Raw genomic sequence first — 115,343 nt, 5'->3', positions numbered from 1 at the left:
GCGACCAGGAGCAGTCCGGTGCCGATGACGACCGGGACGGTCCTGGGGCCGACGGGGCCGCGCTGGGTGAGGGTGACGCTCATGGTGAGGGCGTCGGTGAGGACGAGGACGCCCAGGACGAGGAGCAGGACGCAGACGCCGAGTTCGGAGTGGTCGCGCAGCCAGGAGCCGCGCCCGGGGGCGGGAGCGGTGGCGATGGCGGTGGCAGGGGCGGTGTCAGGGGATGGCGTGTCGTCGGTCGTCACAGTCCCAGCTCCTTGAGGACCGTGGCGACGCGCCGGTCCTGGGCGTCCAGGAAGTCACCGAAGGCGTCGCCCGTGAGGAAGGCGTCGTCCCAGCCGTTCTTCTTCATCGAGTCCTTCCACTGCTTCGAGTCGTGCAGTTTCCGGACCAGGCCGACGAGCTTGTCGCGTTCGGCGTCGGAGAGACCGGGCGGGGCGACGATGCCGCGCCAGTTGGTGAAGTCGGTGTCCAGTCCGGCCTCGCGGAGCGTGGGGGCGTCGAGTCCGGGGACCCGCTTGGGACCGGTGACGGCGAGCAGCCGCAGCTCGCCCGCCTTGATCTGGTCGAGGTATTCACCGACCCCGGAGACGCCGAAGGCGACCTTGTCGCCGAGGATCGAGGCGAGCAGTTCGCCGCCGCCGTCGAACGGGATGTAGTTGACCTGTTTCGGGGCGATGCCCGCGGCCTTCGCCATCAGCATCGGGGCGAGGTGGTCGGGGCCGCCGGGCGAGGACCCGCCGCCGACCGGGAGTTCGGCCGGGTCGGCCTTCCACGCGGTGAGCAGTTGGCCGATGCTCTTGTACGGGGAGTCCTTGGCGACGACGACGATGTCCTGCTCCTCCGTGAGCCGGGCGATCGGGGTCGTGTCGCCGAGGGTCTTGGGGGACTTGTTGGTGTGGACCGCGCCGACCACGCCGAGGCCCATGGACATCGCGAGCCTGCCGTTGCCGTGCTCGCCGACGAGCCGGGTCAGGCCGACGGTGCCGCCCGCGCCGGGGAGGTTGAACACCTCGACGTTGTGGGTGAGTCCGGCGTCCTCGGCGTTCTTGGCGGCGGTGCGTGCCGTGATGTCGTAACCGCCGCCGGGGGTGTTGGGGACCATGAGGCGCAGTCCGGGGATCTGCGTGCCGCTGTCCGAACCGCTGCCCGTGGAGAGCAGCGGCGGCCCCACGAGCACCAGCACCGCCGCCCCGAGCAGGGCGAGTGGAGTGCGCAATCGCACGGGTTCCGCCTTTCGCTGTGAAGTGGCCCACATGTTGCCCGCGCGTTAACAACCTGTCTCCGTTCCGGAATCAACGGACGTTGTGGTCGTTGTGGTCGCGCTCTACGGTGGCCGCGTGACAAAGGTGCTGGTGGTGGACGACGACTTCATGGTCGCGAAGCTGCACAGCCGCTATGTGTCCGCGATGGACGGATTTACGGTCGTCGGGGTGGCCCACAGCGGCGCCGAAGCGCTGCGCGCGGCCCGGCGGTTGCGACCCGATCTGGTCCTGCTCGACATCTATCTGCCCGACATCGACGGCATCAGCGTGCTGCGGGAGCTGCGGGCCGCGGAGGAGCGGGACGCGGACGGGCACAGTATCGACGCGCTCTTCATCACCGCCGCCCGTGACGCGGGCGTGGTCAGGGCAGCGTTGCGGGCCGGTGCGCTGCACTACCTGATCAAGCCGTTCCACCGTTCGGCGCTGGTGGAGCAATTGCACCATGTGGCCTCGCTGCGCAACCGGCTCGACGCCCTGGACGAGGCGCGGCAGGAGGCCCGCCAGGAGGATGTGGACCACATATTCGGCACCCGCCCACCGGGCTCCCGCGAGCTGCCCAAGGGCCTCGCGGCGCACACGGCCGATCTGGTGGAGCGCATCCTGCGGGAGCACCCCCAGGGGCTGTCCGCGTCCGAGTGCGCGCAGGCGGGGGCGCTGTCCCGGGTCAGCACCCGCCGCTACCTCGAATACTTCGCGGAGACGGGGCGGGCAGAGGTGACGCTGCGGTACGGGGGCACGGGGCGGCCCGAACGCCGCTACCGGGCACTGAGCTGACCCGGCACGCCTCCGCGCCCTCCCGCCCGGCCCGGAGGCCGCCGGGCCGATGCCCCCTCCGGCCCTCCGGCCCTCGCGGAACGGCTCTGTCCGATCCCCCGCTTAGAGGCTCCTTAAGGGCGTCATAACGATCGCCGCCCATCCCTTTTTCCCACCGGATCCGCCCTCGGCGGCGGCTAGTTTGCTGATCTCCGGGACACGGTCCGTCCCGGCTCCCCCACACCGGCGTCCGCATCCGGGCACTTGCCCGCGGACGCCCGCCCGCGGACGCCCCCGCACGGACGTGCCCCGTCGAAGGAGAACGCCCCATGGCCGTCATCACGACCGCCCGCCGCAAGCTCGCCGCAGCCGCCGCCCTCGGTGCCGTACCGCTCGCGCTGACCGGTCTGTCCGCCGCCCCGGCCGCCGCCCACGGTTCGCTGACGGACCCGGTCAGCCGGGTGTCCGCCTGTTTCGCGGAAGGGCCGGAGAGCCCCAAGTCGGCGGCGTGCCGGGCGGCGGTCGCGGCGGGCGGGGTCCAGGCGCTGTACGACTGGAACGGGGTGAACATCGCCGACGCGGCGGGCAGGCACCGGGAGTTGATCCCGGACGGCAAGCTGTGCAGCGCGGGCAATGACAGGTTCAAGGGGCTCGATCTGCCGCGCGCCGACTGGCCGGCGACCGGGATGTCGGCGGGCAGCCACACCTTCCGCTTCCGGGCCACGGCACCGCACAAGGGTTCCTTCGCGCTCTACCTCACCAGGGCGGGCTACGACCCGGCGAAGCCCCTGGCCTGGGCGGATCTGGAGGAGAAGCCGTTCGCCGAGGCCACCGGTCCGAGGCTGGAGAGCGGTTCGTACGTCTTCGACGGCACCGTGCCCGAGCGTTCGGGGCGGCAGTTGATCTACACCGTCTGGCAGCGCTCCGACTCCCCCGAAGCCTTCTACGCCTGCTCCGACGTCACGTTCGGCGCGAGCGCCGGGAGCGGGGGTGCGGCGGGCGGCAGCGGTTCGGTGGCCGCGGTCCCCGCTCCGTCCGCCGCCGTTCCGTCCGAGGGGGAGATCACCCGGGGCGCGGAGAAGTCGTCCGTCGAGCACCACGGGCACGGTGACGGCGATGCCGGTACGGGAGCGAAGGTCACGGCCGCCGGGTCGGCCGACGGAGCGGGTGGCAACGCGCCCGAGGCCAACGGGTCGGCCACCGGCAAGGCCGAGGCCGCCGGGTCGGCCGCCGACGAGGTGCTCGCCGAGACGGGGAGCACGGGCGGCGGCGGCAACGCGTACCTGGCGATGGGCGGGGCCACCGCGCTCGCCGCCGGCGCGGCCGTGCTGTTCGCCTCGGTGCGCCGCCGGGCCGTGTCCGCCGCCCGGCACGGCCGCTGACGGACGGGCCCCTTCCGCCCCTTTCGCCCCTTTCCGTCCTCCCCTCCCCTCCGCTGCCGAGGGACCGCTGCCCGCCCCACCGGGCAGCGGTCCCTCGGTGTGATGACCGGTGCGGCCTCCGGCTCAGCCGATCACCGAGGCGCAGGTCGTCGGGGTGGCGCGCGCCGGGTCGAGGGCGTTCGCGACCTCATGGAAGGCGATCCGGTCGATGGTCCCGATCGCCACATGCTCGGACAGGTCGACCGGGCACAGGTCCTGGAGCAGGACATTGCGTACGTTCGGGCCGGTGAGGTACTGCGTGCGGTACGGGGTGACGACCTCGTCGTACCTGGTCGCGATGACGGTGTAGCGGACGCCCGGCACGGTGTCGCCGCCCGCGTTGAGCTTGGTGATGAACGGCGAGCCCGCGATCTGGTCGGCGAGGCCGGGGGTCTTCGCGGTGAGCAGGTCCTCGGCGCCGGGGAAGTACGGCAGCAGCTTGGTCAGCCCCAGGAGCGTGGTGCCGTGGTTGTCGGGGGCGATCCCGACCAGGGCGTTCACCTTGGCGGCGCCGCCGAGGAACTTAAGGTAGTAGTTCGGCATCATGCCGCCCTGCGAGTGGCCGACCAGGTCGGCCTTGGGCGCTCCGGTGGCGGCGAGCACCTTGTCGACGAACGTGCCGAGCTGTCCGGCGGACTTGTCGATGGGGCCGAGTCCGTTGAAGAACGGCACGCCGGGGAGCTGGCCGTAGTCGAGCGAGTAGACGCAGTAGCCCCGGTTGACGAGGTAGGGGGCGAGGACGAGCCAGTTGTCGATCGCGTTCCCGAAGGTTCCGTGGACCAGGACGACCGGACGGGGGTGGGCGGCGGAGGGCTTGCAGGAGTAGTCGTTCCAGCCACGGGAGGTGGCGGCCTCCGCGGCGACCGTCGAGGCGGGGGCGGCGGTCGAGGCGGTCGAGATGGCGGTGGGGGTGGCCGCGGTGGCGGTCGCCGTGGGGGTGGCGAGGGCCGCGACGGCGAGGAGCAGTGCGGCGAGCGTCCTGCGCGCACGAGGGGTGCGCGACGCACGTGTCCGGGGCAGCATCGTGTGGTCTCCTTGCGGCTCAAGGGAGTGGGGATATCGGTGCGCCCTGCGGCCCGGACCACAAGTCTTCTGGTGCTCTTCCTTCGGCCTTCGGTCTTCGCTCTTCGGTTCCTCTTTTTTCGTGCTCATGCCAAATTACGCACGAGTAAGGTCGGGAGGGAAGTTACGCGTCGGTAAAAACTGCCGCCGCACCACCGCGTGCCGCACCGGAGGGACATCACGGCACGTCAGGCGGCGAGCCGCCCCGGCTTCACCGCCTGCGGCCCGAACCTCGCCCGCAGCCGGTCCGACACCTCCTCGATCCGGCGCGCCCGCTCGTCCGCCGGATCGAGGCTGAGCTGATGGGGCGCCCGTTCCGCGTCGCCGAGCCCCTCGGCCCGCAGCGCGATCCCCCGGACCCGGGCCCGTTGCAGGCCGAGCGAGTCCTGGATCCGGTACGCGAGCGCGGTGAGCGCCGCCGAGTGGGCGGTGGGCTCCCGAAGCGTACGGCTGCGGGTCAGCGTCGCGTAGCCGGTCCGGTCGGCGTACCGCACCGAGACCGCGAGCGCACGGCACACCTGCCCCTCGCCGCGCAGCCGGGCGCCGAGCTCCTCGGTGAGCGAGAGGAGCGCGCGGCGGTGCCGTTCCCGGTCCAGTTCGTCGCGCGGGAAGGAGCGTTCGGCGGCGATGGACCGGGCGGCGGCGTTCGGCAGGACCCGGGTGCGGTCGATGCCGTTCGCCCGCTCCCACAGCTCGCGACCGGTCCGCACCCCGGTGATCCGTTGCAGGGTGGCGAGCGGCGCCGCGGCGATCCGGCCGACGGAGTCGAGCCCGTATCCGCACAGGGCGCGTGCCGTCGCCGCCCCGACACCGTCCAGCGCGGCGGCCGGCAGGGGCGCGAGGAACGCGGCCTCCTGGCCGCCGGGCACCACGAAGGTCGCCCCGGGCGCCGCCCGCCGCGCCGCCATCCGGGCCGACACGGGAGTGCGAGCCGCCCCGATCGCACAGTCCACGCCGTGCAGGGCGAGCGCCCGGACCCGGATCACCGCGGCCAGGCCCGCCGCGTCCTGCCCGAAGTAGCGCAGCGCGCCGCTCACATCGGCGAGCGCCCCGTCGGGCGGCGCGGCCTCGACGACCGGGGTGAACGCGCCGAGGAGGGCGAGCATCCCCTCGTAACCGGCACTGTCCACCGGCCCGCCGCCGATCCGGCAAAAGCGCAGACACAGGATCGTCGCCCGGTCACTCATCCCGCGCTCCCGGGGCTCTGGTGCCACAACTTCCTTCCGGTCGGGGTCCCTTCGCCGGGCGGCTGGAGGTCGGACCAGGGATTCAGCTCGTAGCCGGTGGACAGCTGGATACGCCGGCCGTCGGCGCCCCCGGGTGCCTCCTCCGAAGCGGTGTCCTCGTCCGGCACCTCCGCCAGCCGGGCCGCGACCGCGTCGAGCCCACCGGTGCGGCGCAGCTCCGCCAGTTCCGCCAGATTCCAGGCCGCGGCGCCGACCACGCTCAGGCTCCGCGGGCCGCGCCGTTGCACCACGCCGCGCACCAGCAGCAGCCAGGAGTGGAAGACCGTGTGCGCGCAGGCCGCGTGGCTGTCGTCGAAGAAGGCCAGGTCCACCAGGCCGGTGCCGTCGTCCAGGGTGGTGAAGATGACCCGGCGCCCGGAACGGACCGGCGGGGTCTGGGTGGCCGCCTTGGCGCCCGCGACCAGCACCGTCTCCCCGTGCCGCGCCTCCCGCAGCCGCTTGGCGGAGACCGCGCCCAACTCCTCCAGGAAGGCATGGTGGTCCTCCATCAGATGGCGCGAGACATCCATGCTCAGCACGCCGAGCTCGGCGCTGAGCCGTTCCGCGTCATTGAGGTCGGGCAGGCCGATGGAGCCGGACTTCCGGCCTTCCCCCAGCGGGAGCTGGGCCCCGCGGGTGCCCGGTCCGGCACTCCGCCGGGCGCGGTGGAGCTCGGAGAGGTGCAGCAGCAGATCGCGGCGGTTGGCACCGAAGGCGTCCAACGCGCCCACCTGGGCCAGCCGTTCGGCGGCCGGCCGGCCCGGCCGGGCACGCTGCCAGAAGTCCAGCAGCGAGGTGTACGGCTGCCCGGCCTCGATCCGGGCGACCTCGGCCTCACTGATGCCGTGGACGTCCGAGAGTGCCAGCCGCAGCCCCCACTTCCCGGCACCATCCTCCCCATCGGACATCAGTTCGATTCGATGAGCGGCCGCGGACCGGTTGACGTCCAGCGGCAGCACCGGCACGCCGCGCCGCCGCGCATCCGCGAGCAGCAGCCGCTTCGGGTACATCCCCGGGTCGTGCGTGAGCAGCCCGGCGTAGAAAGCCGCCGGATGGTGCGCCTTGAGCCAGGCCGACTGGTACGTCGGCACGGCGAAGGCGACCGCGTGCGCCTTGCAGAAGCCGTAACTGCCGAACGCCTCGATGATCTCCCAGGTACGGGCGATCACCTCGATGCCGTACCCCTTCGCCGCCGCACGGTGCGCGAACCAGACCTTGATCCGGCCCTGCGACTCGGGGTCGGAGAGCCCGCGCCGCACCCGGTCGGCCTCGTCCCGGCCGCAGCCGGTCATGATGTCGACCATCTCGATGATCTGCTCATGGAAGACGACCACCCCGTAGGTGTCGCGCAGCGGCCCTTCCAGATCGGGATGCGGGTAGCGGACGGGCGCCCGGCCGTGCCGGGCCTCGATGAACGGCCGCACCATGTCGGCGGCGACCGGCCCTGGCCGGAACAGCGAGATGTCGACGACCAGGTCGTGGAAGGTGGCGGGCTGGAGCCTGCCGACCAGATCGCGCTGGCCCGGCGACTCGATCTGGAAGCAGCCCAGCGTCTCGGCGGTCCTGATCAGCCGGTACGCCTCCGGGTCGCCGGGCGGTACGGCATCGAGGTCCACCTCCTCCCCCGAGGCCCGCTTCACCTCCGTGACCGCGTGTGCCATCGCCGACTGCATCCGTACGCCCAGCACATCGAGCTTGAGCAGCCCGAGGTGCTCCACGTCCTCCTTGTCGAACTGCGCCATCGGGAAACCCTCGCCGCTGGTGGGCATGACCGGGGTACGGCTCAGCAGCGTGGCGTCCGAGAGCAGCACCCCGCACGGGTGCATGGCGATGCCGCGGGGCAGCGCGTCCAGCGCCTCCACGAGTTCCCAGAGCCGGCCGTACCTCTCCTTGTGCCGGGCCACCTCCTTCAGTTCGGGCAGTTCCTCCATGGCGGCGCGGGCGTCGCGGGCCCGGATGTGCGGGAAGGCCTTGGCGAGCCGGTCGGTCTCGGCCGGATCCATGGAGAGCGCGGCCCCGACGTCCCGGATGGCGTGGCGCACCCGGTAGGTCTCGGGCATGGCGACGGTGGCGACCCGCTCGGCGCCGAAGCGCCCGATGATCCTGCGGTAGACGTCCAGGCGGCGGGCCGACTCGACGTCGATGTCGATGTCGGGCAGCACGAAGCGCCGCTTGGACAGGAAGCGCTCCATCAGCAGCCCGTGTTCGACCGGGTCGGCGTGCGCGATCCCGAGGAGATGGTTGACCAGGGAGCCCGCCCCGGAGCCACGGGCGGCGACCCGGACCCCCATGTCCCGTACGTCGTCGACGACTTGGGCGACCGTGAGGAAGTACGAGGCGAAGCCGTGGTGGGCGATGATGTCCAGTTCGTGATGCATCCGCTCCCAGTAGTCGCGCCTGCGGTCGTACCCGCGCAGCACCATGCCCGCGGCGGCCCGGGAGGCCAGCACCCGCTGGGCGGTACGCTGCCCGGCTCCGACGAGACGCGGTTCGGGGAAGTGGACGGTGCCGAGACCGAGGTCGTCCTCGGGGGCGACGAGACAGGCGTCGGCGGTGCGGCGGGTCTCCGCCAGCAGCCGCGCCCCGGCGTCGGGGCCGAGACCGGCGGCGGCGGTGATCCGCTCGGCGGTCTCCCGCATAGCGCGGGCGTCCTTGAGCCAGCGCTCACCGCTGTCGAGGGGCGAGCGGCGCGGGTCGACGGGAACGAGCCTGCGGGCCGAGTCGAGCACATCGGCGACCGGGCCCTGCCCCGGGTCGGCGTACCGGACGGCGTTGGTCAGCACGGCCCGCACCCCTTGTTCGGCGGCGAAGCCGACGGTACGGGCGGCGAGCCGCAGCGATCCGGGTCCGGTGCCCCCGCGTCCGTGGTGGACGGCTTCGAGGCGCAGGTCGTCGCCGTACATCTCCCGCCAGGGCGCGAGCAGCGCGGCGGCCCGGTCGGGGCGGCCCGCGGCCAGCGCCCCGCCGACCTCGGAGGCGGGCCCGAGCAGCACGGTGAGCCCTTCGGCGGGCAGCGCGGGCCAGTCCACCAGGGGTGGCCCGCCCGCGACGGACGGACCTGCGGGTACGGCATGGGCGGCGGTGACGAGCCGGCACAACTCCGCCCAGCCGCGGGCGCCGTCACGGGCGAGAAAGGTGACCCGGGGTGCGGATTCGTCGACAAAGGCACCACCGCGGACGGGCGCCCGCAGCCGATGCGTGCGGCCCGCTTCCCTCGCACTCCGCGCCACCGCGAGTTCCACCCCGAAGAGCGGCCGGATCCCGGCCTCCCCGCAGGCCCTGGCGAAACGGACCGCGCCCGCGAGGGTGTCGCGGTCGGTCAGCGCGAGGGCATCCATCCCCCGCTCCGCGGCACGCTCGGCCAGCCGCTCCGGGTGCGAGGCCCCGTACCGCAGGGAGAACCCGGAAACGGTGCGCAGATGCGTGAACCCGGGCATCCGCACCTCCTGGACCGATCCGCTCTGTACTCACCACCCCCTGGCTCTCCACCATAGACCAAGTTCGAACATTCGTGCGATATCCGAGGGGCGGGGCACCCATCCGACCGTTCCATCAGCCATTCGGCCCTGCCCCACCTGCGTAAACAACGGGCCGCCCGGACCGTGGGGGCATGACTTTCGTCGACGAGGTGAAGAACGCCGTCACTCCACGGGCCGCCCTGCTCGTCATCGGGGTGCTCGGGCTGCAGCTGCTGTTCATCGCGTCCTACGTCGGGGCGCTGCACAAGCCGAAGCCGACCGATGTCGCGTTCGGGGTCGTGGCCCCCCAGCAGATGTCCCAGCAACTCGTCACCCGGCTGGACGAACTGCCCGGCGGCCCCCTGGACCCCCGCGCGGTCGGCGACGCCGCCGAGGCCCGCCAGCAGATCCTGAACCGCGACATCGACGGTGCCCTGATCGTCGACCCGGCGGGAAGGACCGACACCGTGCTGGTCGCCTCCGGCGGCGGCACCGTCCTGGCCTCCTCCCTGGAGAAGATCCTCACAGGGGTCGAGGCCACCCAGCGCCGGACCGTGCGCACCGTGGACGTGGCCCCCGCCTCCCGCGAGGACTTCGACGGGCTCTCGTCCTTCTACCTCGTCGTGGGCTGGTGCGTGGGCGGCTACCTCTGCGCCTCGATCCTGGCGATCAGCGCCGGCTCCAAGCCCGCCAACCGGCAGCGCGCGGTGATCCGGACCGGCGTCATGGCGCTGTACTCGATCGCGGGCGGGATCGGCGGCGCGGTCATCATCGGGCCGATCCTCGGCGCCCTGCCCGGCAGCGTGTGGGGCCTGGCCGGCCTGGGCGCGCTGGTCGTCTTCGCGGTCGGCATGATCACGCTCGCCCTGGAGGCGCTGACCGGCATCGTCGGCATCGGCCTGGCCGTCCTGATCATCGTGATCGCGGGCAATCCGAGCGCGGGCGGCGCCTTCCCGCTGCCGATGCTGCCGGACTTCTGGCGGGCGATCGGCCCCGCCCTGCCACCGGGCGCGGGCACCTGGGTGGCCCGCTCGATCGCGTACTTCAAGGGCAACGCGATCACCGGACCGCTGCTGGTGCTCTCCGCCTGGGCGGTCGTCGGTACGGCCTTCACCCTGCTGCTGTCGATGCGGCACAGGCCGGAGACGGCCCCGCCCGGCCCGGCGCCCACGGCGACGGCACCGGGCGGGTCGACCCTCACCTGAGCTTGTTCACGGCCACCCGGGTGGTCTCCTTGAAGGCGGCGACGGGCGGGTCGCCCCAGTTGCTCTCCCAGCTGACGATCGTCACGGTGTCGCCGTCGCGCCCCACCGAGACCAGCTGGTTCTGATACCCCCAGCCGCCCTGGAAGCCGATGCCGTAGACATGGGCGCCCTCCTCGGCGGCGACCGTGCCGTGGTCCCAGAACGTCACGGGACGGCTCGGCTGCTCCTGCTCCATACGCGCCTCGCAGCCCGCGATCGACGCCTCGGCCTGTGCGCCGAACACGGCGGCCGCGGCCTCGGTGGGGAAGGCCACGGACACCTGGGAGCCCCCGGCCGTCTCCGGGGTGCCGTAGGTGGCGTTCCAGACATCCCCCTCGGGCAGAACGAGCGCCTCCGCACAGATCGCCTGATACGGCCCCTCGGAGGGACCGGACGACCAGTACCACGCCGAGAAGGGATCCGGCGGCATGTCCGACGGCTCCAGGAACCCCGGCATCGCCGCCTCTGCCGCACCGGCGGCCGAGGCCGGCACCGCTCCCGTCACCAACACCGCGGCGACGGCAGCCACCACCACGATCCCTCCGGCCGGACGACGTCCACGTCTCATCGCACTTCCCCCTGCAGGTGACGCGGCGCCCGCCCCTCGGGTGCCGACGCGATGAGCATGTGCCGACGCGACCGGAGCGCACACCTGATGTACATAAAAAGGCCGGATATACACATGGGTTGTGCCGAATACCACCACTCTTCACGAGTTTCGCCCCGAACAGCGGGACGCCCGGCTGGCCGAAATCCGAACACCCGGATGCCCGGAGCCTGTTCGGCACCGGGCATCCGGGCGGGGTACGCGGGTCGCCGGTCAACTGCCGTAATACGCCCGGCGCATCAGCCGGATCATGTCGTCGATCATCGGCATCCGCGGGTTGGCGGGGGCGCACTGGTCGGCGTACGCGTTCATCGCCTGCTGGGGCAGCGCCTCGATGAACGCCGTCTCATCGACGCCCTCCTCGGCGAAGGAGGCCGGGATTCCGCACTTGGCGCGCAGTTCCTCGACGGCCCGCGCGTAGGACTCCACGCCCTCGGCCGGGGTCGACGCGGGCAGACCCAGCATCCCGGCGATCTCCTGGAACCGCTCGGGGGCCCGGTAGACCTCGGCCTTCGGCCACGGGGTGGCCTTGCCGGTGACCTGGCCGTTGTGCCGGATGACATGCGGCAGGAGCAGCGCGTTGGTGCGACCGTGCGGGACGTGGAAGGTGTTGCCCAGGGTGTGGGCCATGGCGTGCACCAGGCCGAGGAAGGCGTTGGCGAAGGCCATCCCGGCGACGGTCGACGCGTTGTGCATCTTCTCCCGCGCCTCGGGGTCGTGCGCCCCGTCCACCACGCATCGCTCCAGGTTCCCGAAGATCAGCTTGATGGCCTGGAGGCAGAGCCCGTCGGTGTAGTCGTTGGCGTAGACGGAGACGTACGCCTCGGTGGCGTGGGTCAGCGCGTCGAACCCGGAGTCCGCGGTGACGTTCGGCGGCAGGCCCATCGGCAGCACCGGGTCGACGATGGCGACGTTCGGGGTGAGGGCGTAGTCGGCGAGCGGGTACTTCTGCGCCGCCGCCGGGTCGGAGATCACCGCGAACGGGGTGACCTCACTGCCGGTGCCCGAGGTGGTCGGGACCGCGACGAGCTGCGCCTTCTCGCCCAGCGAGGGGAAGGTGTAGGCGCGCTTGCGGATGTCGAAGAACTTCTCCTTGGTGTCCGCGAACTCGACCTCGGGGTGCTCGTACATCAGCCACATGATCTTCGCCGCGTCCATCGCGGAGCCGCCGCCGAGCGCGATGATCGTGTCCGGTTCGAAGTCGCGCATCAGCGCCGCCCCGGCCCGTACGGTCTCCAGCTCCGGGTTGGGCTCGACCTGGTCGATCACCTGGAGGGTCACCCCGGCACCCGGACGGGAGTGCAGGATGTCGATGACCTTCTGTACGTAGCCCAGCCTGCCCATGGTCTTGTCGGTGACGACGGTGACCCGGCTCAGACCGTCCATCTCGGCGAGGTAGCGCAGCGCGTTGCGCTCGAAGTAGATCTTCGGCGGCACCTTGAACCACTGCATGTTGTTGTTGCGCCGTCCGATCCGCTTGATGTTGACGAGGTTGACCGCGGAGACGTTGTCGGAGACCGAGTTGTGCCCGTAGCTGCCGCAGCCGAGGGTGAGGGAGGGCAGGAAGGCGTTGTAGACGTCGCCGATGCCGCCGAAGGTCGAGGGGGCGTTGACGATGATCCGGACCGCCTTGACGCGCCTGCCGAATTCCTCGGCCAGCTCCTCGTCCTCGGTGTGGATGGCCGCGCTGTGTCCCAGCCCGTGGAACTCGACCATCCGGGCGGCGAGTCCGAGTCCGTGCTCGGTGGAGTCGGCCTTCAGGGCGGCCAGCACCGGGGAGAGCTTCTCCCGGGTGAGCGGTTCGCCTTCACCCACCTCCGCGCATTCGGCGATGAGGAGCGAGGTGTCCTCGGGGACCTGGAATCCGGCCTGTTCGGCGATCCACCGCGGCGACCTCCCGACGACGTCCGCGTTCAGCTTCGCGCCGGAGCAGTTGGCGGCGAAGGCCGTGGTGCCGAAGACGAATTCCTCCAGCTTGGTCTTCTCGGCGGCGGTGACGACGTACGCGCCCAGGCGTTCGAACTCCGCGAGGCCCTGGTCGTACACCTCGTGGTCGAGGATGACGGCCTGCTCGGAGGCGCAGATCATGCCGTGGTCGAAGGACTTCGAGAGCACGATGTCATGCACCGCGCGCCGGAGCCCGCCGCTTGCGGTGACATAGGCGGGCACGTTTCCCGCGCCGACACCGATGGCGGGCTTGCCGCACGAATAGGCGGCCTTGACCATGGCGTTCCCGCCGGTCGCCAGGATGGTGGAGACGCCGTCGTGATGCATCAGGAGGCCCGTCGCCTCCATCGAGGGCTCCTCGACCCACTGCACGCAGTCCTCGGGCGCGCCGGCCGCGACCGCCGCGTCGCGGACCGTCCTGGCGGCCTCGGCCGAGCACCGCTGCGCGGAGGGGTGGAAGGCGAAGATGATCGGGTTGCGGGTCTTCAGCGCGATCAGCGCCTTGAAGACGGTGGTGGAGGTCGGGTTGGTCACCGGGGTCATCGCGCAGACGACACCGACCGGTTCGGCGATCTCGGTGATGCCGTTCAGCTCGTCGCGGCTGATGACCCCGACGGTCTTCAGCCCTTCCATCGAATGCGTGACGTGCTCGCAGGCGAACAGGTTCTTGACGGCTTTGTCCTCGAAGATCCCGCGCCCGGTCTCCTCGACCGCCATCCGCGCGAGCTCGCCGTGCCGGGCGAGTGCCGCGAGCGATGCCCTCTTGACGATGTGGTCGACCTGTTCCTGCGTGAACGCCCCATAGGCGTCCAGCGCGTTCAGGGCCCTTTGGACCAGTCCGTCCACCATCTCATCGGCCTTCATGGCAGGAACTCCTTCATCGAGTCTGTGTTCCTCCGCCCTTCCATTCGACACCGATGATCACGCGGAGACTGTCGCCAAAGGCCCCGAACGCAGGGCCCAAAGTCCTTCACGGGTCGCCCGGTTCTTCCGCTGTACCCGCTCCCACCTGCGAAAACATCAAGGGACCAAAGCCCCGAGCGGCCTTGTGAAAGTTTTCACAAATAATGTCCCGCAGCCTCCCCGACCCGGAGTCCGAGACGCACCGGAAAACCGGAAAGGCCCCCGGCTCCTTGAATCGCCCTCAGCCGGGGGCCTCGTCGTTCCGCGCGTTGCTCCGCGTCGTTTCGCGGCGTCCAGCGCTATTGCGCGTTGTTCCGCCGGGACCCGTCAGCCGATCTCGGCCCCGTAGGCGGCCAGCGCCTCCGGTACCGGCTGGAAGAAGGTCTCCCCGCCCGAGGAGCAGTCGCCGCTGCCGCCCGAGGTCAGACCGATCGCGGTGTCGCCCGAGAAGAGCGAGCCGCCGCTGTCGCCCGGTTCGGCGCAGACCGTCGTCTGGATGAGGCCGTTGACGATGTCGCCGTTGCCGTAGTTGACCGTGGCGTCCAGGGCGGTGACCTCGCCGTCGTGCACCTGGGTGGTGGAACCGCTGCGGGTCACCGACATGCCGACCGTCGCCTCACCCGCCCGGGTGATCGGCTGGGTCGTACCGTCGTAGAGGTCGACCTCGCTGGGGTGCTCCACCTCCGAGGTGTACTTCACCAGGCCGTAGTCGTTGTCCGGGAAGCTGGAGCCCTCGTTCGCCCCGATCTCCGCACCGCCCTGCGAGTCCGACCAGCTGGTGACGGCCTCGGTGCAGTGCCCGGCGGTCAGGAAGTACGGCGCGCCGTCCTTGACCACGTTGAAGCCGAGCGAACAACGGGAGCCGGAGCCCCAGATCGCGTCGCCGCCCGCGATGAGCGGCCTGAACTCCCCTGCGGTCCTCTTCAGTTCGGCCTTTCCGCCGAGCCCGTCGACCACCGCGGAGACCTTGTCCCAGGCCGCACCGTCGACCGTGCGGTCGGCGGTGACGACCACCTTGTTGCTCACCGGGTCGACGGCCCAGGAGGTACCCGGCACCGCGGCCCTGTCGGTGAGGGTCGCGCGGGCGGACTTCAGCTCGGCGAGGGAGTTCTGTACGACTCTGGCCTCGGCACCCGCCTGGCGCACCCGCTCGGCGGCGGCCTCGTCGACCACGTTCACGACGAGGCTCTTCGCCCCGGCGTCGTAGTACGCGCCGGCCGTGTCACCGCCCAGGTCCTTGTCCAGGGCGGTGGCGAGCTTTCCGGCCGCGTCCGCGGTGAGCGTGCGCGCGGAGAACCGCGGCACATCGTCACTGGCGTTCGCAGTCTGAAACGTCATTCCCGTCGCGACCAGGGCGACGACGGCCGACCCGGTCATCATCGCGCGCTTCCTGGATGTGCGTCGCTGCTTCAACTTCGGCCTCCTGTGGGGGCCGCGCACGGACAAAGTGGGGTTGCCCGTACGCGGAGGATGGGGCCGCCCACTATGGCGATGCCGCCGGACGGCACACAAGACCGACGCCCGGACGCACACACGACACCGACACTTCACCCCTGTGGCGTTCACGTACGGAAAGGCGATGCAACGGTCGTTCCATGTGCGAACACCCGTACAACCAGCGAACGTCCACGGATACCGGCCGGGGCCCCCTCGGAATGCCCTGCTCAATTCCTTCACGGTTCCTTCCGGCGAGGAGTCCCCGTCACGCCCCTGATGGGTCATCATCGAACAGGGGCACACGCGGGCACACCGTGCCCGGACCGGCCGGGGAACCGAGCGGAGGAGGCACGGGTGCGAAGTCGGGTGCGCGCGGCGGACGGGCGGCATCTGATGGTGGAACGCCTGGGTGATCCCCGCGGCAGACCGGTCTTCCTGCTCCACGGAATGCCGGGCAGCAGGCTGGGCCCCGCTCCACGCGGCATGGTGCTCTACCAGCGCCACACACAGCTGATCGCCTACGACCGCCCGGGATACGGCGGCTCCGACCGGCACGCGGGCCGCCGGGTGATCGACGGCGTCGAGGACGTTCGGGCGATCGCCGACTCGCTGGGCCTGGAGCGGTTCGCCGTCGTGGGCCGCTCCGGTGGCGCCCCGCACGCCCTGGCCTGCGCGGCGCTGATGCCGGACCGGGTCACCCGCACCGCCGCCCTGGTTGGCCTCGCCCCCTGGGACGCGGAAGGTCTCGACTGGTTCGAGGGGATGGCGGCGTCCAATGTGCTCGCCTACTCCACCGCCGCCGCCGACCCGGACGGGCTCGCGGAATCCTTCATCATCCGCTCCGCGGAGATCCGGCGGAACCCGGTCCGGCTCCTGGACGATCTGCGCCGGGAGCTGACCGACTCCGACCGGGTGGTGGTCAACGACGCCGGTATCCGTTCGATGCTGCTGCGCAACTACCGTGAGGGGCTGCGCACTTCGGCGTACGGATGGATCGACGACGCCATCGCCCTCTGCCGCCCCTGGGGCTTCGATCCGGCGTCGATCACCGGACCGGTGATGCTCTGGCACGGGGAGAAGGACGTGTTCACCCCGGTCGGCCACACCCGCTGGCTGGCCGGACAGATCCCGGGAGTCACCGCCGTACTGGAACCGGCGGCGGCGCACTTCGACGCGCTGTCCGCGCTCCCCGGAATCCTCAACTGGCTGCTGGACGACCGGGAGCGCACGGACGCGTGAACCCGGCCGGGCGCCCGGACGCGTGAACCCGGCCGGGCGCCCGGACGCGTGAGCGCGGCCGGGCCCGCCGTCGCGGGCCCGGCCCCGCTCACACCGCGAGCGGTTCCAGTTCGCGCCGGAACCGGCGCTCGTCACGGGCTATCCGGCTCAGCGGATGGTCGTCCCCGAGTTGCCGGGACAGCTCGGCGACCACCTCCGCACGCAGTTGCACCGCCTCGTCCTGGCGGCCCAGCGCGTCGAGGGTGACCGCCCTGTTCGAGATCATGGCCAGGGTCTCGGGGTGATGTGCCCCCAGGGCCTCCCGCAGCTGCGCGGTCAACCGCTCCTCGGTCTCCAGCACCAGTGCGAGATCCCCCCGGTCCGCGGTCGTGCTGGCCAGATTCATCACGCAGAAAAGGGTGTTGGGGTGCTCGCGGCCGAACCTCTCCCGCATCGAGGCGACCACCATGGTCAGCACCTTCTCCGACTGCTCCACCTCCCCGGTGCCCGACAGATAGATACCGAGATTGTTCTGGGCCGCCAGGGTGTACGGGTGCTTCTCCCCCGGCACCTTCATGTACTGGTCGACGACCTCCTGGGCGGTGTCCCTGGCCTCGGCCGCCTCGCCCGCAGCGAACAGGTCCGCCGCCAGGTTGAGGTCGCAGGCCAGCGAATCGGGGTTGGCGATCGTGTACTTCGCCCGGTACCTGGCACGGGTGGCCACCGTCAGCCGGTGGGCGTCCTCCAGCCGGCCCGCCCTGCGCAGCGACACCGCCAGGCTCTTCGCGGCGCTGAGCGTGGCGGGGAAACTCCGGCCGAGCGTGTGCTTGAAGCTGTCGTACGTGCGGCTGAGCAGACCCACGGAGTCCTCGTACCGCCCGACCTCGCGCAGATCACGGGCCAGGTTCATCGCGGAGGAGAGACTGTACGGGTGCTCCGGGCCGAGCACATCGGAGCGCAGGTCGTAGACGTCCTGATCGATCTCGCGTGCCTTGGCGTACTGCCCGACACTCCGCAGGTTCAGGGCCAGGTTGTTGGCCGCCGCCAGCGTCCTGGGGTGCGAGTCGTGGAAGATCTGGCTGAATCCGTCGCGGGCGTCGGTCGCCAGCTCGATCGCCTGCGCGTAGTCGCCGAGCAGACCGAGGTCGATGGCCAGACTGCTGGTGGTCATGTACGTGTGCGGGTGCTCCGGGCCCAGTACCTCCCGCTGCCGCTGGAGGGTGAACTCGTCGAGCTCCTTCGCCTCCACGTACCGTCCGCGCGTACGCAGGATGTTGGAGAGGTGGAAGCAGAGGTACAGGTACTGGAGGTCCCGCTCCCCCAGCGTCTCCAGCCAGGTCTCGCGCAGTTCGTCCCCGAGGGTGGCCGCGGTCCGGACGTCTCCGCGCTTCCACAGGTAGCGCACCCGGTCGATCAGGAGCCTGCGGGCCTCCGGCTCCTTGCAGTTGCGCGCGTCGGACGGGCCGAGGTGGGGCCAGATGGTGGCGAAGGTCTGCCAGGTCTCCGGGTTGTCGATCGGCTCGTCGTCGTCGGGCCGCGCGCCCGCCAGGATGCGGTGCACCACATGCCGGGCCTCGCGCTGCTCCTCCTCGCTGAGCTGGGCCCTGATCACCGCCTGCACCAGGCGGTGCACCTGGATCGAGTTGGACACCTGGTCGACCTTGGCGAGGGCGAACCGGCCGATCTCCCGGATGACCCGGCCCAGCACCAGCTTCTCCTGGAGCGAGGAGTCGTACGGCTTCAGCGCCTCGATCATCTCCTTGCTGTAGAGGAGATTCGCGGAGATCGGCTCGGGAGCGAAGAAGGCACAGAGCTGGAGCAGCCGCACCGCCGCGGGCGAGCGCTCCTTCAGGCGGGCGATGGAGATGTTCCAGGTCGCGGCCACCGGCTCCGGGTATCCGGCGGGCTGGTTGAGGGCGAGCACCTGGGGGGCCTGCTGGGCGAGCTGTTCCAGATAGGCGCCGATGGGGGTGGCGGTCTCCGCGATCCAGGCCGCCGCCTGCTCGACGGCGAGCGGCAGGTCGCCGACGGCGGTGGCCACCTGGGCGGCGTCGTCGTCGCTGAGTCCCGGGGCGCGGCGCTGGAGGTGTTCGATGGACTCCTCCCGCAGGAAGACGTCGACGGGCAGCGCGTCACCGTGCTGGGACCAGGTCTGGTTCCTGGAGGTCACCAGGATGTGGCCGGAGCCGCCCTGCGGAAAGTAGCGGCGGAGCTGTTCCGGGTCGTCGGCGTTGTCGAAGACCAGCAGCCAGCGGTCCGAGGGCACTCCGCGCCGCAGCAGGTCGACGGCCTCCTGCGAGGCGGCGGCCATGTCCTCGCCGCCCTGGGCACCGAGCCGGACGGCGAGTTCGGCCAGTGAGGCGACCACGTCGTCGGTCTGCTCGGACGATATCCACCACACCAGGTCGTAGTCGGCCATGAACCGGTGCACGTATTCCAGCGCCACCTGGGTCTTGCCGACGCCGCCGAGTCCGTACAGCGTCTGCGGCTGCGGCAGGACGACGGACATCCCGCCGCCGAGCTGGTCGCGCATCCGCTCCAGGACGAGGGAGCGGCCGGTGAATCCGGGGTTGCGCGGGGGTGCGTTCCAGATCCTCGGCACGGTGCCGGGGAAGCGGGGTCCCGGCGACGTCCCGTCGACCAGTTGCACCGGCCGGTCCAGGGCCCGCATCAGGGCCGAGGTGGCGTGCACCTCGTCGAGGCGGAAGAGGTCGACGGGGTTGCGGTCGATGTAGGGCGCGCTGAGGCGTACGTCCCCGACCCTGAGGGGCAGCAGCTGACGCCTGCCGCCGCCGGGGTCCTCGGCGACCGCCCTGTCCCACACACCCACCGCGCGCTGCGACTTGAGGTAGGCGCTGGAGAGCAGGACGACGGTCCTGGCCGCGTTCTCGGCGGTGACGGTGACCGGTTCCTGCGGGCCCCGTTCGGCGGAGACGTCTCGCGGGACGACCCGGAAGCCGGCCCGGGTGAGGACGGATTCGATCCAGTCGGCCCACATCCGGTTCTCCGCCACATAGCTGAGGAAGAGGTCGGCGGGCAGCGCGGGCCTGCGGCGGGTGAAGGCGTCGCGGATCCGCAGGCGCACCTCTTCGCCCACCGGGGGCATGGAGGTGATCTGCCGGTCGGTGAGGACCGCGGTGAGCCGTTCGAAGGCGGAGAGCAGCGAGTTGGTGAGTCCGGCCTCGTCCCCGAAGGTGGCGAGCGTCTCCTCGTACGCGTAGTAGGGGCGGTACGGAATCTCCACCGCGCCCCAGTAGGCGGTGAGTTCGTCGCCGGACAGGTCGCGCGGCAGCCGGTCGAACTTGAGCCGGGCGAGTGCGCGTCCGGCGTCGGCCTTCTCCTTCTCGCCCTCGTCGATGCGCATCGGGACGGGGAAGATCGAGATGGCGCGGCCGGTGTAGCGCTCGGAGATCTGCCGGGCGACGGAGGCCGCGCCGTCGATGGACTGGTCGCTGAGGGTGAAACAGTCGACGAGCACGTCCGGGAGGTGGACGGTGCAGATGTCGGCGATGTCGCTGAGTCCGGTACGGCTGTCGATGAGGACGTAGTCGTAGTTGGCCTTCATGTCGTCGCGCAGGGCGTCGAAGAAGTGGCCGCCGCCGAGCCGGTCGTAGAAGTTGTCCCAGTCGAAGGTGGAGACGGTCGCGGAGTACTCGCGGTTCTGCCGTCCGGCGGAGACGAAGTCGAGGGTGCCGCCCTGCGGGAACTCCCAGCCCAGCGCCTCGGGGGTGAGGGAGACCGCGTGCGGCTGGATGCGGGCGTAGTCGCGGTGCCAGTCGTCCGATCGCTGGGCGGGGCTGGTCGCGGCCCAGGCGTACTCGGTGATCAGGTCGATCACACCGGTGGTGGCGCCGAGGGTGGAGGGGTCGAGGAAGGGGTGGAAGAACCGGTGGAGACCGGGTGCCTCCAGGTCCCAGTCGACGGCCAGTACCCGTTTGCCGTTGGCGGCGAGGATCCAGGCGGTGTTGGCCAGGGCCATCGTGCGGCCCGTTCCGCCCTTGTACGAGTAGAAAGTGACGATGCGCCCGTCACGACCGGCTGTCATACGTCCTCCGCTTGCGTCGCAGGGTCGTTCGGGTGGGGTAGGAAGCTGGCGTTGCCCATCGGCCCCATCAGTCGCGTCCGTTCGCTGTGTCCTCCACCGGTGGCCGGCGGATAGGCCGTCGCGTGCCGCAGATACTGCTGGGCGGCCACCTCGACCACCTGGGGCAGGACCTGCCCGAAGGCGTCCATGCTCGGCACTCCTTTGGCCGCGGCGCGGCAGAAGGCCCGTCCCTGCCGCATTTTGGCCGGCATCGTCTGTTCGAGTTTCTCGGTCAGTTCGGCCTCGGCCGCCCGGCTCTGGTGGTCGTCGCGGTTCCACGGCACGACCATGGTCACCCAGGGCCGGTTCTCGGCGTCGAAGGCGGCGAGCCGGCGCCGCCGGTCCTCGTCCTGCAGGGCCCAGCGGTCGACGAGGAGGATCTCCGGGGTGCTGGGCAGCTGTTTGCCCTCCTGGTGCCCGGACTCCTCGTCGAACGAGGAGATGGCGGCCTGGTAGTTGAGCGAGCGCACCAGCTCCTCGGCGACATAGGCGAGCGGTCTCGCGGCGGCCGGGTGGTAGGGGTTCCACTCCTGCGGGTTGTCTCCGTAGTAGTCGGAGTTCCGCCCCTCGGGCAGATCGTGGCGCGTGGGGGCGCAGATGGTGATCCGCATCGGGCGGGGGGCGCCCACACCGCTGCTGGGCGAGCCGAAGGCGCTGGGGGCGATGCGGTAGTCGACCGGTCTTCCGGTGTCGATCCGCACGGTGTCGGCGACGCTGACGATGCGCTTGGCCAGTTCGTAGACGGCCCGTTCGTAGTCCTGTTGGAACAGCCTGAGTTTGATCAGCCCGTAGAGTCCGTCGCTGACGTAGCGGTCTCCGAAGTCACGGTGATTGAACTGCAACCGCTCGGCAGATCCCGGCAGTTGGCTGGGAGGCACCGGGACCCAGAGCGCCGGGACGATCGCTTCGGCCGGCTGGTTCGAGCGGGCCCGGTGGTGGATGGCGCGCTGTTCGAACGCGTACCACTCCTTGCCGCACATCTCGCTGGCGAAGTAGCGCGGTGAGAACAGCGGGACGAACACCCGGCAGGTGGCGAGCACTCCGCCGAGCCGTTCCGACCAGCCCTCACCGGAGCGTATCTCCCGGTCCATGAACCCCGCGGGCGCGCCCGCGGGCAGATCGGTCATGGCCATCACATGGCCGCACAGATCCTGAAAAAGCCTTTCGACCCACATATCGGGGTCCGTTCCACCGCCGTACCCCGGTGTGTGTGCGTAACTCAGAAAGAAGTACGGCCGATGGTCCGCCGCTCGCTGCTGCGTCGATGCGTGCACACGACCCCCGTCCTGTGTGAGCACTCGCATCCGAGGAGTAGGGAAAGAATGCGAGCGAATTCATCATTCCGGAACAGATCATGCTCCACCCCCCTGGCGTTCGGTCATTGAACGCCGCTTTTCAGTCAACCGTCTCCCAGTTCGGCACATGTTGTTCCTGGCCAAGAACAGGCTTGCGACCGTTCCCCCCAGATGTCCCGTGTGTACCGCTGATCTCTTTACGGACTCCGGCCAGCAGCCGCTTTCCGTCGACGGTCGGTTCGGCCGCTTTTTCGATCATGTCGAGTGCTTGTGGTACGCCCTGGAGGAACTGTGGTGCGAAGAGACCGAGCCCCACCCGTTCGAAGGTCTCCGCCAGCAATCGGGAGAAAGGAACGGACTCTTCCCTCCAGGGCAACCAATGATCCCAGGAACCGTCCGACGCGTACAGATCCGTGACTTCGGCCAGCGCCCGCAGTTTCGCCCGCCGGAATCCGCCCAGCAGTGCGAGCGCCAGTTCCCGGGCGTCGTTCGCCGCACCGATTCCGAGCGCCCCGTAGCCGTGCCGCCCCACGGCGGCACCGTCCGCGGCCAGCGGGGTCAGCGTGGTCAGCGTCGCCGCCGCCTCGGCCGCCTGTTCCGGTACGGCCTCCTCCAGCAGCGCCCAGGCGGCGGCGAGGCGCGCGCCCCAGGCGTCGGCCTCGGCCCGCCCGAGCCGCGGCGCGACGGGGGCGCCGAAGCAGTCGCGGTACGGATCGAGATCGTCGAGTACGAAAGCGGGCACCCCGGCCGCCTCCACCCGGCGCACCGGCTGCCAGTGCGGGTTGTCCGCGGCGTCGCGGACGACCCGCAGCTCCGGGTGTTCGCCGGGCCCTTCGCGGCGGACCGCGAACCCGTCGCCGGTGGCGCGTACCAGAGCCGTGCCCCGGTCCCCCGGCCCTCCGATGCGCACGGCGCCCAGGGTGGGCAGGAAGAGCCGGCCGTCCCGGTAGTCCACCGGGACGGGCAGGTCTAGTCCGGCGAGCACGGCGGCCGCGGCCACCGACGAGGCCAGCCGTTCCGCGGCCCGGCCGACGTCGGGGCGCCCGTCGCGCACCCCCTCCAGCGCGTCCAGCAGCCAGCCGCGGCTGAACGGATGGGCCAGCACGCCGTCCAGTCCGGCGGCGCCCGCCGCCGTCCCCTCGGCCCGCGCCGCCAGTTCCCACGCCCGGTCCCAGCTCTCCCCGCCCCGCCCGCCGAGGTCCTCGTTGAGCACCGCGAGCAGGGTGCGCGTCAGGTCCTGCTGCGCCGCGAGGAGTTCCCGCGGCCCGGAGACCGCGGGCGACCCGGTGGCCGCAGCCGTGCGCTCCTCGATGCCCTCCACGAGCGCCTTCAGATCGGCGCAGTAGACCGAGGGGTTGTCGAAGGCGGTGCCGGAGCGGTAGCGGTGGGTGTAGAGCCCGCCGCCGCACGACCGTACGACGGGACAGCTTCGGCAGGTGTCACTGACCCCGGCCAGACCGAGCTGTCGCGCCCGGACGCCGGGGTGGGCGGCCACCTCGTCGAAGGAGTTGGTGAACACGTCGAATCCGGTGGCCGCGGCCCCCTCGTAGGCGCTCTTGAGGGAGTCGACCTGTTCCAGTTGCCCGTCGGTCTCCACGACGACCAGATCGGTGGGGGCCAGTCCGAGGGATTCGGTGAGGCTGGGACCGCCGCTCAGGCTGGACAGGACCGAGGAGAAGATCCGCACCGGCACCGGCCTGCCCTGCTCCGTCCAGCGGTCGAAGATCGCGAGGAGCCAGTCGGCGTAGGCGGTGGGTGAGCCGTCCGGGCGCGGCGGGGGGGCGTCCCAGGTGGCGTGCGGGAGAAGGAAGTCGACGAGCGGCGGTTCGAGCTCGGCGAGGGCCTCGTACACCGCGATCGGGTCGTTGTGGATGTCGACGGTGCACAGGAGGCCGAGGTTGAGATGGCGGTACCGCTCCCGCTGGAGCAGTTCGACGGCCTTGAGTACCTGCGGGTGGCTGGTGCGTCCGTTCGCGAACCGGCGGTGCCGGTCGTTCGCCGTACGGTCTCCGTCCAGCGAGATCCCGACCTTGACGCCGAACTCGTCGAAGAGGTCGAGGTATCGGGGGCTGAGCTGGACGCCATTGGTGTGAATCCTCAGGTCCAGCTCAGCGATGCCGTGCATAGCTGAGCCGAGCTCCTCGCAGACGCGACGCAGCCGCGCCGGTCCTGCCAGAAGCGGTTCTCCACCGTGCAGGATCACTGAAAGGGAAGAGAGCGCATGAGTCGCCGCATGCTCGGCCAAGCGTCGGGCGGTCCAGGAAATAGCGTCGTCAGAGATTGTCTTGGGGCGGGTACGCCAGCTCTGATCTGCATGTTCGTAGACATAGCAATGGTCACAGGCGAGATCGCACCGGCTGTGCACCTTGAGCACGATTTCGCGAAAGGGGACCAGGGGTCCTGTCATTCCCCCAGTCTAGCCACCTGGCAGTCCGGCTCAGAGCGCCGAACTGAAGGTCGAGGTGCGCGTGTTGCGGCCCGCGGACGCGCCGAAAACGCGGCTGACCTTCCTGGTGGTGTCGACGTCCCGGACGTCGATCTGGGCGAGCGGTGCACGACTCTTCGCATTGGCGAAGGCGGGGGAGGATTCGTAGATCTTCACGGCCGTCCTTGATGGATTGTTTCCGGACACTTGAATGCCACCGGTATCTGCATAATTGCAGCCTCCGGCGGCATGACTTTACTCCCATCCGGCCCCTCACACACGCTGACCGGCTGGCCATTGACGCCCCGAATCCTCAAGGGAGACATCGCGCGCGCTCGACCGGCCGGGTGAGGCGGGAACCCGCAGGCGGCAGGGGTGGGAGCGGTACGGGTCCGGGTGACGGGGGACACTGCCCGGTGGGGCCGTGCGCGGACCCGGACGAGGTCCACGCACAAGCGGACGCGGCACGCAACTCCCGGATTGCCGGGCGTCCCGGAATCACGCGTCCCGGCATACCGCCCGGCAACGTCCGTCCGTGACGGCCCCGTTGGCCCCACGAACGCTCCCTCGCACCGGTTCCGTCCGCGAACGGACCCCGGCGACCGTCAGCCGATCGGAGCATGGTGGCCCGCCCGCGCGCCGCGCATGCGGTCCGGGGTCCCCCTTCAGCAGGCCCTTCGCCCGGGCCCCCGCCGGCCGAGGTACGGGCGTACCGTGCGGGCGCACTGGGCCCTGGCCGGGACGGCGCCGGCGGCGACGGCCGGCAGGGGGCTGCGGCGCACCCCGGCCGGGTGTCGGACAGCGGTACGCCGCCGCCCCCGTCCCTCCGGTCCGTCTGGATCGCCCCGTCCCCCCGCCAAGAGGCGAGTCACCGGCTCTACCCCCGGCAACTCACCTACCAGCAAACACAGTTGTGTCACTTTCCCACACCTCGCCCGTCCGCACGAGAGTGGCCGGATCACGTCCGAAAAGCCCTCCGCACCGAGGGGCACCATTGCCGTCCCCGGTACGCCCCCCTACTCTCGTGGCCCCGGCCGGGCGTGGACCTGTGAGGCGTGCCCTGACCGGCGGAGCGATCTAGCACGCTCATAACTGCAGACGGGGGTGAACATGACGGCGCTTCCCGGACCCCTTCGGTCCATGGTCTTCAGGAACGAGGACCTTCCCGCGCTCTTCCACCGCACGGACGCCATCGCCATCGCACGCCAACGCGAAGCGGTCAATACCACCCGAGGCCAGCTGGCCCTGCTCGTCGTGGGCACCGTGCCCGCCGCCCTCCCCTGGCAGATCCGGATCGGCGGCTCCTTCCAACTGCTCGACGCCATAGGCGTGCTGGCCTATCTCGGCGTCCTGGTCACAACCTTCGCCGCCTCGCGCCGCAAGGCGAAGTCGCACTGGCAGCTCAACCGGTCCGCGGCGGAGTTCATCAAGTCGATCTGCTGGCGGTACGCGGTGCACGGCTCCCCCTTCGACACCACCGCACCGCACCCGGAGGCGGTGTTCGCCAACCGGCTCGAAGAGGGTCTCCAGGAGCTGCGGAAGGTGGGGTGGGCCGACCCCCGCGACGATCCGGACGACTCCGGCGGCGGTCTCATCACGGAGTCCATGCGCGAGTTACGGGACAAGGCCTTCACCGTGCGCAAGGAGACGTACATACGGGACCGGCTGATCGAGCAACGGCGGTGGTACCGCAGGCGCCAGCAGGTGTCGCGGCGCGGGGCGCTCCTCTGGTCGAGCACCATAGCCGCGCTGACCACTCCCGCCCTGGTGCTCGGCGTGTTCCAGACGTTCGGGGCGGCGCGGTCCTTCGCTCTGACCGGGACGCTGTCCGCGGCCGCGGCGGCCTGTCTCGCCTGGAACGAGATGCGCCGCCACCACCCGCTGATCTCCGCGCACTCGCTGGTCGAGAAGGACCTGGAGTCCATGCAGGCCGCGATGGAGACCACCCTGACCGAACGGCAGTGGCCGGTCGCGGTCTTCGAGACCGAGCGGATCGTCTCGCCGGAACACACCGACTGGCTTGCCAGGCACCGAATGTGACGCTCTATCAGCCCGGCTGTCTCTGCCTGCTTCAGGCGCGCTCCACGCCCTCGCGCCAGATGACGGTGACCGGCCGGCCGAGGGTACGGGCGTACGTCACGATGTCGCCCGTGCCGCCCAGTCCCCTCGCCGGGCGGCCGTCCCAGACGGCGAGCAGCCGGTCGCAGTGGTCGGCGATGTAGGCACCCGCCGCGTAGTACGCCTCGTCGGTGGAGTGCGCGAAGTCCAGCCGGACCTCCTGGGCCGCGCGGGACTTGAGCATCCGGTAGCGGGCGAGGTCGGCTTCGTCGTCGAAGCACGCCTCGTAGTCGCCGCTGGGGATCACCGCCGTCAGCTTCGCTCCGAAGGCGAGCGCGAGGTCGGCGAAGAGCTGGTCCGCGCCGACCGCCAGACTGGAGAGTGCTTCCACGGAACCGTGCGGGCCGCACAGTGCCGCCCGCATTCCTGCCAGCACATGCGCCTGGGCCTCCGCGGGGATGGAACGGTGACCGGTCACTCCGATGCGATTCACGGACCTGGTACCCCCTGCGTGTCTGCGCCCGACCGTCCTGACATCCTCTCAAAAGCCGCGGGTCGAGTGGGAGCCCCCGCCCGGAAATTCCGGACAGGGGCTCGCCATGCGGTACATCGGGTACGGGCCGGGGTCAGTAGACGCTGACGCCGTACGCGCTGAGTGCCTCGGTGACCGGCTGGAAGAACGTCGTACCGCCGGAGCTGCAGTTGCCGCTGCCGCCGGAGGTGAGACCGATCGCCCTGGTGCCGGAGTAGAGCGGGCCGCCGGAGTCGCCGGGCTCGGCGCACACGTTGGTGCGGATCATGCCGTAGACGATGTCCCCGCCGCCGTAGTTGACGGTGGCGTTGAGACCGGTGACCGATCCGCCGTGGATGCCGGTGGTGGAGCCGCGGCGGGTGACGGACATCCCGACCGTGGCGTCGGCCGCGCTGGTGATGTCCTGGCTGCCGACCGTGCCGTCCTTGGCGATGGAGGTGTTGGAGTACTGCACGATGCCGTAGTCGTTGGTCGGGAAGCTGGATCCCGTGGTGGTGCCGAGCACGGTGGCGTGCGAGGAATCCGCCCACCAGGTGCCCGCGCCGTCGGTGCAGTGACCGGCGGTCAGGAAGTAGTAGGTGCTGCCGCTGCGGACGTTGAAGCCGAGGGAGCAGCGCCAGCTGTCGGCGTAGATCGCGTCGCCGCCGGAGATCAGCTTGCTGAACTTCCCGGGCGTGCGCTCGATCCGCAGGGCGCCCGCGTCGGCTCCCGCGGACTCCTTGATCTTCTTGATCTCCGCCTGGGAGACCGTGCTGTCGACGGTGACCAGGAGTCGGTTGGTCTTCGGGTCGATGTTCCAGGCGGTGCCCGCGACATCGGCGCCGAGCACGGCGTCGGCGGCCGCGGTCAGCCGCGTGGCGCTGTAGGTGCCGGTGGAGTCTGCACCACCGGTGGAGTCGGCGGTGGCGGTGGGGACGGCGAGGGCGGCGACAGCGACGAGGCCCGCGAAGACGGCGGTGGCCCTGCTGCGTCTCGCGGTGCCCTTGGGGGTGGTGCGCTTGATCCTCACTTCTCGTTCCTCCCGAGGGGAATCGGGGGCCCTGCCTGTGGGGTGGCCGGACCCGTGAGGCGCAGTCGAGGAACACGTCCGGCATTCCGGGTGCCGTGCTCCTGACAAGCGCTGCTCGGGAGTATCAGGGGGCGTCAAACAGCCGCGCAAGGGCGCATTTTCGGCCGCGCGCGCCTCGCACACGGGTCGGCCCCGGCAGCTCCGTGGCTGCCGGGGCGGGAAGGGGACGCCTGTGTCCCGGTAGGACGGATCAGGCGTCGATACGGTTCCGCTCCCCCGCCGCGACGGCGGTCGTGAGGGTGTTGCCGGGCGGCGGGAACGGGCAGATGAAGTGGTCGGCGAAGGCGCAGGGCGGCAGCAGCGCGCGATTGAAGTCGACGTTCACACTGCCGTCCTCGGCCGGTGCGGCGGGCCGCAGGAAACGGAAGCGGTAGCTCCCGTTTCCGCTGGTGGCGTCGGCGAAGACGGCCCACAGCGAGCCGTCGGGCTCGACCGCGACCTGGAGCGTGTGCGCGGTGCCGTCCACCTCGAAGGCGATCTCACCGGCCAGTCCGAGGCCCCGCTCGACCCCGTCGGCGTTCTCCACCCGGACGGTGCGGTCGGCGGCGTACGGGCGGAAGGTGCCGGGCAGCGTCCAGCGCGCGTCGTACGTCGCCTCGATGGTCCGGAAGGCGTGCCGGGCCGGGGACTCCGGGTCGAAGTCACGGACCGCCCAGAGTCCTTCGCGGCGCAGCACGACGAGCCGCCGTCCGCCGAGTGCCAGCCGGGAGGTGTCGATCGGTCCGCGGTCCGGTCCGAGCCTGATGTCGCCGGTCAGCGGCTTGCCGTCGACAGTGAGACCGTCCGTGGGCGCGGCGGTGAGCACCAGCTCGTCGCCGTCCTCGCGCCAGTGCCCCGGGACGGCCGGAATTCGCCCTTCCGGGTAGTCGGAGAGCCAGTGGGTACCGGCCAGGGAGAGTGGGCCGTACGGTGCCGCCACCGCGACGACGCGCTCCTCGTGCCAGCTCTGCCAGTCCTGCCGGGCGTCCCGGTCCTCCTGGCCGTCCTGCGGGTTGTGCTGTGCGTCCGTGCTCATGCGTTCAACCTTTCCATACCGGTTCCGCCAGGCCGAGGTGCGACCGCAGGGTGGACCCGGTGTATTCGGAGCGGAAGACTCCGCGTTCCTGGAGCAGCGGGACGACCCGGTCGACGAAGTCGTCGAGGCCGCCCGGGGTCAGATGTGGTACGAGGATGAAGCCGTCGGCCGCGCCACCGGCGACGAACGCGGCCAGCTCCGCCGCGACGCTCCGCGGGGAGCCGATGAACGACTGCCGCGCGGTCGTCTCGATGACCGTCTGCCGGATGGACAGCCCCTTGGCCTCGGACACCGCGCGCCAGCGGGCGGCCACCGCGAACGGGTCGCCGTGCCGGACCCGGCCCTGGACCAGGGCGGAGTCCGGGTCCGGGTCGATCTCGGGGAGCGGCCCGTCGGGGTCGTACGCGGAGAGGTCACGGCCCCAGACCTGTTCCAGGGCGAGGAGGGCGTTCTGCGGGGAGACCTGCTGCCGGCGGATCTCCGCGGCGTTCTCCTGGGCCTCGGCGTCCGTGTCCCCCAGGACGAAGGTGACCCCGGGCATGATCTTGAGGTCCGCGGGCCGTCTGCCGTACTTCTCCAGCCGCGCCTTGACGTCGGCGTAGAAGACGCGGCCCGCCTCCAGGGTGCCGTGCCGGGTGAAGATGATGTCGGCGGCGGAGGCGGCGAACTCCCGGCCCTCGTCGGAGTCCCCGGCCTGGATGACGACCGGGTGGTGCTGCGGGGAGCGGGGGACGGTGAACTCCCCGGAGACGGTGAAGTGCCGGCCGCTGTGCGCGAACGGCCGGGAGTGCCCGTCCGGCGCCCAGGAGTCCCAGAGCTGCCGGGCCGTGGCGACGAACTCCGCGGCCCGGGTGTAGCGGTCGGCGCGGTCGAGGTAGCCGCCGCGGCGGAAGTTCTCCCCGGTGAAGGCGTCGGAGGAGGTCACCACGTTCCAGGCGGCACGGCCCCCGCTGAGGTGGTCGAGCGTGGCGAGGCGGCGGGCCAGCTCGTACGGTTCGTTGAACGTGGCGTTGACGGTGGCGGCGAGCCCGAGGCGGTCGGTGACGGCGGCCAGCGCGTTCAGCACGGTCAGGGATTCGGGCCTCCCGACCACGTCCAGGTCGTGGATGAGGCCGTTGTGCTCACGCAGCCGCAGTCCCTCCGCGAGGAAGAAGAAGTCGAACTTGCCGCGCTCCGCCGTTCTGGCCAGGTGCTCGAAGGAGGAGAAGTCGATCTGGCTCTCCGAGCGCGGATCGGCCCACACGGTGGTGTTGTTGACGCCCGGGAAGTGGGCGGCGAGATGCATCCGGGCCGGGGCGGTCACGCTCCCTCCCCGGCGGTCCGGGCGAGGGCGTACCGGGCGGCGGGGCGGGCGAGCCCCAGGTGTTCGCGCAGGGTGCCACCGGGATGGAAGGTGCGGAAGAGACTGCGGTGCTGGAGGAGTGCCACGGTGCCGTTGACGATCCTTTCGAGGTCGCGTCCCGGGGTGATGGGGGTGAGGTGGAAGCCGTCCACGGCCCCGGCCCGGTGCCACTGGGTGATGAGTTCGGCGAGGTCGACCGGGCCGCCCCGGAAGTAGGAGCCCCGCCCGGCGAGGAGCGGGCCGCTCTCCAGACCGGGTTCCGGTGCCGTTTCGGCGTCCCCCAGATCGACGGTGAGCGCGACGAGGACCCGCAGCGTGTCGGGGTCGCGGCCGTGCGCGGCGGCCCGGCGTCGTACGTCGTCACGGATCGCGGCGGCCTGTTCGGGCGTGGTGGCCCGCGCGTGGACGACATCGGCGTGGCGGGCGGCCGGTTCGCGGGCCGCGGCGGCGGTGCCGTCGATGACGACGACCGGGCGGCCCTGCGGCGGGCGCGGCACGATGGCGGGCCCGCGGACCGAGAAGGTGCTGCCCTCGAAGTCGACGTAGTGCAGCTTGTCACGGTCGATGAACCGCCCGGTGGCGACGTCCCTGATCTCGGCGTCGTCCTCCCAGCTGTCCCAGAGCCGGGCCGCCACGTCGGCCGTCTCCCCCGCCTCCTGCCACAGCGCGTCGGCGGGTGCGGCGGCGCGCCTGCCGAACAGCCGGGCCTCGGCCTCCGTCGTGGACACCTCCACGTTCCAGCCGGCCCGGCCGCGGCTCACCCAGTCCAGGGTGGCGACGGCGGACGAGACGTGGAAGGGCTCGGTGTGGGTGGTGGTGACGGTCGGTACGAGACCGACGCGGTCGGTGGCGGGGGCGACGCGGGAGAGCACGGAGAGCGCGTCGAGTCCCGGGCGGGCGAAGGAGTCGCCGAGGGTGATGTAGTCGAGGGCGCCGCGTTCGGCGAGCCGGGCGAGGGCGAGGTAGTGCCCGGCGTCGTAGTGGGGCGGGCCACCGATCTCGGCGGCCAGGTGAAGGGGCCTGTTGGCGGACATGCGGGACCTCTCGGGTCAGTTCTCGGTCTTGGGGAGGCCGGGCGGGTTGATCTCCGCCTTCTCGATGGCCTCGTTGGTCAGCCCCCAGCGCTTCAGCACCTCGGCGTACGAACCGTTGCCGATGATGTGGTCGATCGCGGCGGCGTACGCCTCGACCAGTCCGCTGTCCTTCTTGGTGGTGGCGGCGATCTTCCCCTGGAGCCCGTCGCCGCCGCCCGACAGGGTGCCGACGATCTCGGACTGTCCGGCCGAGGCGACGTGGTAGTTGGCGGAGGGGCTCGGGCCGAGATAGCCGTCGATCCGGCCGGACTGGAGCGCGAGGTAGTAGTCGGTGTCCTTCTGGAAGTACTTGATCTCCACCGGCTCGCGCCCGGCCTTGACGTTCTGCTCGCTCCAGTCGACGAGGATCTTCTCCTGGTTGGTGCCGGAGGAGACCGCGATCGTCTTCCCCGCGACATCGGCGGGCGCCTTCACCTTCCAGCCGGATCCCTTCTTGGCCTCGAAGGCGATGTTGTCGAGCCGGTAGGTCGCGAAGTCGTACTTCTCCTTGCGCTCCTCGGTGACGGTGACGTTCGACAGGACGGCGTCGAACTTGGAGCTGTCGAGGCCGACGAAGAGGTTCTCCCAGGACACCTCTTCGAACCGCGGCTTCAGGCCGAGCGTGTCGGCGATCAGGGTCGCGAGGTCGGTCTCGGAACCGATGCGGGTCTTGTCGTCGGTCGCGTAGAAGCCGAGGGGTGGTGAGGCGTCGGCGCTCGCCCCGATCCGGAGCGTGCCTCTCCGGCGGACCGCCTCCGGTACCCGGTCGGCGATGGCGGCCACCTCCTTGCCCCTGATCCGGTTCTGGTCCGGGCCGATGTTGACCCCGGTGTCCTGCTGCCCCTGGGGCCTGATCACGTCGGTGGCGGCGTCGCTGGTGCCGCAGGCGGTGAGCAGCCCGGCGGCCGTGAGGGTGGCGAGCGCGACGGCGAGGGTGCGGTGGACGGACACGTGACTACTCCTTGGCGGGAACACGGGCGGGGGATCACAGAACCTTGGAGAGGAACGCGCGGGTGCGTTCCTGGACGGGGCGGTCGAGTACGTCGGCGGGCGGGCCCTGCTCGACGATGCGGCCCTCGTCCATGAAGACGACGGTGTCGGCGACCTCGCGGGCGAAGCCGATCTCGTGCGTGACGACGATCATCGTGGTGCCCTGGTGGGCCAGGTCCTTGATGACGTCGAGGACTTCGCCGACCAGTTCGGGGTCGAGCGCGGAGGTCGGCTCGTCGAAGAGCAGCAGTTTCGGTTCGAGCGCGAGCGCTCGGGCGATGGCGACGCGCTGCTGCTGACCGCCGGAGAGCTGCTTGGGGTACGCCCCCGCCTTGTCGGCGAGCCCGACCCGGGCGAGCAGCTTCCCGGCCGCCGCGACGGCGTCCTTCCGGGGTCGGCGCAGGGCGGAGACCGGTGCCTCGATGATGTTCTCCAGGACGGTGAGGTGCCCGAAGAGGTTGAAGTTCTGGAAGACGAAGCCGATCCGGGTGCGCTGGCGCAGAACCTCGCGCTCGCGCAGTTCGTACAGTTTGTCGCCCTCCCTGCGGTAGCCGACCAGGGTGCCGTCGACGCTGATCCAGCCCTGGTCGACCTTCTCCAGGTGGTTGATGGTGCGCAGCAGGGTGGACTTGCCGGAGCCGGAGGGTCCGAGGACGACGGTGACCTCTCCGGTACGGACGGACAGATCGATGCCGCGCAGCACTTCGAGCGAGCCGAAGCTCTTGTGTACGGAGCGGATCTCGACCATGGCATCGCTGGGTGCGCTCATCGCACGGCCCCCTTGGCGTAGTGACGTTCGACGTAGTACTGGAGGACGGAGAGCACGGTGGTCAGGAGGATGTACCAGACGGTGGCGACCATCAGCAGCGGTACGACCCTGCCGTTGCGGCCGTAGACGACCTGGACCTGGTAGAAGAGTTCGCCGATCGCCATGACGGAGACGATCGAGGTGCCCTTGAAGAGGGAGATGATCTCGTTGGCGGCGTTCGGCAGGATGGAGCGCATCGCCTGCGGCAGCACGATCCGCCGCAGCTGTCGCAGCCGCGGGATGCCGAGGGCCGCCGCGGCTTCCAACTGCCCGGAGTCCACGGCCAGTACGCCGCCGCGCACGATCTCCGCCGCGTACGCCGCCTGGTGCAGCGCGAGCCCGAGCACGGCCGCGCTCATCGCCCCGACCAGGTTCATCGTGTCGAAGGTGAAGAAGCCGGGACCGAACGGGATGCCGAACTGCAACTCCTGGTAGAGGTAGGCGAGGTTGAACCAGAACAGCAGCTGGACGATCAGCGGGATCGAGCGGAACGCCCAGATGTAGGCGTGGGCGACCGCCCTGAGGAAGGGGCTGGCCGACAGGCGCATGAAGGCGAGGACGATGCCGAGCGCGAAGCCGAGAACGGTTCCGTAGAAGGTCAGCTGGAGGGTGACCCAGACGGCCTTGAGGATGGTCGCGGCGGTGAAGAACCGGGCGAAGACATCCCATTCCCAGCCGGGGTTGGTGACCAGTCCGTGCAGGAACTGGGCGAGCAGGACGGCGGTCGCTGCGACGGCCACCCAGCGCCAGGGGTGGCGGACCGGGACGACGGTCAGGCCGCTGTAGTCGGTGACAGGGTCCTGGACGGTCTCTTTGTCGATGGGTGGATCGCTGGTGAGCGACATGAGAGTTCCTTAAGCGACATATGTACGGGAGGTGGGCCGCGGTCAGGCGCTGAGGCGGCCGCGACAGGAGAGGTCGCGCAGGAACGTCAGCGCGGTGCGCGCGGTGGCGTCGTTCTGGCCGAAGGCCGGGCCGCCGGTGCGGGGCCGGGTGAAGGCTCCGCTGCTGCGCGCGGTGGTGTAGGGGCCGAGCGCGAAGCGGCGCGGGTGCGGGCGGCCGTCGCGGTCCAGGATCCGGCCGTCGCCCGGGTCGACGGAGAGCAGTCCCGTGTCGGTGGTGGCGGCACCGTCCTCGTACAGGCCGCGCAGCAGCGGGCTGCCGGTGTGCCGGAGCGAGGGGTCCGGGAGGCGGGCCTCGACCAGCGCCCGCGCCTCGACGCGTTCGGTGGGGACGGTGGCGCTGCCGGCCCGGAAGAGTCCCGCCTCCTCGTCGGCCTCGACGGTGACCGAGGCGCCGAGGAAGCGGACGACCCCGGCCCGGGAGAGGGCGAGGAGCTGTTCCAGCCGGGGACCGGGCGGGCCGGAGGCGAGGTAGCTGAAGAAGCCGTGCCACCAGTCGCCGATGTCGCCGAACTTGATCAGCTGCCCGTAGGCGGAGAGCAGCCCGAGGAAGACCGCCAGGTCCGGGCTGCGGGACGGATCATGACGGCGTATCAGATCGGCGGTGATGTAGTCGCGCAGACCGTCCTGGAGCGCGTCGTACGTGGGGTGGCGCACCCCGTCCAGCGGGTGGTCGAGCGCCGCCAGGTCGAGCCGGTCGGCGGGGTCGGGCACGGCCGCGGCGACGAGGGCGGCCAGTTCGGCGCTGCCCGGATCGGCGGCGGCGTACTTGTCCTCGAAGACGTCACGGCCGACGGTGGTGCGCTCGGGGTGGGCGGTGAACAGCCGGTGGTAGTGGGCGTGGCCGAGCTCCTTCTCGACGTGCGGCCACACATCGCGCCGGAAGTCGAGCGGTCCGGGCCTGCTCAGCAGTTCCCCGGCCAGGTCGGGGCCGAGGAAGCGCGGCAGCGGCGGCCGCTCGCCCGTCCAGCCGTAGCCGATCTTGGAGTGGTACGGGACACCGCGCCGCGATCCGACGTGCAGCACGGGCTCGCGGCCCGAGGGCAGGTAGACACCGTTCTCGTACCGGCCGCCGCGCCCCTCGGTGAGCAGCACCATCAGGTCGATGAAGGCGAGCCCGAAGCCGCGGACGATGACGGGTTCGCCCGCGGGCAGGGCGCTCAGGTCGCTGTCGGCGGTGAAGTCGGGCTGCAGGTGGATGAGCCCGTGCCGGCCGGCGAACGCGCTCAACTCCCGCTGCTCGGCGTCGGGTTCGGCGTCGAGGTGGCCGACGGTGAGGACGACGAGGTCGGCGGTCAGGGGGGCGGCGCGGCCCTGGAGCCGGACGCGCTGGCGTCCGCCGCGCGGGCCGGTGACTCCCAGGGCGCGGGTCCGGTGCTCCCGCACGGTGATGCCGGGCGGGAGTGCGGCCAGGGCCTGTTCGTACACCCAGCGCAGGTAGGCGCTCTGGAGCCGGCGGCTGGGGAAGTCCTGGCCGTACAGCTGTCGTATCTCCTCCAGCACGGCGGGTTCGGCGTCGACGGTGATCCGCCCGGCGCGGACGTCCTTCGCCCAGTCGTCCAGGGCGGGTCCGGGCCGTACGGGGCCGTCCTGGCGCACCGTGTCGTCGGTGAACATGGTGACGTCCTCGGCCATGGAGTTCATCCAGAGCAGCGGCGACTGGTCCTGCCGCCATATCCGGCCGCCGCCCGGCGGGTGCGGGTCGACCAGATGGATGTCGAGGCGCCCGCCGGGGTACAGGTCGGCGGCGTTGGCGGCGATGCGTTCGATGACACCGGTGCCGCGCGGCCCGGCCCCGATGATGACGAGGCTGGGCGCGGCCGCGGGTGCGGTGCTCATCGGGTGTCCGCCGTGCCGCGTGCGTAGTGCCGTTCGACGTAGTGCTGTCCGATGCCGAGGGCCGAGGTGACGGCGACGTACCAGAGGGTGGCGACGAGCAGCAGCGGGATGACCTGATAGGTGCGGTGGTAGACGAGCTGAACGGAGTAGAGCAGGTCCTGCACGGCGATGATGCTGACGATCGAGGTGCCCTTGAGGGTGCCGATCAGCATGTTCCCGGCGGGCGGCACGATGGAGCGCATGGCTTGCGGGAGCACGATCCGGCGGAGCCTGCGCCAGGGGCCCAGGCCCAGTGACTGGGCCGCCTCCAGCTGTCCGCGCTCGACGGAGAGGATGCCGCCGCGGACCACTTCGGCGGCGTACGCGGCCTCGTGCAGGGTGAGTCCGACGACGGCGACGGTGACGGGTCCGAGGAGGTTGACCGTGCTGACGCCGAGGAGCTGCGGGTACAGGGCGCCGATGTTGAACCAGAACAGCAGCTGGACCAGGATCGGGGTGGATCTGAACAGCCAGACGTACCCCCAGCTGACCGCCTGGAGCACGCGGTTGCCGGAGAGCCTGAGGATGGCCAGGAGGGTGCCGAGCGCGAAGCCGAGCACCATGACGAGCGCCGTGAGCCAGAGGGTGAGCCCGAGTCCGCGCAGGACGGAGGCGGTGGTGAGGTAGTCGCCGACGACGTCCCACTGGAAGGCATCGTTGCGGATGACGGATACCAACGCCAGGGCGAGGAGCACGAGGACGGCAACGGCCGCCGCCCACTGGCCTGTTCGGCGGACCGGGACGATACGTGGCACCGCGTCGTCGTCGGCCCTGGCGGGCGGTGCGGGAAGCGGGGGAGGCAGGACATCTGTCTGCGCGGACATGCGAAGGCTCCGTGGATGCAGAGATCGAACACGGGGCGTGCCTTCACACCAAACACAACGTGGACCGGGCCCCTCAGCGCCGGTCCGCCTCCGAGATAAGCGCTGTCTACGGCCCGTTGTCAAGCCTGTCCACACTGTGAGCCCGACGTCTCAGGCCGGTTGACGCGCACCCGGATGCCTGTTCCACTTGGGCCATGCATTCGCAGCAGTGGCTGGTCACCCGCTCCCACATCGACTTCGGTCGCGTGTGGTCCTCTTCCTGTTGAGCTGACTCCCTGCTTCCGGCTTCACCCGCTCACGCCCCTGTCCGCGTTCGAGCACCCCTTTCCCGCGTGCCCTCACGTACACAACACCGCTTCACCCTCCCCTCGCGCCGCTGATTCCCCGCCCCGCGCTCCGTGCCGTCCTCGCACCGGAGTCCGGTCGGCGTACCCGCACGCGCCCTGACGTCATCGACGAACCCTGATGAACGATGAACACCGACGAACCCGGAGAAGCCCCGCCATGCCCCGAACCCGGCACACCGCCGCCTTCGCCCTGATCACCGTCGCCGCGCTCGCGCTCACCGCGTGCGGATCGGGGGACCCGGCGGCGGCACCGGGCGGCGGATCGGGCGCGGCGGGTGCCGGCAGGGGGAAGATCCCGACGGCGGACGTGGTGTCGGCGGTGAAGAAGGACGAGGCCGCGGCGAAACTGCTGCCCGCGGGCGTCCGGTCCTCGGGCACGCTCAGGATCGCCTCCAGCGTCGGCACCCCGCCCGGGGCGTTCTACCTGGAGGACGGCAGGACACCGGCGGGCGCGGACATCGACTTCGCGGACGCCGTGGCCAGGGCGCTCGGGCTGAAGCTGAAGCGCGAGATCGCGTCCTTCGAGGCGATCCTCCCGGCGCTGGGCAGCGGGAAGTACGACCTGGGTACGGGGAACTTCGGGGTCACCGACGAGCGCCGCGAGACGATCGACTTCGTCACGTACATCAATGACGGCCAGGGGTTCGCGGTCCGCGACGACAGCAAGCTGAAGAAGGTGACCGACCTCACCCAGCTCTGCGGCCTGACCGTGGGCACCGGGGCTGGCACCACGTTCGAGGTGACACTCCAGGAGAACAGGCACCTGTGCACGGACGCGGGCAAGAAGGCGTACGACGTGAAGACGTACAGCGACCAGGCCGCCATCTGGATCTCCCTCCAGCAGGGCCGCAGCGATGTGGTGATGTCCACCATCAACGGGCTGCGCTACGCGGTGACACAGCAGGAGGGGCTGCGCTTCCTCAATGAGTTCAAGCGGCTCGACGTCGGCTTCGCCTTCAAAAAGGGGACCCCGTTGGCGCCGGCCTTCCAGGCCGCGGTCAACGGTCTGCGGGCCGACGGTACGTACGACCGCATCCTGAAGAAGTGGGGCACCGCCGAGTCGGCGATCACCTCCTCGCGGATCTCGCCGCCCGAGCTGAAGTGACCGTCCGTCAGGCAGCCGCTCCGGGGCCCCGGCAGGGAGCCGGCGCCCGCCCCTCAGCAGTCGCAGCAGGCGAGCCCGGCCCGCACCAGGCACCCGGTGATCAGCCCGCGCCGGTCGCGCGGCGGCTCGGGCGGGGGCTGGGGCGGGGGCTGGGGCGGGAGGGCCGGACCGCCGGGGCTCGGCGCGTACGGATTGCCGGGCGGCGGCCCGAACGCGCCCCGGTGCGAGCAGGAGGAGGAGCCGAACGCCCGGTCCACGGAACGCCGCAGTTCATGCACGAGCAGCACATGGGCGAGCCCGCTGTCGGTGAACTCCGCGTCGCGCAGCGCGAGCCGTACGCCGTGCGGCGCGTCGTCGCACAGCCGCCGGGTCCCGGCGAGCGGGGTACCGGTCGCGGAAGGGGGTCCCCCCTGCTCCTTTGGAGCTTGGGGCAGGTTCCAGGCGCCTGACGCCGCGTCGGCTTCCCGGTCCTCCACGGCGTCCAGCAGATGCGCGAGCCGCCCGAAGAGCCGTCCCGCCTCGGCGAGCGGCGCGGCGCGGCGCGGCGTGGTACGCCCGCGAGTACGGCGGTGTGCGCGAAGGCCGCGGCGGTGGCCGTCCCGGTGGGTTCGGTGACCGTCAGCAGCGGGGTGCCGGGGCCGGCGAGCGCCTCGATCCCCGGCTGCCGGTCGACCGCGCCGACCAGCGACGAGGTGTCGAAGCCGAGCTCGGCGCCGGTGCGGGCACCGGCTCTGTCCCGGCCCGCCGCGACCCTGCGGGCGGCGGGGGTGCGTTCGGCCTGAGCATCCGTCAGGACCGAGACGATCAGGCCGTCCTAGTTCGTGACGATCCGAGCGAATTGCCCATGGGCGGCGCACAGGGCGAGACAGAGGCCGCACGGATGCGCCGTCCACTCCGTCCTGAGCCTCTCGGTGAGCCGATGTGCGCAGGGCCTGACGATTCCGAACACGACGATCCCCCGAGAGCCGTTCGACAGGTGCGCGCCACTCGTGCACCTGCGCGGCGTGCGTCGTATCGAGCGGACCGTTCACCCGTACGTCCCCCATGTCACCCGTACGGACCGGAGCATCATATTTTCCTTCCGCGACCGCCCTTATGCAGGAGGAACCCTGACGAACCGCCATATCTTCTGCACCAGTACCGTCACGAATCCCCTGCGCGCCGACTATCCACTTGGCGCGGTATCCGCATCATGGACGACCATAGGGATACGAAAGAGATGCGGAACGCCAAGGAACCGCGGTGAGAGGAGGCGTCCATGGGATCGGTGCGCAAGGCAAGTGCCTGGCTGGGCCTCGTAGAGGACAACCACGACGAGCGGTACTACGACGACGAGTACTCCGGGGGTGCGGAGACCGGGACGGGTGGCCAGGCGTGGGTGACCGACCCTCGGGTGCAGGTGGCCGCCGAGACGGCCGAGGAGCAGGACCGCCGGATCGCCACCGTGACCCCGGACAGCTTCCGGGACGCGCGGGCCATCGGTGAGCTGTTCCGGGACGGCGTCCCGGTGATCGTGAACCTCACCGCCATGGACTCCGCCGACGCCAAGCGTGTCGTCGACTTCGCCGCTGGGCTGATCTTCGGGCTGCGCGGCTCGATCGACCGGGTGGCCACCCGGGTCTTCCTGCTGACCCCGGCCGACACCCAGGTCCTCACCGGCGAAGCCGCCGGCCGGAAGGCCGACGGCTTCTTCAACCAGAGCTGAGCAGGGCGCTCGCCGGGCAGGTGGTCCGGCGGCGTCCCGTTTACCGGAACGCGTCCAGACCGGTGAGCGCCTTGCCCAGCACCAGCTGGTGCATCTCCACGGTGCCCTCGTACGTGAGCACCGACTCCAGATTCGTCGCGTGCCGCATCACCGGGTACTCCAGCGAGATCCCGTTGGCGCCGAGAATCGTGCGCGAGGTACGGCAGATCTCGATCGCCTCCCGCACATTGTTGAGCTTTCCGAAACTGACCTGTTCCGGGCGGAGCCTGCCCGCGTCCAGCCGGCGGCCCAGATGGTGGGCGAGCAGGATGCCCTTGTGCAGCTCGACGGCCATGTCCGCGAGCTTGGCCTGGGTGAGCTGGAAACCGCCGATCGGCCTGCCGAACTGTTCCCGCGTCCTCGCGTAGTCGAGGGCCGCCTCGAAGCTGGCGCGCGCCGCGCCCATGGCTCCCCAGACGATGCCGTACCGGGCATGACTGAGGCAGCTGAGCGGGCCGCGCAGACCGAGGGCGCCGGGGAGCACGGCATCGGCGGGCAGCCGTACGCCGTCCATGACCAGCTCGCTGGTGACCGAGGCGCGCAGGGACCACTTGTGCCGGATCTCGGGCGCGGTGAAGCCGGGGCTGTCGGTCGGTACGACGAAGCCGCGGATTCCGCTGCCGCCGTCGGCCTCGTCGGTCTGCGCCCATACGACGGCGACCCCGGCGACCGAACCGTTGGTGATCCACATCTTGCGGCCGGTGAGCACCCAGTCGCCGCCGTCACGCTGGGCGTACGTCCGCATCCCGGCGGGGTCGGAGCCGTGGTCCGGCTCGGTCAGGCCGAAACAGCCGATGGTCTCGCCCGCCGCCATGCCGGGCAGCCACTGCCGCTTCTGCTCCTCGGAGCCGAAGCGGTGGATCGCGTACATGGCGAGGGAACCCTGTACGGAGACCAGGGAGCGGATTCCCGAGTCCGCCGCCTCCAGTTCCAGACAGGCCAGCCCGTACTGGACGGCCGTGGCACCCGCGCAGCCGTAGCCCTTCAGGGACATTCCGAGCGCGCCCAGCGAGCCGAGTTCGCGGGCCAGCTCGCGGATGCCGGGCAGCTCACCGTTCTCGTACCACTCGGCGATGTGCGGCAGGACGCGATCGGCGGCCCAGGCGCGGACGGTGTCGCGGATCGCGAGATCCTCGGGGTCGAGCAGGTCGTCGATGCCGAGAGGGTCGGTGGCGTCGAAGGGCGGAAGCTTCGGCGGCTTCGGTGTCGTCGACGGCTTCGCGGACTCGGTGGTGGACATGAGGGTGCCTCCGGCGGCTCGCACGGTGTTTCGGAGGGCCCTCGGCACGCCCGCGGACCCTCTAAAACTAGCAGTGATAGTCAGGGCGTCGTGCTGACGTTACGGCTCAGTGTGCCGCTCGTCCAGAGCCGGTGGCCTCGGCCGGCTCGCGCCGCGCGGGCAGTGGGACCTGCCGCTCGGAGCGGTCCGGGAGACGTGGCGAAGGGGTCTTGGCGGCCCGCGCCTCGTACGGCGGGCAGGTCTCCTTGGGCGGACACTCCATGGCCTTCGGCAGCCGCACCGCGGCCAGTGCCCCGAGCAGCAGCAGGCCCGCGCTGACGAACAGCGTGAGGTGCAGCCCGTCGATGAAGGCGTGCCGGGCGGTGGACCGCAGCAGATCGCCCATCGGGCCGCCCAGCTGCGCCGACACCTGATACGCCTCGCCCAGCGAGTGCGCGGCGGCCGAGCCCGCCTCCTTGGGCACGCCCTTCTCGTGCAGCGTGGCCAGACCGGGGGCGTAGGCGGCGTTCATGACGCTGCCGAGCAGGGCGATCCCCATGCCCGCGCCCAGCTGGTAGGAGGTCTCACCGATCGCCGCCGCACCGCCCGCCCGGTCCGCGGGCACCTCGCTCAGCATCGATTCGTACGCCCCGAAGAGCGTGGACTGGAGCCCGAAGCCGAGCAGCACGAAGCCGACGGTCAGCAGGACGGGCCGGTCGTGCTGTCCCATCAGGGTCAGCAGCAGCACCGCGGCGGCGGTCAGGACGAAGCCCCAGCCCACCATCCGGCGGGGGCCGACGCGCCGCAGGGTGTACGAGCCGGTGACCCCCGCGGCCATCGCCGCGAAGGTCAGCGGCAACAGCCGCAGCCCGGTCTCCATGGGGCTGAGATCCAGCACCAGCTGGAGGTACTGGACCGCTATCAGCTCCAGGCCGACCAGGGCCAGCATGGCGAGCACGATGCAGCCGACGGCCGTGCTGAAGGCGGGCCTGGAGAACATCCCGATGTCTATGAGCGGATGCGTACGCCGCTTCTGGCGGCGCACGAAGACGGCCAGCAGCGCGGCGCCGGCCACGAGCGGAACGAGGGTGGCGGGGCCGAGGAGTCCCTCGCCGCCGCCGACACGCTTCACACCGAGGACGACACCGAGCACACCCGCCGCGGCCATCAGCGCGCCCAGCACGTCCCACGGGCCGTCGCTGCTGCCTCGGGACTCGGGCAGCAGCCAGCGGCCGATCGGCAGGATCAGTGCCATCAGCGGGATGTTGATCAGGAAGACCGAGCCCCACCAGAAGTGCTCGACGAGAAAGCCGCCGATGACCGGTCCGGTGGCGGCCCCGACGGCGGCGACCGCGCTCCAGACCCCGATGGCCAGGGCACGCTCCCGGCGGTCGGGGAAGACCTGGCGGAGGATCGACAGCGTCGCGGGCATGATCATCGCGCCGCCGACGCCGAGCAGGGCGCGGGCCGCGATCAGCACGGCCGGGGTGTCGGCGAACGCGGCCATCGCGGAGGCGACGCCGAACAGCGCGTAGCCGAACAGCAGGACCCGTCGTCTGCCGATCCGGTCACCGAGGGTGCCGAAGAGAATCAGCAGTGACGCGCAGACCAGCGGATAGGCGTCCACGATCCACAGCAGACCGACGGCACTGGGCCGCAGGTCCTCGGTGACCGCGGGCACCGCGACATGGAGCACGGTCGCGTCCAGCGCGACCAGCAGCAGACTGAGACAGAGAACGACGAGAACGAGCCAGCGGTTGGCGCTGTCGGCAGCTGCACGCAGCCGGGCTCCGGCCGTGGTCGTCCCGGACATCTACGTACCTCCCAGAGAGTCCCTCGCGCTCGGCAGGCCAACGGGGAACCGGCTTTCGGTGTCCCCCAGGCCCGGCATCGACGGGCGAGTGAGCCGTCAGCGTACGCGAGTTCGGCGTGGTCAGACGTGGTCCACCTCATACGCCTGTACGCCGCGGAGTGTGGCGTACGCCACTCCGGCTCCCTTCCCGGACCTCTCGCCACCCCCTCCCCCGGAACACCGGAGGACCGTGAGGGACGGCACCGGGGTACCCCCCACGGGTGACACGGCGGCGGCGCGCGCCTCCCCCGAATGGCCGGAACAATTCCCGCGGAAACCCTCACGCGGAATTTTCCGACCACTCAAACATTCTTACGAAGCGGGCCCGTGGAGAATTGGCCACAAGATCACGGAGATTCTTCGCCGCACCGCGAATAGACGCCGATCTGAGACATAGTCCACATCACATCGTCATCACAAAGCGGCCGGATCGGCCTGGTCACACACTCACTCGCTGTAACGTCGATTGGGTGCGTACCGACATCTTTGCCCGGCTGGACCGGGAGCCGGAACCGCCGAAGATAGAGGCACCGCGGATGAGTCGTCACCGCATCGCTCTCTTCGGCGGGACGCTGGCGTTCTATCTCGCCATCGTCGTCGCGGTGCTGGTCTCGTCCTGGCTGGTGGCCCTGGACTGGAAGGTCATGCTCTTCCGGCCCTACCAGCAGTGGCCCGAACTCCACGCCTTCCTCGACTACTACGTCGTGCTCGGCCAGCGCGGCCCCACGGCCGTGATGATCGCCAGCTGGCTGGGCTGGCGCTCCTGGCGGCAGCACACGCTCCGGCCGCTGCTCACCCTCGGCTGCTCGCTGCTGCTGCTCAATATGACGGTCGGCGCGGTCAAGCTGGGCCTCGGGCGGCTCGGCCCGCACTACGCGACCCAGATCGGCTCCGCCGAGATGTTCGCGGGCGGCGATATATTTCCTTCGGGACACACCGCCAACGCCGTCGTGACCTGGGGAATCCTTGCCTACCTGGCCACCACGCCACGGGCCAGGCGCTATCTGTCCGCCCTGTCCGCGACGGTCTCGCTGGGCGTCGGACTCACCACCGTCTACATCGGTACGCACTGGCTCAGCGATGTGCTGCTGGGCTGGGCGGCGGGTCTGCTGATCCTGTTGGCCCTGCCCTGGTTCGAGCCCCTGATCACCCGTGCCGAAGCGTGGGTCTTCTCGGTGCGCGAGCAGTGGCGGCAGCGGCGTCGGGCCGGGACACCGGTCCCGGTCGCGGCCGACGGCCCGCCCGCGGTGCTGCTCCCGCAGGCGATCGGCTCCGAGAGCGTCGCGGCCGAGGACGGCGGCACCGCGCCCGGAGCGGCCACCGGGACCGGCCAGCCGGCCGGTCACCCCGGCCAGGGGACCCGGTCGCGGGCGCACGCGTCGCACCCGGCGCGTTCGGAGCGCACCCCGGTCACCCCGGCCGGTTCCCGTCGCCCTCCGCACGCCGAGCGCACACCGCGCGGCAACACGAGCCCGGCCCGGCCGATGACGGGCGGCTGAGCCGCCCCCGGACCGCGGGGACGGTACGCACAGCCTCAACCCGCACAGCTTCACCCCGCACAGCGTGATGGCCCCGACCGGCGCAGGTCGGGGCCTTCGCTCGCTCCAGGGGCTCACACAGCCGTTCAGCCCACCCAGCAACGCGTCACGGTGGAGTCCTCGACCTGGAAGTTGATGCGGCCGCCGCGGAACTCCATGGTGAGGAACGTGCCCGGTGGTACGGCTCTGACAGTGGCCCAGCCACGGGACCTGGCCCGCCGCTCGGCGGCCTCGGCACCGAGGCCGACGTACGACTCGGGGACGTCGTCCGGCTGTACGGGAGGGGTCGGTATAGATGCCATACCTCTCACCGTAGGCGGCCTCGGACCGTGACGGAAGGCGGGGCTCCGGAGCTCCGTGGCGCATCCCCGCATGCCGTACCGGTCACGCTTGTGTCACAGGATCCCCACACTCGTTTACTTCGCATTATTCACTCGAACGGACCCTCTTCAACAGGTGCTCGGGCCTTTTCGGCCGACGGGGAAATGATCTCGGATCGGCGAACGCGGAATGCGTGCCGGGATCATGTGGTGATCTGCCTTTTCCCTCGGTACATGGCCGGTTTCACCTGGATGACCGCAACTCCGTGAATTCATGCGCCCTTATGCAGGTCTTATATATCCACACGTTTCCCGCACTCCCCCCGCCACCCACTCGCACTATCGGAATCTCGCGGTCCGAGAAGCGGCGGTTGCGGACGGCAGGGTCCGCAACCGCTGCCTCGGCTCAGGCCGCCTTCCCCTTGCGGATCAGGTCGGCGGCCTTGTAGCGCAGGGCGTACGCCCCGTCCAGCACCGTGCCCCTGGAACGGTGCAGCGCGGTGCGCAGGGCGCCCTGCCCGCGGCCCCGCGCGCCACGCGCGGCCAGCTCGGTGAACAGGCTCTCGTGGCGTTCCGCGATCCGCGCCGGGTCGAATCTGCGTGACGCGGCCAGCGCCTCGCGCCCCATCCGGTGCCGCAGCCCGTCGTCCTCGATCAGTGCGAGCAGCGCGGCGGCGACCCCCGCTTCGTCACCGACCGGCACCAGCCGCCCGTCGGTGCCGTCGTCGATGATCTCGGCCGGTCCGTGCGGGCAGTCGGTGGCCACGACCGGCAGCCCGCAGCGCATCGCCTCGACGATCGTCATGCCGAACGACTCCCGGTCCGAGGTGACGGCGGCGATGGAGCCCTTGGGCCACTCGGCCTCCATCGGGTGGACCGATCCCATCAGGAGCACCTGGTCGCGCAGTCCGAGTTCGCCGATGAGGGTGCGCAGCGCCGACTGCTCATTGCCGGTGGAGTCGCCGCCGCCGTAGATCCGCAGCCGCCAGTCGGGCCGCGCCGCGCTCACCTCGGCGAAGGCCCGTACGAGCAGGTCGTAGCGCTTGACCTTGTGCAGCCGACCCGCCGCGACGACCCACTTCAGATCGCCCTGCGCGGGCGGCCCCACCGGGGCGGGCACGCTGTTCGGGATCGCCTCGATCCGTACGCCGCCCAGCCGCAGCCGGGTCCGGTAGTCCTCGGCGTCGGCCCGGGTGACGGTGGTGATCGCGTCGAGCGACTCGTAGCGGTGGCTGATCTCGCGGCGCAGCCGGTAGCTGTGGCTGTCCAGCGTGAGGTGTTCCTGACCGATGCGCACCGGGCCCCGGCGGGCCTGTCTGCTGATGTGCACGTTGAGGCCGGGCCGGGTCCCGACGACGACGTCCGCCTCCAGGGAGCGCAGATGGGCCGCGATCCTGGCGTCGGTGAGCCGGCTGTACTGCTGGTGTCTGCTGTCGCCGCGCGGGAACACCGCGGCGGGCCTGGCGTATTCGGCCGCATCGCCGTCGTAGGTCGCGCTCTTCGCTCGCAGGTCGACGAGATGGCGCATCGTCACGCCCGGCGGCGCGCCCAGTGCGGGTGCGTCGCGGTGCCGGAAGACCGAGACGATCTCGATGTCGTGCCGCTCGGCGAGTGCGCGAGCGAGATTGAACGTCGTACGGATCGTTCCCCCGATGCCGTACGCGTTGTGAAGCAGGAAAGAGATGTGCATGGCGTCGCCGTAACCCCCTGGTCGGCTTGGTCTGCTGGGGACTGTACTGGCCATCGGTCACACACGCGGAATCCGCACAGGTGTCCCGTGTCGCGGGCGTGCGGCCGACCGGAACCGGTGCGTGACCTGCACGTTTCCGGAATCAGCAGGTCCGGTTCGATGACGGGAGCGTCCCCGGCCGCCCGGTCCGGTCATCGACCTGCCGATGTGTCGACCTGTCTCCTCTGTCTCCGCCCGCCCCGCGAGCCCTCCCCGGCCCTCCCGGCCTTCCCGGCCTTCCCGGCCTTCCCGGCCTTCCCGGCCTTCCCGGCCCTCCCGACTCCCCCGGCTCCCTCGAAGAGCTTTCCGTTCGGATCACGCCGGGCTCGCCGGCCCCGATCCGGCGGGATCCGGCCTGCTCCGGCACGATCCGGCCCGACTCAAACGAAAGACCCCAGGTGCGTGACTCCGGCCTCGGATCCCGCGTTGTCTCTTCATGAGCCGGGAACCGCCCGGCCCACGCACCGAGTTCGAGGAGCCACCCGTGCCGCGCATGCTCGACGTCAGCGAGGACGTACGCGCCGAGATCGGCGATGCCGAAGCCGACCGGCTGCTCGTCGGCGACACCGCCCCAGGCAGTTACGACTGCACCTCCTGCCGCACCCCCGGCGACTCCGAGCAGGAACGCACCAGCACGGTGCTGTTCATCGGCGACGAGACCGCCGTGCTCGCGTTCGCCCATGCGACGTGCATCCCTTCGCAGGTCGTCCAGGTCGCGGAGGACCAGCTCCAGGGCGCAGTGCGAAGCATCACCGGCAGCGAGCCACAGAACCCGGAGGGTCTCATGCCCGAACAGGCCGTCCTCGGCATCACCAGCGGTCTCGTCCTGATCGAGGACGATCTCCGCCCCGCCCTGGTCGTCGAACCGACCGGCCCGGTCGCCCGGCCCGGAACCGACGGCAGCGGGGGCGACGCGTTCCTCCAGCTGCTGCTGGAGCAGGGCTTCCGCCCTGCCCCCGACATGAACCGGCTGCCGGAGGTGCTGCCCGGCTGGTCCGTCCTGCTCGCCATGGGCCAGCTGCACGCCGTGCTGCAGCCGGGCTCCGGCGGCGGCACCCCGGTCGCCTGGTGGCAGGCCCATCAGCCGCTCCAGGTCACCGAGGGCTGGCGGGCCGCGGTCAACAAGTCGAAGACGGTCCTCGTCTTCGCCGCCCCGGCCGGTTCGATCGGCCAGCAACCGCGCGAGGACCTGCTCCGCGACGCCCTGGAGAAGGCCGCGGTCAACGGTCTCCTGGTGGCCGCCGCGATGCCGCTCGCCGGGACCTGACCGTGTCCGCACGCCCCGGACACCCACGCCGAACAGCGATTTCTCCGCCAGGACCGCATCCGACGGGCGGTGAGGTCGTTGGCACCTATGTGCACTCATACGACTCCTCCCGCCAGCACCAGAGTCAGATCCCTGCCATGCGCCCCTCACGGGATCCATCGGAGGGCAAGTCCCCCACCCCGATCTACGACGCGCTGTACTCCGAGTACCGGCGGTCGTTCCGGGCGCTGCCGGGCGATCGGAGCGGTGAGGAGAATCTCGGCTTCTCGTCCTTCGGCACCGGGCTCTTCGGCATCCGCCCCCCGCTGGGCCACTCGGCCGCCGGCGGACACCACGGCGGCTACGGCAGCCAGGGCGGGCAGGGCGGCACGCCGCGCACCGGGAGCCTCGGTTCCTGGCAGCGGGTCGGCCGGCACGCCGGACGGGCACAGCCGGCGCTGCCCCCGGGGCCGGCATCCCGGGAGTACTGACGCCGGACGAGCTGACTCCGGAGCGGCATACGCACGGACGTGCTGACGTACGGGCTCGTGACACATGGGCTCGTGACCGACGGCACCTGGCGTACAGCTCGCGACGTACAGATCGTGACGTACGGAAGAAGCCCCGGACCGTTCGCGGGAGCGAGCGGTCCGGGGCTTCTCCGTGCCCTGCCCCGTGCTACTTGTTGCGGCCGCGCTTCTCGCGGACCCGGACCGAGATGTGGATCGGGGTGCCCTCGAAGCCGAACTCCTCACGCAGCCGACGCTCGACGAAGCGGCGGTAGCCGTGCTCCAGGAAGCCCGAGGCGAAGAGGACGAAGCGCGGCGGCTTGGTGCCCGCCTGCGTGCCGAAGAGGATGCGGGGCTGCTTGCCGCCGCGCACCGGGTGCGGGTGGGAGGCGACGATCTCACCGAGGAAGGCGTTCAGCCGGCCGGTGGGGATACGGGTCTCCCAGCCCTTGATCGCCGTCTCGATCGCCGGGACGAGCTTCTCCATGTGACGGCCGGTGATGGCCGAAACATTGACCCGCGGGGCCCAGGCGACCTGCGCGAGCTCCGTCTCGATCTCGCGCTCCAGGTAGTAGCGGCGCTCCTCGTCGAGGGTGTCCCACTTGTTGAACGCGATGACCAGGGCACGCCCGGCCTCCACCGCCATGGTGATGATGCGCTGGTCCTGGACGCTGATGGACTCGCTGGAGTCGATCAGGACGACCGCGACCTCGGCCTTCTCGACGGCGGCCGCGGTGCGCAGCGAGGCGTAGTAGTCCGCGCCTTCCTGGAGGTGGACACGGCGGCGGATACCGGCCGTGTCGATGAACTTCCAGGTGATGCCGCCGAGCTTGATCAGCTCGTCGACCGGGTCCCGCGTGGTGCCTGCCTGCTCGTTGACGACGACCCGGTCCTCGCCCGCGACCTTGTTCAGGAGGGAGGACTTGCCGACGTTCGGACGGCCGATCAGGGCGATCCGGCGCGGGCCGCCGAGGGTCCCGTCGCCGAAGCGCTGGGCCGGGGCCTCGGGCAGGGCTTCGAGGACGGCGTCCAGCATGTCGCCGGTGCCGCGGCCGTGCAGGGAGGAGACCGGGTACGGCTCGCCGAGGCCCAGCGACCACAGGGCGGTGGCGTCCGCCTCGCCGCTCTGGCCGTCGACCTTGTTGGCGCACAGCACGACGGGCTTGCCGGCCCGGCGCAGCAGCTTGACCACGGCCTCGTCGGTGTCGGTCGCACCGACGGTCGAGTCGACGACGAAGACGACCGCGTCGGCCGTCTCGATGGCGTACTCGGCCTGGGCGGCGACGGAGGCGTCGAGGCCCAGCACGTCCTGCTCCCAGCCGCCGGTGTCGACGACCTTGAAGCGGCGTCCGGCCCATTCGGCCTCGTAGCTGACGCGGTCGCGGGTCACACCGGGCTTGTCCTGGACGACGGCCTCACGGCGGCCGATGATCCGGTTCACCAGGGTCGACTTGCCGACATTGGGGCGGCCGACGATGGCGAGCGCGGGAAGCGGGCCGTGACCCGCCTCGCCGAGGGCACCCTCGACCTCCTCGAGGTCGAAGCCTTCCTGCGCGGCGAGCTCCATGAACTCCGCGAACTCGGCATCGCCAAGTGCTCCGTGCTCGTGGTCCGAGCCGTCGGAGTGAATCTGGTCGTTCATGAAGTCCGTTCCTCTTTGCATCATCATCGATGGACCGCGGTCGGCGCGGTCCACTACTCAAGTCTCGCCTAACGCCCGGTGAGGCGCCTGGCACTTTCCAGGTGCGCGGTCAGCTTCCCCTGGATCCGCAGGGTCGCCTCGTCCAGCGCCTTGCGCGTCCGCCGCCCGCTTCCATCACCCGCGTCGAAGGCATCGCCGAAGACGACATCGACCCGGCTGCGCAGCGGAGGCAGCCCCCGTATCAACCGTCCGCGGCGCTCCGTGCTTCCCAGGACGGCCACCGGGACGATCGGCGCCCCGCCGCGTACCGCGAAGTACGCGAGTCCGGCACGCAGCGAGGCGAAGTCTCCGTCGCCCCGGGTACCTTCCGGGAAGATCCCGAGGGCCCCGCCGTTCTCCAGCACGCCGAGGGCGTGGGTGATGGCCGTGCGGTCGACGGTCGTGCGGTCCACCTTCAGCTGACCGATTCCGCGCAGGAACGGGTCGAGGGGGCCGACGAACGCCTCCTTCTTGATCAGGAAGTGCACCGGCCGGGGCGCGGTGCCCATCAGCATCGGTCCGTCGATGTTGTGGGAGTGGTTCACCGCGAGTATGACGGGTCCGGAGGCGGGCACCCGCCACGCTCCCAGGACCCGGGGCCTGAAGAGCCCGTACATCAGCCCGATCCCGATGCCCCGCCCGACGGCCGCCCCGCGCGGCGTGGGCGCCCCCGTGGCCTCGGTCACCTCTCGGCCCGCTTCTCCCCGACGAGGGTGACGACGCACTCGATGACCTGCTGAAGGGTCAGCTCGGTGGTGTCCACCTCGACGGCGTCGTCCGCCTTGGCCAGCGGCGAGGTCTTGCGGCCGGAGTCGGCGGCGTCGCGCTGGACCAGCGCCTCCTTCGTGGCGGCGAGGTCGGAGCCCTTGACCTCGCCGCTGCGGCGGGCGGCGCGCGCCTCCGGGGACGCGGTGAGGAAGATCTTGAGGTCGGCGTCCGGGAGCACGGTGGTGCCGATGTCGCGGCCCTCGACCACGATGCCGCCCTCGGCGCCCGCCGCGATGGCCCGCTGGAGCTCGGTGATCCGGGTGCGCACCTCGGGGACGGCGCTGACGGCGCTGACCTTGGAGGTGACCTCCTGGGTGCGGATCGGGCCCGCGGCGTCCTCGCCGTCGACGGTGATCGTCGGGGCGGCCGGGTCCGTTCCGGAGACGATGACCGGCTTGGCGGCGGCGGTCGCCACCTCCGCGGCGTTCTGTACGTCGATGCCGTTGTTCAGCATCCACCAGGTGATCGCCCGGTACTGAGCGCCGGTGTCCAGGTAGCTCAGGCCGAGCTGGGCGGCGACGGCCTTGGACGTGCTCGACTTGCCGGTGCCGGAGGGCCCGTCGATAGCGACGATCACTGAGGCGCTTACGGTTCCCACGGTGGTGGACACCTTCCTGGTACACGGGGTGAGGGCGAACGGGCCACAAGACGGCCACGCACCAGGTTACCGAGTGCCGGGCGGAGCCTTGTACCCCGTGGTGGCGGGCCCGCTCACGGGCGCAGGGACCAGCCCCGCTCCTGGAGCGCCGCGGCGAGCGAGGCCGCCGCGCTCGGCTCGACCATCAGCTGGACCAGGCCCGCCTGCTGGCCGGTGGCGTGCTCGATGCGGACGTCCTCGATGTTGACCCCGGCACGTCCCGCGTCGGCGAAGATCCGGGCCAGCTCGCCCGGCCGGTCGCCGATGAGTACGGCCACGGTCTCGTACGACGCGGGGGCCGCGCCGTGCTTGCCGGGCACCCGGACCCGGCCCGCGTTGCCGCGGCGCAGGACGTCCTCGATGCCGTCGGTGCCCGCGCGGCGCTCGTCCTCGTTCGCGGACTGGAGGCCGCGCAGTGCCCGTACCGTCTCCTCCAGGTCGGCGGCGACTCCCGTCAGCACATCGGCGACCGGGCCGGGGTTGGCGGAGAGGATCTCCACCCACATCCGGGGGTCGGAGGCGGCGATGCGGGTGACGTCCCTGATGCCCTGCCCGCAGAGGCGTACGGCCGTCTCGTCGGCCTCCTCCAGGCGGGCGGCGACCATGGAGGAGATCAGCTGCGGGGTGTGGGAGACGAGGGCGACGGCGCGGTCGTGGGCGTCGGCGTCCATGACGACCGGGACGGCGCGGCACAGGGCGACCAGTTCCAGGGCGAGGTTGAGGACCTCGGTGTCGGTGTCCCGGGTCGGGGTGAGGACCCAGGGGCGGCCCTCGAAGAGGTCGGCGGTGCCGGCGAGGGGGCCCGAGCGTTCCTTGCCCGACATCGGGTGCGTACCGATGTAGGGGGTGAGGTCGATGCCGAGGGCTTCCAGTTCGCGGCGCGGGCCGCCCTTGACGCTCGCGACGTCCAGGTAGCCCCGGGCCACCCCCTCGCGCATGGCGGTGGCCAGCACGGACGCGGTGTGGGCGGGCGGTACGGCGATGATCGCCAGGTCGACGCGGCCCTCGGGCGCCTCGTCCGTACCGGCGCCGAGTGCCGCCGCGGTACGGGCCGACGAGGGGTCGTGGTCGACGAGGTGGACATGGATGCCGCGCCCGGCGAGGGCGAGGGCGGCGGAGGTGCCGACCAGCCCCGTTCCGATGACGAGGGCTGTTCTCACTGGGCGATGTCCTTGCGCAGGGTGGCGGTGGCGCCGAGGTAGACGTGCTGGATCCCGGCCCGGGGAAGCGAGGTCTCGACATGGGCGAGTATCCGCACGACACGGGGCATGGCCCCCTTGATGTCCAGCTCCTGGGCGCAGATCAGCGGTACGTCGACGATGCCGAGGCCGCGGGCCGCGGCGGCCGGGAAGTCGCTGTGCAGATCAGGGGTGGCGGTGAACCAGATGCTGATCAGGTCGTCGGCGACCAGGTGGTTGCGCTCCAGGACGGCGGTGAGCAGAGCACCGACCTGCTCGTCCATGTGTCCGGCCTCGTCCTGCTCCAGCTGGACGGCTCCACGGACCGCTCGTACCGCCACGTCGTACTCCTCGCCTCTTCGTTTCATCGATTCCGAGCGCCTCGGCGCCTCGGCACCTCAGCGTCTCAAGCGCCTCGGCGCCTTCGGGGGCCCGGCGCCCGCGCTCTTCGCGTGGTGCCGTTCCCGCCTGTGCGTTTCAGCCTAGAGGGGTCCGGCCGCCCCCGGTCACGGTGCTCTGTCCGTGAGACAGGGCGGTGGCGTGGACGGCGAGGAGCGGTCCGCTCGCGCGGGAGGCTCCGGTAGGTAGGGGGTGCGCGGCCGGTGTCCGGCAGGAATCACCGCTTGCGCCACTCGGGCGCACCCACCGCCAGGTTGCTTCGCGTTCACGGCCCCGCGGGGCCACGATGGCCCTCCCCTGCCGCCCGACAACGTACGGAGAGCCATGAACGCACGGCGAAGGACGGTCCTGACCACGGGCGCGGCGAGCGCCGCGGCCCTGGTGACCGGCTGCGGGTCCTCCGGCGGTGAGGACGGCGGCGACAGCCGTACGCCGACCGCCTCGGGCCGCGCCACGAGTGCCGGTCCCGGCGTCTCGTCCGACGGCGGGAAGGAGCTGGCCAGGACCGCTGACATTCCGGTCGGCGGCGGCACCGTCCTCCAGGATCGGAAGGTCGTGGTGACCCAGCCCGCGGCGGGCGAGTTCAAGGCGTTCTCGGCCGTCTGCACCCATGCGGGCTGCATCGTCTCGTCGGTCGCCGACGGCACCATCGACTGCGCCTGCCACGGAAGCAGATTCAGCATCACGGACGCCGCGGTGGAGGCCGGTCCCGCGCCGCGTCCGCTGCCCGAGGAGAAGATCACCGTCTCCGGCGGGATCATCCGGCTGGCCTGACCGCGCCTCTCCCGGCCGTGCGGGACAGGAGAGGCGCGGTCAGGGGGTGCGGCTCAGGGGACCGGGCGCCGGAGGTCCGCCAGCAGCGCGGCCTCCGCGACCTCCGGATGCCCGCTCGCGCACAGCGCGTCCAGCGCGTCCACCCACGGCTGTGCCCAGGAGGTGGACTCGCCGCCCCTGACGACCAGGTGCACGGCGGCGAGCCCGGCCGTGACCGAGCCGTGCGCGCGCAGCGCCGCCACCACCGTCGCGATGGCCCCGACGGGCTGGGCGTTCGTCGGTGTCCGCCGGTGGTCGCGCACCTGGTCGAGGTTGCCCGGCCGCTCCCCCGCCAGGCCGAGCCAGCGTTCCCAGCGCTCCGGCGAGGCGTCCGGGACCTCCAGCGCCGTCAGGGCCGCCATCAGCGCCACCCGGGACGCGGAATGTGCCAGCCCGGCCCGCTCCAGCGCGTCGGCCACCGCGTCGAGCGCACCCGCCGGGCGGTCGCGGTACGCGTCGTTCTGTTCGCCCAGGACCCACAGAGCGGCGCGCCGCTCCCCGGACTCGCCGCTCCGGGCCTGCGCCACCAGTACGCCGAGCACGGTGACCAGTTCCCCGTGGCGCGGGCCGGGGACGGCCCACTCGCACAGCAGGTCCAGCGCCTCGCCCCGGACCTCACGCGGACGCCCCGGGTCGGCCGCCACGGCCGCCATCGTCTCGCGCACCGGCCCGTCGTCGGCCGAGCCGGGCCACCTGAGCGCGTGGGCGGCCTGCACCGCCGTGCTCCGCTCCGCGGTGGCCACCGTCCGGGCGAGGAGGCGGTACCGGGCCCCGGCGGCCGCGGCCCGCTCGGGACGTGCGGCGAGAACCCGTTCGCGTACCGCCGGGTGATGCAGTTGTGCGGCAAGCCGCTCCCCGATGCCCGGCACGTCCATCCGCGCGGTCAGGGGGCCTGCCATCGCGGCATGGACGTCACGGTGCTGGCCCGGTGCGTCCCAGCCCGCGAGCAGGGCGGCGGTGGCGGTGCGGGAGGACAGCGCGGACAGCCCCCGGACGGCCGCCTTCCGGCCGCCGACCGACCCGTCGGTGTCCAGGACCATCCGGGCGAACCGGGCCACGGCCTCCTCGTCGGACACCGTGGCGAGCAGGGTCCTCGCCCCCGCCATCGCCGCCCGGCCCCGTACCCCGCCGGTCCCGGCGCGGTCGAGCAGGAAGTCCAGCGTCCCGGGGTGCGCCGCGGCCCCTCCGCGCTCGGCGGCCCGCTCCCCCAGTGCCCCGCAGGCGGCGGCCGCCACGGGCTGCGGTGCCCCGGCGACGAGCGCGTACAGGGCCTCGGTGTCGCCCAGCAGGGCCGCCGCGTCGGTGCGTTCGCGCAGCGGTACGTCGTCGTCCGCCGCCACCCGGGCCAGTTGCGCGTCGAGCAGGGCGCGCTGGCGCGGCAGCCACCGCCCGAGCCCGGCGCGGACCTGGCGGGGTGCCCAGCGCGGCGGCAGGTCCGGCCCCAGGACGGTGTCGAGGAGGTCGGTGCGGCGCCGGGACAGCGTCCGCCACACTTCGGGCACGGCCACGAAGGACACATCGGCGGCGAGCAGTTCGGCGCACCGCCGCTCCCGGGTGACGGGATCGGCGAGCCGGAGCGCGGCGGCCCGTCGGCCCCGTACGCCGTGCGGATCGCCGAGAGCCAAGTGGCCCACGGCACCGTCGAGTGCGGGAAGTTGTGTGAGGTGTCGCGCGAACAGGCCCGCGAGCAAAAGGACTTGGTCGGGCGTCGGCGTTCCGCAACGCTCCCAGACCGCGCGGGCCCCGGCGCCCGCCATGTCCAGCGGGCGCACCTCCCCGCTCCCGCGCGGATCCTCCAGGACCCGGACGAGCAGCCCGATGACGGCCGCCGCCCGTTCGGCGTCACCGGCGCGTACCGCGCACAGGACGGTACGCCGCAGCCACTCCTCGGCGGCCCGGAGCGTCTGCGCCGTCGAGTCGCGGGACTGCACGGTGGTCATCGCGGCGTCCCGCAGCGCGGCGAAGGGTGCCGCGTCCAGCAGCGGGCCGTGGGCGGCGCCCGCGGCGAGAAGGACGGTGCGGCGCACCTCCTCCTGGTCGTGCCAGGCCCGCTCGCAGGAGAGGAGGACGCGTGCGTACGCCTGCGGATCGCGCTGCCCGCCGACGCAGCGCAGCAGGGCCGTCCAGGCCAGGGCCCGTTCCCACGGGCGGTGGGCGGCGCTCAGGTCCCGCAGCAGCGGTTCCGCGTCGGCCGGCGGCAGCAGGGAGGCGATCCGGGTGCGCGGGTAGGCCCTGCGCCCGGCCCGCCCCTTCAGCAGGCGTCCGGCGATCTCGGTCCGGTCGGCGGGATCGAGCGAGGCCACGGGGCCGATGAGGCCGGTCCAGTGCCCCCGGCTCCCGTCCAGCCGCGCCTCGACCGCCCGGCGGCGCTCGGCCGGTGGCAGCAGGGCGAGCAGTGGCTCCGCCGTGGTCCAGCTGTCGGTCGGGCCGCCGATGTCGTGCTCCACCCGCAGGACGTCCGCGAGCAGGGCGGCGTCCCGCGGACCGCAGGCGTCCAGCGCGCGGCGTACCCGCCGGGACACCGGCCCCGGAGCGAGCGGGACCCGTTCGGTTCCGGTACGCCGCAGGGAGGCCGCGACGGCGGCCGGTTCCCTGAGCAGCACCAGCGCGGCCGGCCCGGTGACCAGGTGCGGGGCGCGCTCCAGGAGCAGTGCTCCGGCGGCCGGGTCTCGTGCGGTCAGGCGGTCGACCAGGTGCCGGCCGCCGTTGCGCGACCGGGCCGCCTCCCACCGGTCCCGGCCGTCGGACAGTGCCCGGTCGGCGAGATGGGCGGCGAGGGCGCGGGGTGCGGTACGGGTCAGTGTGAACAGGATGCCCTGCGGCACCCCGGACAGCCGGGGCAGCCACCGCCCGACCGCCTCGGGGGTACAGGCGGGCAGCAGCCGGGCGGCGTCCTCGTCGCCGTGGAGTTCATGGACGCGGGGAAGCATCCGGTCGGCGAGGGCCCGGCGCCGGGACAGCCGCAGAACGCGGTACGTGTCGTGGCGCACGGCCCGCGACGGGCTCAGGGCCAGGGATTCCAGGGCCTGTTCGGGAATCGGCAGCCGGATCGCCGCGGACAGTGCGCGCGGGCGCAGCACCGGGTCGGCGAGGGCGCGGGCGACGGTTTCGAGATCGCGGCGGACAACGGCCAGGAACAGTGCCAGCCGACGGTCGTCGGGGTCCGCGGTGTCCAGGGCGGCGCGTGCGGCGCGGTAGCCCTCGTCGTCCAGGGAGCGGGTGTGTTCGGCGATGGCCCGCATGCGGGCCGGGTACGGAAGGTGGTCGAACCGGGCGTACAGAACGGTGACTTCTTCTCTGCGGGGCGTGGGTGCGTTCATCGCGCTCACCGGGAGGGGGTGAGCCGGGCCTTTCGGATCATCGTCATGACGGCGATGGTGGCACCGGAGACCACTGGTGCGCAACGCTTTTCGAACGCGGAACGGCTGCCCCTCGCGTGCCTCGCGTACCGCCGCGTGCCTCACGTACCGTCGCGTACCCTCGCGCAGATGATCACCGCCGAAGCCGAGACCCTCGTACGCGACCACACGATCTACTCGTGCGTGATGGGTTCGCGCGCGTTCGGGCTCGCCACGGACGGCAGCGACACGGACCGGCGTGGGGTCTTCGTCGCGCCCACCCCGTTGTTCTGGCGCTTCGAGAAGCCGCCGACGCACGTCGAGGGTCCGGCCGACGAGCAGTTCTCCTGGGAACTGGAACGGCTCTGCGAGCTGGCGCTGCGGGCCAACCCGAATGTGCTGGAGTGTCTGCACTCCCCGCTGGTGGAGCGGATCGACGACACGGGCCGCGAACTCCTCGCGCTGCGCGGGGCGTTCCTTTCCCGGCTCGCCCACGGGACGTTCGTGCGGTACGCGCGGGGCCAGCGCGGGAAGCTGGACGCGGACGTCAGGCAGCACGGCGCACCGCGCTGGAAGCACGCGATGCATCTGCTGCGACTGCTGGCGAGCGGCCGGGATCTGCTGCGTACGGGCGAGCTGACGATCGAGGTCGGTGACGCTCGCGAGGAGTTGCTGGCGGTGAAGCGCGGTGAGGTTCCGTGGGCCGAGGTGGAACGCCGGATGAACCGGCTGGCCGAGGAGAACGACGAGGCGGCCGTCCGCTCCCCGCTGCCGGCCGGACCGGACCGGGCCCGGGTGGAGGACTTCCTCGTCCGGACCCGGCGGGCGTCGGCACAAGACACCGCGTGAGGCACCGCACGCACGGCACCGCGTGAGGCACCGCGCGCACGGGGCCGCGTGAGGCACCGGACGACGTGACCGACCCGGCCCGCGCTACTCCCCCAGCCGGGCGCGCACGACGAGTTCGTTCAGGGCGTCGAACTCCGTCACCGCGTCCGCCAGCAGCGACCGGGTCTGCGCCTCGTCCAGGACCCGGTGCAGCCCTTCGATGTCCCGCGCCACCGCCGCCCCGTCCAGCTCCCGCGCCCCGCCGTGCTCGGCCTCCGCCTTCGCCGCGATCAGGTCGGGCAGATACGCCGGGGCGGCCACCGCGCCGAGCAGCGTCGGCAGATGGGCCTGTATCCGACCGCTGCGCATCAGATGGATGCCGGTGAGCAGCGCCCGGAAGGTGTAGAGCAGCGGCTTCAGCTCGCCGGTCTTCTCGAAGAGCCGCCACTGGGTCCCGGCGAAACCCCGGTAGTGGTGCGCGTGGTTACGGGTCAGCACACCCGGGGCCAGGGCGCACAGTTCCGCGTGGAGTGCGGTCGTGTGCACGACCAGCGGGGACAGCAGCTGTTCCAGTACGTAGCCGTTGGGCCGCAGCATGAGGCGGACGAACTTGCGGAGGTCGTGCGTGACGAGGTCCATCTCGACCCCGTCACGGTCCCACATCCGTGAGCGGGTCTCGTCCGGTTCGCGCAGCCCCAACAGGTCGTGCGGGGGCAGGATATGGACCCCCCGAAGGTCCACATCCGAGTCCCGGGACGGGAAGCCGTACAGATGGGCCCCGGAGACCGTCGCGAAGAGCAGCGGTGCCGGCTCCTCGGCGAGGACCGGACCGAGGTCGGTGACCGGCAGTCCGGCGCGCTGGAGGCAGGAGGTCGCGGTGCTCATGGATCACGCGTCCCAGAGCGCGGCCAGCGACAGCAGATCGCTGCGGTACTCGATGCGTTCCGCCCACTCCTTGGGCCAGGCGCCCGCGCCCAGATGGGCCCCGGCCAGCGCTCCCGTCAGACAGGCCAGCGAGTCGGAGTCGCCCCGGGTGCAGGCGGCCCGGCGAAGGGCGGTGACGGGCTCCTCGGGGAAGAGGAGGAAGCAGTGCAGGGCCGTGGCGAGGGCCTCTTCCGCGACCCAGCCGTCGCCGGTGCTCCGGCAGGGGTCGGTCTCGGGCGACGGGGCGCGCAGGGCGTCCTGGACCGTGCCCAGCGCGGTCTGGCATTCGTCCCAGCCACGCCGGATGTACGCCTCGGGCGAGGAGTCGCCCGCGTACCGCCAGAGGTCGCCCAGCCACCGTTCGAGGTAGCGGCCGCTGTTCTCGTACGCGTACGAACGCAGCTGCCCCACGAGTCCCATCGGCTCCGCCCCCTGGGCCAGCAGGAACACCGCACGGGCCAGCAGGTCGGAGGCGGCCAGTGCCGTCGGGTGGCCGTGGGTGAGGGCCGCCTGGAGCTGGGCCGCCCCGGCGCGCTGTTCCTCGCTGAGGCCGGGTACGAGTCCGACGGGCGCGACCCTCATGTTGGCGCCGCAGCCCTTGGAGCCGGTCTGGCTGGCCTCCTGCCAGATCCGGTCGCCGTCGAGCAGCCGGCACGCCTTCATGCAGGTGCGGCCGGGGGCCCGGTTGTTGTCCGGCGAGTGGAACCAGTCCACGAACTCCTCGCGGACCGGGCGGATCAACCGCAGTGGGGTGAGCAGCCCGCGGTCCATGGCCGTGCGTATGCCACGCCCCAGCGCGAGCGTCATCTGGGTGTCGTCGGTGACGATCGCGGGCTTGGGCAGCGCCATCTGCCGCCACGGCCCGCATTTGGCGAGGATGGCGGGCACATCGTTGAACTCGGTCGGGAAGCCCAGCGCGTCGCCGAGCGCGAGCCCGGTCAGCGCACCCGTGGCCGCCTGTTTGGTGAAGGTCCTGGTCGTGTTCATTCCGTTCGTCCTTCCGGGCGCAGGAGTGGAGGGTGCAGGGCGGTGGCGGCACCCGCCCGGTACAGGGCGGCCGGTTTTCCCCGTCCGCCGGTGCGGCGCGGCGGTCCCTCGACGGCCTGGACGAAGCCGGGCGCGTTGAGGACCTTGCGCCGGAAGTTGGGGCGGTCCAGCTCGACGCCCCACACGGTTTCGTACACCTGCTGGAGCTCGCCGAGGGTGAACTCGGCGGGGCAGAAGGCCGTGGCCAGACAGGTGTACTCCAGCTTGGCGCCGATCCGGTCGTAGGCGTCGGCGAGAATACGCTCGTGGTCGAAGGCGAGGACGCCCACGGTGCCCGCGTCCCACCAGCGCGCGCGGACCGCGTCCCCGCCCCCGCGCGGCTCGGGCAGATCGGGCAGGAGGGCCGCGTACGCGACGGAGACGACCCGCATCCTGGGATCCCGGTCCGGTTCGGAGTAGGTGCGCAGCTGTTCGAGGTGGAGGCCGCGGACGGTGTCCTGGCCGAGGCCGGTCTCCTCGGCCAGCTCGCGGCGCGCGGCCACGTCGGCCGACTCGCGGGGCAGGAGGAAGCCGCCGGGCAGGGCCCAGTGGCCCTTGTACGGCGCCTCGCCCCGCTCGACGAGCAGGACGTGCAGCCGGCCGGCGCGGACCGTGAAGACCGCGAGATCCACGGTGACCGCGAAGGGGGCGAAGGCGTAGGGGTCGTACCCCTCGGGGGCGCCGGTGGTCATCGGCGCTCCGGGAGGGGTGCGGCGAAGTTCCAGCCGGTGGCGAGCACCGCGTCCACGGCGGCGACGGCGGCTTCCAGGCGCGCCTCGTGCGGACCCGTGACCTCGATGAACTCCCTTCCTGTACGGGTGAGTTCGGCGCGGAAGCGGTCTGTCATCCAGGGCCGCAGCTCCTCGCCGTCGCGGAGTCCGTCGTCCTCGAAGACGACGCCCTCGTGGTCGGTGAGCAGCCACAGGTGGTGCCGGGCCCGGTCGGCGATGTCCTCGACGAGCGGGTTGCGGCCACCGACGTACCGCTCGTGCCAGACGGTGGTGGCGAAGGAGTCGGTGTCGCAGAACAGCACCGGGGAGCCGGTGCGCGCGGCCGCCTCCTCCCTGGCGTTCTGCTCCTCGGCCATGACGGGGAAGTCGTCCGTGGTGAAGACGACGTCCTCCCACTGGGCGTCCGGCCACCGGCGGCGCAGTGCGGCCAGCCTCTGTTCGCTGAACTCGCGCCCGTACTCGGCGACGTACCGGGTCCGCGCCCAGCCGCCGCCGCGCGCCCGGTAGTGCTCCGTGAGGGCCCGCGCCAGGGTGGTGGTGCCGGTCGACTCGGCGCCGAGGACGACGATCCGGCGGGTGAGCGCGGCCCGGACGGGCGGTTCGAGGAAGTCCCAGCAGCCGACCGGGTCCTCGCGCACAGCGGTGCCGGACACCGGGAAGAGGCTGCGGTCGGGGTCGACGAGGACGGACGCGGCGCCGAAGCGCCGGGCCAGCTCCGCCCCGTAGGACTCGGAGGTGAAGACGGCGTCCACCCGCTCCGGTACCGCCGCGGTGAACACCGCCATGTGCGCGTCCCAGATCGCCGGGTCCGTCAGATCCATCCGGGTGTCGTCGACGGCGCCCACCACCCGCACGTCCGGGTGCACCTCGCGCATCCAGGCGACCCGGTCGGCGAGCGGGACGGACTCCACGGAGGCGGCACAGACCAGGACGGTCAGCCGCTCGCAGCGGTCCCGGGCGGTGCGGACCAGGTGGTGGTGTCCGGCGTGCGGCGGATAGAACTTGCCGAGGACCAGACCGTGGCCGAAGCGCTTCATACCGCGGCCAGCTCCGCCGTACGGTTCCGGCCCGCGTCGAGATCACGGTTCCAGCTGCGCAGACCCATGAGGCAGAGCGCGAGGAAGCCGATGTAGAGCAGGGAGGTCAGATAGAGCTCCTTGTACGCGTACAGCGGGATGTAGACCACATCGGCGGCGATCCACAGCCACCAGGACTCGACCCGCTTGCGGCACTGCCCGTACGTCGCCATCAGCGACAGCGAGGTCGTCAGCGCGTCCCAGAACGGCACCGTCGAGTCGGTGGCCCGCGACAACAGGACCGTGAGCGCGAGGGTCCCCACCGCCCCCGCCGTGAGCAGCCAGATCCATTCGGTGCGCGTGGTACCGCGCACCGGCAGGACGGATGCCCCTGGTCCACCCCCGTGGGTCCAGGACCACCAGCCGTACACGGCGAGGGTGATGAAGACGATCTGGAGGCCGGCGTCGGCGTACAGACCGGACTGGGCGAACAGCAGGATGAAGAAGAGGTTGTTCGCGATGCCGATGGGCCAGTTGGCGAGGTGCTGGCGGGCGACGAGCCATACGCACAGCGCTCCGCTGCCGAAGCCGAGCACCTCGGTCCAGCTGACCGGGGTGCCCAGGACCGTCACCAGGGGTTGCCGCAGGGGATCGAGGAAATCCGTGAGACTCACGCCCGCCTCCTTAATAGTCACTCTGACTATAAAGAAGGAACGGCGACGGCGAAAGGCCCGCGGCCGGTTTCTGTTCGCCCATCGGGAACAGGAACCGGCCGCGGGCCTCGGAGCCGGCCGGGGTGGCTACAGACCGACCTCGCGCATCAGCATGCCGACCTCGGTGTTGGTGAGGCGGCGCAGCCAGCCGGACTTCTGGTCGCCCAGCGGGATCGGCCCGAAGGACGTGCGCACCAGCCGCTCGACCGGGAAACCGGCCTCGGCCAGCATGCGCCGGACGATGTGCTTGCGGCCCTCGTGGAGGGTCACCTCGACCAGGTAGTTCTTGCCGGTGTTCTCCACGACGCGGAAGTGGTCGGCGCGGGCGTACCCGTCCTCCAGCTGGATGCCGTCCTTGAGCCGCTTGCCCAGGTCGCGCGGGAGCGGGCCCTGGATGGCGGCCAGATAGGTCTTCTTCACGCCGTACTTGGGGTGGGTGAGGCGGTGGGCCAGCTCACCGTGGTTGGTGAGCATGATGATGCCCTCGGTCTCGGTGTCCAGCCGGCCGACGTGGAAGAGCCGCGTCTCACGGTTGGTGACGTAGTCGCCGAGGCACTGGCGGCCGTCCGGGTCCTCCATGGAGGAGACGACACCGGCGGGCTTGTTCAGCGCGAAGAAGAGGTACGACTGGGTGGCGACGGTCAGACCGTCGACCTTGATCTCGTCCTTCTGCACGTCGACGCGCATGCCCTGCTCGACGACGATCTCGCCGTTGACCTCGACGCGGGACTGGTCGATCAGCTCCTCGCAGGCGCGCCGCGAGCCCATACCGGCCCTGGCGAGCACCTTCTGCAGGCGCTCGCCCTCCTCCTCGGCGCCCGGGTGGGTCTTGGGCAGCTTGAGGTCGGGCTTGTTCGCGTACCTGTCCCGGTTGCGCTGCTCGATCTTGGCGTCGAGCTCACGCGGACGGGCCGGGGCGCCGTACGGGGCGCGCCGGGTGATCCTGCCGGCGCCCTGCGAGGCCTTCGGGCCGCCCTTGGCGCCACCGCGGGCCGCGGCGCCGCGCCCCTTGCGGAGGCCGCCGTCGCCGCCCGGCTTGTCGGCGCCGACGTCGTAGCGGCGCTCCTCGGGACGGGGACGGCGGGGGCGCTGCTCCTGCTTGTCGTCGCGCCCGCCCTGGCCGCCGCCCTGACCGCCCTGACCGCCCTGGCCACTGCCCTGGCCCTTCGGCCGGAAGGATCCGCCGGATCCGCCGCTGCCGCTCCGGGGGTTCCGGTTGCCGCCGCCGCTGCTTCCGCCGCTGCTCCTGCCGCCGCCGCTGCCGCCGCTCCTGCTGCCGCCGCCGCTGCTCCTGCCGCCGCTGTTTCCGCCGCTCCTGCTGCCGCCGCTGCCGCTGCCGCCGCCGCTTCCGCTGTTCCTGCCACTGCTTCGCATCAAAAATCCGTCTTGTCGTGTGCGTGAGTATCCGGGGTGTCCGGTGCGTCCGGATCGAACGACGGCACACCCTCTAGCGTCTCAGCCTCGATCGCGTCCGCCTCCGGGAGGAAGGGCGCGAGCTCCGGGAGCTCGTCCAGGCCTCGCAGGCCCATACGCTCCAGAAAGTAGTTCGTCGTCCTGTACAGGATCGCACCTGTTTCGGGTTCCGCGCCCGCCTCCTCGACCAGACCCCTCTGCAGGAGGGTCCGCATCACGCCGTCGCAGTTCACTCCGCGCACCGCCGAGACGCGTGAACGGCTCACCGGCCCGCGGTACGCGACCACCGCGAGCGTCTCCAGAGCCGCCTGGGTGAGACGGGCGTGCTGACCGTCCAGGACGAAGCCCTCGACCGCCTCCGCGTACTCGGGCCGCGTGTAGAACCGCCAGCCGCCCGCGACGAGCCGCAGATCGAAGCCGCGCCGCTGCACGGTGTACTCGTCGGCCAGCTCCCGCAGCGCGTCCGCCACGGCCCCGCGCGGCCGCTGGAGGACCTTGGCGAGGTGTTCCTCGGTGGCGGGCTCGTCGACGACCATCAGGACCGCCTCCAGGGCGGGCTTCAGGTCGAGGGCGGCGACCGTGCCCGTGTCCCGGTCCTCGTCGCCGTCCCCGCGGTGCGCGCTCATGTCTCCGTGTCCTCCTCGGCCGCCGCGTGGATCTCCTGGTCGAACTCGTCCGTCACCGCGGGCTCCGCCCCCTCCCCGCCGCACCAGCGCACGAGGAGGTCGCCGAGCGCCTCCTCCTGGTCGAGCGTGACGGCCTTCTCCCGGTACAGCTCCAGAAGGGCGAGGAACCGGGCGACGACCGTGAGGGTGTCCGGCGCGTCCTCGACGAGCACGCGGAAGCTGACCTCGCCCGCCCCGCGCAGCCGCGCCACCACGATCTCCGCCTGCTCGCGCACACTCACCAGCGGCGCGTGGATGTGGTCGACGTACACCTGGGGCTTGGGCTTCGGCTGCATCGCCTTCCCCGCGAGCCGCGCGAATCCCTCGGCACCGATGCTGATGACGACCTCGGGCAGCAGCGCGGCGTGGTGCGGTTCGAGACCGACGGTACGGGGGTAGCGGCGGGCCTCGGACTCCAGCCGGCCGTTGAAGATCTCGGCGATCCGCTTGTACGCGCGGTACTGGAGCAGCCGCGCGAAGAGCAGGTCCCGGGCCTCCAGGAGCGCCAGGTCCGCCTCGTCCTCCACCTCGGCGGTGGGCAGCAGCCGGGCGGCCTTCAGGTCCAGCAGGGTGGCGGCGACGACGAGGAACTCGGTGGTCTGGTCGAGATCCCAGTCCGCCCCCATGGCGCGGATGTACGCCATGAACTCGTCGGTGACCTTGGACAGGGCGACCTCGGTCACATCGAGCTTGTGCTTCGAGATCAGCTGGAGGAGAAGGTCGAAGGGCCCTTCGAAGTTCGCGAGCCGCACGGTGAAGCGTTTGTCGTCGGCAGCGGACCCGCCCCCCGGCACCGGCTCCGCCACGGGCTCGGACACGGTCGCGACCGCAGGTTCGGGCTCCGGCTCCGGCTCCGATACGGGAGCGCCCTCAGGAACGGCCTCCGGTACGGCAACGGCCTCCGGTACGGGGGCCGCTTCGGCTTCGGGCGGCGGCGGCCCCCAGGACGCGGCGCCGCCGGGCCCGCGGCCGAGAGCACGGCGGCGCGGGCTGGCGGAGTCGTCGGTCACGGGCATCGCGGTCCAGGGGTGCGGGAAGAACGGGCGGGCGGTGGCGGCCCCGGCACGGGCGGGACGGGACGCCCGGAGGGGACCCCGGCCCCGCACGGGCGTGGAGAGGCGGGCCCGGCGGTCGGCGCGGGCCCTGACGGGCAGGCTACCGGCGCCGTACCGCTCAGCGGCCGCGCAGCCGCCGTACGAGGATGCTCGCGTCGCCGCGGGACTCCAGATCGGCCAGCACCACCGCGACCGCCTCACGCACTATCCGCCCGCGGTCGACCGCGAGCCCGTGCTCGCCGCGCAGGACGAGACGGGCGTGTTCGAGGTCCATCAGTTCCTCGGCCGACACATAGACGGTGATCTTCTCGTCGTGGCGCTCCCGGCCGCTGGGCCGTCGATTGGCACCACGCCCGCCGCCGCGCCTGCGCTGCTGCTGCTGGACGGCGGGGGCCTGCTCCTGCGAGGCGGGAGAGGCCGGTGAGGCGGAACGGGACCCGGGGACTGCCCTGCCGCCCGCCGCGGACCGGTCGCCCTCGGCGTCGCGGCTGCGCGATTCGCCCCCGTCGGCACCGGCCGCCGAGTGTTCCTCCCGGGCACGGGCCGCGGACCGGTCGGCCGAACCGCCGCCGGAACCGTCCGGAGCGGACGCGTCCGTCGCGGAATCGCCCTCCCCCGCCGGTGCGGGCACCCGTCCCTCGGCGTTCGCCTTGCGTCGCCGCTCCGCGGGGGATGACGCCTGGAGCCCCATCCCACCGGTGGTGCGGAACAGTTCGTCGGCCCCCGGCAGACTCACTCGGCGTGACACCGGGCGAGCACCTCCCTGGCGAGCTGTCGATAGGCTGCGGCACCGACCGAGTTGGAGGCGTACGTGGTGATGGGCTCACCGGCGACCGTGGTCTCCGGGAAGCGCACCGTGCGTCCGATGACCGTGTGGTAGACGTGGTCGTCGAAGGCCTCGACGACCCGGGCGAGGACCTCGCGGCTGTGCACCGTACGGGAGTCGTACATGGTGGCGAGGATGCCGTCGAGCTCCAGTTCCGGGTTGAGCCGCTCCTGGACCTTCTCGATGGTCTCGGTGAGCAGCGCCACTCCGCGCAGCGCGAAGAACTCGCATTCGAGCGGCACTATGACCTTGTGGGCCGCCGTCAGGGCGTTCACGGTCAGCAGGCCGAGCGAGGGCTGACAGTCGATCACGATGTAGTCGTAGTCGGCCATCAGCGGCTTCAGGGCGCGCTGGAGGGTCGACTCCCGGGCCACCTCGCTGACCAGCTGCACCTCGGCGGCCGAGAGGTCGATGTTGCTCGGCAGCAGGTCCATGTTGGGTACGGCGGTCTTCAGCAGGACCTCGTCGGCCGACATGCCCCGCTCCATGAGCAGGTTGTAGACCGTGAGGTCGAGCTCCATCGGGTTGACCCCGAGACCGACCGACAGGGCACCCTGCGGGTCGAAGTCGACGAGCAGGACGCGTCGCCCGTACTCCGCGAGTGCGGCGCCCAGGTTGATGGTCGACGTGGTCTTGCCGACGCCGCCCTTCTGGTTGCACATCGCGATGATCTTCGCGGGGCCGTGATCGGTCAACGGGCCCGGGATCGGGAAGTACGGCAGGGGCCGCCCGGTCGGGCCGATCCGCTCGCGGCGCTGGCGCGCGGCGTCGGGCGCGAGGGTGGCCGCGTACTCCGGGTCGGGCTCGTACTCGGCGTCGGGGTCGTAGAAGTGCCCCTCGGGCACCTCGGCGAAGTCGGCGAAGTGGGCGGTGTCCCGGCCACTCTCGTTGCCGGCCATGGCGTTCACGTGTAGGCCGTCCATCATCTGGGGGGCTGTCGTCATGTGCTGTTGGGTGGTGAAGGTGCGGACAGCTACGGAGCCGACAGCTTGGAGCCCGATCGGGCCCTGACCCCGTGCAGGCATCCCTGGTTGACCACCCCCGGGAGTAAATGTCGACTCATTCACAAGTCGTCTTACCTCCTTGGACGTGACCAGGAAACTTATCGATAGGTCAGCGTGGCACCATGCCGACGATTGGCGACTCTATGGCGTGTCACCGGTCCGCAGCAACACAATCCGCCGGACCCGGCCCGATGTGTCGGCAATCGAACACCGCCCTGTCAAGGGTGCACAGCGAGCAAGGCGCGCATTTCACCGCTGCACGAAACGGGTAAAGAGTTACGTTCGAGACGAGTTGCGCAAGGCCCCCACCGGACCCGATACACGTCCGGCCGGACCTTGCTCGGCAAGGTCCGGCCGGACGTACGAGGTTGACGGAAGGCGTTGACCCGTCAGCCGAGAAGGGTGCTCAGCTCGACGTGCGCGAGCCCGTGCGCCTCGGCCACCTCACGGTAAACGACCTGCCCGTCATGGGTGTTGAGCCCCTTGGCGAGTGCGGCGTCACGGCGCAGCGCGTCGGCCCAGCCGCGGTTCGCGAGCTCCACGATGTACGGCAGCGTGGCGTTGGTGAGGGCGTACGTGGAGGTGTTCGGCACCGCGCCCGGCATGTTCGCGACGCAGTAGAAGACCGAGTTGTGGACCATGAAGATCGGCTCGGCGTGCGTCGTCGGATGCGAGTCCTCGAAGCAACCGCCCTGATCAATTGCAATGTCGACAAGTACACTTCCGGGCTTCATCTTGGCGACGAGCTCGTTGGTGACCAGCTTCGGGGCCTTCGCGCCGGGGATCAGCACGGCACCGACGACGAGGTCCGCCTCGACAACCGCCTTCTCCAGCTCGAAGGCGTTGGAGACGACCGTCTGCACCTTGGTGCCGAAGATCTTGTCGGCCTCGCGCAGCTTGTTGATGTCCCTGTCGAGCAGCGTGACGTGGAAGCCGAGACCGACGGCGATCTGCGTGGCGTTCCAGCCGGAGACGCCACCGCCGATGACCACGGCCTTGCCGGCCGCCGTACCGGGGACGCCGCCCGGCAGCACGCCGCGGCCGCCGACCGAGCGCATCAGGTGGTACGCGCCGACCTGCGGGGCCAGCCGGCCCGCGACCTCGGACATCGGGGCGAGCAGCGGGAGCGCGCGGTTCGCGGTCTCGACCGTCTCGTACGCGATGGCGGTGGTGCCGGACTCCAGCAGCGCGTCCGTGCACTCGCGGGAGGCGGCGAGGTGGAGGTACGTGAAGAGCGTCTGCCCCTTGCGCAGGCGGTGGTACTCCTCGGCGACCGGCTCCTTGACCTTCAGCAGCAGATCGGCGGCGGCCCACACCTCGTCGGCGGTGGGCAGGATCCGCGCCCCCGCGGCGACGTACTCCTCGTCCGTGATGGAGGAACCGGCACCGGCGTTCCGCTCGACCAGGACCTGGTGGCCGTGACGGACGAGCTCATGCACTCCGGCAGGGGTGATCGCCACCCGGAACTCGTTGTTCTTGACTTCGCGGGGGATGCCGACCTTCACGTCGATCACGGTCCTTGGCTCGGAGGGTTACCAGGGCAGAAGTGGACATACCCGGATATACACAGCGTAAATGGAGACGCCACGAAGGAACGCGGCAGAGCCAGTCTAATGAAGGACTTCGCGCTGTCTAGCCTTACAAAGCATTAATTTTCAGTCGTGACACTACGGATTTCGTAGGTAGATCCTTCCTCGCCCAGCAATCTGTCGGCCGCACCCCTGTGCAGCCCGGCCGCCGCCGGGTCTCCGAGCCGGTCCAGCGTGTCGGCCAGCCTGAGCTGGAGCGCCGCCTGAAGCCGCACGTCCTCGGCCTTCCGGGCCAGCTCGACGGCCTCCCGGCAGGTGTGCAGCGAGTCCTGCGGGCGCCCCGCGTACTCCTGCACCCGCGCCGCCTCGCTGAGCGCCCGCGCCTGGGCGGGCAGGTCACCGAGCCTGCGATAGCCGGACGCCGCCGCCCGCCAGTTCCGCAGTGCCTCTCCGTAACGCCCGGCGTACGTGTGGACGGCGCCGAGCCGCCCGTACAGCCGCGCCTCGTCCGCCCGCTCCCCCTGGGTGAGGCGCTGGGCGAGCGCCCGGCCGTACCAGTCGGAGGCCCGGTGGAAGTCCCCGAGCTCCACGTAGGCACCTCCTACGGATTCCATCGCGCGGCCGGTCGCGTACAGGTCCTTCGCCTCCCGGCCCGCGTCCAGCGCGGCCCGGTAGCGGGTCAGCGCCTCCTCGGTGCGGCCGGTCCTGGCGTCCAGATCGGCGAGGTTGAGCAGCGCGGCGGCCCGCTCCCGGGGCAGCTCGCGGCGCTCGGCCACATCCAGGACCAGGCCGTGCAGCCCGTACAGCTCGGGCGCGGCGGCCTCGGTGCCCCGGTGCGCAGCCAGTGCCCGCACCAGCGCCGCCACCAACCTCCGTGCCAGGGTGTCGAGTTCACCGTCCTCGACGGCGATCCTGGCCGAGGCGAGCAGGGCGGGCTGGCGGACCCGCAGCCATGCGGCGGCCTCCTCGGCATTGGGGAAGCGCAGCGAGCGGGGCAGTCCGGCGAGCTTGCGGCGGGCGGCGGAGCCCTCCGGCTCGGTGACCGCCCTGCAGGACTGGAGCCTGCGCACGGTCCGCTCCAGCATCCGGGCCCTGGCCAGCTGGATCTCGGCCGGGCGGTCGCGGTCCTCCAACAGGGCCCGCAGCAAAGGGGCGAGGCAGCCGGGCACCTCGTACTGGGGCTGCGCCGCACCGTTCGTCCGCAGCAGCCCCAGCTTCGCGAAGTCGCCCAGGGTCGACTGGGCGGCGGTCACCGAGCAGCCGGCCAGCGCGGAGGCGGTGTGGGCGTCGGCGAGCCCGGCGGGCGCGAGTGCGAGAAGGCGCAGTATCCGGGCGGCGGCCTGCGGGAGGGAGTCGTGGACCAGCCGGAAGGCGCGGGCCAACGGGCGTGCACCGGCGGGCTGTTGGTCACCGGTCTCCGGCAGTGTGTGCAGCCGCTTGGCGACATCGGCGACCGAGGCCCCCGGGCGGGCGGCGAGCCAGCCGCCGATCAGGACGAGGGCGGCGGGCTGTCCCCCGCACTCCTCGGAGAGGCTCTCCGCGGTCAGCGGGTCGACGGTGATGCGGACCTGGCCGATGAGGCTGCCGAGCAGCCGTACGGCGGAGCCCACGTCGAGCCCGCCGATGGTGCAGGGGCGCACGTCGGGGATGCCGGTCAGCGGGCCCGTCGCGGTGGCGACGACCAGACAGTCCGGGTTGTCGGGGAGCAGCGGGTCCACCTGTTCGGCGTCCACGGCGTCGTCGAGCAGCAGCAGGACCCGGCGTACGGCGAGGGCCTCGCGCACCATCTCGGAGAGTTCGTCCTGATCGGCGCCGGGCGGGGCGGGCACGTCGAGCAGGTCGAGGATGTCGCGGGCGGTGCGCTCGGTGGGCACGCGTTCGCCGCCTGGGTCGGTGAGCCCGGCACGGAGCACTCCGTCGGGGTAGTCGCCGGTCCCCGCGAGCCGTCGAGCGAGCTCCGCGGCGAGTGCGCTGCGGCCGGAGCCGGGGCGTCCCGCGATCAGCAGGACCCGGGCGCGCGGGATCTTGCGGCCGGCCAGCGTGTCCAGCCCGGCCCGCTCGATGTCGGCCCGCAGGGCCTTCAACTCTCGTTCCCGGCCGAAGAATTGGGGTGGGGCGGCGCCGGACGGCTCCTCGGTCCCCGCAGTCCGGGCCGGGCCGCTGGTGTCCACCGCCTGATCCGTCACGAGCCACGCTCCACTTCGCTGCACGCGGTGCCCGCCGGAACTCCGGTCGGGAGCTTCCGAGCGTAGTTCAGGGGTGCGGACGATCATGGCGGAGCAGGGCGGGAAGGTCCCCCGATCGGATCAGCGTTCTTTACGATCGTCCGACCGGGGGCCCCGGAAAGCGATGGCCGACGGCCCGTCAGGCCTCGAACGGCCGGGCGGGCCAGGGTGCCTCGGCCGGGCGCAGCGAGTCCACTCCCTCGCCCGCGAGCGTCGCGGTGAGCGCGAGCACGCCCACCACCAGGCAGGAGTTGTGCAGATCCCCGGCGAGCACCCCGCGTACCAGCTCCGTCAGCGGCACCCGGGCCTGCTCCATGTCGGCCTCCTCCTCGGAGACCGCGTACCGCTCGCCCTCGGCCTCGGAGAGGTTCCGGGCGAGGAAGACGCGTACGGCCTCGTCGCTGCCGCCGGGCGTGGTGTAGATGTCCGTCAGCACCCGCCATTCCTCGGCCTTGACGTGCGCCTCCTCGTACAGCTCGCGCTGGGCCGCGTGCAGCGGGTTCTCGCCGGGGATGTCGAGCAGACCGGCCGGGATCTCCCAGAGCTTGTGGCGCACCGGGTGCCGGTACTGCCGCAGGACGAGGACGCGGTTCTCCTCGTCGATGGCGAGGACGGCGACGGAACCGGGGTGGACCTGATAGTCGCGGCGGGCGACGGTGCCGTCGGGCATCACCACGTCATCGGTGCGGACGCTGGTCTTCTTACCGGTGAAGGGCGTCACCGTCGAGGTGACCTGCCACTCCTCGGGCGTGTCCTGGAAACCCATGTACGTCCTCCCACGAACAAACAGAAACCGGGGTACGCGTCCGTGAAGGATCCGTACCCCGGTCAACCGTAGTGCCTCGGTGTTACTCGCCCGTCGCGCGAGCGGCCAGCTGACGCTCCACGGCCGCCTTCACCAGACCCGCGAAGAGCGGGTGCGGGCGGGTCGGGCGGGACCGCAGCTCCGGGTGCGCCTGCGTGGCGACCAGGTAGGGGTGGATCTCGCGCGGGTACTCGACGTACTCGACGAGCTTGTTGTCCGGGGAGGTGCCGGAGAAGACCAGTCCGGCCCTCTTCTCCAGCTCGGCGCGGTAGGCGTTGTTTACCTCGTAGCGGTGGCGGTGACGCTCCTCCACGTACGGCTGGCCGTCGTACGCCTCGCGCACGAGAGAGCCCTCGGCGAGCTTGGCCGGGTAGAGGCCGAGCCGCATGGTGCCGCCCAGGTCGCCCGCGCCCTCGACGTACGCGAGCTGCTCCTCCATCGTGGAGATGACGGGGTGCGCGGTGGCGGCGTCGAACTCGGTGGAGTTGGCGTCGGGGATCTCGGCGAGGTTGCGCGCCGCCTCGATCACGATGCACTGCAGGCCCAGGCAGAGGCCGAGCAGCGGCACCTTGTTCTCACGGGCGTACTGGATGGCGCCGATCTTGCCGTTGACACCGCGGTCGCCGAAGCCGCCGGGGACGCAGATCGCGTCGACGTCGCCGAGCTGGTTCGCGGCACCCGCCGGGGTCTTGCAGTCGTCGGAGGCGACCCACTTGACCTTGACGCGGGCCTTGTTGGCGAAGCCGCCGGCCCGGATGGCCTCGGTGACCGAGAGGTAGGCGTCCGGCAGGTCGACGTACTTGCCGACGAGCGCGACGGTGACCTCGTGGTCGGGGTTGTGCACCCGGTCCAGCAGGTCGTCCCAGGTGGTCCACTCGACGTCCCGGAACGGCAGGTCGAGCTTGCGCACGACGTAGGCGTCCAGGCCCTCGGTGTGCAGCACCTTCGGGATGTCGTAGATCGACTTGGCGTCCACACAGGCCACCACGGCGGCCTCGTCCACGTCGCACATCAGCGAGATCTTGCGCTTGATGGCGGTGGGCACGTCACGGTCGGCGCGCAGCACGATGGCGTCCGGCTGGATGCCGATGTTGCGCAGGGCAGCCACGGAGTGCTGGGTGGGCTTGGTCTTCAGCTCGCCGGAGGGGCCGATGTAGGGCAGCAGCGAGATGTGCACGACGAAGACGTTGTCGCGGCCGACCTCGTGGCGGACCTGGCGGACGGTCTCCAGGAACGGCAGCGACTCGATGTCACCGACCGTGCCGCCGACCTCGGTGATGACGACATCGACGTCGTCGGTCGCCATGCGGCGGATGCGGTGCTTGATCTCGTTGGTGATGTGCGGGATGACCTGGACGGTGTCGCCGAGGTACTCGCCGCGCCGCTCCTTGGCGATGACCTGGGAGTAGACCTGGCCGGTGGTGACGTTGGCCGAGCCGTCGAGGTCGACGTCGAGGAAGCGCTCGTAGTGGCCGATGTCCAGGTCGGTCTCGGCGCCGTCGTTGGTGACGAACACCTCACCGTGCTGGAAGGGGTTCATCGTGCCGGGGTCGACGTTGAGGTAGGGGTCGAGCTTCTGCATGGTGACCCGCAGGCCCCGCGCCTTGAGCAGGGCACCCAGGCTGGAGGCAGTCAGACCCTTGCCGAGGGAGGAGGCGACACCCCCGGTGACGAAGATGTGCTTGGTCGTCGTGGATGTGGGCTGCATAGCCAAAGGGGGCTCCCGTGGTCGCGATGATGAGGTGCGTACCGGCTGCCGAACCGGAGAATCCGGAGGTGCCGTCGCTGCGGTTCGGGGGCCTCGTCCGCTGTCGCGAACGACCACCGGTCCACGGGCTACCAGGGTAACAGCGACGGCGGGAGGCTGCTTCCGACCACACCCCTCACACTGGCATCACAAGTTCACCGCACTGGTTTCACGTCCCACCCGTTCGGCTCAGACGTATTGCGACGACCGTCGCGCGGATCTTGCTGGTGCGTCGTATCCTGCTCAAACATTCGCTGCCGAGCCGGCCTGCCAGCGGCACCACCCCAGCCCGCTCACCGGTGCAGGAGCTCGTCGGTTCTACGACCCCCTTGAACCCGCAGTAAGAGCCCTGAGGGGCGACAAGGCCGTTCGACTGGAGACGCACGTGGCCGGGCGCATCGAGGATTACGCACTCATCGGAGACATGCAGACCGCCGCCCTGGTCTGCCGGGACGGCACAGCTGACTGGCTGTGCCTGCCCCGCTTCGATTCGCACGCCGTCTTCGCAGGACTGCTGGGCACCGAGGAGCACGGCTTCTGGCGTCTGGGACCTGCGCGGGCGGAAGGAGCCGAGCCGCCGACGGCGGACCGGCGCCGCTACCGCGGGGACTCCCTCATCCTGGAATCGGAGTGGGACACGCCGCGCGGCACGGTCCGCGTGACCGATTTCATGCCGCCGCGTGACGGCGCACCGCAACTCATCAGGATCGTGGAGGGCGTCAGTGGCCGGGTGCCGATGCGCTCGGAACTGCGCATGCGGTTCAGTTACGGCCGGGTGACACCCTGGGTGCACAAGGTCGACTCCCGCACCGTCGCCGTGGCGGGACCGGATTCCGTCTGGCTGGACACCGAGGCGGAGACGTACGGCAAGAACCTGACCACGTATTCCGACTTCACCGTGGCACCCGGTGACCGGATCGCGTTCACGATCAGCTGGCAGCCCTCGCACCATCAGCCGCCCGCGCTCCCGGACCCGGAGGGTTCCCTGGAGGCGACCGAGCTGTTCTGGCGCGAGTGGGTCGATCAGTGTACGTACCACGGGCCTTATCGGGAGGCCGTGGTCCGCTCACTGATCACCCTCAAGGCCCTCACCTACGCCCCGACGGGCGGCATCGTGGCGGCGCCGACCACCTCGCTCCCGGAGGAGATCGGCGGCGTACGGAACTGGGACTACCGCTACACCTGGCTGCGTGACGCCGCCATCACCCTCTCCTCGCTGCTGCGCACCGGCTACCGCGAGGAGGCCCGCGCCTGGCGCGAGTGGCTGCTGCGGGCGGTGGCGGGCGACCCGGAGAACCTGCAGATCATGTACGGCATCGCGGGCGAGCGGGAACTGGGCGAGGCGGAGCTGGACTGGCTTCCCGGCTACGAGAACTCCGGCCCGGTCCGGGTCGGCAACGGCGCGGCGAACCAGCTCCAGCTCGATGTGTACGGCGAGGTCACCGAGGCGCTGCACCTGGCGCACATGACGGGGCTGACCCGCAACGACTACGCGATGGGCCTCCAGCTCAAGCTGATCGAGTACCTGGAGAAGCACTGGTTCGAGCCCGACGAGGGCATCTGGGAGGTGCGCGGGCCGCGTCGGCACTTCGTGCACTCCAAGGTGATGGCCTGGGTCGCGGTCGACCGCACGATCAAGCTGATCGAGTCCGGGGACGCGGAGGGACCGCTGGAGCGGTGGCGCGACCTGCGCGACGACATCCATCGCGACGTCTGCGAGCAGGGCTACGACAAGGAACGCAATACCTTCACCCAGTCGTACGGGTCGAAGGAGCTCGACGCGTCCTTGCTGCTGATTCCGCAGATGGGCTTCCTGCCGCCGGACGACAAGCGGGTCATCGGCACGATCGAGGCGATCCAGCGCGAGCTGTCCACCGAGGACGGCTTCGTCCTGCGCTACCCCACTGCAGGGGACGCCGCGGGCGTGGACGGTCTGGAGGGCGACGAGGGCGCGTTCCTGGCCTGCTCGTTCTGGCTGGCCGACGACCTCGCGATGATCGGCCGGGTCGACGAGGCCCGCCAGCTCTTCGAGAAGCTGCTGTCCCTGCGCAACGACCTGGGCCTGCTGGCCGAGGAATGGGACTCGCGGCTCCAGCGCCAGGTGGGCAACTTCCCGCAGGCGTTCAGCCATGTGCCGCTCATCGACACGGCACTGCGGCTGACGGCCAGCGGGGCGTACGTCGGCTGACGCGACGCGGACGCCGCGGGATCCCGGATCCCCTGCCCTTTCCCCACCGGTGATGTCCACCGCGTGGCCGAGAGGTCAGGGGATCCGGCATTCCCGCACGTCAACCACGCGGGAGTGTGAGCGAACAACCGATCCTCGGCGAGCCACAACGATCGGTTGTGCACGCCTAAGGTGAACCGGTGAACACCGAGGCATTGCGATCGTTCGTCCGGGCGGCCGAGATCGGACAGGTCCAGCACGCGGCCGATGAGCTTGGCGTGACGCAGCAGGCGGTCTCCAAGCGGATCGCCGCCCTGGAGCGCGAGCTGGACGTCCGGCTGTTCACACGTACCGCCCGAGGAGTTGAGCTGACGCTCGACGGCCAGGCGTTCCTCCCCCACGCGCGGAGCATCGTCGCGGGTGTCGAGCGCGCCATCAGCGCGGTCAGGCCGGGCTCCCGGGCCCTTCGGATCGACGTTCTCGGCCTGCGAAGCGCGCAGGCCGTCGTTCTGCACGACTACTGGCGGTCACATCCCGAGACCGACCTCGACGTGGTGACCCTCCGGGTCAACGACCCGCGCGTGGCGGTCGCCGCCGTCGAAGCCGGCGATATCGACGCCTCGTTCCGTACCGTCACCGCCCCGGACACACTGCCGCCCGGCGTGCGGATCATTCCCGCGTTCGACTCTCCGCTGGAACTTCTCGTCGGCCCGGGACATCCGCTCGCCTCCGCGCGGAGACTGACGCCCCCGCAGCTGCGCAAGCACCGGATCTGGGTGCCAGGCATCGCGCCCCGAAGCGAATGGTCGGAGTTCTACGATCAGCTCGCCACCGACTTCGACCTGCGCGTCGACGCGGCAGGCCCGCACTTCGGAGACGAAGTGCTCCTGGACACCCTCGCGGACTCCGCGGACGTGGCCACCTTCGTCGGGGCACGCGACCGGTACACCTGGCCGGCCGACCACGACCTGCGCCGCATCCCCGTCGTGAATCCGACGCTCGCCTACCCGCTCGCCCTCATCCTCCCCAGGACGAATCCGCATCCAGGACTCCGCGGGATCATCACCCACCTCGAAAGCCTGCCGGCGCTCCCCGGGCCGGTCTGGCGCCCGTCCTGGGCCACGATGCCACCGCGCGGCGACAGCGACAGCGCAGCTGCCCGCAGGTCCCCGCCCCGGCAGGAGTGACGCGACCGGCTGCCGACAGCAGCCTCCACCAGCACCGGTGAGTCCCGTCCCCCACCGGTACACAGAAAGGTTCGTGGCATGTCCGACGACCGTCTCATGCGCATCCACAGCGCCGAGTTCCAGGCCATGGCCGAGAGGGTCCTGCGGGCCACCGAGCTCACCTCCCGCCTGAACGTCCTGCCCTTCGAGGACGAGGCGGGCAAGGCGAAACTGCTCGAACAGATCCTCGGGAAGCCGCTGCCCGGGAAAGTCACGATCTATCCGCCCTTCTACACGGACCACGGCCTTCACCTGGACCTCGCGGAGCGGGTGTTCATCAACCAGAACTGCACGTTCCTGGACTACGCCGGCATCCGGCTCGGCGAGCGCGTGATGGTCGGGCCGAAGGTCACGTTCATCACCGCCGGTCACCCGGTCGATCCCGAGGAGCGACGGGGGTGGCTGACCGGCGCGCCCATCGACGTGGCGGAGAACGTGTGGATCGGCGCCGGTGCCACCATCCTGCCCGGCGTCAGCATCGGCCGCGATGCCGTGGTCGCCGCCGGCGCGGTCGTGGCCGACGACGTTCCGCCGGCAAGCCTGGTGACCGGCGGTAAGGCCACCGTTCACCGACGGTGGTGACGGCCCCTCCAGGGCCGCACCGAGCCCCGCACGACGTGTTCCGTCGCCCTCACGGCATCGGGCCCGCCACCGCCCGCGCGTGACGCGGGACCGGCGGCCGGGTAGCTTCCTGACCAGGGCTGCTGCCCTTTTCGTAGGTGAGTGGAAGCACGAGGCCGAAGTCTGTGGAGAGCCAAGGCGGAATCACCGTCCGACGCGCGCTGGAACTGCCCGGCCTGCGCGGCGGACTCCCGGAGGTGGTGGCCGGTGCCGAGCGGCTGAACCGTACGGTGCGCTGGGTGCACGCGGGCGAGGTGCCGAACATCGCCTCCCTGCTCAAGGGCGGCGAGCTGCTCCTCACCACCGGTCTGGGCCTCGGCACCCGGCCCGCCGAGCAGCGCGCGTTCGTCCGCAGGCTCGCCGACCGCGGCATCGCAGCCCTCGTGGTCGAGCTGGGCCCGCGCTTCAGCAGGCTGCCCGCGTCCATCGTGGACGCCGCGCGGGCGGCCGGGCTGCCCCTGGTCCAGCTGCACCGCGAGGTGCCGTTCGTCGCGGTCACCGAAGAGGTCCACACCGAGATCGTCAACGGGCACTACGCGCTGCTCCAGCAGGCCGAGGAGGTGCACCGGCGCTGTACGCACGCCCTGCTCGGCGGCGGTGGCATCCCGCAGGTCCTCGGCATCCTGGCGGACTTCACCGCCAACCCGGTCTTCCTCGAAACGCCCGACGGCCAGCTCCTGTACGCGGCCGGCACCGGCACCGGCCCGGTGGGCGCCGACCCGCTCCAGGTCTGGGACGGCATGCGCGGCGGCCGGGCGGCCCGCGAGACACCACCGACCGGCGCGGTACTGGTGGATGTTCCGGGCGGTGGCCCCGGTACCGGTTCGGTACGGGCCAGGCTGGTGCTGCTCGCCGTGTCCGGCCCGCTGGTGACCGTGCACCGCATGGCGGCGGAGCGGGCGGCGGGCATCCTCGCCGTCGTCCTGATGCAGGCACGGCAGGAGGAGGAGCTGGCGGCCCGCGGCCGGGGCGACTTCCTCACCGACCTCGCGGAGGGCCGGATCACCCCGGAGGACGCGCCCGCGCAGGCCCGGGTGCTCGGCTTCAAGCCCGGCGACACCCCGCTGCTCCCGGTCGTGATGCGGCTGGCCCCCGAGCTGTCCCTCTCGGGCAACTGGGCGCTGCTGGCCCGCGCGGTGCTGGAGGAGCTGTCCTCCGTCGGCGTGCCGGTGCTGCTGGGGGTGCGGCCCGTGGAGGGCCGGGTGCCGCTGCTGCTGGGCCTGCGCTCGGAGAGCGAACGCACCGCGGTCGCGGACCGGGTGGCGGCGGCGCTGCGGGCGGGCGTCGAGCGGGCCGGGCTGGAGCGGGCGGGGGCTCATCCGCCGGTCGTGGTGGTCGGCGTCGCGGGCGGCTGGGCGGCGGCCGGGGCGGGGCTGCGGCACGCGGCGGAGACGGCCGCGGCGGCGCAGGGGCTGAGCGACCGGCCGTGGTACGACGCCCGGCGCCTGGACATCGACCTACTGCTGTGGCGGCTGCGGGACCATCCGGACCTGGCGGCGTTCGTGGACCGGGCGATCGGCCCGCTGCGCGATCACGACCGCACCTCGCGCCCCGCGCTGCTGCCCACGCTGGAGGCGTACCTCGCCCATGCGGGCCGCAAGGCGGAGACGGCGCGCGAGCTGCATCTGAACCGGCAGACGCTCTACAACCGGCTGGCCCGCATCGGTGAACTGCTCGGCACCGACCTGGACGACCCACAGACGGTACTGGCCCTGAGCCTGGCGCTGCGGGCCCGCCGCCACGCCGGATGACGCCGCCGCCCCCACGGGGCGGGGGTTTCGGCGTCCCGTCCGCTCAGCGCGCTCGGGGCGCGGCCAGAGGCTGCGCCAACTCGTCGTACACGCTGAGCACTTGGGCGATCGTGTCGTCCTCGGTGGGCCAGCCGGCCGCCTGGACCCGCCCCGCCTCGGCTAGCCGCCCGCGCCGCCGCGGATCGCCGAGCAGCCGCACGACGGTACGGGCCAGCGCCTCGGCGTTCCCGTACGGGACCAATTCCGCGGCGTCGCCCACGAGTTCGGGCACCCCGCCGACGGCGGTGGCGACCAGTGGCACTCCCAGCCGCAGCGACTCCTGCGCCAGCAGCGACCGGGCCTCCCAGCGGCTGGGCACGACCGCCACGTCGGCGGCGGCCAGCAGTTCACCGATGTCGCTCCGGCACCCGAGGAGAGAGACCGGCAACTCCTCGTCGCTGATGCGCCGTTGCAGTGCCGCCCGGTCCCGCCCCTCGCCCGCGATGATCAGCAGGGGCCCGGGGTCGAGTTCACGCCATACCCGCGCGGCGTCCAGCAGGGTGTCGAATCCGTGATGCGGTACGAGACTGCCGGCGGCCATCAGCAACGGGCGCCCCACCGCTCCCAGTTCGGCCCGCACCTTGGCGCCGTGGACGGTGTCGGGGTACCGGGCGACCGGAACGGCGACCGGTGCGAGCCGGGCATCGCGCGCCCCTCGGCCGCGCGCCCGGTCCACCAGATCCGACGACGGGGCGAGCACAACGTCCGCCGCCCGCGCCGCCCTTCGCTCCAGCAGATGCAGCACCCGCCGACGGGCACCTTCGGCATGGACGCGGGTGTGCCAGGTCATGACCAGCGGAACCGTACGGCCGCTGAGGGCGAGAGCGGTACGCACGGCCGCGTGCAGCCCATGGGCGTGCACGACGTCCGCGCCCGCGCAGGCGGCGCGCAGCGCGGCGACGGCGGCCGGATCGCTGCGCCGGGGCACCGGGGCGAAGTGGGCCCCCGTCGCCGGGAAGTCGTAGACGCGGTCCACTGCGGCCGGGGCGCAGACGGTCACCTGCACTCCCCTGGCGATCAGTCCCGCGGCCAGCGAACCGACGTGCGCGCTGCTGCCCGCACTGCCGCCGCCCAGGACTTGGACCGTACGCAGATGTGACACGTTGAATGGCTCCCGGGGCTCCCGAGTCGGCGGTGGATACAGCGCCAAGGATGCCAGTCCGTACGCACGTTCCGGGACCGCAGGAACGTTGCTGCGGCACCCTCATCGACAACCGGGCGCACCGCACCACTCGTACGAGTGAAACGCCTGGCGTGAAGTTGCCGCCCCCTGGTACGGACCATGCTCCTGAGCGCACGCCCGGAGCACGAAGAGAGCGCGCCCGGCGCCCACGGGTACAGGGACGAGCCGACAGCGCCCCCGGACCGCCCCTGGGGGCCGGGGGCGGGTACGGGGCCAGTACGAGGCCGGTTCGAGGCGGGTACGGGGCCGGTCCGCACCGGTCCGGGGCCAGTCCCGCACCGGGGTCCGGGGCCACCCGGTGCCGCAGGTGCCGCCCCCGTACAGCAGCCGTCCCTTATCCGTTATCCGTCCGCCCGTGCCGTGGCCAGCAGTTCCTCGGCGTGTGCCCGTGCCGTCTCGGAGTCCTCCTGGCCGGCCAGCATCCGGGACAGCTCCCGCACCCGGTCCTCACCCTCCAGGACCGTGACACCGCTCCTGGTCACCGAACCGTCCACCGTCTTCTCGACCAGCAGCTGCCGGTCCGCGAAGGCCGCCACCTGCGGCAGGTGCGTCACCACCACCACCTGGGCCGACTTGGCGAGCTTGGCCAGACGGCGGCCGACCTCGACCGCCGCCTTGCCGCCGACGCCCGCGTCGACCTCGTCGAAGAGGTACGTCGGTACGGGGGCGGAGCCCGCGAAGACCACCTCGACGGCGAGCATCACCCGGGACAGCTCACCACCCGAGGCACCCTTGGCGATCGGCCGGGGCGGGGCCCCGGGGTGCGGGGCCAGCAGCAGTTCGACCTCGTCGGCACCGGACGGGCCGTAGACGACGCTCCGCCCCGCGATGTCGATGCCGGAGGCCTCGTCCGGCGCCTCGGTCTGCCGGACGGCGAACGAGACCCGCGCGTGCGGCATCGCGAGGGAGGCCAGCTCCTCGGTCACCGCCTCCGCGAAGCGCGCCGCCGCCTCCGTACGGGCGTCGGTCAACGCCTGCCCGAGTCCGGAAAGTTCGGCGCGCAACGCGTCCCGCTCCGCCGTCAGCTCGCCGATCCGTTCGTCGTCGCCCTCCAACTCGGTGAGTCGGCCCGCGCCCTCCTCGGCCCAGGCCAGCACGGCGCCGATGTCCGCGCCGTACTTACGCGTCAGCGTGGTGAGGGCGGCCCGCCGCTCCTCGACCGCGGCGAGCCGCAGCGGATCGGCGTCCAGCTGATCCGCGTACCCGGACAGCTCCCCGCCCACGTCGGCGAGCAGGATGGAGATCTCACCGATCCGGTCCGCCAGCGCGGCCAGTACAGGGTCGTGGGCCCGCACCGCGTCCAGGGACCGGCCGGCGGCCGCGACCACGGTCGTGGCGTCGATGCCCTCCGGGTCCTCGGGATCGCCCACGAGCGCGGTGTGCGCGAGGGCCGCGGCGGAGGCGAGGGCCTCCGCGTGACCGAGCCGTTCGGCCTCGGCCGCCAGTTCGGTGTCCTCCCCGGCCAGCGGTTCGACCCCGGCGACCTCATTGAGGCCGAAACGCAGCAGATCCGCTTCCTGGGCCCGTTCCCGGGCACGGGTGGTCAGCTCGTCGAGCTCCGTGACGACGCCCCGCAGCCGCCGGTAGGCCGCCGCGTACTTGGCGTGCGGGACATCGACGCCGCCGCCCGCGTACCGGTCCAGGGCCTGCCGCTGCCGCGCGGGCTTGAGCAGTCCCTGCTGGTCGGTCTGACCGTGCACGGCGACAAGTTCGTCGGCGAGCTCGGCCAGCACCCCCACGGGCACGGATCTGCCTCCGAGGTGCGCCCGGGAGCGCCCCTCCGCCGAAACGGTACGGCTGATCAGCAGCGCGCCGTCGTCGAGTTCCGCACCGGCCTCCTCGGCGCGCAGCGCGGCCGCGTCGCCCTCGGAGACGGTGATCCGCCCCTCGACGACCGCCGCCTTGGCACCGATCCGCACCAGGGCAGGGTCGGCGCGCCCGCCGAGCAGCAGCCCGAGACTGGTGACGACCATGGTCTTGCCCGCTCCGGTCTCGCCCGTCACCGCGGTGAAGCCGGGTGACAGCTCCACCACCGCGTCGTCGATGACTCCGAGCGACCGTATCCGCATCTCCTCCAACACGGACATGACCTTACGAGGTCCGCGAGCCGGTGTGTGACGGCCCCCGGTCGTCAATTCACTCTCCCGGGCACCTGAGGGCCCCCCGCGACGGACCGCCGGAGCATCAGTTGGGCGCGCCCCGCCAGCCCGAGACCGGCAGCGCGAACTTCGCCACCAGCCGGTCCGTGAACGAGGCCTGGTGCAGCCTGGCCAGCCGTACGGGCACCGCGCCACGCCGCACCTCGACCCGTGCGCCCGCCGGAAGCTCGACGGTCCTGCGGCCGTCGCACCAGAGCACCCCGTGCGGGGTGTGCGGCTGGACCTCGACGGCGAGAACCGAGTTCGGCGAGGTCACCAGCGGCTTGGCGAAGAGCGCGTGGGCGCTGATCGGCACCATCAGGAGCGCCTCGACCTCGGGCCAGACGACGGGCCCGCCCGCCGAGAAGGCGTACGCCGTCGAACCGGTCGGGGTCGCGCAGACGATCCCGTCGCAGCCGAACCCGGTCACCGGCCGGCCGTCGATCTCCAGCACGACCTCCAGCATCCGTTCGGGCGACACCTTCTGCACGGCCGCCTCGTTGAGCGCCCAGTCGGTGTGCACGATGTCACCGTTGCTGTGCACGAGCACATCGAGCGTCATCCGTTCCTCGACCTGGTACGCGCGGGTGACGACCCGGTCGACCACCTTGTCGAGGTCGTCCCGCTCGGCCTCGGCGAGGAAGCCGACCCGGCCGAGGTTGACCCCCAGCATCGGTACGCCGGAGGCCCGGGAGAATTCCGCGCCGCGCAGCAGGGTCCCGTCCCCGCCGAGGACGATCAGCAGCTCGCAGCCGTCCACGGCCGCCGGTGTGGTGTCCGTGACCGTCTCCACGGACGGCGGCAGCGGCAGATCGGCCGCCTCGGTCGCCAGGACCCGCACGCCGAGGCCGTTGCGCAGCAGCCCCTGCACGACGAGTTCCGCGCTCCGGATCGCGGCCGGCCGGCCGGTGTGCGCCAAAAGAAAGACTGTTCGTGCCGCATTCGTCGTCAACGAGGCCCCTCCGCCACTGCACGGTCGACATCCGCGGGATCCAGCTCAGGTGCACCGGCCCGCAGCCACAGAAAGTACTCGACATTCCCCGACGGTCCGGGCAACGGGCTGGCCGTCACGCCCCGGACGCCCAGGCCCAGTCCCCAGGCCCGGCGCGCGACTTCCCGTACCGCCTCGGCCCTCAGCTCCGGGCTGCGCACCACCCCGCCGCTGCCGAGCCGCTCCTTGCCCACCTCGAACTGCGGCTTGACCATGAGGACCAGGTCCGCGTCGGGCGCCGCGCAGCGCGCGAGGGCAGGCAGCACAAGCCCCAGCGGGATGAACGACAGGTCACCGACCACCAGGTCCACCGCCTGCCCGTCGATCGCCTCCAGGGTCAACTCCCGTACGTTGGTACGGTCCTTGACGATGACGCGTTCATCGGACTGGAGCGACCAGGCCAGCTGCCCGTAGCCGACATCGACGGCGACGACCTGTGCGGCACCGGCCCGCAGCAGTACGTCGGTGAAGCCTCCGGTCGACGCCCCGGCGTCCAGTGCCCGCCGCCCCTCGACGTTCAGCCCGAGGGGGACGAAGGCGGCGAGGGCGCCCGCGAGCTTGTGCCCGCCGCGCGAGACGTACTCGGGGTCGCTGTCGTCCTTGGTGACGACGACCGCGGCACTGGTCTCGACCTGGGTGGCGGGTTTGGTCGCGGTGTTGCCACCGACGGTCACCCGCCCCGCGGCGATCAACTGGCTCGCGTGCTCACGAGAGCGGGCGAGCTTGCGGCGTACCAGCTCGGCGTCGAGGCGGCGACGTGCCACTCCTGCCACGTTCGGTTCAGCTCCTGTTGTTGTACGAGGGCATGGACTCGGGCCCGGGTGCGGGTGCCGGACGGGTGTCCAACGAGGTCAGCGCATCGCGCAGCCCACGGTGTACATCCTCGTACACGTCGATGTGTCCGTCCGCCGGAAGGTGGTCCGCGTCGGCCAGACGCTCCAGCTGGGCATCGATATCGGCGCTCCCGGTGGGGGTGCGTCCGACGCCGAGGGGCGCGGGGTCCGCGGGCTCGAAGGAGGGCGCGGCGACGGCCGCGTCGGCCTGGGCCGTTTCCCCGGGCGTACTCGCGGACGTACTCACGGGCGCCGTCTCCGGCCCCGGCATCCAGTCGCTCATGCCGAAACGCTACCTCGACGGGCCGGTGTACCGTCGATCGCGATGGCGACCATGACGGAGTGCCGCAGCGCACTCGACAGACTTTCCGAGAACATCGCAGGAGCCGACGGCGACGTGCGCGGCGCCGCTGCCCTGGACCGCTCGCTGAGCTGTCACATCAAGGACCTCGATGTGACGTTCACCGGCCGGCTGACCGATGGCCGGATCCGGGTGCTCGACACGGTCGAGGGCCCGCCCCGGGAGAAGGCCGAGATCAGGCTCGCGATGACCGGCGACGACCTGGTGGCGATGGTGGACGGACACCTGAACTTCGCCAAGGCATGGGGATCGGGCCGCGTCCGCCTGGAAGCGGGCTTCCGGGACCTGCTGAAGCTCAGATCACTGCTGTGACGAAACGGTCCGGCTCAAGCGGGCCCGAGGTTGCCGTACCCGCCCCGGCTGCCGCACCCGGCCCGGCTGCCACGCGCCGTGCCCTGCGCGAGGCCGGGACCACCAACGGCGTGCCCGTCTCCGGATCGTCGATCACCTGACACCGCATCCCGAACACCCGCTCGACCAGTTCGGCCGTGACGATGTCCGACGGCGCACCCTCGGCGATGATCTCGCCGTCCCGCATCGCGATGAGATGCGTGGCGTACCGCGCGGCGTGGTTCAGATCGTGCAGCACGGCCACCAGCGTGCGCCCCCGGTCCTCGTGCAGCTCCGCGCAGAGGTCGAGCACATCGATCTGGTGCTGGATGTCGAGATACGTCGTCGGCTCGTCGAGCAGGAGCAGCGGGGTCTGCTGCGCGAGCGCCATGGCGATCCAGACCCGCTGGCGCTGACCGCCGGACAATTCATCGACATAGCGATCGGAGAGCTCGCCCACGCCGGTCGACGCCATCGACTCGGCGACGACGCGTTCGTCCTCCGGCGTCCACTGACGCAGCAGCCCCTGGTGCGGGTAGCGGCCACGGGCGACGAGGTCCGCGACGGTGATGCCGTCCGGGGCTATGGACGTCTGGGGAAGCAGCCCCAGCGTCCTGGCGACCTTCTTCGCGGGCATCCGGTGGATGGCCTGCCCATCGAGGAGCACCTGCCCGGCCTTCGGCTTCAGCATCCGGGCGAGCGCGCGCAACAGGGTCGACTTGCCACAGGCGTTGGGCCCGACGATCACCGTGAAGGAGTTGTCGGGAATCGCTACCGAGAGGTTCTCGGTGATGATCCTCTGGTCGTAGCCAAGGGTCACCGAGTCCGCGGTGAGGCGCTGCATGGTCCTGCTCCCCGAGTTGATGGGTGGGTATGCGCGGTGTGCGGCGAGCGCGGGCCGCGCAGAAGAGCCGAGGGGCGGACAGGAACCCTGGAGTACGCAGCCCACCGGCACCGGCCACCGCAAAGTTAGGTTAGCCTACCCTCCATTTGAAGCCGCCGGTCCGGCTCTCCTCACCGCGCCACCACAGACCGGATCGGCGTTCCTGCCGCCCTACAGCCCTAGCCTGGCGATCGCCTTCGCGGCATCCAGCCCGCACGAGCCCCCGCCGGCCTGCGTCCACGCGGCCCCGCACAGAGCCCGCAGCCCGTCGAGTACGTCCCCGTCGCCCTCCAGTAGCAGAGCCTCCCCGCGCACGAGTGCCGTCCAGTCACCGCAGCGGAACGCGTCACCGGCCACGGTCACCTCGGGCTGCCCGGTCAACAGCCCCCGCAGATCACGGTCCACATAGGTCGGCCGGTGCCGCGGCTCGGCGGCCAGCAGCTGCGCCGCGTCGGTCACCCCGGTCAGGACCAGCAGCGAGTCCACTCCCCCGTTGAACGCCCCTTCGATGTCCGTGTCCAGCCGGTCCCCGACCACCAGCGGCCGCTCGGCCCCGGTCCGCAGCACGGTCTCCCGGTGCATCGGCGGCAACGGCTTGCCGGCGACCTGGGGCTCGGCACCGGTGGCGATCCGTACCACCTCCACCGCCGCACCATTGCCCGGTGCGATACCGCGGGCACTCGGAATCGTCAGATCGGTATTGGACGCGAACCACGGCACCCCCCGAGCGATCGCATAGCTCGCCTCGGCGAAACGTCCCCAGGCCATGTCCGGCCCGCCGTACCCCTGGGCCACCGCCACCGGCTCGTCGTCCGCCGACTCCACCGGCACCAGACCGCGTTCGCGCAACGCGACCCGCAGCCCTTCGCCGCCGATCACCAACACCCGGGCCCCGGACGGCAGCTGATCGGACATCAGCCGGGCCACCGCCTGCGCCGAGGTGATCACATCGGCGGGCTCGGCAGGAACCCCCAGCTCGGTCAGGTGCTCCGCCACGGCGTCCGGTGTCCGCAGCGCGTTGTTGGTCACGTACGCGAGATGCATGCCGCCGTCCCGCGCGGTGCCCAGTGACTCGACGGCGTGAACGATCGCCACCCCGCCCGCGTACACCACCCCGTCCAGGTCGAGCAGGGCCGTGTCGTACGCCTCGCTCAGCGCCGTGCCGCTCCCGCGCGGCCGCGACGCGTACTGCTGATCACTCATATGTCCTCGCTCCTCGTTCCATGCCTCTCCCCCGATCATCGCGCATCCCCGGGGCACACATACGATGCAGAAATGAACACATCAGGTCCCGTCGAGCAGGGGCTGCGGCTGATCCCGTTCCGCGGACTGCGTTACGTCCCCGAGCGGGTCGGCAGCCTCGCCGCGGTGACCTCGCCCCCGTACGACGTCGTCGTCAGGCCCGACGGACTGAACCACCTGGAATCCGCGGACCCGCACAACATCGTCCGGCTGATCCTGCCGCAGGCGGACACCGCCGAAGCCCGCCACCAGCAGGCCGCCGAGACCCTCGACCGCTGGCTGGCCGAGGGCGTACTCGCCCCGGACCCCGCACCGGCTCTCTACGTCTACGAACAGCGCAACAGCGAGATCCTGCAACGCGGGGTGATCGGCGCACTCGCGCTCTCCCCCGCGGACGACGGCATCGTCCTCCCGCACGAAGACGTCATGGAACACGTCGTCGAGGACCGCGCCGACCTGATGCGGACGATGCGGGCCCATCTGGAACCGCTGCTGCTCACCTACCGCGGCGACGGAACCCCGACCGGAACGACCGCTGTCATCGAGCGCATGGCGGAGCGCCCGCCCCTGCTGGCCACCACGACGGAGGACGGCTTCAGCCATCGGCTCTGGGCCGTCACCGACCCCGCCGAACGGGCCGAGATCGAGGCCGACCTCTCCCGGCAGCAGGCGCTGATCGCCGACGGCCACCACCGCTGGGCCACCTACCTCCGGCTCCAGCGGGAACAGGCCGCGCCCGGCCCGTGGGACTTCGGCCTGGTCCTCCTCGTCGACACGGCCCGCTACCCGCTCCAGGTCCGCGCCATCCACCGGCTGCTGCGCGGGCTCCCGGTCTCCGAGGCGATCGCCGCCCTCACGGGCCTCTTCCGCGTCAGGGAGGTCGACGGACCGCTGACTCACGCCCTCGACGCCCTGGCCGAGGCGGCGGCCGAAGGCAACGCGTTCCTTCTCGCGGGCGACGGCGGCTTCCACCTGGTGGACCGCCCGGACCCGGCCCTCCTCGCCCGTACGGTCCCGACGGACCGCCCACCGGCCTGGCGCACCCTGGACGCGACGGTCCTCCACTCCACGCTGCTGGACCACGTCTGGCGAATCCCCGACGCCCCCGAACACATCGCGTACATCCACGACACCGCGGCAGCCGTCGAGCAGGCCGAGCGGCTCGGCGCCACGGCGGTGCTGATGTATCCGGTACGCGAGGAGGTCGTCCGGGACCTGGCCAGGCAGGGCGTCACCATGCCCCGCAAATCGACATCCTTCGGCCCCAAGCCGGCCACGGGCCTGGTCCTGCGCAGCCTCGGCGTGGACTGAGGAACCCCGGGAACAGAAAAGGGCGGCACTCCGGAAGGAGTGCCGCCCTTTTCGTCACTGCTTACGCCTTGGCGGGACCTTCCGCCTCGTCGTCATCGTCGTCATCGTCGTCGTCCAAGGTCTCAACAACCTCGACGTCTTCCTCGGCATCGTCCTCGACGTCCACGAACTCCACACCGTCGAGCTCGGCGAGCCGGTCCGACGCGTCGGTCGAACCGTCCTTGTCGGCCTCCAGCGCCTTCGCGAACCACTCACGCGCCTCGTCCTCGCGACCCGCTTCCAGCAGGGCGTCCGCGTACGCATAGCGCAGACGCGGCGTCCAGGGCTGAACGGAGCTGGAGGCGAGTTCGGGGCTCTGCAGCGTGACGATGGCGGCGTCGATCTGCCCCATGTCCCGGCGCGCGCCGGCCGCGACCAGACGCATCTCGACCTGCCCGGCCTTGTCCAGCTTCTGCACCTCGGGCTCACCGGCCATGGCCATGGCCCGCTCCGGCCGCCCCAGTCCACGCTCGCAGTCGGCCATGACGGGCCACAGGTCCACGGACCCGGTCATCCGCCGCGAGGCCCGGAACTCCGCCAACGCCTCGGCGTACTTCTGCGTCGCGTAGGCCGCGAAGCCGGCCGCCTCACGCACGGCCGCGACCCGCGAGGCCAGCCGCAGCGCGATACGCGCGTACGCGTACGCCTGCTCAGGGTCCTCATCGATCAGCCGGGCCACCATGACGAGGTTGCGCGCGACATCCTCGGCAAGGGTCTTCGGCAGGCTCATCAGCTCCTGCCGCACATCCTTGTCGATCTCGTCGCCGGTGACGTCATCGGGAATCGGAAGTCGCTTGATCGGCTCGCGGTCACGGTCCCGGTCGTCACGACGCTCGAAACCGCCGCTCGGACGGCCGCCACGGTCGTCGCGCTGCTGCCCACCGCGGTACCCACCACGGTCGTCGTCGCGACGCGGCCCACGGCTGTCATCGCGACGGAAGCCACCACCGGAGCTACCGCCACGGTTGTCGTCGCGGCGGAAGCCGCCGCCGGAGGGGCGGTCGTCATCACGACGCGGCCCACGCGGCCGGTCATCACGACGCTCGAAACCACCACTGGGACGCCCACCACGGTCGTCATCACGACGCGGCGGTCGGCTGTCGTCGCGACGGAAACCGCCACCGGCGCTACCGCCACGGTTGTCGTCACGACGGAAACCACCACCGGAACCGCCGGAAGCACCACCACGGTTGTCGTCACGACGGAAACCGCCGCCACCGGAGGGGCGGTCGTCATCACGACGCGGCCCACGCGGCCGGTCATCACGACGCTCGAAACCACCGCTCGGACGCCCACCACGGTCGTCGCGCTGCTGCCCACCGCGGTACCCACCACGGTCGTCGTCGCGACGCGGCCCGCGGCTGTCGTCACGGCGGAACCCACCGCCACCGGAGCTACCGCCGCGGTTGTCGTCGCGGCGGAAGCCGCCGCCGGAGGGGCGGTCGTCATCACGACGCGGCCCACGCGGCCGATCATCACGACGCTCGAAACCGCCGCTCGGACGCCCGCCACGGTCGTCGCGCTGCGGCCCACGGTTGTCGTCACGACGGAAGCCACCGCCGGAGCTACCACCACGGTTGTCATCGCGACGGAACCCACCGCCCGAGGCACCACCACGGTCGTCGCGCTGCGGCCCACGGTTGTCGTCACGACGGAAGCCACCGCCGGAGCTACCACCACGGTTGTCATCGCGACGGAACCCACCGCCCGAGGCACCACCACGGTCGTCGCGCTGCGGCCCACGGTTGTCGTCACGACGGAAGCCACCGCCGGAGCCACCGCCACGGTTGTCATCACGACGGAAACCGCCGCCACCGGAGGGGCGGTCGTCATCACGACGCGGCCCACGCGGCCGATCATCACGACGCTCGAAACCACCACTGGGACGCCCACCACGGTCGTCATCACGACGCGGCGCACGGTTGTCATCACGACGGAAACCACCACCGGAACCGCCACCACGGTTGTCGTCACGGCGGAAACCACCGCTCGACCCGCCACCGCGATTGTCGTCACGACGGAAACCACCACCGGAACCACCAGAGCCACCGCCACGGTTGTCGTCACGACGGAAACCACCACCGGAACCACCGGAACCGCCACCACGGTTGTCATCGCGACGGAAACCACCACCGGAACCACCGGAACCGCCACCACGGTTGTCATCGCGACGGAAACCACCACCGGTACCGCCGCCGCCCGAAGGCCGGCTGTCGTCACGGCGGAAACCGCCACGGTCGTTGTCACGTCGAGGCGCACCGGAACCGGACCGGTCGTCACGACCACCGCGGAAGCCGCCCCTGTCACCGCCGTCCCGGCGACGCGGCTCGCGCTCCGGACGATCGTCGGGAGAGTTGGTGGACATGGGTGTGACTCCTGTCTTCGGGTACCACAGACATTCTCGCGCAGTCGACGATCCGACGCGCTTCGAAGAAAAGCAAAAAAGGACCCTTGGTCCCAGCGTGAACGCTGGGACCAAGGGTCCTTGAAAGATTGTTCGGCGGCGTCCTACTCTCCCACAGGGTCCCCCCTGCAGTACCATCGGCGCTGAAAGGCTTAGCTTCCGGGTTCGGAATGTAACCGGGCGTTTCCCTAACGCAATGACCACCGAAACCCTATCGGGTTCTAGCGAACAAGCACACTTTTCAATTAAGTAGTGAAGCTGTTCAACCGGTGCGACTGTTCGCAACCCGGGAACAACACAGTGGACGCGAGCAACTGAGGACAAGCCCTCGGCCTATTAGTACCAGTCAGCTCCACCCGTTACCGGGCTTCCACATCTGGCCTATCAACCCAGTCGTCTACTGGGAGCCTTAACCCCTCAAGAGGGTGGGAATACTCATCTCGAAGCAGGCTTCCCGCTTAGATGCTTTCAGCGGTTATCCTTTCCGAACGTAGCCAACCAGCCATGCCCTTGGCAGGACAACTGGCACACCAGAGGTTCGTCCGTCCCGGTCCTCTCGTACTAGGGACAGCCCTTCTCAATATTCCTACGCGCACAGCGGATAGGGACCGAACTGTCTCACGACGTTCTAAACCCAGCTCGCGTACCGCTTTAATGGGCGAACAGCCCAACCCTTGGGACCGACTCCAGCCCCAGGATGCGACGAGCCGACATCGAGGTGCCAAACCATCCCGTCGATATGGACTCTTGGGGAAGATCAGCCTGTTATCCCCGGGGTACCTTTTATCCGTTGAGCGACAGCGCTTCCACAAGCCACTGCCGGATCACTAGTCCCGACTTTCGTCCCTGCTCGACCCGTCGGTCTCACAGTCAAGCTCCCTTGTGCACTTACACTCAACACCTGATTGCCAACCAGGCTGAGGGAACCTTTGGGCGCCTCCGTTACTCTTTAGGAGGCAACCGCCCCAGTTAAACTACCCATCAGACACTGTCCCTGATCCGGATCACGGACCCAGGTTAGACATCCAGCACGACCAGAGTGGTATTTCAACGACGACTCCACAACCACTGGCGTGGCCGCTTCAAAGTCTCCCACCTATCCTACACAAGCCGAACCGAACACCAATATCAAACTATAGTAAAGGTCCCGGGGTCTTTCCGTCCTGCTGCGCGAAACGAGCATCTTTACTCGTAGTGCAATTTCACCGGGCCTATGGTTGAGACAGTCGAGAAGTCGTTACGCCATTCGTGCAGGTCGGAACTTACCCGACAAGGAATTTCGCTACCTTAGGATGGTTATAGTTACCACCGCCGTTTACTGGCGCTTAAGTTCTCAGCTTCGCACACCCGAAAGTGCACTAACCGGTCCCCTTAACGTTCCAGCACCGGGCAGGCGTCAGTCCGTATACATCGCCTTACGGCTTCGCACGGACCTGTGTTTTTAGTAAACAGTCGCTTCTCGCTGGTCTCTGCGGCCACCCCCAGCTCAGGAAGCAAGTTCCCTCACCGGTGATGGCCCCCTTCTCCCGAAGTTACGGGGGCATTTTGCCGAGTTCCTTAACCATAGTTCACCCGAACGCCTCGGTATTCTCTACCTGACTACCTGAGTCGGTTTAGGGTACGGGCCGCCATGAAACTCGCTAGAGGCTTTTCTCGACAGCATAGGATCATCCACTTCACCACAATCGGCTCGGCATCAGGTCTCACCCTTATATGTGTGACGGATTTACCTACCACACGGGCTACACCCTTACCCCGGGACTACCACCGCCCGGGCTGGACTACCTTCCTGCGTCACCCCATCGCTTACCTACTACAAGTCTGGTTCATCGGCTCCACCACTACCCTCAACTCCGAAGAGATCGGGCCGGCTTCACGGACTTAGCATCGCCTGATTCAGTACTGGGCGTTTCAAAGCGGGTACCGGAATATCAACCGGTTGTCCATCGACTACGCCTGTCGGCCTCGCCTTAGGTCCCGACTTACCCTGGGCAGATCAGCTTGACCCAGGAACCCTTAGTCAATCGGCGCACACGTTTCTCACGTGTGTATCGCTACTCATGCCTGCATTCTCACTCGTGAACCGTCCACAACTCGCTTCCGCGGCTGCTTCACCCGGCACACGACGCTCCCCTACCCATCCCAGCCCCCGTTGGGGGTATGTGCTGGAATGACACGACTTCGGCGGTACGCTTGAGCCCCGCTACATTGTCGGCGCGGAATCACTTGACCAGTGAGCTATTACGCACTCTTTCAAGGGTGGCTGCTTCTAAGCCAACCTCCTGGTTGTCTCTGCGACTCCACATCCTTTCCCACTTAGCGTACGCTTAGGGGCCTTAGTCGATGCTCTGGGCTGTTTCCCTCTCGACCATGGAGCTTATCCCCCACAGTCTCACTGCCGTGCTCTCACTTACCGGCATTCGGAGTTTGGCTAAGGTCAGTAACCCGGTAGGGCCCATCGCCTATCCAGTGCTCTACCTCCGGCAAGAAACACACGACGCTGCACCTAAATGCATTTCGGGGAGAACCAGCTATCACGGAGTTTGATTGGCCTTTCACCCCTAACCACAGGTCATCCCCCAGGTTTTCAACCCTGGTGGGTTCGGTCCTCCACGAAGTCTTACCTCCGCTTCAACCTGCCCATGGCTAGATCACTCCGCTTCGGGTCTTGAGCGCGCTACTAAACCGCCCTATTCGGACTCGCTTTCGCTACGGCTTCCCCACACGGGTTAACCTCGCAACACACCGCAAACTCGCAGGCTCATTCTTCAAAAGGCACGCAGTCACGACTGACAGCACAAGTGCTGCCAGCGACGCTCCCACGGCTTGTAGGCACACGGTTTCAGGTACTATTTCACTCCGCTCCCGCGGTACTTTTCACCATTCCCTCACGGTACTATCCGCTATCGGTCACCAGGGAATATTTAGGCTTAGCGGGTGGTCCCGCCAGATTCACACGGGATTTCTCGGGCCCCGTGCTACTTGGGTGTCTCTTAAACGAGCCGTTAATGTTTCAGCTACGGGGGTCTTACCCTCTACGCCGGACCTTTCGCATGTCCTTCGCCTACATCAACGGTTTCTGACTCGTCTCACAGCCGGCAGACCATGAAAAAGAGATCCCACAACCCCGAATGCGCAACCCCTGCCGGGTATCACACGCATACGGTTTGGCCTCATCCAGTTTCGCTCGCCACTACTCCCGGAATCACGGTTGTTTTCTCTTCCTGAGGGTACTGAGATGTTTCACTTCCCCTCGTTCCCTCCACACTGCCTATGTGTTCAGCAGCGGGTGACAGCCCATGACGGCTGCCGGGTTTCCCCATTCGGAAACCCCCGGATCAAAGCTTGGTTGACAGCTCCCCGGGGACTATCGTGGCCTCCCACGTCCTTCATCGGTTCCTGGTGCCAAGGCATCCACCGTGCGCCCTTAAAAACTTGGCCACAGATGCTCGCGTCCACTGTGCAGTTCTCAAGCAACGACCAGCCACCCATCACCCCGTCATATTCGACGAGTTCACTGGGGCCGGTGTTGAAGGCAGCCTTACGGCCATACCTTCAGACACCCAACAGCGTGCCCAGTACCCAGAATTCATCCGGTTCGTTTTCCACGCTCCGAGGAGCAGTACTTACGTCCCGGTGTGAACCACCAGGTACTGAATAGTCAACGTTCCACCCATGAGCTGACCACCGTCGAACATTTGTCGACGTAGTGGCTCTGGATTCCTTGCGGAATCTAGATGCTCCTTAGAAAGGAGGTGATCCAGCCGCACCTTCCGGTACGGCTACCTTGTTACGACTTCGTCCCAATCGCCAGTCCCACCTTCGACAGCTCCCTCCCACAAGGGGTTGGGCCACCGGCTTCGGGTGTTACCGACTTTCGTGACGTGACGGGCGGTGTGTACAAGGCCCGGGAACGTATTCACCGCAGCAATGCTGATCTGCGATTACTAGCAACTCCGACTTCATGGGGTCGAGTTGCAGACCCCAATCCGAACTGAGACCGGCTTTTTGAGATTCGCTCCGCCTCGCGGCATCGCAGCTCATTGTACCGGCCATTGTAGCACGTGTGCAGCCCAAGACATAAGGGGCATGATGACTTGACGTCGTCCCCACCTTCCTCCGAGTTGACCCCGGCAGTCTCCTGTGAGTCCCCATCACCCCGAAGGGCATGCTGGCAACACAGAACAAGGGTTGCGCTCGTTGCGGGACTTAACCCAACATCTCACGACACGAGCTGACGACAGCCATGCACCACCTGTATACCGACCACAAGGGGGGCACCATCTCTGATGCTTTCCGGTATATGTCAAGCCTTGGTAAGGTTCTTCGCGTTGCGTCGAATTAAGCCACATGCTCCGCTGCTTGTGCGGGCCCCCGTCAATTCCTTTGAGTTTTAGCCTTGCGGCCGTACTCCCCAGGCGGGGAACTTAATGCGTTAGCTGCGGCACCGACGACGTGGAATGTCGCCAACACCTAGTTCCCAACGTTTACGGCGTGGACTACCAGGGTATCTAATCCTGTTCGCTCCCCACGCTTTCGCTCCTCAGCGTCAGTAATGGCCCAGAGATCCGCCTTCGCCACCGGTGTTCCTCCTGATATCTGCGCATTTCACCGCTACACCAGGAATTCCGATCTCCCCTACCACACTCTAGCTAGCCCGTATCGAATGCAGACCCGGGGTTAAGCCCCGGGCTTTCACATCCGACGTGACAAGCCGCCTACGAGCTCTTTACGCCCAATAATTCCGGACAACGCTTGCGCCCTACGTATTACCGCGGCTGCTGGCACGTAGTTAGCCGGCGCTTCTTCTGCAGGTACCGTCACTCTCGCTTCTTCCCTGCTGAAAGAGGTTTACAACCCGAAGGCCGTCATCCCTCACGCGGCGTCGCTGCATCAGGCTTTCGCCCATTGTGCAATATTCCCCACTGCTGCCTCCCGTAGGAGTCTGGGCCGTGTCTCAGTCCCAGTGTGGCCGGTCGCCCTCTCAGGCCGGCTACCCGTCGTCGCCTTGGTAGGCCATTACCCCACCAACAAGCTGATAGGCCGCGGGCTCATCCTTCACCGCCGGAGCTTTTAACCCCCACCCATGCAGGCAGAAGTATTATCCGGTATTAGACCCCGTTTCCAGGGCTTGTCCCAGAGTGAAGGGCAGATTGCCCACGTGTTACTCACCCGTTCGCCACTAATCCACCCCGAAGGGCTTCATCGTTCGACTTGCATGTGTTAAGCACGCCGCCAGCGTTCGTCCTGAGCCAGGATCAAACTCTCCGTGAATGTTTTCCCGTAATCGGGACACACATCACGAGAGCGGAACGACCGGTCGGAATAAGACCAGTCGTTCACAGCGTCCTCGCTGTGTAATTGCCCACCGGAACCGTAAGGCCCGGTAGGACTTTCAAAGGAACCACCAACCTGCCGAAGCAGGCCGGGGCATCAACATATCTGGCGTTGACTTTTGGCACGCTGTTGAGTTCTCAAGGAACGGACGCTTCCTTCGGTCCCGTTTCACCGGGGCCCTCCGGGCGCTTCCCTTCGTGTTCTTGCGTTTCCGACTCTATCAGACTCTTTCGTGTCCGATTCCCGGCCGAAGCGGGCCGAGCAGTTTTCGCTTTCCAGTTCTTCGCTTTCGCGTTTCCCTTTCCGGCGAGTCCGACTTTACCAGACTCTTTTTCGTTCCGTTTCCGGTCCGAATTCGATTCCGATGGCCTGCGGAGTGGCCTTTGCCTTTCGGCGTGTTCACTACTTTAGCCGAATCCCTGGGCGGCTCATAATCGAGCCGTCCGGACGAATTACGGGCACGCCGAATTCGCACCCGTCAGGGCTGAGTCGTAGGTAGTGGTTTGGCCGCTTCGGGATGCTCGACCCGATCCGATGGACCGTGCCGACAGCGATGCCCGTGTCAAGCGGCTCGGACTACATTAGGCGTCCGCCAGGAGGGCGTCAAGTTGCGCGGCGGCGGGGTGCGTGGGCCCGGTAGGGGCTCACCGTGGGGTCGCCGTCGATCCAGAAGCGCCAGGGCTGGTGGGCCCCGTCGCCGCCCACACCGGTGCGGGGACCGCTGCGTACCTGGTCGCGAGGGGGCGGGGTGCCGTGCAGTACGGACAGCGGGGCGGTGTGGCCCGCGACGATGTCACTCCCGTTCAGCGCACGGTCGATATCGAGGGCGGTGGCCAGACGGGCCGGACCTTTGGCCAGTTCACTGTCCTTGCGGGCCGAGATACGACGTGCGCGGGCCATGCCGGTGCCGACGCTGATCTCTCCGGCCCGGAGCAGCACCCCGCTCGCCATGCCCGCCGGCCCGCAGACCAGGTTCAGGCAGTGCCACATCCCATAGGTGAAGTAGACGTAGGTGTGGCCCGGCGGACCGAACATCACGCTGTTGCGGTCCGTGCGGCCGCGGAAGGCGTGGGAACCGGGGTCGATCTCGCCCGCGTACGCCTCCACCTCGGTGAGGCGCAGCTCGATGGGGCCCTCGTCCGTGCGGCGGACGAGGGTCCGTCCCAGGAGGTCGGGGGCGACATCGAGTACGGATCGGTCGAAAAACTCCCGCGTCAGCGGCGTACGGTCCATGCCCTCGTTCATGGCTTCCGAGGGTACTGGCAAGGCCCGTTCGGGAACCGGCTACGGTCGTGGCGCGTATGTAGGGGTCAGGACCAAGAAGGAGTAAACATGGGCTTCAAGCGGCTGCTCGCGAGCATGGGTGCCGGCGGTGCTTCGGTGGAGACCGAGCTCACCGAGGTCAACGTCGTCCCCGGCGGGGTCGTCCAGGGTGAGGTGCGGGTCCAGGGCGGATCCGTGGACCAGCAGATCGAGGGGCTCTCCGTCGGTCTGCAGGCGCGGGTCGAGGTCGAGGGCAATGACCAGGAGACCAAGCAGAACATCGAGTTCACCAAGCTGCGTCTCGGTGGTGCCTTCGAGGTGAAGGCCGGTGCCGTGCATGTGGTGCCGTTCGGCCTGGAGATTCCGTGGGAGACGCCGGTCACCATGTTCGGCGGCCGGCAGCTGCACGGCATGAACATCGGCGTGACGACCGAGCTGGAGATCGCCCGCGCGCTGGACTCCGGCGACCTGGACGCGATCAATGTGCACCCGCTGCCCGCGCAGCAGGCCATCCTGGACGCCTTCGGGCAGCTGGGCTTCGGCTTCCGCAGCGCCGACATGGAGCGTGGTCACATCCGCGGCACGCGTCAGCGGCTGCCGTTCTACCAGGAGATCGAGTTCTTCCCGCCGCAGCAGTACCGCGGGCTGAACCAGGTCGAGCTCACGTTCGTCGCGGACGACCGCGAGATGGACGTCATTCTGGAGATGGACAAGAAGCCGGGGCTCTTCAGTGAGGGCAGCGACTCGTACCGGGCGTTCAAGGTCTCGCTGACCGACTTCCAGCAGACCGACTGGGCGGCGTACCTCAACGAGTGGCTGGCCCAGGTCGGCGGACAGCGCAACTGGCTCTAATGTCGGTGGGGAGACCTGCCGACAACAGAAGAGCCGATCAGGAGAGGTGCTGACGTGACCGAGCCGAAGAGGGCGCCGTTGCCGCACGACTTCCATCCCGAGGTCCCCTCGTTCACCGTGGTGAGCGAGGATCTCGCGCCGGGAGCCGTGCTGGCGGACGCGCAGGTGCTCGCGGCGGGGAACACTTCACCGCAGCTGCGGTGGGAGGGCCACCCGGAGGGGACCCGGAGCTTCGCCGTGACGTGTTTCGACCCGGACGCCCCGACGGGCAGCGGCTTCTGGCACTGGGTGGTGTTCGACATCCCCGCAACCGTCACGGAGCTGCCGGCCGGTGCGGGCAGCGGGACGTTCGAGGGTCTGCCCCAGGGTGCCGTGCAGGTCCGTAACGACTACGGGTCGAAGGACTTCGGCGGCGCCGCGCCCCCGGCCGGGGAGAACCACCGCTATGTGTTCACCGTGTACGCGGTGGACAGCGAGAAGCTCGGGATCGACAGCGATGTGTCCCCCGCGGTGGCCGGATTCAATCTGCGGTTCCACACGCTCGGCCGTGCTCAGCTGGTCGGGGAGTACACGGGTCCCGCCGGCGATTAGTTCTTCCGTTGTTTGCCCTGCCCTGGTCTTGGAGAGATCAGAGCAGGGCATTTTTTTATTGCGTTGTCCATCGCGGCCCGCCCAGCCAGAGTTGATCCGGGCCTGCCAGGGGGCGGGCGGCACACGGGAGGTGGGCAGGATGCGTGACACGCTGGTTCTCAACGCGAGCTTCGAGCCGCTGTCGACGGTGACTCTCAACCGTGCGGTGGTGCTGATCCTGACGGACAAGGCCGTCGTCGAGCAGTCGCATCCCCGACTCCGTATGCGTGGTGCCGCCGTGGATATTCCGGCGCCCCGGGTGATCAGGCTCTGCCGGTACGTACGGGTGCCGTTCCGAAGACAGGCCCCGTGGTCCAGAAGGGGCGTGCTCATACGCGACCAGCACCGGTGCGTGTACTGCGGGCGGCGGGCCAGCACCGTCGACCATGTGGTGCCGCGTGCCCAGGGCGGTCAGGACACCTGGCTGAACACGGTGGCCTCGTGTGCCGAGGACAACCACCGCAAAGCGGCCCGCACGCCCGAGCAGGCGGGGATGCCGCTGCTGCGGCAGCCGTTCGTGCCCTCGCCGGCCGACGCGATGCTGCTGGCGATGGGGGCCGGTGACCGCTCGGCGCTGCCGGAGTGGCTGGACCGGTCGGCGGCGTAGTCGGCGTACGCCCATTGCCGTACCGGAAGCCCGCCTCCGTGGGGAGGCGGGCTTCCGTGTGTCAGCGGAGCAGCAGCTGGACGATGGCGGAGGTGCCGACCGCGACGATCAGGCAGCGCAGCACGGTGGGGCTGAGGCGGCGGCCGACCTTGGCCCCTATCTGCCCGCCGATGGCCGAGCCGACCGCGATCAGCAGGACGGCCGTCCAGTCGAAGTCCGCGACGAAGAGGAAGAACAGTGCGGCGATGCTGTTGACGACTGCGGCCAGGACGTTCTTGACGGCGTTGAGCCGCTGCATGGTGTCGTCGAGCAGCATGCCCATCAGGGAGAGGTAGATGATCCCCTGGGCGGCGGTGAAGTAGCCGCCGTACACGCTGGCGAGCATCAGGCCGGTGAACAGGAGCGGGCCGCCGTCGGGACGGGCCGGTGTGCCGGTGCGCTCGCGTCGGCGCTGGACCGCTTTGCTGATGCGGGGCTGCAGGATGACGAGGACGAGGGCCAGCGCCACCAGGATCGGCACGATCGTCTCGAACGCCGTGGAGGGCAGGGCCAGCAGGAGGGTCGCACCGGCGAGGCCGCCGATCACCGCGCCGATGCTCAGCTTGAGGATGCGGCGGCGCTGTCCGGCGAGTTCCTTGCGGTAGCCGATGGCTCCGCTGATGGAGCCGGGGATCAGGCCGAGGGCGTTGGAGACGGTGGCGGTGACCGGCGGCAGGCCGGTGGCGAGCAGTACGGGGAAGGTGATCAATGTGCCCGAGCCGACGATCGTGTTGATCGTGCCCGCGCCGACACCGGCCGCGAAGATCGCGAGTATTTCCCAGATGGACAAGGCCATCCCCTTCGATGGTCAGTGATGCCTCCCCGCCATGAAGGTCGAGGGGCCTCACTGATCATGCACGACGCCGGGTTCGTCCGGGGCTGAGGGCTGTCCCGTCATCCCTGGCGGATCAGCGCGCGGCGTCGGATGCGGTGCGTCGCAAGGCAGAAGGATGTCCGCATAATGGATGTATTCGGGCGTTCCAACAACCGCGAGGTGCCGTAGCTGTCGTCGTGCGCCCGAGCTGTCGTCGCCCGCCCGCCAGGGATTGCGGGACAGCCCTGAGCGGGGCTGACTCCGGTCAGTCGACCGGGGGTTCCTCGCGGCGCTGCTTGGTGGTGTCGAAGCCGGGGACTCCGCCACCGAGGTTGCCGAAGGCTCCGCTGAGGCCCTTGAGGGCGTCACCGATCTCGCTGGGCACGATCCAGAGCTTGTTGGCGTCGCCCTCGGCGATCTTCGGGAGCATCTGGAGGTACTGGTACGAGAGGAGCTTCTGGTCCGGGTCTCCGGCGTGGATGGACTCGAAGACCGTACGGATGGCCTGTGCCTCACCCTCGGCACGCAGCGCCGCTGCCTTCGACTCGCCCTCGGCACGCAGGATCGCGGACTGCTTCTCGCCCTCCGCGGTGAGGATCTGGGACTGCCTGATGCCTTCGGCCGTGAGGATCGCGGCGCGCTTGTCCCGGTCGGCGCGCATCTGCTTCTCCATCGAGTCCTGGATGGAGGTGGGCGGCTCGATCGCCTTGAGCTCGACGCGGTTGACGCGGATGCCCCACTTGCCGGTGGCCTCGTCGAGGACTCCGCGGAGGGCCGCGTTGATCTCCTCGCGGGAGGTCAGGGTCCGCTCCAGGTCCATGCCACCGATGATGTTGCGCAGGGTGGTGACGGTGAGCTGTTCGATCGCCTGGATGTAGCTCGCGACTTCGTAGGTCGCCGCGCGGGCGTCGGTCACCTGGTAGTAGATGACGGTGTCGATGTTGACGACCAGGTTGTCCTGGGTGATCACCGGCTGCGGCGGGAAGGGCACTACCTGTTCACGCAGGTCGATGCGGTTCCGGATGGAGTCGATGAACGGGACGACGATGTTCAGGCCCGCGTTCAGGGTGCGCGTGTAGCGGCCGAACCGCTCCACGATGGCCGCACTGGCCTGCGGGATGACCTGGATCGTCTTGATCAGGGCGATGAAGACGAGCACCACCAGAATGATCAGGACGATGATGATCGGTTGCATCGTGTGTCTCGTGCCCTTCGGTTGCCGACGGATCGCGATGATCGGGGTCGAACTCTCGTGAGTGCCGGGGTCTCACGACCGTACGGTTCTCATGATGATCGACATGATCGACTTCGAGTCTGGCAGACCGTGGCCCGCCCCGTGCACGGTTCGCTCACATCACCACGGCCGTTGCTCCGTCGATGTCCACGACATCGACCTGCTGGCCGGGTTCGAAGCTCTGGTCGCTGTCCAGGGTGCGGGCCGACCAGATCTCGCCCCCGAGCTTGATACGGCCGCCGGCGGCGTCGACCCGTTCCAGTACGACGGCCTGACGGCCTTTCAGCGCGTCGATGCCGGTGGCGTATTGGCTCTGGCCCGCGCGATGTCTGGCGGCGATCGGGCGCACGACGGCGATGAGCGCCACCGAGACCACGACGAAGACCAGTACTTGGGCGACGATGCCACCGCCGAGAGCCGCCACGATCGCGGCGGCCACCGCTCCGACGGCGAACATCCCGAATTCGGGCATCGCGGTCAGGACGAGCGGGATGCCCAGTCCCACCGCGCCGATCAGCCACCACACCCACGCGTCGATGTCCACATGGTCATCGTAGGACCGTGAGTCCCGCACCGACAGGGCGCCGGACGGCCAACGTGGGGCCGGGGTACGACGGGTGGGGCGAGCGGGGCACCGTGGCGGCGCGGATGAGCGGCCGGGCGGCGCGTTGCGGGCGGCGGGGGGGGCGGGCTCAGCCGAGCGGCAGGCCGCGCGCCGTGTAGCGGTCGCCGGTGTGCTCGACGATGAGCGGCAGACCGAAGCAGAGGGAGAGGTTGCGGGAGCTGAGCTCGGTCTCCACGGGGCCGAGCGCGAGCACCTTGCCCTGACGGATCATCAGAACATGGGTGAAACCGGGCGGGATCTCCTCGACATGGTGGGTGACCATGATCATGGAGGGGGCGTACGGATCACGGGCGAGCCGGCCGAGGCGGCGGACCAGGTCCTCGCGGCCGCCGAGGTCGAGCCCGGCGGCGGGCTCGTCGAGCAGGAGCAGCTCGGGGTCGGTCATCATGGCGCGGGCGATCAGGGTGCGCTTGCGCTCGCCCTCGGAGAGCGTGCCGAACTTGCGCTCCAGGTAGTCCGTCATGCCGAGCCGGTCGAGGAAGGCGCGGGCGCGCTCCTCGTCGACGGCCTCGTAGTTCTCGTGCCAGGTGGCGGTCATGCCGTACGCGGCGGTGAGCACCGTCTGCAGCACGGTCTGGCGCCGGGGCAGCTTCTCGGCCATGGCCACGCCCGCGATACCGATGCGGGGGCGCAGCTCGAAGACGTCGGTGCCGACGCCGCCCAGCTGCTCACCGAGGACCCTGGCGGTGCCGGTGCTCGGGAAGAGGTAGCTGGAGGCGATGTTGAGGAGGGTGGTCTTGCCGGCGCCGTTCGGGCCGAGGATGACCCAGCGCTCCCCCTCCTTGACCGACCAGGAGACGTCGTCCACCAGAGCGCGTCCGTCGCGGACCACGGATACGTCCACCAGCTCCAGTACATCGCTCATGAGCGCGTTGTCTCCCCATGCAGTCTCGGATCGTCGCGTGCCTGTAGGCACAGCTCCCAGGGAAAACCTACGCCACCGCAAGAGTGCTTCAGGCGCGAGGTCCGTTACCTAGGCTGTTCCCATGCTTTCGGAACCACGCTCAGGGCTGTTGGCCGCCTGGGGAAACGCGCTTTTGGCCGGACTCGTATCGCCGGACGACGCCGCCCTCGCGATCGTCGGGGAGGACGCGGTGCATCGCGTCGAGGGATTGCCGGGTGAGGCGGGGCCGGTCGGGCTCACGCTGGCGCTCGGGCGGCTGCGGAGGCTGGGGGCGACCGGATTCCGGGTCGCCCTGCCGGTGCCGGGGCATCCGCTGGGGCTGAGCGGGCCGCCGGAGTTCAACGCGCGGGCGCTGGAGGCCGAGGAGGCGGTGGTCACGTCCGGTGCGCCGTACGGGCTGGTGCCGGAGGTGAGTGAGGCGGGGCCCGCCGGGGACCGGCACGTCGAGGTGGTGTGGCGGGTTCTGCCGGTACGGGAGGCGCCACCGGCCGATGTGCCGTCGCTGAGTGAGGCCGAGCGGGAGCTGGCGGAGGCGCTGCGGGATGCGACGGCGGTGCTGTCGCGGCTGGACGTGGCCGGGTCGGGGCCGGTGGCGGAGGCGGCCGCGGACGCGTACCGGGCGCGGGCGGAGCGGGGGCGCGAGGTACTGGCGCCCGGCTATCCGCCGCGGGCGGTGCGGGTACTGGAGCTGGCCCAGCGGGTCGGCCTGCTGGTCTCGGTGGCGTACGAGAACGGGCACGGGGGTGCGGTGAGCGCGTCCGAGATCGCGGCCCGGGGTGAGGCGCTCAGGCCGGTGGAGCGGGTGGCGCGGCGAGCGCAGGTGGCGGCGTACAACGCGTATGTGGAGGACGTGGAGCGGGGGCGGGGGTAGCGGGCGGAGGCAGCGCTCGCGGGGGTGCGCCGCAGGGCGCTCGGCCGCTTGCTCCGGAGCGTCGGGGGCGCCTTGTCCTCGATCGCCGAACCGGGCTCGATCAGCCGGGCGGCCCCTCGGTGGGGCCGCCCGGCTTCCGGGACCGGGGTCGGTCAGTGGTTCAGGCCGAAGTTGCCGAAGGCCGGGTTGAGCAGGCCGATCACGTTGACCGTGTTGCCGACCACGTTCACCGGGATGTGCACCGGGACCTGGGCGACGTTGCCACTGGCCACGCCCGGGGAGTGGGCGGCGGTGCCGTGGGCGTCCGCGCCGCTGTGTCCGGTGGCCGAGGCGGCACCGGCACCGGCGGCGATGAGTCCACCGGCGACCATGGTGACGGCGGCGGCCTTCTTCAGGTTCTTCACTTCAGGATCCTCCTAGAAATGCCGCGGCCTGCCGCCGCAGCATGCCTTGGAGAACGCCGTGGGCTTCGCCAGGATGCGCCGTTCGGGTGACATACACCCGACAGTATGAATCTCATCCCGGACTGAAACGTTCCGCTTGGGTCCCGCTCAGCACCGGACCGTTCCGCTCGGGGGCCCGCTCAGCCTGCGGCCCCGTGGCGGACGGCCCAGAGAGCCGCCTGGGTCCTGTCCGCCAGATCCAGCTTCATCAGGATGTTCGACACATGCGTCTTGACGGTCTTCTCGGAGAGGACCAGGGCCCGCGCGATCTCGCGGTTGGAACGGCCGTCCGCGATGAGGCCCAGCACTTCCCGTTCCCGTTCGGTGAGGGTGCTCCCCCGGCCCGTGCCGTTGCCCGCGTCGTCCTGGGCGAGAAGCGCCCCGGCGACCTCCGGCTGGAGCAGGACGTGGCCCGCGTGGACGGAGCGGATGGCTCCGGCCAGGGCGTCCGGGTCGACGTCCTTGTACACGTAACCGGAGGCGCCCGCGCGCAGGGCGGGGACCACCGTGCGCTGCTCGGTGAAGCTGGTGACGATGAGGACCTTGGCGGGGTTGTCCAGCTCGCGGAGCTTGCGCAGGGCCTCTATGCCGTCGGTTCCGGGCATCTTGATGTCCATCAGTACGACATCGGGCCGGAGCTCCTCCGTCCTGGCCACTCCCTCGGCACCGTCGGCGGCCTCGCCGACGACCTCTATGTCGTCCTGGATCTCCAGAAACGTGCGCAGGCCGCGGCGTACCACCTGGTGGTCGTCGACCAGCAGCACCCTGATGATCTTGTCAGCCACCGGGCACCTCCATCTCGATCGTGGTGCCCATGCCGGGCTCCGATTCAACGGTGAGCTTGCCGCCGACGCTGCCAGCCCGGTGGCGCATCGAGACGAGGCCCAGATGGCGGCCCGCGCGACGGACCGCGGTGACGTCGAACCCGCTGCCGTCATCGGTGATCCGCAGCAGAGTGGCCGAGCCGTGCCGGGCCAGCGTGACGGTGACATGCCCGGCGCCGGAGTGACGCAGGGCGTTGTGCAGGGCTTCCTGGGACACCCGCAGCAGCGCTTCCTCGTGGGCGGCGGGCAGGGCGCGCACGCCCGCGCTCTCGAAGGTGACCGCGGCGCTGTGGGCCCGGTCCAGGACCTGGATCTGCGTACGGAGGGTGGCGACCAGGCCGTCCTCGTCGAGCGCGGCCGGACGCAGTTCGACGACGGCGGCGCGCAGTTCGTCCACGGCCTCCGCGGCGAGCGCGGCGACCTGCTGGAGCTCGCCCTTGGCGCGGGCCGGGTCGCGGTCGACGAGAGCGGCGGCCGCCTGTGCGGTGAGCCGGAGCGAGAACAGCTTCTGGCTGACCGCGTCGTGCAGTTCATGGGCGAGGCGGGAGCGTTCCTCGGCGATGGTCAGCTCACGGCTGCGTTCGTACAGGCGGGCGTTGGTCAGGGCGATCGCCGCGTGCTGGGCGAGGATCGACAGCAGTTCCTCGTCCTCGTCGGTGAAGCCGCAGCTGCCCTCGGGCTTGGGACACTTCTTGTTGGCGAGGTAGAGCGCGCCGATGATCTCGTCGCCGTCCCGGATGGGCAGGCCGAGGAAGTCGGACATGTCGGGGTGGGCGTCGGGCCAGCCGCCGAACCGGGGGTCCTCACGGACGTCGGCGAGCCGCTCCGGCTTCGCCTCCTGGAGCATCGCGGCGAGGATCCCGTGCTGCCGGGGCAGCGGACCGATGGCCTTCCACTGCTCATCGGTGATTCCGTCCACGACGAACTGGGCGAAGCCGCCGTGGTCGTCGGGGACGCCCAGGGCCGCGTACTCGGCGTCGAGCAGCTCGCGGGCGGAGGTGACGATCGTCTTGAGGACGTCACGCATTTCGAGATGCCGGCTCATGGCGAGCAGCGCGGCACTCACCGCGGCGAGGGCGGACGGTGGGCGGTGACTCATGGCCCTCACCGTACCGGCGGGGTCCGACAGCCGTATCGGGCTGTGGACGGCCGCGAGGGAGGGTGCGGGACCAGGACTTTGTCCCGCCGTCCTTCAGCCCTCGGACCTAGGCCGGTCCCAGGTCCGTACGGCCCCGGGGGCCGGGCCGGGGAGGTCCGCCTCCTCCGCCCGGACGAGGAACCTCACGCTCCGCATTGCCTCTGCAACGGGCGGTGAAACCGATACGCGGTCGATGTGAGCCCGCACATAGGACCCACGTCACTTACGAAGACTGCTAGTGGGTACACAAGGGGCAATTGGGTGGGCATGAGCGGGGTCGAGCACGTACGAGCGGTCCCCCGATCCACTACCAGGCTTCGTACGTCACACCTTTGCCACACGATTTTGCTGGCGCTAAGAATTGCAGCCGTCCCCGACGGAGATGCGTCGCCGCTTCCCGTCTCGTCCTCCGTGAGGACACCTGCTATTCGAAGAGGTATGCCTGTATGTCCGCGTCCAGCATTCCCGGCCGTCGCCGTCGTCTGAACAAGACCCAGAAGCTCTCCGTCGCCGGTGTGTCCGCACTCGGCGCCGCCGCTCTCGTGTTCTCCCTCGTCCCGTCCAGCGCCGAGGCCGAGAGCACCCCCGTAGCCCTGTCCGCCGCTCCGGTGGCCTTCACGTCGGCCGGCAGCGTCCCGCAGGCCAAGACCGTGCAGGCCAGCATCATCGAGCAGCACTCCACCGCCGAGCAGCTGGTGAAGGCCGCCGACGCCGCGAAGGCCAAGGCCGCCGCGGTGAAGGCGAAGACAGCAGCCGACGCGCAGGCGAAGGTCAAGGCCGCCGCCCAGGTCAAGGCGAAGGCCGCCGCCGAGGCGAAGGCGAAGTCCGCCGCGAAGGCCAAGGCCGACGCGAAGAAGCGCACCGACCAGGCCGCGAGCCGCTCGGCCGCGCGTACCCCCGTCTTCGCCAACAACCTGGACGGATGGATCAAGGAAGCCCTCTCCATCATGAAGGACAAGGGCATCCCCGGTTCGTACGACGGGCTGCACCGCAACATCATGCGGGAGTCCACCGGCAACCCGAACGCCATCAACGGCTGGGACGTCAACGCCCAGAACGGCGTCCCCTCGATCGGCCTGCTCCAGATCATCAAGCCGACTTTCGACGCTTACCACGTCTCCGGTACGCCGCGCAGCCAGTACGACCCGGTCGCCAACCTCACCGCCGCGGCCAACTACGCCGCCGACAAGTACGGCTCGATCGACAACGTCAACAGCGCGTACTGAGCCACCCGCGCAGCGCCCGAACAGCGCGCTCGCGTCCCACGTCTCATGCCGGAGGGCGGCACCCCGTGCGGGGTGCCGCCCTCCGGCGTCGTGCGTCGCGTGCCGCGTCGCGCGTCGCGTGCGTGCGGGTTACTTGCGCATGACCTCGGGCTCGTGGCGGCGCAGCAGGCGCGCGACCGCGAAGCCGCAGATGAGACCGAGTGCCACCAGCACCGCGATGTTCATCCCCCACTGGCCGGCCGTGTGCTCCCACAGCGGGTCGAGGTCGGTCGGATTCTCCGGGTCCCACGGCGGCATGAGGTGCGCCAGGTCGAGCGTCGTACCGGCCGCGGCCATGGCCCAGCGGGACGGCATCAGCCAGGCGAACTGCTCCAGGCCGGGCGACCCGTACACCTGGAAGAGCACACCGGTGAAGACGACCTGGATGATCGCGAACATGACCAGCAGCGGCATGGTCTTCTCGGAGGTCTTCACCAGCGAGGAGATCACCAGGCCGAACATCATCGAGGTGAAGCCGAGCGCGATGATGGACAGGCAGATCTCGACGGCCGGGGGCATGATCAGGCCCTCTTCCGGCAGATCGCGGGTGGCGAAGCCGATGCCGCAGATGATGACGCCCTGGAGGGCCGTGATCACGCCGAGGACGATCACCTTGGACATCAGATAGGCGGAGCGGGACAGGCCGGTGGCCCGTTCCCGTTCGTAGATGACGCGTTCCTTGATCAGTTCTCGTACGGAGTTGGCGGCGCCGGAGAAGCACATACCGACCGCGAGGATCAGCATGATCGTCCCGGCCTTGCCGTTGAACCGGGACGGCGGTGTGGGCGCCGCCAGACCGAAGTCCGCCGGAATGACGACACTGACCACGCCGAGTACCGCGGGCAGGATCACCATCAGGCCCATGAAGCCCTTGTCGGACGCGATCACCGAGACGTAGCGGCGGATCAGCGTCCACAGCTGCGTCATCCAGCCCTGCGGCTTCGGCGGGCGCATCTGCTGCGGTGGCGGCATGTGTACGGACTGCGCGGCGACGGCGTCGATGTCCGCGGCGTACATCTGGTAGTGCTGCGAGCCGCGCCAGCGTCCCGCCCAGTCGTAGTCGCGGTAGTTCTCGAACGCGGAGAAGACGTCGGCCCAGGTGGTGTAGCCGAAGAAGTTGAGCGCTTCCTCCGGCGGACCGAAGTAGGCGACGGAACCGCCCGGGGCCATGACCAGGAGCTTGTCGCAGATCGCCAGCTCGGCCACGGAGTGCGTGACGACCAGGACGGTGCGCCCGTCGTCCGCGAGGCCGCGCAGGAGCTGCATGACATCGCGGTCCATGCCCGGGTCGAGGCCGGAGGTCGGCTCGTCCAGGAAGATCAGCGAGGGCTTCGTCAGCAGCTCCAGGGCCACCGACACGCGCTTGCGCTGGCCGCCGGAGAGCGAGGTGATCTTCTTGTCCTTGTGGATGTCGAGCTTCAGCTCGGCAAGCACTTCGAGGATCCGGGCCTGCCGCTCGGCCTCGGTGGTGTCCGCGGGAAAGCGGAGCTTGGCGGCGTACTTGAGGGCCTTGGTGACAGTGAGTTCCTTGTGCAGGATGTCGTCCTGCGGGACCAGACCGATGCGCTGCCGCAGCTCGGCGAACTGCTTGTAGAGGTTCCGGTTGTCGTAGAGGACGTCACCCTGGTTGGCGGGCCGGTAGCCGGTGAGCGCCTTGAGCAGGGTGGACTTGCCGGACCCGGACGGGCCGATGACCGCGATGAGCGACTTCTCCGGAACGCCGAAGGAGACGTCCTTGAGGATCTGCTTCCCGCCGTCGACCGTCACCGTGAGGTGGCGGGCGGAGAAGGAGACCTCACCGGTGTCGACGAACTCTTCCAGCCGGTCGCCGACCAGGCGGAACGTCGAGTGACCGACACCGACGATGTCGTTCGGGCCGAGGAGCGCGGAGCCGGACTTGTGGAGCGGCTGACCGTTGACGTACGTACCGTTGTGGGATCCGAGGTCACGGATTTCGAAGCGGCCGTCGGGCGTCGCGCGGAACTCGGCGTGGAGGCGCGAGACCTGGAGGTCGGAGACGACCAGCTCGTTCTCCAGCGCACGGCCGATCCGCATCACCCGGCTGAGGTCCAGCTGGTGGAACGTGGTCGGGCTGCGGTCCCCGTAGACCGGCGGCGCCCCCGCGGCGCCGCCGTGTCCCTGTGCCGGGGCCTGCTGGTGCGGGACGTGCGGCTGGGCCTGAGCCTGTTGCGGCTGTGCCTGCTGCTGGGCCTGCTGCCATGCCTGCTGCTGCTGTTGCTCTTGCTGCTGTTGGTGGGCGAGGCCCTGCTGACCCGGCCAGCCCGCGCCGCCCTGCTGCGGGGCCTGGTGCGGGGCCTGATGGGGCTGCGCGGGGGCCTGCTGGGCTCCCGCCGCCTGGGCACTGTGGACGCCGGCGCCCGCGGCGGCCGCCGCACCGGTGAGGCTCAGCCGAGGTCCGTCGGTGGCATTGCCCAGGTGCACCGCGGAGCCGGGCCCGATCTCCAGCCGTTGGATCCGCTGCCCCTGCACATAGGTGCCGTTGGTGCTGCCATGGTCCTCGATGAACCAACTACCGCCCCCCCAGCTGATCGTGGCATGCCGCCACGACACCCTGGCGTCGTCGATCGTCAGGTCGCCCTGCGGATCGCGTCCAAGGGTGTACGACCTGGATGGATCGAGCGTCCAGGTCCTTCCATTCAATTCCAGTACGAGTTCCGGCACTCCGCGCCCCACTAGTTGTCCCCCGAGTTACCCCCACCGCAGGGAGTCCAGGGATGCTGAACATCGTGGGGAACTATTCCAGGAGCAGTCCCCGTTCCGAAAGCCGGGCGGGTGAAGACAGGGCGGAGACCTGCGTAGACGCACCCTCGCCCCGGGAGAAAGCGGCCCGGAGGACAGGAACGGCCATGAGTGCGTACGAATCATGAGCAGCCGGCCCGATCCAGCACATCCCGGCCGATAGCGAAGGCCAGGAAATATCCGCGCGGCTCCCGGCACCCGGTAATGCCCACGCCACCCTGCCGGGCGTTTTGTCCGCGATCGCCGCACGACCGGGCCATTCCGTCCGGTACGCGGGACGGGCCTGGGGGCCGGGCCGCGGGACCGATACGGTGGGCACACCATGAGCGCATCTCAGCCCCCTCAGCCTCCCCTGTCTCCTGAGCCGCCCGAGTCCTCTCAGGGCAGCGACGCACCCACCCTTCTCGTCAAGATCTTCGGGAAGGACCGCCCCGGCATCACCGCCGGGCTCTTCGACACTCTCGCCGCGTACTCCGTCGATGTCGTGGACATCGAGCAGGTCGTCACCCGTGGCCGTATCGTCCTGTGCGCCCTGGTCACCGCCCCGACCGCGGGCGGTACGAGCGAGGGGGACCTGCGGGCGACCGTGCACAGCTGGGCCGACTCGCTGACGCTGCAGGCCGAGATCATCTCGGGCATCGGTGACAACCGGCCCCGTGGTGACGGCCGTTCCCATGTGACCGTGCTGGGCCACCCGCTCACCGCGGAGTCGACCGCCGCCATAGCGGCCAGGATCACGTCGACCGGCGGCAACATCGACCGGATCTTCCGGCTGGCGAAGTACCCGGTCACGGCCGTCGAGTTCGCGGTGTCCGGTACGGGGACCGAGGCGCTGCGGACCGCGCTGGCCACCGAGGCCGCGGAGATCGGCGTGGACGTCGCCGTCGTATCGGCCGGGCTGAGCCGCCGGGCGCAGCGGCTGGTCGTCATGGACGTGGACTCCACACTCATCCAGGACGAGGTCATCGAACTCTTCGCGGCGCACGCGGGCTGTGAGGCCGAGGTCGCCGAGGTGACCGAGCAGGCGATGCGCGGCGAGCTGGACTTCGAGCAGTCGCTGCACGCCCGCGTGGCGCTGCTCGCGGGCCTCGACGCGTCGGTGGTGGACAAGGTGCGGGCCGAGGTGCGGCTGACGCCCGGCGCCCGCACCCTGATCCGTACGCTGAAGCGGCTCGGGTACCAAGTGGGCGTGGTCTCCGGCGGGTTCACCCAGGTCACGGACGATCTCAAGGAACGTCTCGGCCTCGACTTCGCCTCCGCCAACACGCTGGAGGTCGTCGACGGCAAGCTCACGGGCCGGGTCGTGGGCGACATCGTGGACCGGGCGGGCAAGGCCCGGCTGCTGCGGAGCTTCGCCGCGCAGGCCGGGGTGCCGCTGGCCCAGACCGTGGCGATCGGTGACGGTGCCAACGACCTGGACATGCTGAACACGGCCGGCCTCGGCGTCGCCTTCAACGCGAAGCCGGTGGTGCGCAGGGCCGCGCACACCGCGGTGAACGTGCCGTTCCTCGACACCGTGCTGTATCTGCTCGGCATCACGCGCGAGGAGGTCGAGGCGGCGGACGGCCTGGTCGACTGACCGGACCGCCCCCGGGACCGGACGCCGAGGACAGCGAAAGGGCCCCGTCACGCGCACGACGCGTGACGGGGCCCTTCTTTACCGCTGCCGCGGGACCCGCTTCTTCTGCTGCCGCTGCGGGACTCGGCCGTTGCCCGTACTCAGTCGTTGGGCGTCCAGTATTCGGTGAGCTTGCCGGAGCCGAGCTCCACGCCCTTCCAGGAGCCGGAGAACTCGACCACGGCATAGGCGGCGGTCGGGAACCCGTCCCTGGTCATCCTGGCCAGGGTGTCCGATTCGGCGGAGCCCGACAGAGCGTCGGCGGCACCGTGCATGCCCGGGTTGTGCCCGATGACCAGGAGGTTGCGCACCTCGTCGGGGGTCTCGTTGAACAGGGCGACCAGTTCGCCGAGGGACGCCTCGTACAGCCGCTCCTCGTACACGGTCCTGGGACGCCGCGCGAACTCGTGGACCGCCAGCTTCCAGGTTTCGCGTGTCCTGGTGGCGGTCGAGCACAGGGCCAGATCGAAGTCGATGCCGGAATCGGCGAGCTTTCGGCCCGCCACGGGCGCGTCCTTGCGGCCGCGCTCGGCGAGCGGCCGCTCATGGTCGGACGCTTGCGACCATTCAGCCTTGGCATGCCGGAGAAGGACGATCCTGCGAGGTGTATCGACGCTCATACACCTCAGCTTCGCACGAAATGCGCCCTCCGGCGCAGGGTGTTGACGTGCGGGCCGCCGCGGTTCGGCAGCGCGGCCGTCGGGCCCGGATCCATCGACGGGACAGCCCGTCCCAGCGGGACGGGACAGCCGGTCAGCGGGAGACGGGGCAGCCGGTCAGGGGGACAGCAGGGTGATGACGCGCTCGATCAGCTGCCCGATCGCGGGATCCCCGGAGGCCGCCTGGGCCTGGCCCGGGTTCACGATCAGCATCAGGAGCGCGGCGAACGCCACGGCGGGCAGAGCGATGCCCCACCAAGGCAGCCGGATGTCGGCACTCCCCGCGGCCTGGCGGTGGGAGCTGGTGTGCGTACGGGCCGACATGTCCGCCTCCGTGGGGCATCGGTTCTGATACCCCGAACCTACGGATCGCGCGGCGCCCGGCCCATCCGGTGACCCACCCACTTCACCCTGACCCTGACCCCCTAAGGGATGGGGGGCTAACCCCACCCCCGGGGTTCGTCAGGGGGAGGCGATCGAGGCGATGACCCCGATGATCACCGTCACGAGGAGCATCGCCCCGAAGACGAGAAGGAGTTTCTTCTGACCGTTCTGGGGATTCGGATCGAGCACTGGCATGGGGCCAGTCTCGCATCTCAGCATTCGTCCTCGATCGTCCGGTCCCGGCCGGCCAGCACGCCGGCCACCATCTGCGGGATCATCAGGCCCGCCATCAGGGCGATCGGCAGGCCCCAGCCGCCGCTGTGCTGGTACAGGACGCCGACGAGCAGCGGGCCGGGGATCGAGATCAGATAGCCGGTGGACTGGGCGAAGGCGGACAGCCTGACCACACCCGCGCCGGTACGGGACCGCATGCCGATCATGGTCAGGGCGAGCGGGAAGGCGCAGTTCGCGATGCCGAGCAGCAGCGCCCAGGCCCAGGCTCCGGCGGCCGGGGCGAGGTAGAGCCCCGTGTAGCCGATGAGGCCGCAGAAGCCGAGCACGACGACGATCGGGCCCTGGTGCCTCATCCGGCCGGCGACCCGGGGGATGACGAAGGCGAGCGGTACGCCCATGGCCATGGTGACCGCGAGCAGGACGCCCGCGGTACCGGCCGAGACCCCGGCGTCCCGGAAGATCTGCGGCATCCAGCCCATGGTGATGTACGCGGCGGTGGCCTGGAGGCCGAAGAAGCAGGCGAGGCCCCAGGCGGTCCGGCTGCGGGTGATCTTGAGAGCGGGGGCCGCCTGCTGCTGCCGGGAGGTCTGTCCGGGGGCGCCGTGCCGGTCGCGTACGAGCGGTATCCAGGGCAGGACCGCGGCGGCGGCGAGCACGGCCCAGATCGCCAGCCCGGTCTGCCAGCGGCCGCCCAGCGCGTCGGTCATGGGCACGGTGACCGCCGCCGCGAGCGCGGTGCCGAGGGCCAGGGCCATGGAGTAGAGGCCGGTCATGCTGCCGACGCGGTCGGGGAACCAGCGCTTGACGATCACCGGCATCAGGATGTTGCTGACGGCGATGCCCATGAGGGCGAGGGCGCTGGCGGCGAGGAAGCCCGCCGTGCCGCCGATGAAGGGGCGGATCGCCAGACCTGCGGCGATCGCGACCATGCCCGCGCAGACGACGGCGCCCGCGCCGAAGCGGCGGGCGAGACGTGGGGCCATCACGCCGAAGACCGCGAAGCAGAACGGCGGTACGGAGGTGAGGACACCGGCGACGCTGCCGCTCATGTGCAGCCCGTCGCGCACCTCTTCGAGGAGGGCGCCGAGGCTGGTAATGGCGGGGCGGAGGTTGAGCGCGGCCAGGACGAGGCCGACGGTGACCAGACGCAGCAGCCACGGGGCGGGCCCGTCGGCGGCCTTGAGGGTCTGCGGGGCCGGTGGAACGGCGGGGGCGCGGGCCTCGGTGGCGTGGTTCAGGGTCTGGGTCTCGTCGTCCGGCATGAGGACATCATAGAATCATGGGATGATTGATTGTCCAATCCATCGCCGCCTCCCGTACGCCTGACAGAATCGGAAGACCGCACGGTTCAGGCTTCACGGTTCAGTTCACGGATCAGGCTTCATCGATCCAGGCTTCACGGATCCGGCTTCATCGATGAAGCCGCACGGTTCAGGCTTCACGATCACGAGCAAGGAGCAGCATGGCGCTGACGTCTCCGCGGCGTTCGGCACTCGCCGACCAGGTGATTGCCCAGCTGAGGAATCAGATCACCTCGGGCGAGTGGCCCGTGGGTGG

92 protein-coding genes, 3 rRNA genes and 2 pseudogenes (2 of these 97 cut by a window edge) are annotated in these 115,343 nt (G+C 70.4%); 25 read left to right on the top strand and 72 right to left on the bottom strand.

All coding sequences use genetic code 11. The annotated features are described in order from the left end of the window. Both OG413_RS23680 and OG413_RS23675 read right to left on the bottom strand, forming a co-directional pair. A protein-coding gene (locus OG413_RS23680) for a tripartite tricarboxylate transporter TctB family protein (protein WP_266810328.1) crosses the window boundary here: on the bottom strand, positions 1-197 show its 5' end (the start). Its footprint begins 322 nt before the window's first position; 197 of the gene's 519 nt are visible here — the first part of the coding sequence; its start codon is at positions 195-197; the stop codon falls past the left edge of the window. Between the two features lie 44 nt (positions 198-241). Continuing rightward, positions 242-1,225, bottom strand: coding sequence for a tripartite tricarboxylate transporter substrate binding protein (locus OG413_RS23675; RefSeq protein WP_266808552.1), 984 nt, complete (start codon positions 1,223-1,225; stop codon positions 242-244). A 115-nt stretch (positions 1,226-1,340) separates the two neighbouring features. On the opposite strand from OG413_RS23675, the gene OG413_RS23670 reads away from it, so the two are divergent. Both OG413_RS23670 and OG413_RS23665 read left to right on the top strand, forming a co-directional pair. Next, positions 1,341-2,039, top strand: a complete 699-nt coding sequence (locus OG413_RS23670; protein ID WP_266808550.1) for a response regulator — start codon at positions 1,341-1,343, stop codon at positions 2,037-2,039. Between the two features lie 308 nt (positions 2,040-2,347). Next, positions 2,348-3,400 (top strand): lytic polysaccharide monooxygenase, encoded by a 1,053-nt coding sequence (locus OG413_RS23665; protein WP_266808549.1) that lies wholly within the window; start codon positions 2,348-2,350, stop codon positions 3,398-3,400. Positions 3,401-3,523: 123 nt separating this feature from the next. Here OG413_RS23665 and OG413_RS23660 read toward each other — a convergent pair whose 3' ends face one another. From OG413_RS23660 to OG413_RS23650, 3 genes are all read right to left on the bottom strand, one after another. After that, on the bottom strand, positions 3,524-4,462 hold the full coding sequence (locus OG413_RS23660; protein ID WP_266808548.1) for a triacylglycerol lipase: 939 nt from the start codon (positions 4,460-4,462) through the stop codon (positions 3,524-3,526). Between the two features lie 227 nt (positions 4,463-4,689). Then, the gene (locus OG413_RS23655; RefSeq protein WP_266808547.1) at positions 4,690-5,688 is read right to left on the bottom strand and encodes a hypothetical protein; all 999 of its coding nucleotides are present in this window, start codon (positions 5,686-5,688) and stop codon (positions 4,690-4,692) included. Next, the gene (locus OG413_RS23650; protein WP_266808545.1) at positions 5,685-9,164 is read right to left on the bottom strand and encodes a DNA polymerase III subunit alpha; all 3,480 of its coding nucleotides are present in this window, start codon (positions 9,162-9,164) and stop codon (positions 5,685-5,687) included. The genes OG413_RS23655 and OG413_RS23650 overlap by 4 nt, the downstream gene beginning before the upstream one ends. 173 nt (positions 9,165-9,337) lie before the next feature. On the opposite strand from OG413_RS23650, the gene OG413_RS23645 reads away from it, so the two are divergent. After that, entirely contained in the window at positions 9,338-10,390 is a 1,053-nt protein-coding gene (locus OG413_RS23645) for a DUF3533 domain-containing protein (protein ID WP_266808544.1), read from the top strand. On the opposite strand, the gene OG413_RS23640 is transcribed toward OG413_RS23645, so the two are convergent. From OG413_RS23640 to OG413_RS23630, 3 genes are all read right to left on the bottom strand, one after another. Continuing rightward, positions 10,383-10,997, bottom strand: coding sequence for a hypothetical protein (locus OG413_RS23640; protein ID WP_266808542.1), 615 nt, complete (start codon positions 10,995-10,997; stop codon positions 10,383-10,385). The two genes, OG413_RS23645 and OG413_RS23640, sit on opposite strands and share 8 nt — an antisense overlap. A gap of 252 nt (positions 10,998-11,249) precedes the next feature. Then, complete coding sequence (gene adhE / locus OG413_RS23635; protein WP_266808540.1) at positions 11,250-13,847, bottom strand: bifunctional acetaldehyde-CoA/alcohol dehydrogenase; 2,598 nt, start codon at positions 13,845-13,847, stop codon at positions 11,250-11,252. A 366-nt stretch (positions 13,848-14,213) separates the two neighbouring features. Next, positions 14,214-15,299: a S1 family peptidase gene (locus tag OG413_RS23630; protein WP_266808538.1), complete on the bottom strand. Its 1,086-nt coding sequence runs from the start codon at positions 15,297-15,299 to the stop codon at positions 14,214-14,216. A 378-nt stretch (positions 15,300-15,677) separates the two neighbouring features. On the opposite strand from OG413_RS23630, the gene OG413_RS23625 reads away from it, so the two are divergent. Then, a complete protein-coding gene (locus OG413_RS23625; RefSeq protein ID WP_266808536.1) occupies positions 15,678-16,562 on the top strand; it encodes an alpha/beta fold hydrolase in 885 nt (294 codons plus the stop codon). A gap of 88 nt (positions 16,563-16,650) precedes the next feature. Here the strand turns inward: OG413_RS23625 and fxsT are convergent, their stop codons facing one another. From fxsT to fxsA, 4 genes are all read right to left on the bottom strand, one after another. Further along, positions 16,651-20,586, bottom strand: a complete 3,936-nt coding sequence (gene fxsT / locus OG413_RS23620) for an FxSxx-COOH system tetratricopeptide repeat protein (protein ID WP_266808534.1) — start codon at positions 20,584-20,586, stop codon at positions 16,651-16,653. Further along, positions 20,583-21,929 (bottom strand): FxsC protein, encoded by a 1,347-nt coding sequence (gene fsxC, locus OG413_RS23615; protein ID WP_266808533.1) that lies wholly within the window; start codon positions 21,927-21,929, stop codon positions 20,583-20,585. Before fsxC ends, fxsT begins: the two co-directional genes overlap by 4 nt. Positions 21,930-22,020: 91 nt before the next feature. After that, positions 22,021-24,327, bottom strand: coding sequence for a radical SAM/SPASM protein FxsB, inactivated metallohydrolase extension form (fxsB, locus tag OG413_RS23610; protein ID WP_266808531.1), 2,307 nt, complete (start codon positions 24,325-24,327; stop codon positions 22,021-22,023). Positions 24,328-24,357: 30 nt separating this feature from the next. After that, positions 24,358-24,522 carry an FxSxx-COOH cyclophane-containing RiPP peptide gene (fxsA, locus tag OG413_RS23605; protein ID WP_266808529.1) on the bottom strand — a complete coding sequence of 55 codons (165 nt, stop codon included), beginning with the start codon at positions 24,520-24,522 and terminating at the stop codon, positions 24,358-24,360. 963 nt (positions 24,523-25,485) lie between these two features. On the opposite strand from fxsA, the gene OG413_RS23600 reads away from it, so the two are divergent. Then, positions 25,486-26,385 carry a DUF4231 domain-containing protein gene (locus OG413_RS23600; protein ID WP_266808527.1) on the top strand — a complete coding sequence of 300 codons (900 nt, stop codon included), beginning with the start codon at positions 25,486-25,488 and terminating at the stop codon, positions 26,383-26,385. A gap of 31 nt (positions 26,386-26,416) precedes the next feature. On the opposite strand, the gene OG413_RS23595 is transcribed toward OG413_RS23600, so the two are convergent. The 10 genes from OG413_RS23595 to OG413_RS23550 form a co-directional block, all read right to left on the bottom strand. Continuing rightward, positions 26,417-26,896, bottom strand: a complete 480-nt coding sequence (locus OG413_RS23595) for a hypothetical protein (protein ID WP_266808525.1) — start codon at positions 26,894-26,896, stop codon at positions 26,417-26,419. Between the two features lie 133 nt (positions 26,897-27,029). Beyond that, positions 27,030-27,944, bottom strand: coding sequence for a S1 family peptidase (locus OG413_RS23590; RefSeq protein ID WP_266808524.1), 915 nt, complete (start codon positions 27,942-27,944; stop codon positions 27,030-27,032). 250 nt (positions 27,945-28,194) lie between these two features. Further along, positions 28,195-29,019, bottom strand: a complete 825-nt coding sequence (locus OG413_RS23585; protein WP_266808523.1) for a DUF1684 domain-containing protein — start codon at positions 29,017-29,019, stop codon at positions 28,195-28,197. A gap of 4 nt (positions 29,020-29,023) precedes the next feature. Further along, positions 29,024-30,304: an NtaA/DmoA family FMN-dependent monooxygenase gene (locus tag OG413_RS23580; RefSeq protein WP_266810326.1), complete on the bottom strand. Its 1,281-nt coding sequence runs from the start codon at positions 30,302-30,304 to the stop codon at positions 29,024-29,026. A gap of 14 nt (positions 30,305-30,318) precedes the next feature. Next, positions 30,319-31,395, bottom strand: coding sequence for an LLM class flavin-dependent oxidoreductase (locus OG413_RS23575; RefSeq protein WP_266808521.1), 1,077 nt, complete (start codon positions 31,393-31,395; stop codon positions 30,319-30,321). A 15-nt stretch (positions 31,396-31,410) separates the two neighbouring features. After that, a complete protein-coding gene (locus tag OG413_RS23570) occupies positions 31,411-32,385 on the bottom strand; it encodes an ABC transporter substrate-binding protein (protein ID WP_266808519.1) in 975 nt (324 codons plus the stop codon). A gap of 34 nt (positions 32,386-32,419) precedes the next feature. Further along, positions 32,420-33,172, bottom strand: a complete 753-nt coding sequence (locus tag OG413_RS23565) for an amino acid ABC transporter ATP-binding protein (protein WP_266810325.1) — start codon at positions 33,170-33,172, stop codon at positions 32,420-32,422. A 17-nt stretch (positions 33,173-33,189) separates the two neighbouring features. After that, a complete protein-coding gene (locus OG413_RS23560; RefSeq protein ID WP_266808518.1) occupies positions 33,190-34,077 on the bottom strand; it encodes an amino acid ABC transporter permease in 888 nt (295 codons plus the stop codon). 42 nt (positions 34,078-34,119) lie between these two features. Next, positions 34,120-35,973 (bottom strand): FAD/NAD(P)-binding domain-containing protein, encoded by a 1,854-nt coding sequence (locus tag OG413_RS23555; protein ID WP_266808517.1) that lies wholly within the window; start codon positions 35,971-35,973, stop codon positions 34,120-34,122. Then, complete coding sequence (locus OG413_RS23550) at positions 35,970-36,836, bottom strand: amino acid ABC transporter permease (protein WP_266808515.1); 867 nt, start codon at positions 36,834-36,836, stop codon at positions 35,970-35,972. The genes OG413_RS23555 and OG413_RS23550 overlap by 4 nt, the downstream gene beginning before the upstream one ends. Positions 36,837-37,340: 504 nt before the next feature. Here OG413_RS23550 and OG413_RS23545 point away from each other — a divergent pair. Next, on the top strand, positions 37,341-38,288 hold the full coding sequence (locus OG413_RS23545; protein WP_266808513.1) for an ABC transporter substrate-binding protein: 948 nt from the start codon (positions 37,341-37,343) through the stop codon (positions 38,286-38,288). A 65-nt stretch (positions 38,289-38,353) separates the two neighbouring features. On the opposite strand, the pseudogene OG413_RS23540 reads toward OG413_RS23545, so the two are convergent. Next, positions 38,354-39,237 (bottom strand): annotated as a pseudogene (locus OG413_RS23540) (hypothetical protein); the annotation flags it as partial. A 309-nt stretch (positions 39,238-39,546) separates the two neighbouring features. Here OG413_RS23540 and OG413_RS23535 point away from each other — a divergent pair. Beyond that, positions 39,547-39,993 carry a cell division protein SepF gene (locus OG413_RS23535; RefSeq protein ID WP_266808512.1) on the top strand — a complete coding sequence of 149 codons (447 nt, stop codon included), beginning with the start codon at positions 39,547-39,549 and terminating at the stop codon, positions 39,991-39,993. Positions 39,994-40,033: 40 nt separating this feature from the next. Here OG413_RS23535 and OG413_RS23530 read toward each other — a convergent pair whose 3' ends face one another. Both OG413_RS23530 and OG413_RS23525 read right to left on the bottom strand, forming a co-directional pair. Further along, complete coding sequence (locus tag OG413_RS23530; protein ID WP_266808511.1) at positions 40,034-41,272, bottom strand: acyl-CoA dehydrogenase family protein; 1,239 nt, start codon at positions 41,270-41,272, stop codon at positions 40,034-40,036. A 106-nt stretch (positions 41,273-41,378) separates the two neighbouring features. Further along, on the bottom strand, positions 41,379-43,064 hold the full coding sequence (locus tag OG413_RS23525) for an MFS transporter (protein WP_266808509.1): 1,686 nt from the start codon (positions 43,062-43,064) through the stop codon (positions 41,379-41,381). A gap of 509 nt (positions 43,065-43,573) precedes the next feature. Between OG413_RS23525 and OG413_RS23520 the strand changes: the two genes are divergently transcribed. Further along, on the top strand, positions 43,574-44,602 hold the full coding sequence (locus OG413_RS23520) for a phosphatase PAP2 family protein (protein ID WP_266808507.1): 1,029 nt from the start codon (positions 43,574-43,576) through the stop codon (positions 44,600-44,602). Between the two features lie 125 nt (positions 44,603-44,727). On the opposite strand, the gene OG413_RS23515 is transcribed toward OG413_RS23520, so the two are convergent. Then, the gene (locus OG413_RS23515; RefSeq protein ID WP_266808506.1) at positions 44,728-44,943 is read right to left on the bottom strand and encodes an I78 family peptidase inhibitor; all 216 of its coding nucleotides are present in this window, start codon (positions 44,941-44,943) and stop codon (positions 44,728-44,730) included. A gap of 424 nt (positions 44,944-45,367) precedes the next feature. Then, positions 45,368-46,651 (bottom strand): glycosyltransferase, encoded by a 1,284-nt coding sequence (locus OG413_RS23510; RefSeq protein ID WP_266808504.1) that lies wholly within the window; start codon positions 46,649-46,651, stop codon positions 45,368-45,370. Positions 46,652-47,174: 523 nt separating this feature from the next. On the opposite strand from OG413_RS23510, the gene OG413_RS23505 reads away from it, so the two are divergent. Together OG413_RS23505 and OG413_RS23500 are read left to right on the top strand one after the other, a co-directional pair. After that, complete coding sequence (locus OG413_RS23505; protein WP_266808502.1) at positions 47,175-47,957, top strand: hypothetical protein; 783 nt, start codon at positions 47,175-47,177, stop codon at positions 47,955-47,957. Between the two features lie 137 nt (positions 47,958-48,094). Continuing rightward, positions 48,095-48,427 (top strand): hypothetical protein, encoded by a 333-nt coding sequence (locus tag OG413_RS23500; protein ID WP_266808500.1) that lies wholly within the window; start codon positions 48,095-48,097, stop codon positions 48,425-48,427. 187 nt (positions 48,428-48,614) lie between these two features. On the opposite strand, the gene der is transcribed toward OG413_RS23500, so the two are convergent. From der to aroH, 5 genes are all read right to left on the bottom strand, one after another. Beyond that, positions 48,615-50,087, bottom strand: a complete 1,473-nt coding sequence (gene der, locus OG413_RS23495; protein WP_266808498.1) for a ribosome biogenesis GTPase Der — start codon at positions 50,085-50,087, stop codon at positions 48,615-48,617. 68 nt (positions 50,088-50,155) lie between these two features. Continuing rightward, positions 50,156-50,812 carry a 1-acyl-sn-glycerol-3-phosphate acyltransferase gene (locus tag OG413_RS23490; RefSeq protein ID WP_266808497.1) on the bottom strand — a complete coding sequence of 219 codons (657 nt, stop codon included), beginning with the start codon at positions 50,810-50,812 and terminating at the stop codon, positions 50,156-50,158. After that, positions 50,809-51,504, bottom strand: a complete 696-nt coding sequence (gene cmk / locus OG413_RS23485) for a (d)CMP kinase (RefSeq protein WP_266808496.1) — start codon at positions 51,502-51,504, stop codon at positions 50,809-50,811. The genes OG413_RS23490 and cmk overlap by 4 nt, the downstream gene beginning before the upstream one ends. Positions 51,505-51,605: 101 nt before the next feature. Beyond that, positions 51,606-52,691, bottom strand: coding sequence for a prephenate dehydrogenase (locus OG413_RS23480; RefSeq protein ID WP_266808494.1), 1,086 nt, complete (start codon positions 52,689-52,691; stop codon positions 51,606-51,608). Beyond that, a complete protein-coding gene (aroH, locus tag OG413_RS23475) occupies positions 52,688-53,050 on the bottom strand; it encodes a chorismate mutase (protein WP_266810323.1) in 363 nt (120 codons plus the stop codon). Before aroH ends, OG413_RS23480 begins: the two co-directional genes overlap by 4 nt. 382 nt (positions 53,051-53,432) lie before the next feature. On the opposite strand from aroH, the gene OG413_RS23470 reads away from it, so the two are divergent. After that, entirely contained in the window at positions 53,433-53,882 is a 450-nt protein-coding gene (locus OG413_RS23470) for a Rieske (2Fe-2S) protein (RefSeq protein ID WP_266808492.1), read from the top strand. A gap of 53 nt (positions 53,883-53,935) precedes the next feature. Here the strand turns inward: OG413_RS23470 and OG413_RS23465 are convergent, their stop codons facing one another. Then, positions 53,936-57,241, bottom strand: a complete 3,306-nt coding sequence (locus OG413_RS23465; protein ID WP_266808490.1) for a hypothetical protein — start codon at positions 57,239-57,241, stop codon at positions 53,936-53,938. A gap of 168 nt (positions 57,242-57,409) precedes the next feature. On the opposite strand from OG413_RS23465, the gene OG413_RS23460 reads away from it, so the two are divergent. Continuing rightward, positions 57,410-58,108, top strand: a complete 699-nt coding sequence (locus OG413_RS23460) for a nucleotidyltransferase domain-containing protein (protein WP_266808488.1) — start codon at positions 57,410-57,412, stop codon at positions 58,106-58,108. 84 nt (positions 58,109-58,192) lie between these two features. Here the strand turns inward: OG413_RS23460 and OG413_RS23455 are convergent, their stop codons facing one another. From OG413_RS23455 to OG413_RS23390, 14 genes are all read right to left on the bottom strand, one after another. Beyond that, entirely contained in the window at positions 58,193-58,972 is a 780-nt protein-coding gene (locus OG413_RS23455) for a nucleotidyltransferase domain-containing protein (RefSeq protein ID WP_266808486.1), read from the bottom strand. 3 nt (positions 58,973-58,975) lie between these two features. Next, on the bottom strand, positions 58,976-59,998 hold the full coding sequence (locus tag OG413_RS23450) for an ADP-ribosylglycohydrolase family protein (protein ID WP_266808484.1): 1,023 nt from the start codon (positions 59,996-59,998) through the stop codon (positions 58,976-58,978). After that, entirely contained in the window at positions 59,995-60,729 is a 735-nt protein-coding gene (locus tag OG413_RS23445) for an NUDIX domain-containing protein (RefSeq protein WP_266808482.1), read from the bottom strand. Before OG413_RS23445 ends, OG413_RS23450 begins: the two co-directional genes overlap by 4 nt. Continuing rightward, complete coding sequence (locus tag OG413_RS23440) at positions 60,726-61,805, bottom strand: AAA family ATPase (RefSeq protein WP_266808480.1); 1,080 nt, start codon at positions 61,803-61,805, stop codon at positions 60,726-60,728. The genes OG413_RS23445 and OG413_RS23440 overlap by 4 nt, the downstream gene beginning before the upstream one ends. Next, positions 61,802-62,458, bottom strand: coding sequence for a nicotinamide riboside transporter PnuC (pnuC, locus tag OG413_RS23435; RefSeq protein ID WP_266808478.1), 657 nt, complete (start codon positions 62,456-62,458; stop codon positions 61,802-61,804). The genes OG413_RS23440 and pnuC overlap by 4 nt, the downstream gene beginning before the upstream one ends. Positions 62,459-62,584: 126 nt before the next feature. Continuing rightward, entirely contained in the window at positions 62,585-63,871 is a 1,287-nt protein-coding gene (locus tag OG413_RS23430; RefSeq protein WP_266808476.1) for a pseudouridine synthase, read from the bottom strand. Further along, complete coding sequence (scpB, locus tag OG413_RS23425) at positions 63,871-64,536, bottom strand: SMC-Scp complex subunit ScpB (protein ID WP_266808474.1); 666 nt, start codon at positions 64,534-64,536, stop codon at positions 63,871-63,873. The genes OG413_RS23430 and scpB overlap by 1 nt, the downstream gene beginning before the upstream one ends. Next, the gene (locus OG413_RS23420) at positions 64,533-65,591 is read right to left on the bottom strand and encodes a ScpA family protein (protein WP_266808472.1); all 1,059 of its coding nucleotides are present in this window, start codon (positions 65,589-65,591) and stop codon (positions 64,533-64,535) included. The genes scpB and OG413_RS23420 overlap by 4 nt, the downstream gene beginning before the upstream one ends. A gap of 157 nt (positions 65,592-65,748) precedes the next feature. Then, the gene (locus tag OG413_RS23415; RefSeq protein ID WP_266810321.1) at positions 65,749-66,366 is read right to left on the bottom strand and encodes a hypothetical protein; all 618 of its coding nucleotides are present in this window, start codon (positions 66,364-66,366) and stop codon (positions 65,749-65,751) included. Then, on the bottom strand, positions 66,363-67,481 hold the full coding sequence (locus OG413_RS23410) for a ParA family protein (protein ID WP_266808470.1): 1,119 nt from the start codon (positions 67,479-67,481) through the stop codon (positions 66,363-66,365). Before OG413_RS23410 ends, OG413_RS23415 begins: the two co-directional genes overlap by 4 nt. A gap of 368 nt (positions 67,482-67,849) precedes the next feature. Continuing rightward, positions 67,850-68,965 (bottom strand): alanine dehydrogenase, encoded by a 1,116-nt coding sequence (ald, locus tag OG413_RS23405; RefSeq protein ID WP_266810319.1) that lies wholly within the window; start codon positions 68,963-68,965, stop codon positions 67,850-67,852. Between the two features lie 143 nt (positions 68,966-69,108). Beyond that, a complete protein-coding gene (locus OG413_RS23400) occupies positions 69,109-71,175 on the bottom strand; it encodes a tetratricopeptide repeat protein (RefSeq protein ID WP_266808468.1) in 2,067 nt (688 codons plus the stop codon). A gap of 178 nt (positions 71,176-71,353) precedes the next feature. Continuing rightward, positions 71,354-71,980 (bottom strand): NUDIX hydrolase, encoded by a 627-nt coding sequence (locus OG413_RS23395; RefSeq protein ID WP_266808467.1) that lies wholly within the window; start codon positions 71,978-71,980, stop codon positions 71,354-71,356. Positions 71,981-72,062: 82 nt separating this feature from the next. Next, positions 72,063-73,727, bottom strand: a complete 1,665-nt coding sequence (locus tag OG413_RS23390; RefSeq protein ID WP_266808465.1) for a CTP synthase — start codon at positions 73,725-73,727, stop codon at positions 72,063-72,065. A 424-nt stretch (positions 73,728-74,151) separates the two neighbouring features. On the opposite strand from OG413_RS23390, the gene OG413_RS23385 reads away from it, so the two are divergent. The 4 genes from OG413_RS23385 to OG413_RS23370 all read left to right on the top strand — a co-directional run bounded on the left by OG413_RS23385 (position 74,152) and on the right by OG413_RS23370 (position 79,531). Further along, positions 74,152-75,954 carry a glycoside hydrolase family 15 protein gene (locus tag OG413_RS23385; RefSeq protein WP_266808463.1) on the top strand — a complete coding sequence of 601 codons (1,803 nt, stop codon included), beginning with the start codon at positions 74,152-74,154 and terminating at the stop codon, positions 75,952-75,954. A gap of 179 nt (positions 75,955-76,133) precedes the next feature. Then, positions 76,134-77,120 (top strand): LysR family transcriptional regulator, encoded by a 987-nt coding sequence (locus OG413_RS23380; protein ID WP_266808462.1) that lies wholly within the window; start codon positions 76,134-76,136, stop codon positions 77,118-77,120. Between the two features lie 78 nt (positions 77,121-77,198). After that, complete coding sequence (locus OG413_RS23375; RefSeq protein ID WP_266808461.1) at positions 77,199-77,741, top strand: sugar O-acetyltransferase; 543 nt, start codon at positions 77,199-77,201, stop codon at positions 77,739-77,741. A 164-nt stretch (positions 77,742-77,905) separates the two neighbouring features. Then, on the top strand, positions 77,906-79,531 hold the full coding sequence (locus OG413_RS23370) for a PucR family transcriptional regulator (protein WP_266808460.1): 1,626 nt from the start codon (positions 77,906-77,908) through the stop codon (positions 79,529-79,531). Positions 79,532-79,574: 43 nt separating this feature from the next. On the opposite strand, the gene OG413_RS23365 is transcribed toward OG413_RS23370, so the two are convergent. From OG413_RS23365 to OG413_RS23345, 5 genes are all read right to left on the bottom strand, one after another. Next, the gene (locus tag OG413_RS23365) at positions 79,575-80,672 is read right to left on the bottom strand and encodes a glycosyltransferase family 4 protein (RefSeq protein ID WP_266808458.1); all 1,098 of its coding nucleotides are present in this window, start codon (positions 80,670-80,672) and stop codon (positions 79,575-79,577) included. A gap of 422 nt (positions 80,673-81,094) precedes the next feature. Next, entirely contained in the window at positions 81,095-82,840 is a 1,746-nt protein-coding gene (recN, locus tag OG413_RS23360) for a DNA repair protein RecN (RefSeq protein WP_266808456.1), read from the bottom strand. Positions 82,841-82,937: 97 nt separating this feature from the next. Beyond that, complete coding sequence (locus OG413_RS23355; RefSeq protein ID WP_266808454.1) at positions 82,938-83,843, bottom strand: NAD kinase; 906 nt, start codon at positions 83,841-83,843, stop codon at positions 82,938-82,940. Then, positions 83,840-84,655, bottom strand: coding sequence for a TlyA family RNA methyltransferase (locus OG413_RS23350; protein ID WP_266808452.1), 816 nt, complete (start codon positions 84,653-84,655; stop codon positions 83,840-83,842). The genes OG413_RS23355 and OG413_RS23350 overlap by 4 nt, the downstream gene beginning before the upstream one ends. Positions 84,656-84,662: 7 nt before the next feature. Further along, the gene (locus OG413_RS23345; protein ID WP_266808450.1) at positions 84,663-84,998 is read right to left on the bottom strand and encodes a hypothetical protein; all 336 of its coding nucleotides are present in this window, start codon (positions 84,996-84,998) and stop codon (positions 84,663-84,665) included. Positions 84,999-85,040: 42 nt separating this feature from the next. On the opposite strand from OG413_RS23345, the gene OG413_RS23340 reads away from it, so the two are divergent. Beyond that, positions 85,041-85,388, top strand: a complete 348-nt coding sequence (locus OG413_RS23340) for an SCP2 sterol-binding domain-containing protein (RefSeq protein WP_266808448.1) — start codon at positions 85,041-85,043, stop codon at positions 85,386-85,388. On the opposite strand, the gene OG413_RS23335 is transcribed toward OG413_RS23340, so the two are convergent. Together OG413_RS23335 and OG413_RS23330 are read right to left on the bottom strand one after the other, a co-directional pair. Further along, a complete protein-coding gene (locus OG413_RS23335; protein ID WP_266808446.1) occupies positions 85,372-86,250 on the bottom strand; it encodes an ABC transporter ATP-binding protein in 879 nt (292 codons plus the stop codon). The two genes, OG413_RS23340 and OG413_RS23335, sit on opposite strands and share 17 nt — an antisense overlap. Before the next feature lie 210 nt (positions 86,251-86,460). Further along, on the bottom strand, positions 86,461-87,492 hold the full coding sequence (locus tag OG413_RS23330; RefSeq protein ID WP_266808444.1) for an HAD hydrolase-like protein: 1,032 nt from the start codon (positions 87,490-87,492) through the stop codon (positions 86,461-86,463). Positions 87,493-87,564: 72 nt separating this feature from the next. Between OG413_RS23330 and OG413_RS23325 the strand changes: the two genes are divergently transcribed. Next, on the top strand, positions 87,565-88,842 hold the full coding sequence (locus OG413_RS23325) for a DUF1015 domain-containing protein (RefSeq protein ID WP_266808442.1): 1,278 nt from the start codon (positions 87,565-87,567) through the stop codon (positions 88,840-88,842). 61 nt (positions 88,843-88,903) lie between these two features. Here OG413_RS23325 and OG413_RS23320 read toward each other — a convergent pair whose 3' ends face one another. The 6 genes and pseudogenes from OG413_RS23320 to OG413_RS23295 all read right to left on the bottom strand — a co-directional run bounded on the left by OG413_RS23320 (position 88,904) and on the right by OG413_RS23295 (position 97,867). Then, positions 88,904-89,611, bottom strand: a complete 708-nt coding sequence (locus tag OG413_RS23320; protein WP_266810317.1) for a tetratricopeptide repeat protein — start codon at positions 89,609-89,611, stop codon at positions 88,904-88,906. A 90-nt stretch (positions 89,612-89,701) separates the two neighbouring features. After that, positions 89,702-90,406: pseudogene (locus OG413_RS23315) on the bottom strand (tetratricopeptide repeat protein); the annotation flags it as partial. 970 nt (positions 90,407-91,376) lie between these two features. After that, positions 91,377-91,493 (bottom strand): 5S ribosomal RNA (gene rrf, locus OG413_RS23310). A 108-nt stretch (positions 91,494-91,601) separates the two neighbouring features. Beyond that, positions 91,602-94,726: ribosomal RNA gene (locus tag OG413_RS23305) — 23S ribosomal RNA — on the bottom strand. A 307-nt stretch (positions 94,727-95,033) separates the two neighbouring features. Beyond that, positions 95,034-96,559, bottom strand: a 16S ribosomal RNA gene (locus OG413_RS23300). The 16S, 23S and 5S rRNA genes sit together here, the layout of an rRNA operon. Positions 96,560-97,225: 666 nt before the next feature. Beyond that, complete coding sequence (locus OG413_RS23295) at positions 97,226-97,867, bottom strand: DNA-3-methyladenine glycosylase (RefSeq protein WP_266808440.1); 642 nt, start codon at positions 97,865-97,867, stop codon at positions 97,226-97,228. An 87-nt stretch (positions 97,868-97,954) separates the two neighbouring features. Between OG413_RS23295 and OG413_RS23290 the strand changes: the two genes are divergently transcribed. The 3 genes from OG413_RS23290 (at position 97,955) to OG413_RS23280 (ending at position 99,974) form a co-directional block, all read left to right on the top strand. Further along, entirely contained in the window at positions 97,955-98,737 is a 783-nt protein-coding gene (locus tag OG413_RS23290) for a sporulation protein (protein ID WP_266808438.1), read from the top strand. 54 nt (positions 98,738-98,791) lie between these two features. Beyond that, the gene (locus tag OG413_RS23285) at positions 98,792-99,328 is read left to right on the top strand and encodes a YbhB/YbcL family Raf kinase inhibitor-like protein (protein ID WP_266808436.1); all 537 of its coding nucleotides are present in this window, start codon (positions 98,792-98,794) and stop codon (positions 99,326-99,328) included. A 139-nt stretch (positions 99,329-99,467) separates the two neighbouring features. Beyond that, positions 99,468-99,974, top strand: coding sequence for an HNH endonuclease (locus tag OG413_RS23280; protein WP_266808434.1), 507 nt, complete (start codon positions 99,468-99,470; stop codon positions 99,972-99,974). A 61-nt stretch (positions 99,975-100,035) separates the two neighbouring features. On the opposite strand, the gene OG413_RS23275 is transcribed toward OG413_RS23280, so the two are convergent. The 4 genes from OG413_RS23275 to OG413_RS23260 form a co-directional block, all read right to left on the bottom strand. Further along, on the bottom strand, positions 100,036-100,809 hold the full coding sequence (locus tag OG413_RS23275; RefSeq protein WP_266808432.1) for a sulfite exporter TauE/SafE family protein: 774 nt from the start codon (positions 100,807-100,809) through the stop codon (positions 100,036-100,038). Between the two features lie 283 nt (positions 100,810-101,092). Next, entirely contained in the window at positions 101,093-102,022 is a 930-nt protein-coding gene (locus tag OG413_RS23270; protein WP_266808430.1) for an SPFH domain-containing protein, read from the bottom strand. Between the two features lie 154 nt (positions 102,023-102,176). Beyond that, the gene (locus OG413_RS23265) at positions 102,177-102,605 is read right to left on the bottom strand and encodes an NfeD family protein (protein WP_266808427.1); all 429 of its coding nucleotides are present in this window, start codon (positions 102,603-102,605) and stop codon (positions 102,177-102,179) included. A gap of 148 nt (positions 102,606-102,753) precedes the next feature. Then, positions 102,754-103,551, bottom strand: coding sequence for an ABC transporter ATP-binding protein (locus tag OG413_RS23260; protein WP_266808425.1), 798 nt, complete (start codon positions 103,549-103,551; stop codon positions 102,754-102,756). 121 nt (positions 103,552-103,672) lie between these two features. Between OG413_RS23260 and OG413_RS23255 the strand changes: the two genes are divergently transcribed. Next, positions 103,673-104,461, top strand: coding sequence for a hypothetical protein (locus OG413_RS23255; protein ID WP_266808424.1), 789 nt, complete (start codon positions 103,673-103,675; stop codon positions 104,459-104,461). 152 nt (positions 104,462-104,613) lie between these two features. On the opposite strand, the gene OG413_RS23250 is transcribed toward OG413_RS23255, so the two are convergent. The 3 genes from OG413_RS23250 to OG413_RS23240 form a co-directional block, all read right to left on the bottom strand. After that, positions 104,614-104,865 carry a chaplin gene (locus tag OG413_RS23250; protein WP_266808422.1) on the bottom strand — a complete coding sequence of 84 codons (252 nt, stop codon included), beginning with the start codon at positions 104,863-104,865 and terminating at the stop codon, positions 104,614-104,616. A gap of 179 nt (positions 104,866-105,044) precedes the next feature. Next, positions 105,045-105,689, bottom strand: coding sequence for a response regulator transcription factor (locus tag OG413_RS23245; protein ID WP_073720171.1), 645 nt, complete (start codon positions 105,687-105,689; stop codon positions 105,045-105,047). Then, on the bottom strand, positions 105,682-106,827 hold the full coding sequence (locus tag OG413_RS23240; protein ID WP_266808419.1) for a GAF domain-containing sensor histidine kinase: 1,146 nt from the start codon (positions 106,825-106,827) through the stop codon (positions 105,682-105,684). Before OG413_RS23240 ends, OG413_RS23245 begins: the two co-directional genes overlap by 8 nt. 485 nt (positions 106,828-107,312) lie before the next feature. Between OG413_RS23240 and OG413_RS23235 the strand changes: the two genes are divergently transcribed. Beyond that, on the top strand, positions 107,313-108,092 hold the full coding sequence (locus OG413_RS23235) for a transglycosylase SLT domain-containing protein (RefSeq protein ID WP_266808418.1): 780 nt from the start codon (positions 107,313-107,315) through the stop codon (positions 108,090-108,092). A gap of 129 nt (positions 108,093-108,221) precedes the next feature. Here OG413_RS23235 and OG413_RS23230 read toward each other — a convergent pair whose 3' ends face one another. Continuing rightward, complete coding sequence (locus OG413_RS23230) at positions 108,222-110,825, bottom strand: FHA domain-containing protein (RefSeq protein WP_266808416.1); 2,604 nt, start codon at positions 110,823-110,825, stop codon at positions 108,222-108,224. A 388-nt stretch (positions 110,826-111,213) separates the two neighbouring features. On the opposite strand from OG413_RS23230, the gene serB reads away from it, so the two are divergent. Next, positions 111,214-112,470 (top strand): phosphoserine phosphatase SerB, encoded by a 1,257-nt coding sequence (serB, locus tag OG413_RS23225; RefSeq protein WP_266808414.1) that lies wholly within the window; start codon positions 111,214-111,216, stop codon positions 112,468-112,470. Between the two features lie 140 nt (positions 112,471-112,610). On the opposite strand, the gene OG413_RS23220 is transcribed toward serB, so the two are convergent. The 4 genes from OG413_RS23220 to OG413_RS23205 form a co-directional block, all read right to left on the bottom strand. Further along, positions 112,611-113,129 carry a histidine phosphatase family protein gene (locus tag OG413_RS23220; RefSeq protein ID WP_266808412.1) on the bottom strand — a complete coding sequence of 173 codons (519 nt, stop codon included), beginning with the start codon at positions 113,127-113,129 and terminating at the stop codon, positions 112,611-112,613. 156 nt (positions 113,130-113,285) lie between these two features. Continuing rightward, positions 113,286-113,492 (bottom strand): hypothetical protein, encoded by a 207-nt coding sequence (locus tag OG413_RS23215; RefSeq protein ID WP_266808410.1) that lies wholly within the window; start codon positions 113,490-113,492, stop codon positions 113,286-113,288. Positions 113,493-113,630: 138 nt separating this feature from the next. Further along, positions 113,631-113,747, bottom strand: a complete 117-nt coding sequence (locus OG413_RS23210) for an SGM_5486 family transporter-associated protein (RefSeq protein WP_266808408.1) — start codon at positions 113,745-113,747, stop codon at positions 113,631-113,633. Between the two features lie 17 nt (positions 113,748-113,764). Continuing rightward, entirely contained in the window at positions 113,765-115,048 is a 1,284-nt protein-coding gene (locus tag OG413_RS23205; protein ID WP_266808406.1) for a CynX/NimT family MFS transporter, read from the bottom strand. 200 nt (positions 115,049-115,248) lie between these two features. Between OG413_RS23205 and OG413_RS23200 the strand changes: the two genes are divergently transcribed. Then, positions 115,249-115,343, top strand: the 5' end (the start) of a protein-coding gene (locus OG413_RS23200; protein WP_266808404.1) for a FadR/GntR family transcriptional regulator. The gene runs 580 nt beyond the window's last position; only the first 95 of its 675 coding nucleotides appear in the window; it begins with the start codon at positions 115,249-115,251; its stop codon lies off the right edge, out of view.

This window comes from Streptomyces sp. NBC_01433 (assembly GCF_026340105.1).
Taxonomy (GTDB): Bacteria; Actinomycetota; Actinomycetes; order Streptomycetales; family Streptomycetaceae; genus Streptomyces.
Note: the sequence above shows the minus strand (reverse complement) of the source record. Positions and strands in the feature narration are given on the sequence as shown.

Coding starts and splice junctions, on each gene's coding strand:
- OG413_RS23650 (WP_266808545.1), bottom strand. CDS start 9,164: ATGCCCGGGTTCACGCATCTGCGCACCGTTTCCGGGTTCTCCCTGCGG.
- OG413_RS23240 (WP_266808419.1), bottom strand. CDS start 106,827: ATGAGTCACCGCCCACCGTCCGCCCTCGCCGCGGTGAGTGCCGCGCTG.
- OG413_RS23255 (WP_266808424.1), top strand. CDS start 103,673: ATGCTTTCGGAACCACGCTCAGGGCTGTTGGCCGCCTGGGGAAACGCG.
- OG413_RS23580 (WP_266810326.1), bottom strand. CDS start 30,304: ATGCATCTCGCCGCCCACTTCCCGGGCGTCAACAACACCACCGTGTGG.
- recN (WP_266808456.1), bottom strand. CDS start 82,840: ATGTCCGTGTTGGAGGAGATGCGGATACGGTCGCTCGGAGTCATCGAC.
- OG413_RS23660 (WP_266808548.1), bottom strand. CDS start 4,462: ATGCTGCCCCGGACACGTGCGTCGCGCACCCCTCGTGCGCGCAGGACG.
- scpB (WP_266808474.1), bottom strand. CDS start 64,536: ATGAGCGCGCACCGCGGGGACGGCGACGAGGACCGGGACACGGGCACG.
- serB (WP_266808414.1), top strand. CDS start 111,214: ATGAGCGCATCTCAGCCCCCTCAGCCTCCCCTGTCTCCTGAGCCGCCC.
- fxsT (WP_266808534.1), bottom strand. CDS start 20,586: ATGACAGCCGGTCGTGACGGGCGCATCGTCACTTTCTACTCGTACAAG.
- OG413_RS23525 (WP_266808509.1), bottom strand. CDS start 43,064: ATGTCCGGGACGACCACGGCCGGAGCCCGGCTGCGTGCAGCTGCCGAC.
- fxsB (WP_266808531.1), bottom strand. CDS start 24,327: ATGACAGGACCCCTGGTCCCCTTTCGCGAAATCGTGCTCAAGGTGCAC.
- OG413_RS23665 (WP_266808549.1), top strand. CDS start 2,348: ATGGCCGTCATCACGACCGCCCGCCGCAAGCTCGCCGCAGCCGCCGCC.
- OG413_RS23220 (WP_266808412.1), bottom strand. CDS start 113,129: ATGAGCGTCGATACACCTCGCAGGATCGTCCTTCTCCGGCATGCCAAG.
- OG413_RS23410 (WP_266808470.1), bottom strand. CDS start 67,481: ATGCCTGCACGGGGTCAGGGCCCGATCGGGCTCCAAGCTGTCGGCTCC.
- OG413_RS23600 (WP_266808527.1), top strand. CDS start 25,486: ATGGTCTTCAGGAACGAGGACCTTCCCGCGCTCTTCCACCGCACGGAC.
- OG413_RS23500 (WP_266808500.1), top strand. CDS start 48,095: ATGCGCCCCTCACGGGATCCATCGGAGGGCAAGTCCCCCACCCCGATC.
- OG413_RS23205 (WP_266808406.1), bottom strand. CDS start 115,048: ATGCCGGACGACGAGACCCAGACCCTGAACCACGCCACCGAGGCCCGC.
- OG413_RS23640 (WP_266808542.1), bottom strand. CDS start 10,997: ATGAGACGTGGACGTCGTCCGGCCGGAGGGATCGTGGTGGTGGCTGCC.
- OG413_RS23345 (WP_266808450.1), bottom strand. CDS start 84,998: ATGAGCGACTGGATGCCGGGGCCGGAGACGGCGCCCGTGAGTACGTCC.
- OG413_RS23535 (WP_266808512.1), top strand. CDS start 39,547: ATGGGATCGGTGCGCAAGGCAAGTGCCTGGCTGGGCCTCGTAGAGGAC.
- OG413_RS23455 (WP_266808486.1), bottom strand. CDS start 58,972: ATGAGCACCGCGACCTCCTGCCTCCAGCGCGCCGGACTGCCGGTCACC.
- OG413_RS23390 (WP_266808465.1), bottom strand. CDS start 73,727: ATGCAGCCCACATCCACGACGACCAAGCACATCTTCGTCACCGGGGGT.
- OG413_RS23290 (WP_266808438.1), top strand. CDS start 97,955: ATGGGCTTCAAGCGGCTGCTCGCGAGCATGGGTGCCGGCGGTGCTTCG.
- OG413_RS23210 (WP_266808408.1), bottom strand. CDS start 113,747: ATGCCAGTGCTCGATCCGAATCCCCAGAACGGTCAGAAGAAACTCCTT.
- OG413_RS23295 (WP_266808440.1), bottom strand. CDS start 97,867: ATGAACGAGGGCATGGACCGTACGCCGCTGACGCGGGAGTTTTTCGAC.
- OG413_RS23465 (WP_266808490.1), bottom strand. CDS start 57,241: ATGAACGCACCCACGCCCCGCAGAGAAGAAGTCACCGTTCTGTACGCC.
- OG413_RS23515 (WP_266808506.1), bottom strand. CDS start 44,943: ATGGCATCTATACCGACCCCTCCCGTACAGCCGGACGACGTCCCCGAG.
- OG413_RS23340 (WP_266808448.1), top strand. CDS start 85,041: ATGGCGACCATGACGGAGTGCCGCAGCGCACTCGACAGACTTTCCGAG.
- OG413_RS23325 (WP_266808442.1), top strand. CDS start 87,565: ATGAACACATCAGGTCCCGTCGAGCAGGGGCTGCGGCTGATCCCGTTC.
- fsxC (WP_266808533.1), bottom strand. CDS start 21,929: ATGCGAGTGCTCACACAGGACGGGGGTCGTGTGCACGCATCGACGCAG.
- OG413_RS23260 (WP_266808425.1), bottom strand. CDS start 103,551: ATGAGCGATGTACTGGAGCTGGTGGACGTATCCGTGGTCCGCGACGGA.
- OG413_RS23275 (WP_266808432.1), bottom strand. CDS start 100,809: ATGGCCTTGTCCATCTGGGAAATACTCGCGATCTTCGCGGCCGGTGTC.
- OG413_RS23450 (WP_266808484.1), bottom strand. CDS start 59,998: ATGAACACGACCAGGACCTTCACCAAACAGGCGGCCACGGGTGCGCTG.
- OG413_RS23335 (WP_266808446.1), bottom strand. CDS start 86,250: ATGCAGCGCCTCACCGCGGACTCGGTGACCCTTGGCTACGACCAGAGG.
- OG413_RS23645 (WP_266808544.1), top strand. CDS start 9,338: ATGACTTTCGTCGACGAGGTGAAGAACGCCGTCACTCCACGGGCCGCC.
- OG413_RS23545 (WP_266808513.1), top strand. CDS start 37,341: ATGCCCCGAACCCGGCACACCGCCGCCTTCGCCCTGATCACCGTCGCC.
- OG413_RS23575 (WP_266808521.1), bottom strand. CDS start 31,395: ATGTCCGCCAACAGGCCCCTTCACCTGGCCGCCGAGATCGGTGGCCCG.
- OG413_RS23550 (WP_266808515.1), bottom strand. CDS start 36,836: ATGTCCGCGCAGACAGATGTCCTGCCTCCCCCGCTTCCCGCACCGCCC.
- OG413_RS23280 (WP_266808434.1), top strand. CDS start 99,468: ATGCGTGACACGCTGGTTCTCAACGCGAGCTTCGAGCCGCTGTCGACG.
- OG413_RS23330 (WP_266808444.1), bottom strand. CDS start 87,492: ATGAGTGATCAGCAGTACGCGTCGCGGCCGCGCGGGAGCGGCACGGCG.
- OG413_RS23655 (WP_266808547.1), bottom strand. CDS start 5,688: ATGAGTGACCGGGCGACGATCCTGTGTCTGCGCTTTTGCCGGATCGGC.
- OG413_RS23215 (WP_266808410.1), bottom strand. CDS start 113,492: ATGTCGGCCCGTACGCACACCAGCTCCCACCGCCAGGCCGCGGGGAGT.
- OG413_RS23560 (WP_266808518.1), bottom strand. CDS start 34,077: ATGTCGCTCACCAGCGATCCACCCATCGACAAAGAGACCGTCCAGGAC.
- OG413_RS23270 (WP_266808430.1), bottom strand. CDS start 102,022: ATGCAACCGATCATCATCGTCCTGATCATTCTGGTGGTGCTCGTCTTC.
- OG413_RS23460 (WP_266808488.1), top strand. CDS start 57,410: ATGATCACCGCCGAAGCCGAGACCCTCGTACGCGACCACACGATCTAC.
- OG413_RS23555 (WP_266808517.1), bottom strand. CDS start 35,973: ATGAGCACCGCACCCGCGGCCGCGCCCAGCCTCGTCATCATCGGGGCC.
- OG413_RS23375 (WP_266808461.1), top strand. CDS start 77,199: ATGTCCGACGACCGTCTCATGCGCATCCACAGCGCCGAGTTCCAGGCC.
- OG413_RS23420 (WP_266808472.1), bottom strand. CDS start 65,591: ATGCCCGTGACCGACGACTCCGCCAGCCCGCGCCGCCGTGCTCTCGGC.
- OG413_RS23430 (WP_266808476.1), bottom strand. CDS start 63,871: ATGCGAAGCAGTGGCAGGAACAGCGGAAGCGGCGGCGGCAGCGGCAGC.
- OG413_RS23440 (WP_266808480.1), bottom strand. CDS start 61,805: ATGAAGCGCTTCGGCCACGGTCTGGTCCTCGGCAAGTTCTATCCGCCG.
- OG413_RS23530 (WP_266808511.1), bottom strand. CDS start 41,272: ATGTCCACCACCGAGTCCGCGAAGCCGTCGACGACACCGAAGCCGCCG.
- OG413_RS23470 (WP_266808492.1), top strand. CDS start 53,433: ATGAACGCACGGCGAAGGACGGTCCTGACCACGGGCGCGGCGAGCGCC.
- OG413_RS23445 (WP_266808482.1), bottom strand. CDS start 60,729: ATGACCACCGGCGCCCCCGAGGGGTACGACCCCTACGCCTTCGCCCCC.
- OG413_RS23320 (WP_266810317.1), bottom strand. CDS start 89,611: ATGAGCCTGCCGAAGACCCTTGCCGAGGATGTCGCGCGCAACCTCGTC.
- adhE (WP_266808540.1), bottom strand. CDS start 13,847: ATGAAGGCCGATGAGATGGTGGACGGACTGGTCCAAAGGGCCCTGAAC.
- der (WP_266808498.1), bottom strand. CDS start 50,087: ATGAACGACCAGATTCACTCCGACGGCTCGGACCACGAGCACGGAGCA.
- OG413_RS23565 (WP_266810325.1), bottom strand. CDS start 33,172: ATGGTCGAGATCCGCTCCGTACACAAGAGCTTCGGCTCGCTCGAAGTG.
- OG413_RS23235 (WP_266808418.1), top strand. CDS start 107,313: ATGTCCGCGTCCAGCATTCCCGGCCGTCGCCGTCGTCTGAACAAGACC.
- OG413_RS23585 (WP_266808523.1), bottom strand. CDS start 29,019: ATGAGCACGGACGCACAGCACAACCCGCAGGACGGCCAGGAGGACCGG.
- OG413_RS23395 (WP_266808467.1), bottom strand. CDS start 71,980: ATGGGTTTCCAGGACACGCCCGAGGAGTGGCAGGTCACCTCGACGGTG.
- OG413_RS23510 (WP_266808504.1), bottom strand. CDS start 46,651: ATGCACATCTCTTTCCTGCTTCACAACGCGTACGGCATCGGGGGAACG.